Annotated in this window: 100 protein-coding genes; 50 read left to right on the top strand and 50 right to left on the bottom strand. The window is 62.0% G+C overall.

From position 1 onward, the window contains the following. Positions 1-105: 105 nt before the first annotated feature. Positions 106-1,032, top strand: a complete 927-nt coding sequence (locus ACM6IM_RS03755; protein WP_414864216.1) for a LysR family transcriptional regulator — start codon at positions 106-108, stop codon at positions 1,030-1,032. Between the two features lie 113 nt (positions 1,033-1,145). Then, entirely contained in the window at positions 1,146-2,711 is a 1,566-nt protein-coding gene (locus tag ACM6IM_RS03750) for a GMC family oxidoreductase (RefSeq protein WP_414864215.1), read from the top strand. Between the two features lie 16 nt (positions 2,712-2,727). On the opposite strand, the gene ACM6IM_RS03745 is transcribed toward ACM6IM_RS03750, so the two are convergent. The 5 genes from ACM6IM_RS03745 to ACM6IM_RS03725 form a co-directional block, all read right to left on the bottom strand. Next, positions 2,728-3,744 (bottom strand): XdhC family protein, encoded by a 1,017-nt coding sequence (locus ACM6IM_RS03745; protein WP_414864214.1) that lies wholly within the window; start codon positions 3,742-3,744, stop codon positions 2,728-2,730. Positions 3,745-3,754: 10 nt separating this feature from the next. Then, complete coding sequence (locus ACM6IM_RS03740) at positions 3,755-5,107, bottom strand: c-type cytochrome (RefSeq protein ID WP_414864213.1); 1,353 nt, start codon at positions 5,105-5,107, stop codon at positions 3,755-3,757. 17 nt (positions 5,108-5,124) lie between these two features. Next, positions 5,125-7,374 carry a molybdopterin cofactor-binding domain-containing protein gene (locus ACM6IM_RS03735; RefSeq protein WP_414864212.1) on the bottom strand — a complete coding sequence of 750 codons (2,250 nt, stop codon included), beginning with the start codon at positions 7,372-7,374 and terminating at the stop codon, positions 5,125-5,127. Then, positions 7,374-7,841, bottom strand: coding sequence for a (2Fe-2S)-binding protein (locus ACM6IM_RS03730; protein WP_414864211.1), 468 nt, complete (start codon positions 7,839-7,841; stop codon positions 7,374-7,376). Before ACM6IM_RS03730 ends, ACM6IM_RS03735 begins: the two co-directional genes overlap by 1 nt. Positions 7,842-7,918: 77 nt before the next feature. Further along, positions 7,919-8,830 carry an AraC family transcriptional regulator gene (locus tag ACM6IM_RS03725; protein WP_371048257.1) on the bottom strand — a complete coding sequence of 304 codons (912 nt, stop codon included), beginning with the start codon at positions 8,828-8,830 and terminating at the stop codon, positions 7,919-7,921. A 203-nt stretch (positions 8,831-9,033) separates the two neighbouring features. Between ACM6IM_RS03725 and ACM6IM_RS03720 the strand changes: the two genes are divergently transcribed. From ACM6IM_RS03720 to ACM6IM_RS03710, 3 genes are all read left to right on the top strand, one after another. Continuing rightward, positions 9,034-9,558: a sigma-70 family RNA polymerase sigma factor gene (locus ACM6IM_RS03720; protein WP_414864210.1), complete on the top strand. Its 525-nt coding sequence runs from the start codon at positions 9,034-9,036 to the stop codon at positions 9,556-9,558. Beyond that, positions 9,555-10,496 (top strand): FecR domain-containing protein, encoded by a 942-nt coding sequence (locus tag ACM6IM_RS03715; protein ID WP_414864209.1) that lies wholly within the window; start codon positions 9,555-9,557, stop codon positions 10,494-10,496. The genes ACM6IM_RS03720 and ACM6IM_RS03715 overlap by 4 nt, the downstream gene beginning before the upstream one ends. A 97-nt stretch (positions 10,497-10,593) precedes the next feature. Continuing rightward, a complete protein-coding gene (locus ACM6IM_RS03710) occupies positions 10,594-13,077 on the top strand; it encodes a TonB-dependent siderophore receptor (protein ID WP_414864208.1) in 2,484 nt (827 codons plus the stop codon). 31 nt (positions 13,078-13,108) lie between these two features. Here ACM6IM_RS03710 and ACM6IM_RS03705 read toward each other — a convergent pair whose 3' ends face one another. Further along, entirely contained in the window at positions 13,109-14,584 is a 1,476-nt protein-coding gene (locus ACM6IM_RS03705; protein ID WP_414864207.1) for an MFS transporter, read from the bottom strand. A 265-nt stretch (positions 14,585-14,849) separates the two neighbouring features. Between ACM6IM_RS03705 and ACM6IM_RS03700 the strand changes: the two genes are divergently transcribed. The 3 genes from ACM6IM_RS03700 (at position 14,850) to ACM6IM_RS03690 (ending at position 25,414) form a co-directional block, all read left to right on the top strand. Then, on the top strand, positions 14,850-15,704 hold the full coding sequence (locus ACM6IM_RS03700; protein ID WP_414864206.1) for a LysR family transcriptional regulator: 855 nt from the start codon (positions 14,850-14,852) through the stop codon (positions 15,702-15,704). 255 nt (positions 15,705-15,959) lie between these two features. Beyond that, positions 15,960-24,614 carry a GH36-type glycosyl hydrolase domain-containing protein gene (locus tag ACM6IM_RS03695; RefSeq protein ID WP_414864205.1) on the top strand — a complete coding sequence of 2,885 codons (8,655 nt, stop codon included), beginning with the start codon at positions 15,960-15,962 and terminating at the stop codon, positions 24,612-24,614. Between the two features lie 74 nt (positions 24,615-24,688). Then, positions 24,689-25,414 (top strand): Crp/Fnr family transcriptional regulator, encoded by a 726-nt coding sequence (locus tag ACM6IM_RS03690; RefSeq protein WP_201190202.1) that lies wholly within the window; start codon positions 24,689-24,691, stop codon positions 25,412-25,414. 25 nt (positions 25,415-25,439) lie between these two features. Here the strand turns inward: ACM6IM_RS03690 and ACM6IM_RS03685 are convergent, their stop codons facing one another. The 5 genes from ACM6IM_RS03685 to ACM6IM_RS03665 form a co-directional block, all read right to left on the bottom strand. Next, positions 25,440-26,180: an SDR family oxidoreductase gene (locus ACM6IM_RS03685; RefSeq protein WP_414864204.1), complete on the bottom strand. Its 741-nt coding sequence runs from the start codon at positions 26,178-26,180 to the stop codon at positions 25,440-25,442. Further along, a complete protein-coding gene (locus ACM6IM_RS03680; RefSeq protein WP_414864203.1) occupies positions 26,177-27,322 on the bottom strand; it encodes an alkene reductase in 1,146 nt (381 codons plus the stop codon). The genes ACM6IM_RS03685 and ACM6IM_RS03680 overlap by 4 nt, the downstream gene beginning before the upstream one ends. A gap of 97 nt (positions 27,323-27,419) precedes the next feature. Next, a complete protein-coding gene (locus tag ACM6IM_RS03675) occupies positions 27,420-28,103 on the bottom strand; it encodes a type 1 glutamine amidotransferase domain-containing protein (protein ID WP_414864202.1) in 684 nt (227 codons plus the stop codon). Positions 28,104-28,463: 360 nt separating this feature from the next. Next, positions 28,464-29,066, bottom strand: coding sequence for a TetR/AcrR family transcriptional regulator (locus ACM6IM_RS03670; protein ID WP_414864201.1), 603 nt, complete (start codon positions 29,064-29,066; stop codon positions 28,464-28,466). A gap of 92 nt (positions 29,067-29,158) precedes the next feature. After that, positions 29,159-30,055 (bottom strand): LysR family transcriptional regulator, encoded by an 897-nt coding sequence (locus tag ACM6IM_RS03665; RefSeq protein ID WP_414864200.1) that lies wholly within the window; start codon positions 30,053-30,055, stop codon positions 29,159-29,161. A gap of 108 nt (positions 30,056-30,163) precedes the next feature. On the opposite strand from ACM6IM_RS03665, the gene ACM6IM_RS03660 reads away from it, so the two are divergent. Both ACM6IM_RS03660 and ACM6IM_RS03655 read left to right on the top strand, forming a co-directional pair. Then, positions 30,164-31,582 carry an aldehyde dehydrogenase family protein gene (locus ACM6IM_RS03660; RefSeq protein ID WP_414864199.1) on the top strand — a complete coding sequence of 473 codons (1,419 nt, stop codon included), beginning with the start codon at positions 30,164-30,166 and terminating at the stop codon, positions 31,580-31,582. Between the two features lie 87 nt (positions 31,583-31,669). Then, complete coding sequence (locus ACM6IM_RS03655) at positions 31,670-32,857, top strand: ATP-binding protein (protein WP_414864198.1); 1,188 nt, start codon at positions 31,670-31,672, stop codon at positions 32,855-32,857. A gap of 50 nt (positions 32,858-32,907) precedes the next feature. On the opposite strand, the gene ACM6IM_RS03650 is transcribed toward ACM6IM_RS03655, so the two are convergent. Next, on the bottom strand, positions 32,908-33,825 hold the full coding sequence (locus ACM6IM_RS03650; RefSeq protein ID WP_414864197.1) for a LysR family transcriptional regulator: 918 nt from the start codon (positions 33,823-33,825) through the stop codon (positions 32,908-32,910). Positions 33,826-33,930: 105 nt separating this feature from the next. Between ACM6IM_RS03650 and ACM6IM_RS03645 the strand changes: the two genes are divergently transcribed. Next, entirely contained in the window at positions 33,931-34,683 is a 753-nt protein-coding gene (locus ACM6IM_RS03645; protein WP_414864196.1) for an SDR family NAD(P)-dependent oxidoreductase, read from the top strand. Positions 34,684-34,731: 48 nt separating this feature from the next. On the opposite strand, the gene ACM6IM_RS03640 is transcribed toward ACM6IM_RS03645, so the two are convergent. After that, on the bottom strand, positions 34,732-35,622 hold the full coding sequence (locus ACM6IM_RS03640; RefSeq protein ID WP_414864195.1) for a serine hydrolase domain-containing protein: 891 nt from the start codon (positions 35,620-35,622) through the stop codon (positions 34,732-34,734). Positions 35,623-35,793: 171 nt separating this feature from the next. Here ACM6IM_RS03640 and ACM6IM_RS03635 point away from each other — a divergent pair, with 171 nt between their 5' ends. Beyond that, positions 35,794-37,968: a TonB-dependent siderophore receptor gene (locus tag ACM6IM_RS03635; RefSeq protein ID WP_414864194.1), complete on the top strand. Its 2,175-nt coding sequence runs from the start codon at positions 35,794-35,796 to the stop codon at positions 37,966-37,968. 63 nt (positions 37,969-38,031) lie between these two features. Here ACM6IM_RS03635 and ACM6IM_RS03630 read toward each other — a convergent pair whose 3' ends face one another. Together ACM6IM_RS03630 and ACM6IM_RS03625 are read right to left on the bottom strand one after the other, a co-directional pair. Then, the gene (locus tag ACM6IM_RS03630; protein ID WP_414864193.1) at positions 38,032-38,433 is read right to left on the bottom strand and encodes a hypothetical protein; all 402 of its coding nucleotides are present in this window, start codon (positions 38,431-38,433) and stop codon (positions 38,032-38,034) included. 176 nt (positions 38,434-38,609) lie between these two features. After that, positions 38,610-39,647, bottom strand: a complete 1,038-nt coding sequence (locus ACM6IM_RS03625; RefSeq protein WP_192303466.1) for a GlxA family transcriptional regulator — start codon at positions 39,645-39,647, stop codon at positions 38,610-38,612. Between the two features lie 108 nt (positions 39,648-39,755). Here ACM6IM_RS03625 and ACM6IM_RS03620 point away from each other — a divergent pair, with 108 nt between their 5' ends. The 5 genes from ACM6IM_RS03620 to ACM6IM_RS03600 are packed head-to-tail and all read left to right on the top strand — an operon-like array spanning position 39,756 to position 44,582. Then, a complete protein-coding gene (locus ACM6IM_RS03620; protein ID WP_192303468.1) occupies positions 39,756-40,805 on the top strand; it encodes an ABC transporter substrate-binding protein in 1,050 nt (349 codons plus the stop codon). 15 nt (positions 40,806-40,820) lie between these two features. Continuing rightward, entirely contained in the window at positions 40,821-41,888 is a 1,068-nt protein-coding gene (locus ACM6IM_RS03615) for an ABC transporter ATP-binding protein (RefSeq protein ID WP_201190236.1), read from the top strand. Further along, a complete protein-coding gene (locus ACM6IM_RS03610) occupies positions 41,885-42,724 on the top strand; it encodes an ABC transporter permease (RefSeq protein ID WP_414864192.1) in 840 nt (279 codons plus the stop codon). The genes ACM6IM_RS03615 and ACM6IM_RS03610 overlap by 4 nt, the downstream gene beginning before the upstream one ends. Next, entirely contained in the window at positions 42,724-43,512 is a 789-nt protein-coding gene (locus ACM6IM_RS03605; RefSeq protein ID WP_414864191.1) for an ABC transporter permease, read from the top strand. The genes ACM6IM_RS03610 and ACM6IM_RS03605 overlap by 1 nt, the downstream gene beginning before the upstream one ends. Before the next feature lie 56 nt (positions 43,513-43,568). Further along, complete coding sequence (locus ACM6IM_RS03600) at positions 43,569-44,582, top strand: proline racemase family protein (protein WP_414864190.1); 1,014 nt, start codon at positions 43,569-43,571, stop codon at positions 44,580-44,582. Between the two features lie 175 nt (positions 44,583-44,757). On the opposite strand, the gene ACM6IM_RS03595 is transcribed toward ACM6IM_RS03600, so the two are convergent. Continuing rightward, on the bottom strand, positions 44,758-45,972 hold the full coding sequence (locus ACM6IM_RS03595) for an MFS transporter (RefSeq protein WP_414864189.1): 1,215 nt from the start codon (positions 45,970-45,972) through the stop codon (positions 44,758-44,760). Positions 45,973-46,100: 128 nt separating this feature from the next. Between ACM6IM_RS03595 and ACM6IM_RS03590 the strand changes: the two genes are divergently transcribed. From ACM6IM_RS03590 to ACM6IM_RS03570, 5 genes are all read left to right on the top strand, one after another. Further along, complete coding sequence (locus tag ACM6IM_RS03590) at positions 46,101-47,009, top strand: LysR substrate-binding domain-containing protein (RefSeq protein ID WP_414864188.1); 909 nt, start codon at positions 46,101-46,103, stop codon at positions 47,007-47,009. Between the two features lie 108 nt (positions 47,010-47,117). Beyond that, a complete protein-coding gene (locus ACM6IM_RS03585) occupies positions 47,118-47,678 on the top strand; it encodes a carboxymuconolactone decarboxylase family protein (RefSeq protein WP_201190246.1) in 561 nt (186 codons plus the stop codon). Further along, a complete protein-coding gene (locus ACM6IM_RS03580; protein WP_414864187.1) occupies positions 47,675-48,457 on the top strand; it encodes an ABC transporter ATP-binding protein in 783 nt (260 codons plus the stop codon). The genes ACM6IM_RS03585 and ACM6IM_RS03580 overlap by 4 nt, the downstream gene beginning before the upstream one ends. Next, complete coding sequence (locus tag ACM6IM_RS03575) at positions 48,454-49,290, top strand: ABC transporter permease (RefSeq protein WP_414864186.1); 837 nt, start codon at positions 48,454-48,456, stop codon at positions 49,288-49,290. Before ACM6IM_RS03580 ends, ACM6IM_RS03575 begins: the two co-directional genes overlap by 4 nt. Before the next feature lie 8 nt (positions 49,291-49,298). After that, positions 49,299-50,267, top strand: coding sequence for an ABC transporter substrate-binding protein (locus ACM6IM_RS03570; RefSeq protein WP_414864185.1), 969 nt, complete (start codon positions 49,299-49,301; stop codon positions 50,265-50,267). A gap of 173 nt (positions 50,268-50,440) precedes the next feature. On the opposite strand, the gene ACM6IM_RS03565 is transcribed toward ACM6IM_RS03570, so the two are convergent. After that, entirely contained in the window at positions 50,441-51,373 is a 933-nt protein-coding gene (locus tag ACM6IM_RS03565; RefSeq protein ID WP_192303490.1) for a LysR family transcriptional regulator, read from the bottom strand. A gap of 219 nt (positions 51,374-51,592) precedes the next feature. On the opposite strand from ACM6IM_RS03565, the gene ACM6IM_RS03560 reads away from it, so the two are divergent. The 4 genes from ACM6IM_RS03560 (at position 51,593) to ACM6IM_RS03545 (ending at position 54,374) form a co-directional block, all read left to right on the top strand. Further along, positions 51,593-52,276: a biotin/lipoyl-binding protein gene (locus ACM6IM_RS03560; RefSeq protein WP_414864184.1), complete on the top strand. Its 684-nt coding sequence runs from the start codon at positions 51,593-51,595 to the stop codon at positions 52,274-52,276. A 1-nt stretch (position 52,277) separates the two neighbouring features. Next, positions 52,278-52,886 carry a glutathione transferase GstA gene (gene gstA, locus ACM6IM_RS03555; protein ID WP_414864183.1) on the top strand — a complete coding sequence of 203 codons (609 nt, stop codon included), beginning with the start codon at positions 52,278-52,280 and terminating at the stop codon, positions 52,884-52,886. A 207-nt stretch (positions 52,887-53,093) separates the two neighbouring features. Further along, positions 53,094-53,717 carry a DJ-1/PfpI family protein gene (locus ACM6IM_RS03550; protein WP_414864182.1) on the top strand — a complete coding sequence of 208 codons (624 nt, stop codon included), beginning with the start codon at positions 53,094-53,096 and terminating at the stop codon, positions 53,715-53,717. A 102-nt stretch (positions 53,718-53,819) separates the two neighbouring features. Further along, on the top strand, positions 53,820-54,374 hold the full coding sequence (locus tag ACM6IM_RS03545; RefSeq protein ID WP_414864181.1) for an OsmC family protein: 555 nt from the start codon (positions 53,820-53,822) through the stop codon (positions 54,372-54,374). A gap of 22 nt (positions 54,375-54,396) precedes the next feature. On the opposite strand, the gene ACM6IM_RS03540 is transcribed toward ACM6IM_RS03545, so the two are convergent. Both ACM6IM_RS03540 and ACM6IM_RS03535 read right to left on the bottom strand, forming a co-directional pair. Next, a complete protein-coding gene (locus ACM6IM_RS03540; protein ID WP_414864180.1) occupies positions 54,397-54,636 on the bottom strand; it encodes a cytoplasmic protein in 240 nt (79 codons plus the stop codon). A 41-nt stretch (positions 54,637-54,677) separates the two neighbouring features. Further along, positions 54,678-55,481, bottom strand: coding sequence for a YggS family pyridoxal phosphate-dependent enzyme (locus ACM6IM_RS03535; protein ID WP_414864179.1), 804 nt, complete (start codon positions 55,479-55,481; stop codon positions 54,678-54,680). A 99-nt stretch (positions 55,482-55,580) separates the two neighbouring features. Between ACM6IM_RS03535 and ptsJ the strand changes: the two genes are divergently transcribed. The 5 genes from ptsJ to ACM6IM_RS03510 all read left to right on the top strand — a co-directional run bounded on the left by ptsJ (position 55,581) and on the right by ACM6IM_RS03510 (position 61,805). Further along, on the top strand, positions 55,581-56,876 hold the full coding sequence (gene ptsJ / locus ACM6IM_RS03530) for a transcriptional regulator PtsJ (RefSeq protein WP_414864178.1): 1,296 nt from the start codon (positions 55,581-55,583) through the stop codon (positions 56,874-56,876). Positions 56,877-56,906: 30 nt separating this feature from the next. Continuing rightward, positions 56,907-57,623, top strand: a complete 717-nt coding sequence (locus ACM6IM_RS03525; RefSeq protein WP_414864177.1) for a type 1 glutamine amidotransferase — start codon at positions 56,907-56,909, stop codon at positions 57,621-57,623. 227 nt (positions 57,624-57,850) lie between these two features. Continuing rightward, the gene (locus tag ACM6IM_RS03520) at positions 57,851-58,348 is read left to right on the top strand and encodes an RNA polymerase sigma factor (RefSeq protein WP_201190262.1); all 498 of its coding nucleotides are present in this window, start codon (positions 57,851-57,853) and stop codon (positions 58,346-58,348) included. Continuing rightward, positions 58,345-59,277 (top strand): FecR family protein, encoded by a 933-nt coding sequence (locus ACM6IM_RS03515; protein ID WP_414864176.1) that lies wholly within the window; start codon positions 58,345-58,347, stop codon positions 59,275-59,277. The genes ACM6IM_RS03520 and ACM6IM_RS03515 overlap by 4 nt, the downstream gene beginning before the upstream one ends. Before the next feature lie 128 nt (positions 59,278-59,405). Next, positions 59,406-61,805, top strand: coding sequence for a TonB-dependent siderophore receptor (locus ACM6IM_RS03510; RefSeq protein ID WP_414864175.1), 2,400 nt, complete (start codon positions 59,406-59,408; stop codon positions 61,803-61,805). A gap of 56 nt (positions 61,806-61,861) precedes the next feature. On the opposite strand, the gene ACM6IM_RS03505 is transcribed toward ACM6IM_RS03510, so the two are convergent. From ACM6IM_RS03505 to ACM6IM_RS03485, 5 genes are read right to left on the bottom strand one after another with little or no spacing between them, the layout of a single operon-like run. Then, complete coding sequence (locus tag ACM6IM_RS03505; protein WP_414864174.1) at positions 61,862-62,788, bottom strand: amino acid ABC transporter permease; 927 nt, start codon at positions 62,786-62,788, stop codon at positions 61,862-61,864. Beyond that, positions 62,785-63,417, bottom strand: coding sequence for an amino acid ABC transporter permease (locus ACM6IM_RS03500; protein WP_192303512.1), 633 nt, complete (start codon positions 63,415-63,417; stop codon positions 62,785-62,787). The genes ACM6IM_RS03505 and ACM6IM_RS03500 overlap by 4 nt, the downstream gene beginning before the upstream one ends. Positions 63,418-63,439: 22 nt before the next feature. Further along, positions 63,440-64,282, bottom strand: a complete 843-nt coding sequence (locus ACM6IM_RS03495; protein WP_414864173.1) for a glutamate ABC transporter substrate-binding protein — start codon at positions 64,280-64,282, stop codon at positions 63,440-63,442. 38 nt (positions 64,283-64,320) lie between these two features. Further along, on the bottom strand, positions 64,321-65,085 hold the full coding sequence (locus ACM6IM_RS03490; protein ID WP_192303516.1) for an amino acid ABC transporter ATP-binding protein: 765 nt from the start codon (positions 65,083-65,085) through the stop codon (positions 64,321-64,323). A 50-nt stretch (positions 65,086-65,135) separates the two neighbouring features. Beyond that, positions 65,136-66,158, bottom strand: a complete 1,023-nt coding sequence (locus ACM6IM_RS03485; protein ID WP_414864172.1) for an asparaginase — start codon at positions 66,156-66,158, stop codon at positions 65,136-65,138. A 68-nt stretch (positions 66,159-66,226) separates the two neighbouring features. On the opposite strand from ACM6IM_RS03485, the gene ACM6IM_RS03480 reads away from it, so the two are divergent. After that, positions 66,227-67,297: a LysR family transcriptional regulator gene (locus ACM6IM_RS03480; protein ID WP_242525430.1), complete on the top strand. Its 1,071-nt coding sequence runs from the start codon at positions 66,227-66,229 to the stop codon at positions 67,295-67,297. Positions 67,298-67,302: 5 nt separating this feature from the next. Here ACM6IM_RS03480 and ACM6IM_RS03475 read toward each other — a convergent pair whose 3' ends face one another. From ACM6IM_RS03475 to ACM6IM_RS03465, 3 genes are all read right to left on the bottom strand, one after another. Continuing rightward, on the bottom strand, positions 67,303-67,497 hold the full coding sequence (locus ACM6IM_RS03475) for a DUF1289 domain-containing protein (RefSeq protein WP_192303520.1): 195 nt from the start codon (positions 67,495-67,497) through the stop codon (positions 67,303-67,305). Next, positions 67,481-67,828, bottom strand: a complete 348-nt coding sequence (locus ACM6IM_RS03470; protein WP_414864171.1) for a hypothetical protein — start codon at positions 67,826-67,828, stop codon at positions 67,481-67,483. Before ACM6IM_RS03470 ends, ACM6IM_RS03475 begins: the two co-directional genes overlap by 17 nt. A gap of 176 nt (positions 67,829-68,004) precedes the next feature. After that, entirely contained in the window at positions 68,005-68,778 is a 774-nt protein-coding gene (locus ACM6IM_RS03465; RefSeq protein WP_414864170.1) for a ParA family protein, read from the bottom strand. Positions 68,779-68,948: 170 nt separating this feature from the next. On the opposite strand from ACM6IM_RS03465, the gene ACM6IM_RS03460 reads away from it, so the two are divergent. Beyond that, the gene (locus ACM6IM_RS03460) at positions 68,949-69,842 is read left to right on the top strand and encodes a LysR family transcriptional regulator (RefSeq protein ID WP_414864169.1); all 894 of its coding nucleotides are present in this window, start codon (positions 68,949-68,951) and stop codon (positions 69,840-69,842) included. Here the strand turns inward: ACM6IM_RS03460 and ACM6IM_RS03455 are convergent. Next, positions 69,830-70,996 (bottom strand): cupin domain-containing carboxymuconolactone decarboxylase family protein, encoded by a 1,167-nt coding sequence (locus ACM6IM_RS03455; RefSeq protein WP_414864168.1) that lies wholly within the window; start codon positions 70,994-70,996, stop codon positions 69,830-69,832. The genes ACM6IM_RS03460 and ACM6IM_RS03455 overlap by 13 nt on opposite strands. Positions 70,997-71,352: 356 nt before the next feature. Here ACM6IM_RS03455 and ACM6IM_RS03450 point away from each other — a divergent pair, with 356 nt between their 5' ends. Together ACM6IM_RS03450 and ACM6IM_RS03445 are read left to right on the top strand one after the other, a co-directional pair. Further along, the gene (locus ACM6IM_RS03450) at positions 71,353-71,967 is read left to right on the top strand and encodes a biliverdin-producing heme oxygenase (RefSeq protein WP_414864167.1); all 615 of its coding nucleotides are present in this window, start codon (positions 71,353-71,355) and stop codon (positions 71,965-71,967) included. Then, the gene (locus tag ACM6IM_RS03445) at positions 71,964-74,213 is read left to right on the top strand and encodes an ATP-binding protein (protein WP_414864166.1); all 2,250 of its coding nucleotides are present in this window, start codon (positions 71,964-71,966) and stop codon (positions 74,211-74,213) included. Before ACM6IM_RS03450 ends, ACM6IM_RS03445 begins: the two co-directional genes overlap by 4 nt. 27 nt (positions 74,214-74,240) lie before the next feature. Here the strand turns inward: ACM6IM_RS03445 and ACM6IM_RS03440 are convergent, their stop codons facing one another. Both ACM6IM_RS03440 and ACM6IM_RS03435 read right to left on the bottom strand, forming a co-directional pair. Next, positions 74,241-74,669 carry an MAPEG family protein gene (locus ACM6IM_RS03440; RefSeq protein WP_414864165.1) on the bottom strand — a complete coding sequence of 143 codons (429 nt, stop codon included), beginning with the start codon at positions 74,667-74,669 and terminating at the stop codon, positions 74,241-74,243. Next, complete coding sequence (locus ACM6IM_RS03435) at positions 74,666-74,980, bottom strand: DUF2834 domain-containing protein (RefSeq protein ID WP_414864164.1); 315 nt, start codon at positions 74,978-74,980, stop codon at positions 74,666-74,668. Before ACM6IM_RS03435 ends, ACM6IM_RS03440 begins: the two co-directional genes overlap by 4 nt. Before the next feature lie 108 nt (positions 74,981-75,088). Here ACM6IM_RS03435 and ACM6IM_RS03430 point away from each other — a divergent pair, with 108 nt between their 5' ends. Further along, on the top strand, positions 75,089-75,907 hold the full coding sequence (locus tag ACM6IM_RS03430; RefSeq protein WP_414864163.1) for a helix-turn-helix domain-containing protein: 819 nt from the start codon (positions 75,089-75,091) through the stop codon (positions 75,905-75,907). 135 nt (positions 75,908-76,042) lie between these two features. Continuing rightward, positions 76,043-77,896 (top strand): ABC transporter ATP-binding protein, encoded by a 1,854-nt coding sequence (locus tag ACM6IM_RS03425; RefSeq protein WP_414864162.1) that lies wholly within the window; start codon positions 76,043-76,045, stop codon positions 77,894-77,896. 100 nt (positions 77,897-77,996) lie between these two features. Here the strand turns inward: ACM6IM_RS03425 and ACM6IM_RS03420 are convergent, their stop codons facing one another. The 14 genes from ACM6IM_RS03420 to ACM6IM_RS03355 all read right to left on the bottom strand — a co-directional run bounded on the left by ACM6IM_RS03420 (position 77,997) and on the right by ACM6IM_RS03355 (position 93,867). After that, positions 77,997-79,424 (bottom strand): aldehyde dehydrogenase family protein, encoded by a 1,428-nt coding sequence (locus ACM6IM_RS03420; protein ID WP_414864161.1) that lies wholly within the window; start codon positions 79,422-79,424, stop codon positions 77,997-77,999. 75 nt (positions 79,425-79,499) lie between these two features. Beyond that, positions 79,500-80,999 (bottom strand): CoA-acylating methylmalonate-semialdehyde dehydrogenase, encoded by a 1,500-nt coding sequence (locus tag ACM6IM_RS03415; RefSeq protein WP_192303540.1) that lies wholly within the window; start codon positions 80,997-80,999, stop codon positions 79,500-79,502. A 57-nt stretch (positions 81,000-81,056) separates the two neighbouring features. Next, on the bottom strand, positions 81,057-81,416 hold the full coding sequence (locus ACM6IM_RS03410; protein WP_027620518.1) for a RidA family protein: 360 nt from the start codon (positions 81,414-81,416) through the stop codon (positions 81,057-81,059). 32 nt (positions 81,417-81,448) lie between these two features. Further along, entirely contained in the window at positions 81,449-82,483 is a 1,035-nt protein-coding gene (locus ACM6IM_RS03405; RefSeq protein WP_414864160.1) for a zinc-dependent alcohol dehydrogenase, read from the bottom strand. 103 nt (positions 82,484-82,586) lie between these two features. Then, complete coding sequence (locus tag ACM6IM_RS03400; RefSeq protein ID WP_414864159.1) at positions 82,587-83,378, bottom strand: IclR family transcriptional regulator; 792 nt, start codon at positions 83,376-83,378, stop codon at positions 82,587-82,589. 61 nt (positions 83,379-83,439) lie between these two features. After that, positions 83,440-84,609 carry an NAD(P)/FAD-dependent oxidoreductase gene (locus ACM6IM_RS03395; protein ID WP_242525431.1) on the bottom strand — a complete coding sequence of 390 codons (1,170 nt, stop codon included), beginning with the start codon at positions 84,607-84,609 and terminating at the stop codon, positions 83,440-83,442. Continuing rightward, positions 84,606-86,087: a 2Fe-2S iron-sulfur cluster-binding protein gene (locus ACM6IM_RS03390; protein WP_414864158.1), complete on the bottom strand. Its 1,482-nt coding sequence runs from the start codon at positions 86,085-86,087 to the stop codon at positions 84,606-84,608. Before ACM6IM_RS03390 ends, ACM6IM_RS03395 begins: the two co-directional genes overlap by 4 nt. Further along, positions 86,084-86,899, bottom strand: a complete 816-nt coding sequence (locus tag ACM6IM_RS03385) for an ABC transporter permease (RefSeq protein ID WP_192303546.1) — start codon at positions 86,897-86,899, stop codon at positions 86,084-86,086. The genes ACM6IM_RS03390 and ACM6IM_RS03385 overlap by 4 nt, the downstream gene beginning before the upstream one ends. 4 nt (positions 86,900-86,903) lie before the next feature. After that, positions 86,904-87,785, bottom strand: a complete 882-nt coding sequence (locus ACM6IM_RS03380) for an ABC transporter permease (protein WP_192303548.1) — start codon at positions 87,783-87,785, stop codon at positions 86,904-86,906. Next, positions 87,782-88,864 carry an ABC transporter ATP-binding protein gene (locus ACM6IM_RS03375; RefSeq protein WP_192303551.1) on the bottom strand — a complete coding sequence of 361 codons (1,083 nt, stop codon included), beginning with the start codon at positions 88,862-88,864 and terminating at the stop codon, positions 87,782-87,784. The genes ACM6IM_RS03380 and ACM6IM_RS03375 overlap by 4 nt, the downstream gene beginning before the upstream one ends. A 97-nt stretch (positions 88,865-88,961) precedes the next feature. Continuing rightward, positions 88,962-89,996 (bottom strand): ABC transporter substrate-binding protein, encoded by a 1,035-nt coding sequence (locus ACM6IM_RS03370; protein ID WP_414864157.1) that lies wholly within the window; start codon positions 89,994-89,996, stop codon positions 88,962-88,964. A 13-nt stretch (positions 89,997-90,009) separates the two neighbouring features. Continuing rightward, positions 90,010-91,041: an ABC transporter substrate-binding protein gene (locus ACM6IM_RS03365; RefSeq protein ID WP_414864156.1), complete on the bottom strand. Its 1,032-nt coding sequence runs from the start codon at positions 91,039-91,041 to the stop codon at positions 90,010-90,012. Between the two features lie 184 nt (positions 91,042-91,225). Then, positions 91,226-92,563: an NAD(P)/FAD-dependent oxidoreductase gene (locus ACM6IM_RS03360; RefSeq protein ID WP_192303557.1), complete on the bottom strand. Its 1,338-nt coding sequence runs from the start codon at positions 92,561-92,563 to the stop codon at positions 91,226-91,228. 293 nt (positions 92,564-92,856) lie between these two features. Beyond that, entirely contained in the window at positions 92,857-93,867 is a 1,011-nt protein-coding gene (locus tag ACM6IM_RS03355) for a zinc-dependent alcohol dehydrogenase family protein (RefSeq protein WP_414864155.1), read from the bottom strand. Between the two features lie 161 nt (positions 93,868-94,028). Between ACM6IM_RS03355 and ACM6IM_RS03350 the strand changes: the two genes are divergently transcribed. Continuing rightward, on the top strand, positions 94,029-94,955 hold the full coding sequence (locus ACM6IM_RS03350; RefSeq protein WP_414864154.1) for a LysR family transcriptional regulator: 927 nt from the start codon (positions 94,029-94,031) through the stop codon (positions 94,953-94,955). Positions 94,956-95,033: 78 nt separating this feature from the next. On the opposite strand, the gene ACM6IM_RS03345 is transcribed toward ACM6IM_RS03350, so the two are convergent. Beyond that, a complete protein-coding gene (locus ACM6IM_RS03345; protein WP_414864153.1) occupies positions 95,034-95,963 on the bottom strand; it encodes a LysR substrate-binding domain-containing protein in 930 nt (309 codons plus the stop codon). 100 nt (positions 95,964-96,063) lie between these two features. Here ACM6IM_RS03345 and ACM6IM_RS03340 point away from each other — a divergent pair, with 100 nt between their 5' ends. The 3 genes from ACM6IM_RS03340 to ACM6IM_RS03330 all read left to right on the top strand — a co-directional run bounded on the left by ACM6IM_RS03340 (position 96,064) and on the right by ACM6IM_RS03330 (position 99,236). Continuing rightward, positions 96,064-97,005, top strand: coding sequence for a DMT family transporter (locus ACM6IM_RS03340; RefSeq protein ID WP_414864152.1), 942 nt, complete (start codon positions 96,064-96,066; stop codon positions 97,003-97,005). A 128-nt stretch (positions 97,006-97,133) separates the two neighbouring features. Then, on the top strand, positions 97,134-97,694 hold the full coding sequence (locus tag ACM6IM_RS03335; protein ID WP_414864151.1) for a hypothetical protein: 561 nt from the start codon (positions 97,134-97,136) through the stop codon (positions 97,692-97,694). 144 nt (positions 97,695-97,838) lie between these two features. Beyond that, on the top strand, positions 97,839-99,236 hold the full coding sequence (locus ACM6IM_RS03330; protein ID WP_414864150.1) for a hypothetical protein: 1,398 nt from the start codon (positions 97,839-97,841) through the stop codon (positions 99,234-99,236). Between the two features lie 13 nt (positions 99,237-99,249). Here ACM6IM_RS03330 and ACM6IM_RS03325 read toward each other — a convergent pair whose 3' ends face one another. The 3 genes from ACM6IM_RS03325 to ACM6IM_RS03315 form a co-directional block, all read right to left on the bottom strand. Beyond that, on the bottom strand, positions 99,250-100,878 hold the full coding sequence (locus tag ACM6IM_RS03325) for a methyl-accepting chemotaxis protein (RefSeq protein ID WP_414864149.1): 1,629 nt from the start codon (positions 100,876-100,878) through the stop codon (positions 99,250-99,252). Positions 100,879-101,073: 195 nt separating this feature from the next. Further along, complete coding sequence (locus ACM6IM_RS03320; protein ID WP_414864826.1) at positions 101,074-102,192, bottom strand: MFS transporter; 1,119 nt, start codon at positions 102,190-102,192, stop codon at positions 101,074-101,076. A gap of 102 nt (positions 102,193-102,294) precedes the next feature. Next, a complete protein-coding gene (locus ACM6IM_RS03315; RefSeq protein WP_414864148.1) occupies positions 102,295-103,218 on the bottom strand; it encodes a LysR substrate-binding domain-containing protein in 924 nt (307 codons plus the stop codon). Between the two features lie 503 nt (positions 103,219-103,721). Between ACM6IM_RS03315 and ACM6IM_RS03310 the strand changes: the two genes are divergently transcribed. Next, a complete protein-coding gene (locus tag ACM6IM_RS03310) occupies positions 103,722-105,098 on the top strand; it encodes an MFS family transporter (RefSeq protein ID WP_414864825.1) in 1,377 nt (458 codons plus the stop codon). A gap of 100 nt (positions 105,099-105,198) precedes the next feature. Here the strand turns inward: ACM6IM_RS03310 and ACM6IM_RS03305 are convergent, their stop codons facing one another. Then, positions 105,199-106,029 (bottom strand): alpha/beta fold hydrolase, encoded by an 831-nt coding sequence (locus tag ACM6IM_RS03305; protein ID WP_414864147.1) that lies wholly within the window; start codon positions 106,027-106,029, stop codon positions 105,199-105,201. A gap of 158 nt (positions 106,030-106,187) precedes the next feature. Then, a complete protein-coding gene (locus ACM6IM_RS03300) occupies positions 106,188-107,081 on the bottom strand; it encodes a LysR family transcriptional regulator (RefSeq protein ID WP_414864146.1) in 894 nt (297 codons plus the stop codon). 105 nt (positions 107,082-107,186) lie between these two features. On the opposite strand from ACM6IM_RS03300, the gene ACM6IM_RS03295 reads away from it, so the two are divergent. The 8 genes from ACM6IM_RS03295 to ACM6IM_RS03260 all read left to right on the top strand — a co-directional run bounded on the left by ACM6IM_RS03295 (position 107,187) and on the right by ACM6IM_RS03260 (position 114,166). After that, positions 107,187-107,852: an RraA family protein gene (locus ACM6IM_RS03295; protein WP_414864145.1), complete on the top strand. Its 666-nt coding sequence runs from the start codon at positions 107,187-107,189 to the stop codon at positions 107,850-107,852. After that, positions 107,852-108,514 carry an RraA family protein gene (locus ACM6IM_RS03290; RefSeq protein WP_414864144.1) on the top strand — a complete coding sequence of 221 codons (663 nt, stop codon included), beginning with the start codon at positions 107,852-107,854 and terminating at the stop codon, positions 108,512-108,514. The genes ACM6IM_RS03295 and ACM6IM_RS03290 overlap by 1 nt, the downstream gene beginning before the upstream one ends. Continuing rightward, complete coding sequence (locus ACM6IM_RS03285) at positions 108,514-109,152, top strand: RraA family protein (RefSeq protein ID WP_414864143.1); 639 nt, start codon at positions 108,514-108,516, stop codon at positions 109,150-109,152. Before ACM6IM_RS03290 ends, ACM6IM_RS03285 begins: the two co-directional genes overlap by 1 nt. After that, positions 109,149-110,363 carry a pyridoxal phosphate-dependent aminotransferase gene (locus ACM6IM_RS03280; protein WP_414864142.1) on the top strand — a complete coding sequence of 405 codons (1,215 nt, stop codon included), beginning with the start codon at positions 109,149-109,151 and terminating at the stop codon, positions 110,361-110,363. The genes ACM6IM_RS03285 and ACM6IM_RS03280 overlap by 4 nt, the downstream gene beginning before the upstream one ends. Positions 110,364-110,535: 172 nt before the next feature. Further along, positions 110,536-111,075, top strand: a complete 540-nt coding sequence (locus ACM6IM_RS03275) for a thiamine pyrophosphate-binding protein (RefSeq protein WP_414864141.1) — start codon at positions 110,536-110,538, stop codon at positions 111,073-111,075. After that, positions 111,063-111,659, top strand: coding sequence for a thiamine pyrophosphate-dependent enzyme (locus tag ACM6IM_RS03270; RefSeq protein ID WP_414864140.1), 597 nt, complete (start codon positions 111,063-111,065; stop codon positions 111,657-111,659). The genes ACM6IM_RS03275 and ACM6IM_RS03270 overlap by 13 nt, the downstream gene beginning before the upstream one ends. Before the next feature lie 66 nt (positions 111,660-111,725). After that, a complete protein-coding gene (locus ACM6IM_RS03265; RefSeq protein WP_414864139.1) occupies positions 111,726-112,889 on the top strand; it encodes an acyl-CoA dehydrogenase family protein in 1,164 nt (387 codons plus the stop codon). Positions 112,890-112,963: 74 nt separating this feature from the next. Continuing rightward, the gene (locus ACM6IM_RS03260) at positions 112,964-114,166 is read left to right on the top strand and encodes a CaiB/BaiF CoA transferase family protein (RefSeq protein WP_414864138.1); all 1,203 of its coding nucleotides are present in this window, start codon (positions 112,964-112,966) and stop codon (positions 114,164-114,166) included. The last annotated feature ends 74 nt before the right edge of the window (positions 114,167-114,240 follow it).

The following is a 114,240-nucleotide window of genomic DNA, read 5'->3' as shown; positions in this document are numbered from 1 at the left end:
CTGTCTCGCGTCCGGTAGTTGGACACAAGGATCTTGCCGCCATCCTGATAGTTTGCTCAACTGGGACAAACATTAATGACCTATCCCGCGAAACAGGATAATCCAATGCCCGAGCCTCGCGTTAGCCTCAATGAGCTGGATGCCGTCATGGCCGTGGCGCGCCGGGCTTCGTTTCGCCAGGCGTCAATCGAGCTCGGCATGTCCACCACCGCGTTGAGCAACACCATTGCCCGACTGGAGGCGAACCTTGCCACGCGACTGTTCAATCGCACCACGCGCAGCGTGTCCCTGACCGAAGCCGGCAAGATGTTCCTGGAGCAGGTCGGCCCGGCCCTGCAGGATGTCCGTGCGGCACTCGACGCCGTGCAATCCCACAGCGCCGGGCCGTCGGGGGTGCTGCGCATCAACGCGTTCGCCAGTGCCGCCCGCTCGGCGCTGTTACCGCTGGTGCTGGAATACCTGCGGCGCTATCCGCAGGTGCACATTGATCTGGTGACCGAAGGCCGTCTGGTCGACATCGTCGCTGACGGTTTCGATCTTGGCGTACGCTCCGCGAACCTCGTGCCCAATGACATGATCGTGATCCCCCTGGGGCAGCCGCAACGCTACGCGGTGGTCGGCACGCCGGGGTATTTCGCCAGGCATGGCCGGCCCGGCACGCCGGCGGATCTGCTCCATCATTCGTGCATTCGCATTCGTCTGCCGAACGGCGCGATTTACCCCTGGCAGTTCGAGCGGGAGGGACAAGTGCTGCGCCTCGATGTGCAGGGCCCGCTCACCCTCGACGAGTCCGGTGTGGCCAAGGCTGCCGTCAAGGCCGGCGTGGGCCTTGGTTTTTTCATGGAGCAGGACGTGCTCGGTGAAGTCGCCGCCGGCGAGTTCGAGCGGGTGCTTGAAGACTGGACGCCGCCCCGGGACAACCTGTGCCTGTATTACCCCAACCGCCGCAATCCCAGCGCTGCGCTCAAGGCGTTCACCGCGCTGGCTCGCGCCAACCTGAAGGGCCTGGAGGACCCCGGGTCGGACAATTGACCGATACCTGGCGGACAGCGCGGCCCGCAGAATCGGGCTTCCATCCAGGGAGCTGATCCAATGAAAACAATCACATCAAACACCATCACCCGCGCCTTCGCCGGGTGTGACGCATGAATCGCCCCACCCCTGACAGCCATTACGATTTCATCGTGTGCGGCGCCGGCACGGCCGGCTGCGTGGTCGCGGCACGCCTGGCCAAGCACAAAGACGTTCGGGTGCTGCTACTCGAAGCCGGTCATGGCAGCACCGGCCCCGCGGTCACAGAGCCTTCGCAATGGCCACTGAACCTGGGCTCGGAGCGCGACTGGGCATTCGAAGGGCAGCCCGACCCCCATCTGAACGGTCGTCGCCTGTCCTTGAGCATGGGCAAGGGGCTTGGAGGTGGATCGAGTATCAACGTGATGGTGTGGGCACGCGGGCACCGATCGGACTGGGATTACTTTGCCGCCGAGTCCGGCGATTCGGCATGGGGCTACGACTCCGCATTGCGCTACTACGCGCGGATCGAGAACTGGCAAGGCCTGCCGGACGCCCAGCGCCGGGGTATCGGCGGCCCTGTGCATGTCGCGCAGCCAACCGCGCCGCAACCGCTCGCCTGGGCCACCCTGGAAGCCGCCAGCCGCCTGGGCATTCCCCGGTTCGACAGCCCCAATGGCGAAATGATGGAAGGTCCCGGCGGCGTCGCCATCACCGACCTGCGCATCAACCGCGGACAGCGAGAATCGATGTACGACTCCTACCTCAAGCCCCACCTGCACGCTCCCAACCTGACCGTCCTCACCGGGGCACGGGTGTCCCGCCTCCTGCTGCAGGGAACACGGGCAACGGGTGTCGAAGTGCTGATCGACCATCGGCGCCGCTGTTTCTACGCGGAAAATGAAGTGGTGCTGTCGATGGGCGCGGTGAACACGCCAAAGGTCCTCATGCAATCGGGGATCGGACCGGAAGAGGAGCTTCGCCCCCACGGGATCGACCTGATCAATCCCCTGCCCGGCGTCGGCCAGAACTACCAGGACCACTTGGCCTTCGGCTGTACCTGGGAGTATCGGCAGCCCCAGGCCGTCGGCGGCGGTGGTTGCGAAGCCACCCTGTACTGGAAAAGCGATGCTCGCCTGGACGCCCCCGACCTGCTGCAGTGCCAGCTCGAATTTCCGGTCCCTTCCCCGCCCGAGGTCGGCGTTCAGCCGCCGCAACACGGCTGGACGATGTTCGCCGGTCTCGCCCGCCCCGGCAGTCGGGGCCGATTGCGCCTGTCGGGCCCCGGCCCGCTGGACAACCCGCTCATCGAGCCGAATTCGCTGAGCACTTCGCAGGACATGGCTGCCGCGTTCGCGTCCATCGAATTGTGCCGGGAACTGGGCAACAGCGACGCCTTCGAAGCACTGATCAAGCGGGAGGTCGTTCCTGGCCAGCGTGACCGACGGGCCATGGAACGATTCATCCGTGATTCGGCGGTGACCTACTGGCACCAGTGCTGCACGGCGAAAATGGGCAGGGATGCGCTGTCGGTGGTTGACCACCAGCTCAAGGTGTATGGCATCGAGAAGCTGCGGATCGCCGATGCTTCGATCATGCCGCGAATCACGGTCGGCAACACCATGGCGCCGTGCGTGGTGATCGGCGAGCGCGCGGCCGATCTGATCCTCGCGGCCCATGGACTGCCACCGACTGGCTGACTGTCGCCGTGTGCACTCAGGTCGCCGCCAGACACTCGCGGGTCTTGGCGGCCGCCACGCTCAGTCCCCCCGACAGACCCACGCCATTCTTGGCCGCCAGAATCTGCGCCATCACACTCACGGCGATTTCCGCCGGGGTCTTGCTGCCGATGTAAATGCCGATGGGACCTTGCAGTCGTTCGAGCGAGGCCTCGGTCTCGCCGAAATGCTCGATCAAGCGTTCGCGACGCAGTTGGCTGTTGCGTCGCGAGCCGATGGCGCCGATATAGAACGCCGGCCCGTGCAAGGCTTCGAGCAAGGCCAGGTCGTCGAGTTTGGGGTCATGACTGAGGGCCACTATGCAGGTGCGCAGATCGACTGCAAAGTCCCGCACGACGTCATCCGGCATGCCGACAATGCGCTCCACCCCGCCCACCGCCCACGTCTGCATGTGCTCGGGGCGCGGATCGCAGACTGTCACCTTGAAGCCGTTGAACAACGCCATGGTCGCCAGGTACTCGGCCAGCGCGCCGGCACCGATCATCAGCAGACGATAACCGGGGCCGAGGGTGTTGATCATTTGCCGGCCATCGAAGCTGAACTGTTCCGGGGTTGCGGTGGGTTCGAGCGTGACCGTGTTGGCAGCCAATACCAGCCGGCGACGCACCAGCCGGCCCGCGTCGAGTTGCGCCAACAGTTCGTCCAGCAATGACCCTGACGGGCTGAACTCGAGGACCAGTTCAAGGGTGCCGCCACAGGGCAAGCCAAAGCGATGGGCTTCATCGGCGCTGACGCCGTAACGCACCACCTCGGGCGCCCCGTCCGTCAGCCCATCGCCGCCGTACGCCGTGGTGTAGCGGTGGATCAGGTCGTCTTCGATACAGCCGCCGGACACGCTGCCCACCACACGGCCATCGCTGCGCAAGGCCATCATCGAGCCCACCGGACGGGGCGACGAACCCCAGGTGCGCGCCACGGTGGCGAGCAGCACGCGATCCCCGGCGGCGAGCCAATCGCGCGCGGTACGCAGGACCAGCACGTCGATGCTTTCCATCAACCCCTCCTCAACGCATTTGCAGAATGATCGGGCTGCTGCTGGCCGGATCGGTGTGTTCGCGCAGCTTGCCGACAGCCTGGGCAGTCACTGCATCAGCCCGGTTGCCCCAGCTGCTGCGCATGAACGTCAGGACTTCGGCAATCTGCTGATCCGACAGCTGCTCACGGAAGGCAGGCATGCGGTAGGCATCCGGCACACCGGCAGCGACGACGCGTTGCGAGCCGTTGAGGGTGATGTTGATCGCCGAAGCGTTCTCCCCGGCCAATGCCGAGGTGGCGCCGGCCAGCGGCGGCATCCACTCGGGCTGCCCCTTGCCATCCAGGCCATGACAGGAGGCACAGCGGGTCACATAGGTATGCGCACCCGGGCCTTCCTGCAGGGTGGCGGCGGCCACCGGCTGATACTGCCAGGGAGCGCCGTCACGCTGGAGGTCGCCGGGCAATGACTTGAGATAGCGCGCAATCGCAGCCAGATCGTCATCGCTCATGAACTGCGTGGAGTTGTTGAACGCCTCGGTCATCGAGCCGAAGACCACGGCATGCCGGTTGCGACCGGTCTTGAGGAACCGGACGATGTCCGGCTCGCTCCAGCGCCCCAGGCCGGTGTTGTGATCGTTGCGCAAACTCGGTGCGTACCAGCCATCGAGCAAGGCGCCGGCGAGGAACGGCGTGGCGGACTCGTCCAGCCCTTTCTCGTTGAACGCCAACCCCCTCGGGGTGTGACAACTGCCGCAGTGGCCCGCGCCCTGGACGATGTAGGCACCACGGTTCCACAGCGCATCCTGCGCCTGTTTTTCCACGTAGGGCCCGGTGTCGGTGAACACCCCGTTCCACAACGCGATCGGCCAACGCAGGTTCAGCGGCCAGGGGATATCGCTGGGGATATTGACCTGTTTGACCGGTGCCACGCCTTTCATGAAAAAGGCATACAAGGCCCGGACATCGTCGTCGCTGAGTTTGGCGTAAGACGGATACGGCATGGCCGGGTATAGCCGCCGCCCACCTGGCGCCACCCCGTGGCGCACCGCGCGGTCGAAGTCCGCCAGGCTGTAACGGCCTATGCCGGTCTCGGGGTCCGGGGTGACGTTGGTGGCGTGGATCGCTCCCAGGGGCGTGGCCATTTCCAGACCGCCGGCGAAGGGCGCACCGTCGGGCACACTGTGGCAGGCCACGCAGTCGCTGAGCCGGGCGACGTACTCGCCGCGGCTGACCAGTGCCGCGTCGATATCGGCCGCGGCCAGCGGCTGGCTGTCCAGGCGCGAGACGGGCTCAGAGGTGACATACCAGGCCAGCAGGCCGGCCGCGACCAGGCACGGCATGGCCAGCCAGCCAGCGGTTCTTGCGAATCGGCGGTTACTCATGGACGCTCCGGCGCTGTTCAAGTGAAGGTGTAGCGGCTCAAGGGCATGCTGCGGATGCGCTGCCCCGTGAGGGTCGCCACCGCATTGGCCACGGCCGGTGCAACGGCCGGCAACGGCGGTTCGCCGATGCCGCCCATTTTTTCCCCGCTCTCGACCACCCGCACATGGACCCGAGCCATCCGCGAAGGCGGCAGGATCGGGTACAAATCGTAGTTGCGCGCACGGGGCTTGCCGTCGATGTACACCGCCTCCTCCACCAGCACCTGAGACAGGCCCAGTGCGACAGCACCACTGACCTGGGCCTGGACGATGGCCGGGTTGACGATGCTGCCCGGGTCGATGGCCTGCCAGATGTCATGCACCTTGACCTGGCCCTTCTCGATCGACACCTCGGCGATCACCGCCGTCTGGGTGCCAAACGGCGAAGCCATGGCCACGCCACGCGCACGCCGGGTGCCGTCCTCGGCCGTGAACGGGCCGCGCTTCCAGCCGCCCGACAGTTCGCCCACCGCTTGCAGCAACGTGGTCAGGCGCTGGTTATCGCGCAGCAAGTGCAGGCGCAATTCGAACGGGTCCTTGCCGCCCTTGTCGGCGATTTCATCGAGGAACGCTTCGTAGAAGAAATCGTTGAGCGAATTGCCGACCGAGCGCCAGTAACCGAGCATGGCCGGGCCCTTGACGTAGATCTGCGCGATCCGCTTGTTGGGAATGGCGTAGGACTTGCCGGCCAGGCCTTCGAGGGCCGTCGGGTCGAGCTTTTCACCCTGCTTGCCGGCCAGTGATTCGGTGGGGCCTTCGGTGGCACTGATCGCTTCGATGGCCAACGGCAGGCCGTCGGCATCCAGTGCGGCGCGGAAGTTGACGGCGGCGATAGGCCGAAGTGCATCGCGCAGGAACTCTTCTTCGCGGGTCCAGATCAGCTTGACCGGGCGTCCCACCGCTTTGGCCAGGGCAATCGCCTGCGGGTAGGGGTTGGCCGAGTCGTAGAGAAAATGCCGGCCGAAAAATCCGCCCAGCAACGGTGAATGCAAGCTGATCCGCGAAGCGTCGAGACCGGTCCGCTTGGCGATGTCGGCAAGGAACATGTCCGGCGCCTGGTTGGGCAGCCAGACGTCAAGAGAGCCGTCCGGGTTGAACCGGGCCAGCGCCGACGGCGGCTCCAGCTGAGCATGGTTGAGGTACTGATTATGGTAGGTGGCCTCGATTGTGGTCTTGGCCTTGGCCAGGACGCCGGCGACATCACCTTCGTTTTCATCGTCGCGGGCAGGTCCCCGTTCGGCGGCCAGGCGCTTGACGAACGCATCGCTGGAAAAGTCCGCCGGCATCGCCCGCACCTGGGAGTCGGCGCCCGGCTCCTGCCAGTCGACCTGAATCGCCTCCACCGCGCGCTTGGCGTGCCACCAGCGCTCGGCCACCACCGCCACTGCGCCGGGCAGGCGATGCACCGAGTGCACGCCTTTCATGGCCTTGACCTGTTCTTCGTTGCGCAGGTTGCCGACGGTCATGCCCAGGCGCGGCGCGTGTTGCACGGCGGCATGCAGCATGTCGTCGACTTTCAGATCGATGCCGTAAAGCGCCTTGCCGGTCGACTTGTCGTAGGCATCGAGGCGCTTGACCGGCTTGCCGATCCAGCGGAACTGACTCGGATCACGCAACTGGACACTGGCCGGATCAGGCACCGGCAGGTCCATCGCGCGCTCGGCCAATTCACCGTAGGCGAGCGTGCGCCCCGAGGCGGCGTGCACGACCCTGCCCGGCTCGGTCGTCAGTTCACCCACCGGTACGCCGAGCTTTTCGGCGCCCGCCTGCAGCAACATGGCCCGGGCCAGCGCCCCCAGGCGACGCATGGTCGGGTAGCTCATGCGCACCGACATGCTGCCGCCGGTAATGCGCATGCCGTTTTCCAGCACCACATAGGCTTCGCCGGGTGGCGCGGCCTCGACCCGGAAGCTCGCGGGATCGGCGTCCAATTCTTCACCGACGATCTGCGCCATGGCGGTGTAGGTGCCCTGCCCGCCCTCCATGAACGGGCACAGCAGGCGCACGGTGTTGTCCGGGCGGATTTCCAGAAACGCCGGCACTTGGGTCCCGCGTTCCGCTGCCGCGGTGGCAGCCGCCTGTACCCTGGCCGAGCCGAGCGGCAGGCCGAAGCCCAGCACCAGCGCGCCCACGGCGGTGCCGGCGAGAAAACGCCGACGGGACACATTCACCGGGTCAGTCAGTGTGAAATCGAGGGTTTCTTCCACGGAATCGATACGCGGGCTCATCAGGCTTCCCCTTTCTTCGCAGGCTGGCCGGCAAGGTCGTAGACCGCGGCCTGAATGGCGTTGTAGGTGCCGCAACGGCAGAGATTGACCATGGCCGCCTCAATCTGCGCGTCGTTCGGCGTGGGGTTGTTTTTCAGCAGCGCCGTGGCGGCCATGACCTGCCCGGACTGGCAGTAGCCACACTGGGCCACCTGATGCTCAACCCAGGTCGCCACCACCCGCTTGCCCACTTCATCCGCCTCGATGGCCTCGATGGTCGTCACCTCGCGACCGACCACACCGGCCACCGGCGTGACGCAGGAACGCACCACGTTGCCGTCGACCAGCACTGAACACGCACCGCACTGCGCCAGCCCGCAGCCGTATTTGGTGCCGGTCATGCCCAGGTCATCGCGGATCACCCACAGCAGGGGCGTATCGGCGTCGGCATCGACTTGATAGGTCTTCTGGTTGATTCGTAATTCCATGGCTCACCCGCTGATCATCGGTTGATGTACTTTATTTATGTTTTTTTCCGCCGCTTCCACGGCATTCGATGGGGTCTTCAAACGGCATCCAGCACCTGCCCACGCAGCTGCGCAATGTCATTTCTGGGCGCGGTGCCAAACATCCGGCCGTACTCTCGACTGAACTGCGAAGGGCTCTCGTAACCCACGGCGAACGCCGCCCGCGACACGTCCAGGCGTTCGCTGAGCATCAACCGCCGCGCTTCGTTCAGGCGCAGCCATTTCTGGTACTGCAGGGGACTCATCGCGGTCAGTTGGCGAAAATGGTGGTGAAAGGTCGGCGCGCTCATCTGCACGCGCGCCGCCAGTTCATCAATGCGCAGCGGGACGCTGTAGTTGAGCTTGAGCCAGTCGATGGCCTTGGCAATGCGATAGCCCTGGCCATCGACGGCCGTGATCTGACGCAACCGCGTCGCCTGGTCGCTCCTGAGCAGGCGGTAGTGAACCTCGCGCAGGATCAGCGGCGCGAGCACCGGGATCGCCTCCGGCTCATCGAGCAATGCCAGCAAGCGATTGAGCGCGTCTTCCAGCGCCGGGGTCATGGTGCCGATCCCGACCCCCCTGTCGATTGCACGGCCACGGGTGACTGGCATACCGCCCTTGGCAAGCGCCTCGGCGAGCATGGGGATGTCCAGCTTCAAGACCAGCCCGACACAGGGTTGCCCGGCGCTGGCGGTCAGCACTTCGGAATTGGCCGGAAGGTCCAGGGAGGTGATCAGAAAGCCCGAGCGGTCGTAGCGATAACCCTCGCCACCGACCCACAGGCGTTTCTCGCCACGCGCCACCAGGATCAGGCTCGGCTCGACCATGCAGACCGCCGGCGCCGCCGGCTGATCGCGGCGAAACAGCGACAGGCCGGGAATCGACGTGGCGAAATCACCCGATTGACAGGTTCGCGGGTCGATGTTCGCGGCCAGAGGCGACTCCTTGCAGGGACTGACATGGATCATGGCGGCTCGCTCCTATTGGCCAGACTCTAGCCTGCGCCCAGCGGCTTTCCTATCCATCACCCTGCATGTTCAGAGGATCAGGCAAGTATTCGATTGGATTGCGCAAGTGCGCGGGTTCATCGATGACCTATTCACAAACCGCGTCAGCCTTCATACAATTGCGATTAATTCTTATCCTCAAATAAACCGACAGGGAGTCCGTCATGTCCGCCATTCTGCCGCCTTCGCCGCTGCATCAACAGGTGGACAGTCTTTACCGTGACCACGGCGGTTGGCTCACTGGCTGGCTGCGCAAGCGTCTGGCTGATCGAGACAAGGCTGCCGACATTTCCCATGACACCTTCGTTCGTCTTCTGACCGGCACCATCGCCCATCCCTTGCGCGAGCCGCGGCATTTCCTCGCCACCGTCGCCAAGCGCGTGATGATTGACCACTTGCGGCGGCGCAGTGTGGAGCAGGCTTACCTCGATGCACTGGCGCAAGAGCCGGAACTGCTCGCCTGTTCCCCCGAGCAGCACATGCTGATGCTGGAAACCTTGTTGCAGCTGGACGCCATGCTCGACGGGCTCGGCTACAAGGTGCGGCAGGCGTTTTTGCTCGCCCAGCTGGAGGGTCTGGGCTATATCGAGATCGCCGAATACCTCGGGGTATCGGTCAGTTCGGTCACCAAGTACATGGCCAAGGCCACCGAGCAGTGCCTGCTCTTTGCCCTGGATGCGCAGGCATGAACGCCGCGAAGCAGCGCCTGGCCCTTCGCGATGCCGCGCAGTGGCACGCTCGTCTCGGCGCGGTACCGGGCTGCGAGGACACTCGGCGGCAGTGGCTCACCTGGCATCAGCAAGATCCGCTGCACCAGTGGGCCTGGCAGCGCCTGGAAATGTTTCAGGCCGAACTTCAGGGCGTCTCCGGCCCACTGGCCCGCCGCGCTCTGCTGGCGGGCGAATCGCGCCTCGACCGGCGGGCCGTGCTCAAGAGTCTGCTGCTCGGCGCAGGCGCGTGCGGGCTGTCCTGGTCCGGCTACCGGGAGATGCCGGTGTGGATGGCCGACCTGCGCACCCGTACCGGTGAGCGTCGCAACCTGAACCTCGACGATGGCACGCTGATTACCCTGAACACGGCAAGCGCCGTGGATATCCGCTACGACGCGACACAACGCCTGATCATCCTGCGAGCGGGGGAAATCTGGGTGCAAACCGGTACGGACCCGCGCCCCCTCAAGGTGCGCAGCGCCCAAGGCGAGATGCGTGCACTGGGAACCCGCTTCAGTGTTCGCCAATACGACGCCCACACCGAACTCAACGTTTTCGAACATGCCGTCGCGGTACGCAACAACCCTGTCGACAATGAGCTGATCGTCCGGGCCGGGAACCGTCTCGACTTTAGCGAGGGCCCTCTGTCGACACCGCAATCGCTGAGCCCGGAACGGGACGCCTGGCGCAACGGCCGACTGGTGATCGACGACTGGCGCCTGGACCACGCACTGAGCGAATTGCAACGCTATCGGCCGGGCATCATCCAATGCGCGCCACAAGTCGCCGGGTTGCGACTGTCCGGCGCTTTCCCGCTGGACGACACCGACCGTGCAATGGCAGCGATCAGCCAGGCGCTACCGGTACGGATCGAAACGCGCACACGCTTCTGGGTCAGGGTCGAACCGCGCGCCTGAGTCTTTTCGAAAAATATTCTCATTAACGATTGTCGATTTTCAGGTTTTCGTACGACTCCTTGTGCAAAACAGCCTCATTGCATTCGAAGGAGTCTTCATGCATCGCCCCAACCGCACCCTGCCCCATCCGCGCAAACCACTGGCCATTGCCGTCCTGGGCACCACGCTGGCCTTGCAGGTCGGTCTTCTCCAGCCGTTGATGGGTTCGAACAGCCAAGCCATGGCGCAATCCGTCACGCGAGATTACGCCATTCAGCCCGGCCCGTTGGGCGCGGTCATCGGCCGTTTTGCCAACGAGTCAGGTGTGGTCCTGTCCTTCGACGCCGGCCTCACCAGCGGCAAGCACAGTCAGGGCCTGCAGGGCAGCTATACCCTGGAACAGGGCTTCGCCAACATACTGGCCGGCAGCGGATTGACGGTGACACAGGGTCCGTCGGGCGATTACCTGCTGGCACCACGCGGCAGCGGTGATGTGCTTGAACTGGGCGCGACCAACGTGACCGGCGCCGCACTCGGCTCGACCACCGAAGGCACCGGCTCGTACACCACCGGCAGCTCCGCAACTGCCACCAAAATGAACCTGTCACTGCGCGAAACGCCGCAGTCGGTCAGTGTCATGACTCGCCAGCGGATGGACGACCAGAACCTCGCAAGCCTGCCCGAAGTACTGGAACAGACGCCCGGCATCACCGTGCAGAACCTGGGCAGCGAGCGCTTCAACATCTACTCGCGCGGCTACACGGTCGACAACTTCCAGTTCGACGGCATTCCGACCACGCTGGACATCGTCAGCCAGGTTTCGGCCCAGAGCCTGGCCGACATGGCGATCTACGACCGCGTCGAAGTCTTGCGCGGCGCGACGGGGTTGATGACCGGCGCAGGCGACCCGTCCGCCACCATCAACATGGTACGCAAACGCCCCACCGAGCAATTTCGAGGACATATCAGCGGGGGGCTGGGCTCATGGAACAAGTACCGTGGCGAAGTTGACCTGTCCGGCCCATTGACGCCCACCGGCAACGTGCGCGGGCGTACGGTGGTTGCTTACCAGCAAAACGACAGTTTCATGGATCACTACCATCAGGAACGCGATGTCTACTACGGCATCCTCGAAACCGACCTGAGCGACAGCACCCTGATGACCTTCGGCGCTGATTATCAAAAGAACAAGCCGCAGGGTTCCTCTTCGGTGGCCTTTCCCCTGTTCTACAGCAATGGCGAACAGACCGACTTCTCTCGCTCCACCAACAGCGCCGCACGCTGGAGTTCCAACGAACAGAACACCCTCAACAGCTTCTTCAGCCTGGAACAGAAACTCGCCCGCGACTGGACGCTCAAAGCATCGCTGAACCAGATGTACATTGACCGCAGCGACTATGAACTGGCCACCGCCAGCTGGGGCTTCCCCAACAAGACCACCGGCGCAGGCGTTCGTCTGTATGGCGGCGCCGGCAGCACCTGGCAGAAGCAGACCGGCGTCGACCTGCAGGCGCAGGGCCCGTTCGAACTGTTCGGCCGACGCCATGAGGCCATCGTTGGCTACAACTACGCCAAATACGAGAACCGCCACAGCCCGCTGCGCGGCACCGCTGTCGAAGGTCGCGTCGTCAACTTCTACACCTGGGACAACAACACCGCCAGGGCCAACACTTCGCTCGGCAAGCTCTACGACGGCGACACCACGATCTACCAGCGCGGCACCTACTTTGCGACCCGGCTGCGTCCGAGCGACGACCTTTCGGTGATCCTCGGCGCACGGGTCAGCGACTACGATTACACCTACGATCTGAGCTACGCACTGACACCGGCCCTGGACCGCGTCACCACCTACAAGGAAACCGGCGTCGTCACACCTTATGCAGGGGTGGTCTACGACCTCAACGACATCCACTCGGTGTATGCCAGCTACACCAACATCTTCAAACCGCAGAGCGTGCGCGACCGCGACGGCGCCACCCTCAAGCCCCGTGAAGGTGACAACTACGAAGTCGGTTTCAAGAGCGAGTACTTCGGTGGTCGCTTGAACACCAGTATTGCCGCCTTCGTCATCAAGCAGGACAACCTCGCCGAAGTCGACCCGGGTCAAGTCATTCCCGGCACCACCACGGCGGCCTATCGAGCGGTGAGCGGCGCCACGACCAGAGGTTTCGAGATGGAGCTCAACGGAGACCTGATGCCCGACTGGAACCTCAGCGCCAGCTATAACCACAGCATAACCAAGGACGCCGACGGCAAGCGCATCAACACCGTGAGCCCGGCCAACACGGTCAAGCTGTGGAACACCTATCGCCTGCCAGGCGAACTCGATCGACTGACCGTGGGCGGTGGCATGAATTGGCAGAGTGGCATTCATTTCAGCGCCACACCGGCGGGATTGCCCGGTGCGGTCAAGGCCAGGCAGGACGATTACGCCGTCTTCGACCTGATGGCACGCTACCAGGTCACCGACCAGCTATCGGCCACACTCAACGTCAACAACGTATTCGACAAGAAGTACCTTAGCGCCCTCGATACCACGTTCTACAGTGGTTATTACGGCGATCCGCGTAACGTGATGCTCAGCACGCGTTACGATTTCTGATCGGCACCGCCTCGGCATAGCCGGGGCGGATTCAAGTACTCGTGCCTGCTCGGGCCCCGTCGCTGACGCGGCGAGCGGGTGCACTGGCGGCGGGCTGCCAGGCAAGCGTCAAACTCAATCCAGCGCCGGTGGCCAGGCAGACGGCAATGCACACGCTGGCGACGGTGAACGCCTGGGTGATGGCGGCCGGATCAGTGCGTGAGCCGAGCACTGTGTAGAACACCCCGCCAATCACGGCGACGCTGAGTGAGGTGCTGACCTGCAGGGTCGAACTGGCGATGCCGGCGATCATCCCCGAGTAGGCGGGGGCGACGCGGCCGGTGACCATACGCATCAAGGTCGGCAGCGCCAGCCCTTGTCCCAGTCCAATCACGAACAGAAGGACGCCCAGCAGCACGGAGTCAGGCTGCACACCGGTCGGCGTCGCGCTGATGAGCCAGACCAGACCGAGAACGGCGATGGACTCCAGGACCATGCCGAGCGGATTGACGTAGTCACCGATCATGCGTCGACCCCAGGGTGTCGACAGCGGCCCCAGCAGGAACCCTGCACCAAACGGCAGGAACACCAGGCCAGCACTCAGCGGGGAGGCGTTCAGCGCCTGCTGCTGGTAGACCGAGAACAACAGGAAGAAAACCCCGATCGAGTACAACGTCAGCGCGGTCAGCAGCGAGCGGCCAAGGCCCGGCGCCTGCAATGCCGCCGGATCGAGCAGCGGCTTGCCGCCCATGCGCCCAAGGCGAGTTTCATAACGCCAGAACAGCCACATCAGCAACGGCATAGCACCGAGCGACAGCCACGACCACCACGGCCAACCGGCTTCCCGCCCTACGATCAGCGGCACGATAAGCGCCGCGAGGCTGACCATCGACAGGGCCATGCCGCCCAGGTCCAGTTTGCTGGCGTGTAACGCGCGCGTCTCTTTCAGCAAGGGAAGGCCGAACAGCACGACCAGAACCCCCACTGGCAAGTTGAGGAGAAAGATCGCCCGCCAGCCCAGGCCCATGACATCGAGCGAAATCAGGACGCCGCCCAAGGCCTGCCCGATCACCGCGGCCAGACCGAAGACAGCGCCATACAGGCTGAGCGCGAGCGGCTTTTCCGACTCGGGGAAGATCGCCTGCACCGAAGCGAGTGCCTGCGGCGCCATGACTGCCGCCGTCAGACCCTGCAAGGCGCGCCCGGCGACCAGCACCCAGGGCGATCCTGCAAAGCCGCAAACCAACGAGGCGCAGGCAAAGCCCATCAACCCGAGAAAAAAGACCCGGCCCCTGCCGTATATATCCCCGAGGCGCCCGCCGGTGATCAACGTCACGGCATACAACGCAGCATACGAAGAAATGACCAGTTGCTCGACAGAGGCCGAAGCGCCCAACTCTTCGCGGATCGAAGGCAGCGCAACGTTGACGATGAAGAAATCGAGCGGTGGCAGGAACGCACCCACCAGTAGAACCACAAACATCGCCCAGCGCCGTGGGTCGGCGTGGGTTGCATCGTTGCCGTACATGAACAGCCTCCATACGCAGTCAATAGAGAATGGGCACAGGCGTCATGCGCCCGGCGGCTACGCCCCGCAAACCCGGGCAAACTGATGGTTCGAGCGCCCGCGAAGGCTTGCGAACCGGCAGTTGGCAACCAGCCCACCCGCGGCGTCAGGGAGTCCAGCTCGAAGCGCCGCGAGGTGAATCAAGAGGTTCATTGTGCGAGTCGAAGGCTTGCGGCGGGACTGTCATTGCTGCATCTTCGCCGTTCACTTTTGTACGAGGTAAGCCATGGAATGGAATGACTTGCGGGTCTTTCTGGCCATCGCCAGGGGTGGGTCGCTGGGCGCAGCGGCGAAGCTGTTGGGCGTCAGCCATCCCACCGTGGGCCGGCGTCTGCATGTGCTCGAACAGACCAGTGGCCAGGTGTTCTTTCGCCGCACGGCAACGGGGTTGGTGCTGACCGACAGCGGGGAGCGCATTTTCGGGCTGGCTGAGGAAATGGAACGCAGTGCGCTGACGATCGAGCGACGCATCGCGGGGGAAAATGACCAACCTGAGGGCCTGTTGCGGATTTCCTCGGCGGACTGGTTTGCCAGCTACGTGCTGGGCCCGGTTTTCGCTGAGCTTTTGCGGCGTCATCCACTGATTGTGCCCGAGGTGATCGCCGGGCATCGGCTGTTCGACCTGACACGCCGGGAAGCGGATATCGCCTTCCGGATTGTCCCTTTCACCGAACCCGACATCGTCCAGCGACGCCTCACCACCCTGAGTTACGGGTTGTACGCGGGCGCAGAGGTGCCATTTCGTCCGGGAGCCGAGGGTGAAGGCATCGGGCTGATCACCATGAACACCGCCCAGGCGCATTACCCCGACGTGCTCTGGCTACAGGAGCTGTTTCCCGGGGCCAGAACCGTGTTCACCAGCAGCAGTCGCACCGTCCAGGCGCGAATGTGTGCGCTGGGGCTGGGCGTTGCCGTACTGCCGCGCGTCCTGGGCGACCAGTTGCCCGCGCTCAGGTTGCTGGACACCGGCCAGGCGCCCCCCGGACGTGATATCTGGATGGGCTTTCACCACGATATGCGGCAGATGGATCGACTTCGCGCACTCGCCGACCTGGCGGGAGAGATGATCGGGACGTCCTGATCGGCTCAGGCCCCTTTTGCAGCACGCCTGCATGCTCAGACACCACGCCCCCGATCAGCAAGCCCGACGCGGCGAATGACTCGCCAAGGCTGTGCTCGCTGTATGTTCGCCAGCGAACAGACGAACGCCCCTCATAGTCCTCACACTCAAGGCTGAAAAGCTACGTCCAGAAGGCGCTGCTCGGCGCTGGCGCGATGCGTTGGCGCACCTCTCAAAGCGCGCAATTGCAGTCGTGCGTTTCAGGCTCAGGACTTTATGAACAGTATATGGACACGCATGCTGAGGGTGTTTTCCCGCTCGTCCGGCGTTTGGCGAACCGGTCAGTTCTCCAAACCCCGCTTCGAATATGAGCCGATATTGCGCTCGGAGCTGTTCAGCGCCGATCAGATGGCCACTCACGGCATCGCTCTTGCCGGACAACATCGCCTGACGGCGTTGTCCGCCCGGGACCCGATGTTGCGCAGGCTCGATGACAACGAGCGACTGCTCAAGCGCAGTTGTGCGGCGCTGGCCGATGCGCAAATGTCCAGCCGTCGAGTGACGCCGGCAGCGGAGTGGTTGCTGGACAACTACTTTCTGGTCGAGGAAAACATTCGCACCGCCCGCTCACACCTGCCCAAAGGCTACAGCCGCGAATTGCCACGCCTGGTCAACGGCCCTTCCGCCGGCCTGCCCCGCGTCTACGACATCGCACTGGAAACCATCTCCCATGGCGACGGCCGGGTCGACGAACAAAGCCTGAGCCGCTTCATCTTTTCCTATCAGACCGTGATGCCCCTGGCACTGGGGGAACTGTGGGCGATACCGATCATGTTGCGTCTGGCGTTGATCGAGAACCTGCGGCGAGTGGCCTCGCGGGTCATGGCCAACGCCGATGACCGCAATCTGGCCGATGACTGGGCCGAGCGCCTGATCGAGACCTCGGAGCGCGACATCAAGAATGTGGTGTTGACCGTCGCCGACATGGCCCGCTCCGCACCGCCGATCACTGCCGCCTTTGTCGCCGAATTCACCCGTCGCCTGCAGGGTCAGAGCGCGGCCCTGGCCCTGCCGTTGAACTGGATCGAGCAGATGCTCAGTGAAAGCGGCTCGAGCATCGAGCGCCAGGTGCAGCTCGATGCGCAACAACAGGCAGCGGACCAGGTGTCCATCAGCAACAGCATCGGCAGCCTGCGGCTCCTGTCCGCGACCGACTGGCGCGAGTTCGTCGAGTCGATGAGTCATGTCGACCGGATCCTCAGGGAAGACCCGGCCGGCGTTTATCAGGCGATGGATTTCAGTACACGCGACAGCTATCGGCATGTGGTCGAGCGCCTCGCCCGACGAAGCCCCCGGCACTCGGAAATCCAGGTCGCCCAAGCCACGATCGATCTCGCCATCGCCGCAACGGCCACCGTGTCCTGCCCGGTGCTGGCCCGTCACGTCGGGTATTACCTGATCAGCGCAGGCCTGCCGGCGCTGGAGCGCCGACTCGAGGCCCGAGTGCCGTTCCATGAGCGCTGGAATCGCCTGTTGCAGCGCTCGCCGCTGGTTTTCTACCTGTCACCGGTGGCCTTGCTGACGTTCGTTCTCGCCTGGCCCCTGCTGGCCTCTGCGCAGCGCGATGGCATGTCGGCGGCAGCCCTGCTGATGCTGGCGATTCCCTGCCTGATCATGACCAGTCGACTGGCGATCGGTCTGATCAACTGGTTGGTGACGTTCAGCCTGGTGCCGGCCGTGTTGCCGAAAATGGATTACGCCAGCGGCATTCCCGATGACGCGACGAGCCTGGTGGTGATCCCGACGCTGATCGCCAGCCCGGCCGACGTGGACGAACTGGTGGAGGGTCTGGAAGTACGCTTCCTCGCCAACCGCGACCGCAACCTGTATTTCGCCTTGCTCAGCGACTTCCTGGACGCCGCGCAAGCGAACGAGCCCGAGGACGCCGGGCTGCTCGACCAGGCCAGTCGTGCTGTCAGCCAGCTCAACCAGAAGTATGCGGACGGGTTGGACGACCGCTTCTATCTGCTGCACCGGCCACGGCGCTGGAACGCCAGTGAGCGGGTGTGGATGGGCCACGAGCGCAAACGCGGCAAGCTGATCGAGCTCAACGACCTGTTACGCGGCCGGGGGCAGGACCGTTTCGATGCCATTGTCGGAGACATCACCCCGTTGCGCGCCGTGCGCTATGTCATCACCCTGGACACCGACACCCTGCTGCCCCGCGATGTCGCCCGCCAGTGCGTGGCGGCGATGATGCACCCCCTGAATCGCCCGTTGTTCGATGCCACCGGCGAGCAGATCGTCTCCGGCTACGCAGTGTTGCAACCGCGCGTGGGCATCAGCCTGACCAGCGCCACGCGCTCGATCTACGCCCGACTGTTCGGCAGCGATGCCGGGGTCGATCCCTACACGCGGGCGGTGTCGGACGTATACCAGGACCTGTTCCAGCAAGGCTCGTTCATCGGCAAGGGCATCTACGACGTGGATGCGTTCACCTGCGCGCTGGACGGTTGCCTGCCGGATAACCAGATCCTCAGCCACGACCTGATCGAAGGCTGCTATGCCCGGTCCGGGTTGCTCAGCGACGTGCAACTGTACGAGCAATACCCGTCGCGCTTCGGTGCCGATGTCAAACGACGGCATCGCTGGATTCGCGGCGACTGGCAGTTGCTGCCGTGGACATTGCCCTGGGTGCGCAACGCCGAGGGCCACTGGATCCATAACCGGCTGAGCGTCATGGCGCGCTGGAAGATCCTCGACAACTTGCGCCGCAGCTTGGAGCCGCTGGCGCTGTTGCTGATGCTGTCATGGGGGTGGTTTGCCAGCACAGCGCCGCTCCACTGGACGCTCACCGTCATCGGCCTGCTGTTCATCCAACCTTTGCTGCGGCTGGTGACCGACCTGATACAGCCTCCCGACGATGTGCCCTATGGGCAATACGTGCGAGCGCAACTGGGCGATCTGGGCCAGGACCTGGCCAGGGCTTGCCTGGCACTGGCCTGGCTGCCGTTCGAAATGTTCTACAGCGTCGATGCGCTCTTGCGTTCGCTCTGGCGAATCGGCTTCAGCCGGCGCCGGCTGTTGCAATGGCAGCCTTCGCGCGAGGTCGAGCGCAGCACGGAAAACCGGCTGTCCGGGCTCTACCGGCAGATGTGGGTTCAGCCGTTCTCGGCGCTGGTGTCCCTGGCCCTGCTGGCGCACGACCCACAGACCCTGGCCATCGCCAGCCCCCTGCTGCTGGCATGGTTGGCCGGCCCCTGGATCGCCTGGCGACTCAGTTCGCCGCCCCGACAATCGGTGTTCGCCCCGTCAACGGAGGACTTGCGCTTCCTGCGCCTGTTGGCGCGCAGAACCTGGGCGTTTTTCGATCACTACGTGGGGCCGCAGGATCATTGGTTGCCACCGGACAACGTGCAGGAAGAACCCAGGCCCGCCATTGCCCATCGCACCTCGCCCACCAACATGGGCATGTCCCTGCTTGCCCACCTGGCCGCTCACGATTTCGCTTACCTGAGCACCGAACGGCTGCTGACGCGACTGGGCGCCTCGCTGGACAGCATGGACGGCCTGGAACGGTATCGGCAGCACTTTTACAACTGGTATGACACGCAGACCCTCGAACCGTTGAAACCGCATTACGTCTCCACGGTCGACAGCGGCAACCTGGCGGGTCTGCTGCTGACCCTGAGCGCCGGCCTTGCGCAGCTTGCCGACGCGCCCATGTTCGGCCCTGCGGTGATCAGGGGCCTGCGCGACACCCTGGAGATCCTTGGCGAAACCCAGCGTGCCGCGGGCGTGGATGAAACCGCCTGCAATGACGTGCGAAAACGGCTGGATGAGGCCCCGCCATCGTTAACCCGCGAGGCGCTGGCAGACCTGCTGCACGCGGCACGCATCAGCATCGCGGACACTCCTGGCGGCCTCGATGAAGAGAGCGTTTACTGGCGCGAGGTGTTCGACCGCCAATGCATCGACTGGAGCGAAGAGTTGCAGCGCTATCGACTCCCTGCGCCCTTGCCCGGCACCCCGTCGGCACCTGGCAGCTTGCGTCAACTGGCAGGCCTGAACCCCGCCGGCTGGGCAGCGGAGCATCACCCTCGACTCGAGCAGGTGCGCGCCGTCGCCGCCGCGCGCCTGCTGACCCTGGAGCGCCTGGCCCTGTTGTCGACGTCACTGGCACAGATGGATTTCTCGCTGCTGTACGACAATCAGCGGGACCTGTTCGTCATCGGCTACAACGCCGAAGACCGCAGGCTCGACAGCGGTTACTACGACCTGCTGGCCTCCGAAGTGCGGCTGACCAATTACGTGGTCATCGCCCAGGGACAAATCCCCCAGCGTGCCTGGTTCACCCTGGGCAGGCTGTTGGGGGAAAACGCCGGGGTGCCGACGTTGCTGTCCTGGTCGGGCTCGATGTTCGAATACCTGATGCCGATGCTGGTGATGCCCAACTACGACGGCAGCCTGCTGGACCAGACGTGCCGCGCCGCCGTGGCGGTACAGATCGAACACGGCAACCTGCTGGGCATTCCCTGGGGCGTTTCGGAGTCGGGTTATTACACCCTCGACGCCCACTTCAATTATCAATACCGCGCTTTCGGAGTTCAGGCCCTGGGACTCCAGCGCGGTCTGAGCAATGACGTGGTCATCGCACCTTACGCCAGCGTCCTGGCGTTGATGGTCGACGCCGATGCCGCCTGCAAGAACCTGCAACGGCTCGCCCTGCAAGGTTGCGCGGGACGTTTCGGTCTGTATGAGGCGGTGGACTACACCGAGGCCCGACTGCCCCGCGGCCAGCCCCACGTCGTGGTCCGCTCCTTCATGGCGCACCATCAGGGCATGAGCCTGCTGGCCTTGACCAGCCGCTTGCTCGATCAGCCCATGCAACGCCGCTTCGCCGCCGATCCGGCGCTGCAATCGGCCCTGCTGCTGTTGCAGGAACGGGTGCCGAAATCCGCCGCTCCGTACCTGCAGACCGCCCAGTCGCCCGCGCTTGGTGATGGCGGGCTGGGCCAGGACGCCGGGCTCCGGGTGTTCGCTGACCCGGGCCGCAAACGCCCTGCCGTGCAGTTGCTTTCCAATGGTCGCTACCACGTCATGCTGACCAGCGGTGGCGGTGGTTACAGCCGCCGCCACGACATGGCCGTCACCCGTTGGCAGGAAGACATTTCCCAGGATAACTGGGGGATGTTCTGCTATCTGCGCGATGTGCAGTCCAATGCCGTCTGGTCGGCCGCGCATCAGCCAACGTTGCGCCAGCCCGAAAGCCACGAGGCGATCTTCAGCGACTCCCGGGCAGAGTTTCGCGCACGCAACCTGGATTTCGACACGCACATGGAGATTGTCGTCTCGCCTGAAGACGACATCGAACTGCGCCGCCTGCACGTCACCAACCGGGCGTCATCGGCCAAGACCCTGGAAATCACCACCTATGCCGAAGTGGTGCTGACGTCCCCGGCCAGCGATGCCATGCACCCGGCGTTCAGCAAACTGTTCGTGCAAACCGAACTGCTGCCGGCACTCCAGGCCATCGTGTGCAGCCGCCGTCCCAGGGCGAGCGACGAATCGACGCCGTGGATGTGCCATTTACTGGCAGCACACGGCGTGGACATCGACGCGATCTCGTACGAAACCGATCGCGCCCGGTTCGTTGGTCGTGGACGCAACCTGGTATCACCCGCCGCCCTGGATGCCGACTGCCCGCACTTGTCTGGCAGTGCCGGCCCGGTACTGGACCCGGTGGTCGCGATTCGCTGCAGGATTACCCTGCAACCCGGCCAGCAGGCGACCATCGACCTGGTCACCGGCGTCGCCGATAACCGTGACGACTGCGTCTACCTGATCAACAAATACCGCGACCGCCACCTCGCCGACCGGGTGTTCGACCTGTCCTGGACCCACAGCCAGGTGCTGCTGCGCCAGCTCAACATCTCGCTGGCCGACGCCCGCCTGTTCGAACAGATGGCGTCGTCGCTGCTGTATGCGAACGCCTCGATGCGCGCCGATAACACCGTACTGACCGCCAATCGGCGCAATCAGTCGGGCCTCTGGGGCCAGGCGATCTCCGGTGACCTGCCCATTGTCCTGCTGAAAATCCAGAGCCTGGACAACATCGCGATGGTGCGACAGCTGATTCAGGCTCATGCCTACTGGCGGCAAAAAGGCCTGGTGGTCGACCTGTTGATCTGGAACGAAGACCAGGCCGGTTACCGTCAACAACTGCAGGACGCGATCATGGGGCTGATCACCTCCGGCAGTGAGGCCACGTTGCTGGATCGTCCGGGCGGCATCTTCGTGCGTGCGGTGCAACAGCTGTCGAACGAAGATCGCGTGCTGGTGCTCTCGGTGGCCAGGCTGGTCTTGAACGAAGGTTCCGGCAGCCTGGCCGAACAGATTCATCGTCGCAAAGTGTCGCCGGTACATGCCCCATTCGTGGCAACACGGCACTACCAGGCAAGGCCGACCCTGTCCGTGCCCAAGCCTTCGGCGCTGCTGCTGGGCAACGCGTATGGCGGCTTCAGTGCCGATGGCAGCGAATACATTATCAGCGGGCTGGCGGCCAATCCGACACCGGCGCCCTGGGTCAATGTGATTGCCAACGCCCAATTCGGCACGGTCATCTCGGAAACCGGCAGCGCCTACACCTGGGCCGAAAACGCCCATGAGTTTCGCCTGACGCCCTGGCACAACGACCCGGTCACCGATCGCGGCGGCGAAGCCATTTACCTGCGGGATGAAGAGACCGGGCACTTCTGGTCTGCCGCCCCACAACCCTGCCCCGGAACAGGCCCCTACCAGACCCGTCACGGTTTCGGTTACAGCGTGTTCGAACATGAAGAAGACGGAATTGTCAGCGAGCTGTGGATCTATGTCGCACTGGATGCACCGATCAAATTCATGCGCCTGTTGCTGAGCAACCGCTCGGGGCGCAGCCGAACGCTGTCGGTCACCGGTTATGTGGAATGGGTGCTGGGCGATCTGCGCAGCAAGTCGGCGATGCATGTGGTCACGCAATCGGATCCGGCCACCGGCGCCCTCTTCGCCCGCAACGCCTACTCGGTGGAATTTTCCGAGCGGGTGGCGTTCTTCGATACCGACACGGTCGATCACGGGGTCAGCGGTGACCGTACGGAATTCGTGGGTCGCGGCGGCACCCTGGCCGCGCCGGAAGCGATGCGGCACGCCGGGTTGTCCGGGCGCCTGGGGGGCGGCCTGGACCCTTGTGCCGCCCTGCAAGTGGCGGTCGATCTCGCCGATGGCGAGAGCAAGGAAGTCATCCTGCGCCTGGGCGCGGCCGCCTCGAGCGACGCCGCCAGCCAGCAGGTGCAGCGCCATCGGGGCAGCCTGGTTGCCGCCGAGCAGTTGCACAAGGTGCGGGAGCACTGGCGCTCGTTGCTCGGGGCGATCCATATCGAAACCGCCGCGCCCGAAGTGGATGTCATGGTCAACGGCTGGCTGATGTATCAGGTCATTGCCTGCCGGTTCCAGGCCCGCAGCGGCTACTACCAGTCCGGTGGTGCCATCGGCTTTCGCGATCAGCTGCAGGACAGCATGGCCATGATCCACGCCGATCCGGCGACCGTGCGCGCGCATCTGCTGCTGTGCGCCGCTCATCAGTATCTGGAGGGAGACGTGCAGCACTGGTGGCACCCGCCGATGAATCGAGGGGTTCGCACCGCCTGTTCCGATGACTTCCTGTGGCTGGTGGCCGCCACCAACCGCTATGTCGAAATGACCGCAGACGCGGCGGTGCTCGACGTGCCTGTCGGGTATCTGGAAGGCCGCCCATTGACGGGTGGCGAAGAATCCTACTATGACCTGCCGGTGGTTTCGCCCCAGCAGGAGTCGCTGTACCGGCACTGCGTACGTGCCATCGAGCACAGCCTGCAGCGCGGTCGCCACGGGTTGCCGCTGATGGGCTCCGGCGATTGGAACGACGGCATGAATCGTGTCGGCCATCTGGGTGAAGGTGAAAGCGTGTGGCTGGGTTTCTTCGGCTATCAGGTGTTGACACAATTTGCGCTGACCGCTCGCCTGCACGGCGATCACGCCTTCGCCAGGCGCTGCAGCGACAGCGCAGAGGCACTGCAACGCAACCTTGAACAGAGTGCCTGGGACGGCGCCTGGTATCGTCGTGCCTGGTTCGACGACGGTCAGTCGCTCGGTTCGGCGAGCAACGCGGAGTGTCGTATCGACTCGATTGCCCAGAGCTGGTCGGTGCTTTCCGGAGCCGGCTCCGCTGTCCGCCAGGCCAAGGCCATGCAGGCACTGGATGAGCATCTGATCAAGCGAGACATCCGCGCCGTGCTGCTGCTTGACCCGCCGTTCGACAAGGGCGCTCTGGACCCGGGCTACATCAAGGGCTATGTGCCAGGCGTGCGCGAGAATGGCGGCCAGTACACCCATGCTGCCGTTTGGGCGGGCATGGCGTTCGCGCAATTGGGCGATGCCGCCAAGGCGTGGGAGGTGCTGAACCTGATCAACCCGGCCGCCCTTGCCAACGTTGCGCGAATAGACACCTACAAGGTCGAACCCTATGTCATGGCCGCCGATGTCTACGGCGCGCCTCCCCATGCCGGGCGCGGTGGCTGGACCTGGTACACCGGTTCGGCGGGGTGGATGTACCGGCTGATAGTGGAGTCACTGCTGGGAGTCCAACGCAGCGGTCGCACGCTGAGCCTCGAACCGTTGATACCCGTCGACTGGCCGGGTTTCAAACTGCATTACCGCTTCGGCAGCACGCTTTACCACTTCGATGTGCATCAGGGCAGTTCGCCCCTCACCTCGATGACCCTCGACGGCCAGCCGTTGAGCGGCACGGCGCTGACGCTCGAAGACGACGGACTGGAGCGCTGGGTTCGGGTGGACTGCCGCGCCCGGTCGCCCAGGCCCCAAGCGCTGGAGTATGCGCAGGCCGTCGATGAGTAGGCATTGATCACCGCCCGTGGCGTGCATGGGTGTACCCTGACCCGGTACCCCCCCTCCGCCACGGTGCCCCACCCATGTCCGCTTCACACCAGCCAAGCCACAATCACTTGCTCGCGGCGCTGCCCGCCGACGACCTCCAGCGCCTGGTCCCGCACCTGGAGCAGGTCAGCCTGGGACTGGGCGATGTGCTGTATGAACCGGGGGATACCCTGCGGCATGTTTACTTCCCCACCGACGCCATCGTTTCGCTGCTGCACGTCACGGAAAACGGCTCGTCGGCGGAAATCGCCGTGGTCGGGAACGAAGGTTTGATCGGCATCGCCCTGTTCATGGGGGGCGAAAGCACCTCCAGTCGGGCGGTGGTACAGAGCGCCGGCGTCGCATTCCGCCTGCCGGGGCAAAAACTCAAGAAAGAGTTCAACCGCCACGGCGATCTGCTCCTGCTGATGCTGCGCTACACCCAGGCCCTGATCACCCAGATGTCGCAGACCGCCCTGTGCAACCGCCATCACTCGATCGATCAGCAATTGTGCCGCTGGCTGCTGCTGTCGCTGGATCGCTTGCCTGGCAATCGCCTGAACATGACCCAGGAACTGATCGCCAATATGCTCGGCGTACGCCGCGAAGGCGTCACCGAAGCGGCCGGCAAACTGCAGCGCCAGGGCGTCATCGAATACAGCCGTGGGCAGATCACGGTGCTGGACCGGACCCGCCTGGAACGGCTGAGTTGCGAGTGCTACCTGGTGGTCAAGACCGAGACCGACCGGCTGCTGCAGCACAGCCGCCGTCACGACGATTGAAACCGCACGGCCACTCGACGCCAGGTCAAAACGCCTGGTGAGTCGGCCGCAGCACGATTTCGTTCACGTCCACGTCGTCGGGCTGCTCGATTGCGAAGGCGATGGCGCGCGCCACCGAGGCGGCCGGGATCGCCTTTTTGTAGAAGTCGAGCACGGTGTCCCTGGCCGTTCCGGAGGTAATGTGCTTGAGGTCGCTGTCCACCGCACCGGGCGCGATGGAGGTCACGCGGACCTTGTCGCCCACTTCCTGGCGCAGGCCTTCGGAAATGGCGCTGACGGCGAACTTGGTCCCCGAGTACACCGTGCCGCCGGGGGCAAAGACTTTCACCCCGGCCACCGAACTCAGGTTGATGATGTGCCCGCTGTCCTGCGCGAGGAACCGGGGCAGCGCCGCCGCAATGCCGTACAGCGTGCCCTTGAGGTTGACGTCGATCATCGCGTCCCACTCATCGGTGTTGACCTCCGACATGGGGCGAATCGGCATCAACCCGGCGTTGTTGATCAGCACGTCGAGCCTGCCGAAATCCGTCACCACGGCAGCGACCACGGCCTCGACCTGGCGTTTGTCGGTGACGTCGAGGGTGTAGGCCTTGGCGTCACCCCCCTGGGCAGCGATCTCGGCCACCACCGCCTCCAGTTTGTCGGCCCGACGCGCGGCCACCGCGACTCTGGCGCCGCGTGCCGCCAGCAGCCGGGCCACTTCGGCACCGATACCGGAACTGCCGCCGGTGATCAAAACGACTTTGCCTTCGATACCTTTACTCATGACAACACCTCACATCTGGAAGGGGAATATGTCGGGTAATCCGTGAACCCTTGCTCATCGCCGCCATACAGGCCGGTGGCGTTCAGGGCATTCAGCGGCCAGCCATTGGCGATGCGCCGGGGCAAATCGGGGTTGGCGATAAAGGGCCGCCCGAATGCAACCAGATCAGCCAGGCCCGCCTCGACCAGGCGCGCCGCGCGGTCTGCGGTGTACAAGCCGGCGTAGATGATCCGGCCGCTGAAGGTGCTTCTCACCTCGCGCCGAAATGTCTCGGGCAGGTCCGGCGCATTCGCCCAGTCGGCTTCGGCAATCGACAGGTAACCGATGCCTGCCTGCTCGAGCACCTTGATGGCTTCGATGTAGGTCCGGTGCGGGTCCTCCTCGACGAAGCCGATGTACACGCGGTCTTCATCGGTGCTGGTGAACAGCGGCGCGAAGCGCACCCCGACGCGTTCAGGCCCGACCACCGCGCCGACGGCCTGCACCACTTCGCGCAGGAAACGCAGGCGGTTGTGCAGCGAGCCACCGTACTCATCGGTGCGCTGGTTGGCGTGGGCCGAGATGAACTGGTTGACCAGGTAACCATTGGCCGAGTGGATCTCGACGCCATCGAAACCGGCACTCAAGGCATTGCGCGCGGCCTGGGCGTAGAGTTCCACCAGCGCCTTGATCTCGGCGACGCTCAGCGCCCGCGGCAGGGAAGGCTCGACCAGGGTGCCCGTGCCCGGGCCGGTTTCGATAAAGGCCTTGGCCTTTTGCGCCTGGATCGCCGACGGCGCGATGGGCGCGGCGTTGTCCGGTTGCAGCGCATTGTGAGACACCCGGCCGACGTGCCAGAGCTGGGCAAAGATCACCCCGCCTTCAGCGTGCACGGCATCGGTCACGGTGCGCCAGCCCTCGATCTGCGCCTGGCTGTAGATGCCTGGCGTCCAGGCGTAACCCTTGCCACGGGGTTCGATCTGGGTGCCCTCGCTGATGATCAGGCCGGCACTGGCGCGTTGCTGGTAATACCGGGCCATGAGGGGCGTTGGGATGTCACCGGGCTGAGCGCTGCGTTGGCGCGTGAGCGGCGGCATGACGATACGATTCTTCAGCCTGATGGCGCCCAACGAGGTGGGCTCGAACAGCGAGCGATGTTGCATGATTGATTCCTTGTTGCGTCAGTCTGTCGGGTCGGCTTGCAAACTGCCGGGGTTGAGGCAGCGGCAGACGCCGGAGCGTTTGCCGCCAATGGCAGGCTCAGGCGTCGTTCAGCACGTCGATCAGGACCTTCGCCGCTTCGCTGGACGAACCCGGGTTCTGGCCGGTGATCAGCAGGCCGTCGCGAACCACGTAGGACGCCCAGTCCGGACCTTTGGAATACAGGCCGCCGTTGGCCTTGAGCATGTCCTCGACCAGGAACGGCACCACGTCGGTCAGGCCGACCGCTTCTTCTTCGGAGTTGGTGAAACCGGCCACTTTCTTGCCCTGGACCAGGGGGGAGCCGTCAGGCTGTTTCACGTGGCGCAACACGCCCGGCGCATGGCACACCAGGGCGGCGGGCTTGCCGGCGGCCAGGAACGATTCGATCAAGCGGATCGAGACCGGGTCTTCTGCCAGATCCCACAGCGGACCGTGGCCACCTGGGTAGAAGACGGCATCGAAATCGGCAGGCGAGACGCTGTCCAGGCGCACGGTGCTGGCAAGCAACGCGGTGGCGACGGCGTCGGTTTCGAATCGGCGGGTCAGGTCAGTCTGGAAGGACGGCTCGTTGCTCTTGGGATCGAGCGGTGGCTGACCACCGGCGGGCGAAGCCAGGACGATCTCGGCCTTGGCGTCCAGGAAGGCGTAGTAAGGCGCCGCCAGTTCTTCAAGCCAGAAACCGGTTTTGCGGCCAGTGCTGCCCAGGGTGTCGTGGGAGGTCAGTATCATGAGAATTTTCATATTGATGTTCCTGATTCGGAGTGGGTGTGGAATGACAAAATTAGACCAGTCGTCTAGTTAGTAGGCAAATAAAAAGAGGCGTTCGCTGCCTCGATGATCAGGTCCGCCCTGTGCGATGTGTTCATCGTTTAACCCCGCTGCGATGCCTTCAATGTGTGAGTACCTTAATACTCGATTAGACCAGTCGTCTAGTAAATTTTTGAGATTTCTTCCACGTTCGTTGTTTCGACGGTTCAGGAAGAGGGCGCAGATCGTCATCAGCCGGCGCAAGGCAGGCGTTCAGGCGGTATTTGATTGGCCGCTGACGGGCCCGGGAGGGTAACCGCGAGGGGGCGGCTCTACACCGCCCTGCCCCGTGGCTCAGGCAAGATCGAGAATCTGACGAGTCGTCGACATCGCCGTCTCGAAGGGCTGGACACTCTTGGTGATCTTGACCATGACACTGGCGCCGACCCACAACTGGTAGAGGCTCTGCGCCAACGCATGGGGCGCAGCCTCGCACGTCAGCGAGCCTTCGGCGACCCCGGTTTCGATCGCCTGCGCCAGGCGATCGGTGACACCCGACGTCCCTCGCTTGAGCACCGCGCGCATCGTCTCCGACAGGTCAGCCACCTCCACGCCGAGCTTCACCGCCAGGCATTTGCCCTGGCAGTCGTGGAACGACTGGGTTTGCTGCCAGATGTCCCAGTACTTCATCAGACGCTGGGCCATCGTCAGCCCGGGCAGCGCCAGGACCTCGTCGAGCTCGGCCAGGTAAGTCTCGAAATAGCTTTCCAGCATGGCCTCGCCAAAAGCGTCCTTTGAACCGAAGTAATGGTAAAAGGACCCCTTGGGCACACCGGCGGTGGCCAGGATTTCATTCAGGCCCACGGCGGAATACCCTTTGGCGGCCATGATTCGTTGGCCTACATCAAGGATTTCCTGGCGGACGTCGGTGGTTGCGCGTGTCTTTGGGCTGCTCATGCTCGGCATGTTATTCGTTACTAGACGATCAGTCTAGCCGGCGATATCCCGCCATCACGCGGTCGATGGATCCGATCGCAGACAGACCTGCCCTACCCTCCACGAACCTCATGCACCAGATCCACAAAGGCGCGCAGCGCTGCGGGCACATGACGGTGGCCGGAGTAATAGAGGCAGAGGCCTGGCAAGTGGACGGCACAATCTTCGAGTACGGGAATAAGCGTGCCGCTGTCGATGTCGCTGGCCACATACCAGCGGGCCATGTGTGCCAGGCCCCAGGAGGATCGGGCGGCTTCGCGCATCATCAATGGCGCATCCAGCACCAGCGAACCCGGCACATCGACTGAGATCGACCTGCCCCTGGATTTCAATTGCCAGGGCGACGGCCTGCCATTGGGCAGTCGCGCGCGGATGCAGGCATGGTGGGTCAGTTCGCTGATCCGGGTGGGTTTGGGGTGCTGATCGAAATAGGCCGGCGACCCCACAATGACCATTGGCACATCGCTGGTCAGAGGCACGCGAATCATGTCTTTGGGCACCAGATGACTGGGCCGCAGGCCGGCATCGAACCCCTCGGCAACGATGTCCACCAGCTCGCCTTCGGTCACGATGTCCAGTGTCACCTGCGGATAGCGCCTGGAAAACTCGGACATGAACGGCTGCCAACTCATCAGAGCGGCCCCCAGGGAGCTGTTGATCCGCAGGTTTCCGGAGGGCACCAGGCGCCGGTCATTCACCGTCGTCATGGCCTCTTCAATCTGTTTGACCGCCGGGGAAATCTGCTCGACGAACTGGCGCCCGGCATCGGTCAGCGCCACGCTGCGGGTGGTGCGATGAAAAAGTCGCGAGCCGAGGCGCGCCTCCAATCCCGCGATGGCGCTGCTCACCGCCGAGCTGGACATTCCCAGTTCCACGGCGGCTGCGCGGAAACTCTGGCGGCGAGCCACAGCCAGCACCACATGCAAATCAACGAGTCCGCTCTTGTGCATTGTCCTGATTTTCCAAATGGAACATGCGGATTTACCCGCGTAGTCGAGACAATAGCCCAGCCCTAAACTGACGCTCAACCCCTTCGGGCTCAATCAGAGGAGCGTGTGATGCGTCAGTTCAACCAGGCCTACATCGATGGTCGTTTCGTGCCGGTCCACGGTGAAACCGTGGTGCACAGCGTCAACCCGGCGACCGAACAGGTCATCGCCACCGCCACCTTGGCCAATCGCGACGACGCCAAGGCTGCTATCAGCGCCGCCAATCGAGCGCAACGATCTTTGGGGCAAACCGGTAAATCCGAACGCATCGAGATGCTCAGGCAACTGCAAGCCGCCGTGCTCGCCCACGCCGATGAAATCCGCGACGTCACCATCGAGGAGTACGGAGCCCCGGCCTCGCGTGCGCAGTGGGTCAGCCAATACGCCTCGCAGTGCTTTGCCCGAACCGCCGACATCCTGCAAACCTATGACTTCACCCGACGCCTGGGCGACGCCGTGGTGCAGCAGGTGCCGGTCGGCGTCTCAGCCCTGATCGCGCCGTGGAACAGCGTTGCCGGCACTGTCTGCAACAAACTGGCATCGGCCCTCGGAGCCGGCTGCGCCTCGGTGATCAAACCCAGTGAACTCAGCCCGCTGCAAACCCAGGTGACGGCCCGGGCGCTGCATGCGGCAGGTTTGCCTGATGGCTGCTTCAACCTGCTGCTCGGGCGTGGAGAGGATGTCGGTGATGAGCTGAGTACCAGCGCGGACGTGGCCAAAATTTCCTTCACCGGTTCAACCCGGACCGGCAAGCTGATTGCGCGTGCAGCGGTAGAAACGATGAAGCGGGTCAGCCTAGGCCTGACCGGCAAATCGGCGACGATCGTGCTCGACGATGCGGATTTTTCGGTGGTCGTCCCCCAGGCGTTGGCCGTGGCGTTCATGAACAATGGCCAGGCGTGCATTGCCGGCACTCGGTTGCTCGTCCCACGGCGGCGCCTGGAGGAAGTGATGCGGTTGGTACGTGCACAGTTGGCAACGCTGCCCGTCGGTGACCCGCGTGACGCGGCAACCGTGCTGGGCCCTCTCGCCAGCCGTGACCAGTACGAACGTATCCAGCGTTACATTCGCCGTGGCCTCGAACAGGGTGCGACACTGATCGCCGGTGGCGAGGGACGCCCCGAAGGATTGCACCGTGGCTATTTCGTCAAACCGACGGTCTTCGCTCATGTACGCAACGACATGGACATTGCCCGGGAAGAAATTTTCGGGCCCGTGCTGTCGATCCTGACGTTCGAAACGGACGCCGAGGCGGTGTCGATGGCCAACGATTCGATCTACGGGTTGCAGGCCTATGTGTTCTCGGCGGACGTCCATCGCGCTCAGCAGATTGCCCAGCAGCTCGAAGCCGGCGGAGTCCTGATCAACCGGACCACGATCGACCCCTGCGCGCCGTTCGGCGGCTTCAAGCAATCGGGCATCGGCCGGGAAAACGGTGTGTCTGGCCTTGAAGCGTTTCTGGAAGCCAAGGCGGTGGTCACCGGTTGAAGGGTTACGACCGCCTGCCATCAAATGCCATTAGTCAGGACGCGAGATAAGGGATAGCCTCGTCAAAACCATGCGAAGCGCCCCCTCATGTCCAACACAAGCTTTACCCCCGATATTGAAGCCATCCGCAGCATCGATGCAGTGCCCGTGATCCTGAGCATGGTCAAGCACCTCACGGGCATGCGCTTCGCGGCGGTCGCCAGGGTCACCGAGCAAAACTGGGTCGCCTGCGCCGTCGACGACGCCATCGATTTTGGCTTGAAACCGGGTGGTGAGCTGGTGCTCGAGTCGACGATCTGTCACGAGATCCGGCAGCACAAAAAGCCTGTCATTTTCGGCCACGCCAGCTCGCATCCGCTGTTTTCGCTTCATCACACGCCCAGGATCTACGGACTGGAAAGCTACATCTCCATCCCGATCATCAAGGCCAATGGCGATTTTTTCGGGACACTGTGTGCCATCGACTCTGTTCCGGCCAACCTGGATGAGCCCGCCATCGCGCAAACGCTCACCCTCTTCGCCCAGTTGATCGCGATGAGCCTGGACGCTCACAGTCATTTGCAGGCAACGAAAGCCGAGTTGAGCAGCGCCACCGAACTGGGCAGGCTGCGCGAGCAATTCATTGCGGTCCTGGGGCATGACTTGCGAACACCGCTGAGCGCCATCCGCATGAGTGCTGACCTGCTGGAAACCAAAACCGAAGACAAACGCTCACTGAACCTGATCTCAGCGATCCGCAACAGCTCCACGCGCATGGGCGTATTGATCGAGAACGTCCTGGACTTCGCCAGGGGACGCCTGGGTCGCGGCATTCCAGTGCGGCGCAAGCAGGTGGATGACTTGGAGTCCACGATCCGATTGACCGTCGAAGAAGTGCTGAACGCCCATCCGCACTCAGAAATCATTCAGACACTGGACGTGCCGCCAGGTGTCTATTGCGACCCGCTGCGCGTCAGCCAGCTGCTGTCGAACCTGCTGATCAATGCGGTCACTCATGGTTCAAAGTCGACGCCCATCCTCCTGGAGGCCTATTCGGAGAATGATGAGATTGTCCTGTCGCTGACCAACCAGGGGCCCGTCATTCCCCCTCAACTCATGCCGCTTCTGTTCGAACCCTTCTCCCGTTCGCAGGCGGGCCAGCGCGGTGAAGGATTGGGGCTTGGGCTCTACATCGCCGCACAGATCGCGACCGCCCACAATGGCACGTTGAGTGTTTCTTCGACCGTCGAGTCGGGAACGAACTTTGTCGCGAGATTCCCCACTCACTTCAGATGAGCATGAAAATGCCCTTGCCCGGGTCGGCAGCCGTAGTCGAAAACCGTCGGTTATCGCGGCCAGCGCCATACCGGATCGGCAAGATGCTCGGCAAAAAAATCCGAAAGGACCCTGATTTTCACCGGGCGGGTGCGCGCCGACGGGGTCACGAAATACAGGCCTCCGCGGGTCATGCTCCACTCGGGCAGGATGCGCTCCAAACGACCGTCCGCCAGGTACTCACTGGCCATGAACTCGGGCAGTTCGGCGATTGCCAGCCCCTCCAGCAGCACCGAAATCATCGCATCGGAGTTGGTCACCCGCAGTGGCCCGTTGGGTACCACGTCTTCTTCGACGCCACTCTGGTGGGTGAACCGCCACACCTGAGTGCGAGCGCGGTAGGCATAACTCAGGCACGACCGATTTGCCAGGTCCCGCGGATGTTCCGGTCGGCCGTGTTGTTCCAGGTAACCCGCAGACGCCACCAGAAACTGCGTAACGGAACAGATTCGCCGGGCCACCAACGATGAGTCCGGCAGTGCGGCGATCCTCAGGGCCGCATCGAACCCGTCGGCAATCAGATCCACCGAGGCGTCGGACAAATGCAGGTCGACCGACAACTCGGGGTACAACCGCAGCAGCTTGGGCATCAGCGGCGCTACCCAGCGCAGGCCAAAAGACATCGGAATGGCCAGGCGCACCTGGCCGCGCGGTTGTACGGAGAGGTCCTGGGCTTCGCTTTCGACCTCTTCGGCCTGGCGATAAAGGTCGCTGGCCTTGGCCGCCATGCTCAGGCCGAACTCGGTCAGCGAGAGCTGGCGTGAGGTGCGGTTGAACAATCGGCCGCCCAATCGCTCTTCCAACCGTGCCACCGCCCGCGACACTGTGGGCACCGACACGCCCATGATCCTCGCGGCGGCCGCGAACGAACCCTCCTCCGCGACCTTGGCGAACATCGCCAAGCCTTCAAAATCCGGCAACTTGCTCATTTCATTTCTGCAACGATGAGTTGCGGACAATTCTATTTTGAAATCATCTGATCGTCGATACGCTTCTCCCACACCTCACCTACACACCTCTCTGGAGAACGATCAATGAACGGCAAACTCAATGGCAAAATTGCGCTGGTCACCGGCGGCACCACCGGCATCGGCCTGGCCACGGCCAAGCGCTTCGCCGAAGAAGGTGCGCACGTCTACATCACCGGCCGGCGCCAGGCCGAACTCGACGCCGCAGTCGCCCGGGTGGGCAATGCCACCGGCGTGCAAGTGGACTCGACCCGGCTCGACCAACTCGATGCGCTCTATGAAAAGATCCGCGCCGAGCGCGGCCACATCGACGTGCTGTTCGCCAACGCCGGCGGTGGCTCGATGGTGCCAATGGGCGAGATCACCGAGCAGCATTACGACGACACCTTCGACCGCAACGTCAAAGGCGTGTTGTTCACCGTGCAGAAGGCGCTGCCACTGCTGGCGAAGAACGCCTCGGTGATTCTCACCGGCTCCACAGCAGGCAGCTCGGGCACTGCGGCATTCAGCGTGTACTCGGCCTCCAAGGCTGCGGTTCGGTCGTTCGTGCGCAGCTGGATTCTGGATCTGAAGGATCGCAATGTGCGCATCAACACCCTCAGCCCAGGCGCCACCCGCACGCCTGGACTCGTCGACCTGGCAGGTCCGGACTCGGCCCAGCAGCAAGGCCTGCTGGATTACCTCGCCGCGCAAATCCCGATGGGGCGTGTCGGCGAACCGGAAGAAATTGCCAGCGCCGCACTGTTCCTGGCGTCCAGCGACGCCAGCTTCGTCAACGGCATCGAGCTGTTCGTCGACGGTGGCCAGGCGCAGATCTGAGCCGTTCCGGTCGCGGCAGCCCGCTGAGCTGTCGCGACCACCTTCAGCTCAAACGGCGCGATTACCGACAATGGCCAGCAGTCGCGCCAAGGCCTCGGACTCCACCGCTCCCTCCTCACGGTCCTCGCCAAACACAGAACAGGTCGCGACGCACTGGTCAGTGCGAAGCTGATACACCGCAATGACGCCGCCAGGCCCGCCACCGGTATGACCGACCAGCCTGTGCCCATCCTTCGTTGTACCAATCATCAAACCCAAACCATAACCCGGCGTAGCCCAGGGCCGGTCGGGAATGGGACCGCCAAGCACGATGGCGTGCTGCATTTCACCCAGCAACGCTGGAGGAAGCAGTTGCCCGGCCAGCAATTGATCCAGCAATCGCGCGGCCTCGCAAAGCGGGCCGGTGAGCAGTCCGTGATACACCCAGCCAGGGTGATAGGCGGCCATGGACGGCGGGTGTACGTCGGCCAGATCCTGCCGTGTTCGTGCAAGCCGGACCCGGGTCAAACCCAAGGGCAGGAACACTCGTTGAGCCAGCGCCTGTTCCAGACGTTGCCCTGTACACCGCTCAACCAGAGCGGCCACCTGCATGTATCCCACGTTGGAATACCGCCACGCGGTCCCCGGTGGATAGCGCAGCCGGGTGCCGTCAAGCCGTTGGACCATTTCGGCGGCGGGCCAGGGTTGCCGATGTTCGGCAACGGCGGCGTGGTAGTCCTGGAGTTCCGAGTAATCAGCAAGCCCCGCCTGATGCTTGAGGAGTTGGCGCAGGGTGAATGGGCCCTCCTCGACTGGGTCGTCAAGTCGGACAACACCATCGCGCACAAGCGTCAGCGCTGCTGCTGCCAGCACCGTTTTGGTGAAACTCCACCATGGGACCCTGACGTGAGCTTGCGCGGTCGGCGTGGGCTGACCATTGAGCGATACGGACCAAAGCATTCACGGATTTCCTGATGGCTCAAGGGGTTACGGACCGCTCTGCGGCAAACCTCGAACGGACCTGTCCGATCATTTTTTCGCTTTCCCCACTTCTGCGCAACGAAAAACCCTGACACAATAACTGGTAACGATTCTCATATACATTATCATTAATAAAACCAGGAGCCGTCCATGTTGCGCCCGACCCCGCTGCGCTGTTTCCGTCCGTCCAGAGATCTGCTGGCCATGGCCATCTGCATGGCGACCCTGACTCCGGCGATGGCCGACGACGCCAGCACAGCGCAGGAGCCATCCAACCCCGCCACACTGGAACTGGGCGCAACCGAAATCACCAGCACCCAACTGGGCAGCACCACCGAGGGCACCACGTCCTACACCACCGGTGCCATGTCCACCGCGACCAAATTGCCGTTGACCATGCGCGAAACGCCCCAGGCAGTGACCGTAATCACCCGTCAACGCATGGACGATCAGGCGATGACCAGCGTCAACGACGTGGTCAAGAACACCCCCGGCCTGTTCCTTTCCACCTCTGACGGCCCAGGGCGGCAGAAATATTCGGCGCGCGGTTTTGATATCGACAACCTGATGTATGACGGCATTCCCAGCGGTTACAACGGCTGGGCGGTAGGCGTGCAGCCAAACCTGGCGATGTTCGACCGGGTGGAAATCGTACGGGGGGCGACCGGCCTGGTGACGGGCGCGGGCAACCCATCGGCGGCGATCAATCTGGTGCGCAAGCGTCCGCTGGCCGAGCAGAAAGTCACCCTGACCGGCGCTGCCGGCAGCTGGGACGATTACCGTGGCGAAGTCGACGCCTCCAGCCCGCTCAACGACAGCGGCACCCTGCGCGGCCGGGTGGTGACCTCTTACCGGGATTCCAACAGCTTCATCGATGATGTCGAGGAAAACCACGGCCTGTTCTACGCGATCACCGAAGCCGACCTGAGCGAGGACACCACCCTGACCTTGGGTTTCTCGCACCAGAAGGACAAGACCAACTACTTCTGGGGCTCATCGATGATCGGCCTCGACGGTCATCACCTGAACCTGCCGCGTTCCTACAACCCCGGTACGTCTTGGGAAAACAAGGACCAAGAGGTCAACACGGTCTTCGCCGAGATCCGGCACAACCTGGCCAACGACTGGAAGCTGCAGGTCAACGCCAATTACGCCGAGCAAAATGGCGTGTTCAGCGGCTCGTACCAGTCGCGCTGGAACAGCCCCACATTGGAGCGAACGGTATGGCAGGCGACTTATGACGAGAATCAGACCGGGCTGGACGGTTTCCTCAGCGGTCCTTTCCAGGCGTTTGGCCGCACCCATGAACTGGTCGTCGGCGCGAGCAAGCGCGTCTATGACATGACCACCCAGAACTACGATCCCTATGCCATGGACTGGCCGATCACTGCCGGCAAACCGAACTTCACGCGCAGCGACCGCGTGCGCGAAATCACCACACAGGACGGGGTGTACGCCACCACCCGTCTGAGCCTGGCCGACCCGCTGAAGCTGATTCTCGGCGGGCGCCTTGACTGGTACGACTACGACAACCGCGATGCCGAGGGCGATTACAAGGTGACCCGCAACGTCACCCGCTACGCCGGCCTGATCTATGACCTGGATGAGCATCATTCGGTCTATGCCAGCTACAGCGACATCTTCACTCCGCAAAGCGAGAAGGACGTCTCCGCGACGCCAGTCAAACCGATTGTGGGCAAGAACTATGAAGTCGGCATCAAGGGTGAGTACTGGGGCGGCGCGCTGAACGCGAGCCTGGCCGTATTCCGCGTCGACCAGGAAAACCGCGCGGTACAAGTCTTCGTACCCAACTGCCCGCAAGCCGATTGCTACCAACCTTCGGGCGAAATTCGCAGCCAGGGTGTCGACCTGGAACTGCAGGGCGCGCTCACCGAAAACTGGCAACTCGGCGGTGGCTACACCTACGCCCGTGTGCACACGCTCAAGGACGACGCCAACCCGCAGAACGAGAATCAGCGATTCGACACCGACACCCCGGAACACCTGTTCAAGCTGACGAGCAGCTATCGCTTCCAGGGCCCGCTGGAAAAACTGCGCGTGGGTGGCAGCGTTTACTGGCAGAGCCGCATGTACAACGACATCGCCCTGGCCGATGGCAGCGAATACCGCCTGAAACAAGGCAGCTACGCGACGACGGACTTGATGGCCGGTTATCAGGTCAACCGCAACCTGGACCTGCAACTCAACGCCAACAACATCTTCGACCGCAGCTATTACGCCTCGATCAGCACCTCCACCCAGTACGGTGGCGACAGCTACGGGACGCCGCGCAATCTGATGCTGACGGCCAAGTACAGCTTCTGATCGCTTACAAAAAAGCCCGGCTGATTAGGCCGGGCTTCTTGTTGGACGTTACGGCTCCGATCTTCATACAGCGCGGCGCTCGATCAGACGATCCGAACCACCTTCAGCTACGCGGCGTTCGATCAGACGATCCGAGCCACCTTCTGCCACACGGCGTTCGATCAGACGATCCGAGCCACCTTCAGCTACGCGGCGTTCGATCAGACGATCCGAGCCACCTTCAGCTACGCGGCGTTCGATCAGACGATCCGAGCCACCTTCTGCCACACGGCGTTCGATCAGACGATCCGAGCCACCTTCTGCCACACGGCGTTCAATCAGACGATCCGAGCCACCTTCAGCTACGCGGCGTTCGATCAGACGATCCGAGCCACCTTCGGCGACAACCGGGTGAGCGGAAGCAGCGGCGAATGCGTTAACTGCGAGAACCGAGAAAGCGATGCTGAGGAAGATTTGGCGTTTCATGATTGTGTGCTCCGGGGGTAGTTGTTTTGTATGGAGCCATTGTTACGCCGCCCGGTTATTGAGAGAACTTCATTGGGATGATGGTGACTATCGATGCCGGTAATGAATCATTGATCCACTGTAGGAGCGAGCTTGCTCCTACAGGCTAACGCCGACACGGCTCACTGCACCCGCGATCAAACCCGCGCTTCATTCTGATACTGGCGCGGACACATGTTGAACCGGGCACGAAACTCGCGAGAGAAGTGCGCGCCATCGGAAAAGCCACAATCCATGGCGATCTGGGTGATGCTGCTGTGGCTGTTCACCAGCAGCCAGGCGCCGTACTCCACGCGCAGCGAGCGTTGGAACTCCATGGGTGACAGCCCCAGCGACTGCTGGAAGGCCCGGGTCAGTTGGCGCCGGCCGAGGCCCACGTAACGAGCGATGGCGTCCAGGGTCGGCAGGCTGTCCATGCGCTGTTCGATGTAATGCGCGGCCTGGCGCACGCGCTCATCCTTGATGTCCTCGAGGTTGGCGTAGAAATGCGCCTGTGGCTGCCGGCCCTGGCGAATCCCCTGCAGCATCATGTGCCGCACCGCCTGCTGGGCTTTCTCCCGCCCGCAATGGCGGGCCACCAGGTACAGCGCGAGGTCGATGGCGGCCGTCGAACCGGCGCAGGTGATCAGGTCGCCTTCGTCGATGAACAGATGATCGACTGCGGCCGGGGTCTTGGGGAACCGGGTGCGAAAGGCATCCAGCACGTTCCAGTGCACACACACCGAACGACTGCCCACCACGCCCGCCTGCGCCAGGGCGAAGGTCCCGGTGCAAATGCCCAGCAGCCGCGTCCGGCTCTTTGCAACGCGCTGCAACCAGTCCCGCAATGGGCTCGGCATGTGGGTGTTGAGGTAATCGTTGCCGCCGCAGATGGCCACGTAGTCGAACGCTTCCAGATCCTGCGCCAGGCCGCCGGTCACCTCCAACGCGATGCCCGCACTGGAAGTTCGCGGCAACCCGTCGACACTCATCACCTGCCACGCCGTATGAATCTGCCGGCTGCCGCCTCCCAGATCGGCGGCCAGGCGCAAGACATCGATAAACCCGGAAAACGCCGCCAGGGTGAATTGGTCCAGCAGGACGAAGCCCACGGACAGCTGCGGACGGCTGTTCGCCCCGCAGCCGGGAACGGCGGACAGTTGGCAATGCGGGTTTACCGGAGTCATTTTGGGCATGACCTAACTATTCAACTTTAAGACCCCGAAGTGCAAGCGCTCGAATCGACGATACGAGCAAGATGCACGCAAGGGGAACAGTCCAACAACAGCTATAGAGGACACACGATGAAACTCAAGACGGGTCAGACAATCACCGCCGCGCTGTTAGTCACCGGCTGCATCGCCTCACCGGCCGTCCTGGCCGACTCGCAGAAACTGACCGTGGCGTTGTACGGCGGTAACTGGGGTGACGCGTTCCTCAAATGTGTTGCAGAACCTTTCACGCAGGCCACGGGGATCGCCGTGGCCGCCGAAGTCGGCACCTCGACCGTCACTTTGGCCAAGCTCCAGCAACAGAAATCCAGCCCGACGATCGACGTGGCCTGGATGGACGGCGGCATCAGCGAAATGGCCTATGACGCCGGGGTGGTCGCCGACCTGGACCCGGCGGCGATTCCCAACCTGAAAAACGTGCAGGACAAGGCGATCTACAGCAACGCCGGCCACACCTTCGCGGTGAGCAGCGGTTACTACTCCCTTGGCCTGACCTACAACACCAAGGACATCAAGCAAGCGCCCACCAGCTGGAAAGACCTGTGGAACCCGGAGTACGCCGGCGCCATCGCGCTGCCCTCGCCCGCCAACTCGTCCGGGGTGCCCTTCGTGTTTTTCATGGCCGACGTCTGGGGCATCGACCGCGCCCATCTGGACCAGGTCTACAGCAAGCTCGGTGCGCTGGACACCGCGCTGTTCTTTGACAGTTCGGGCGCCGCCACCAATGCCTTCCAGAGTGGCGAAGCGATCATCGGGGCGCACTTCAACGTCGGCGCCTGGGACCTGATCGACAAAGGCGCGCCCATCGGCTTCACCATTCCCAAGGAAGGTGCCTGGGCCACCGACGCCCGCCTGCACCTGATCAAGGGCGCCAAGAACAGCAAAGCCGGCGAGCAGTTCATCAACACCGCGCTGACCCGCGAAGCGGCGTCCTGCCTGGCCAGCAAGCTGTACCTGGGGCCGGCGGTCAAAGACGTTGAAGTCGCGCAGGACGTGGCGCGCAAATTGCCCTGGGGCGTGAACGGTTCGATCGACAGCCTGCGTCTGTTCGACTGGAGCCAGATCAACGCGCAGCGCGCCGCCGTCACGAACGACTGGAACCGCAAAGTCACCGCCAAGTAGCTCGTGAGGTCTGCAATGTCAGTTTTGTTGAGCATCGACCGCGTCTGTAAACACTTCGGGCCTTTCCAGGCGCTGGACCATATCAATCTGGATATCCAGCAGGGCGAATTCATCGTCCTGCTCGGCCCCAGCGGCTGCGGCAAGACCACCTTGCTGCGCTCGATTGCCGGCTTCATGCAGCCGGACTCGGGCAGCATCGCCATCGACGGCCAGGACGTCAGCCGTCTGCCGCCCTACCGTCGGCCCCTGAACACGGTGTTTCAGAACTACGCGCTGTTTCCGCACATGACCGTGCTGGAGAACATTGCCTACGGCCCAAGGCGTCAGGGACTGGGGCGCAACGAAGCGAAGCTCAAGGCCAGAGAAGCCCTGGCGATGGTCGGCCTGGAGGCCCTGGAAGACCGTTTTCCGCGTGGCATGTCCGGGGGGCAACAGCAACGCGTGGCCCTGGCCCGCGCCATCGTCAACCAACCGAAACTGTTGTTGCTCGACGAACCGCTCTCGGCGCTGGATATGAAGTTGCGCAAGCGCATGCAGCTGGAGCTCAAGCACCTGCAGGCCAAGCTGGGGATCGCTTTCATCTTCGTCACCCACGACCAGGAAGAAGCGATGACCATCGCCGACCGGATCGTGGTGATGAACGCCGGACGCATCGAACAGGTCGGGACCAGCAGCGAGATCTACAGCGCCCCCGCTTCGCGTTTCGTCGCGGACTTCATTGGCGAGGCCAACCTGATCGGTTACGAGGCCCGCGACAGTGGTGAAATCCACCTGGCGGTCACCCATACCCCGTTGCTCTACATGGCGAAAAACCTGTTGCCACGCGGCACGGCCGTGCTGCGCCCCGAGCATGTGCAGGTACTGGATGCCTCGAGCCTGGAAAGCCCCGGGCGCTGCGAACTCCACGGCACGGTGACCGATGTCATCAGCGTGGGCAGCCACACCCTGGTCCACTCCATGATCGACGGCCAACCCGTCGTGGCCCGAACCATGGGCTTGCCCCGGGCCGACCTGATCTCTGGCAGCGCCGTGCGCCTGGGCTTCGATCCGGCGCACCTGCACCTGATCGGGGAAACGGTATGAGACGCACCGCACTCGCGCCGTCGCTGATGCTGTTCGGTGCCCTGGCATTCTTCACCGCGTTCTTTCTGGCGCCCTTCGCGGTGGTGATCTTCGCCAGCCTGACCACCAGTGGCGACCAGGCGTTCACCCTGCAGCACTACATCAAGGTGCTGGGCGATCAGTACCACTGGGACGTGATCCTGGTGACGTTCCGCATCGCCGCCCTGACCACGCTGATCTCGTTGCTGCTGGGTTATCCGCTGGCCTGGTATCTGGTGCGCGTCGTGAAATGGCGAGCCTGGCGTCGCGCCTGCGTGATCCTGCTGGTGGTGCCGATGTTCACCAGCAACATCGTGCGCTCGTTCGGCTGGATGGTGCTGCTGGGGCGCAAGGGCCTGGTCAATCAAAGCCTGATGGACATCGGCCTGATCGACACGCCGGTGCGCTTCCTGGGCACCGAACTCGGCATCCTGATCGGCATGGTCTACATCCTGCTGCCGTTCATCGTGCTGGCGGCCGGCAACGCCCTGGCGCAGGTCGACCCGGCCTACGAACAGGCGTCCGACGATCTCGGTGCCAGCCCTCGCGCGACGTTTTTCCATGTGGTGTTGCCACTGACCATGCCCGGCATCATTTCCGGCTCGATCATGGTGTTCACCCTGGCGGCCAGCGCCTACGTCACGCCAGCGCTGCTGTCCGGCGGACGGATCTCGGTGCTGTCGATGCTGATTTTCCAGCAATACAGTTCGGTGTTCGATTTCAATTATGGCGGCGCACTTAGCGTGGTGCTGCTGATCTTTACCCTGGTCATGGTCGGCATCGCCGGGCGGGTGGGCAACATTCGGGGGAGCAACTGATGATCACGCAAGTACTGGTCAGACTCGTGTCCTGGGCCGTGCTCGGCTACATGCTGCTGCCGCTGGTGGTGATCCTCGGCGTCTCGGTCACCGCAACCTCGTTCCTGGCCTTCCCGCCACAGGGCTGGACGCTGGACTGGTACGGCAAAATGCTCAGCGATCCGAGCTACGTGGCGTCCTTTGCGACCAGCACGATCCTGGCGCTGGCAGCGACCTTCGTCGCCGTGTTGCTCAGTGTGCCGGCCGCGCTGGCGATGGCCCGCTACGAGTTTCGCGGCAAGGGCACGATCGTCGCGGCACTGACGTCGCCCCTGGTGTTTCCGCACATCGTATTGGGTGCAGCGCTGTTGCAGTTCGGCGGCTACTTCGGCCTGACCCGCAGTTTCCTCGCCTTGCTGATCGGTCACACCATCATCATCTCGCCCTTCGTCCTGCGCTCGGTACTGTCGATGCTGACGCCCGATCAGCGGGCCCTCGAAGAAGCCTCGAGCGACCTGGGCGGCACACCCTGGACCACGTTCTTCCTGGTGACCCTGCCGCAGATCCGGCCGGGCCTGGTGACCGGGTCGATTTTCGCGTTCATCTCGTCCTGGATCAACGTGGAGCTGTCGATCTTCAACACCACCCCGGACCTGAACACCATCCCGGTGAAGCTTTTCAACTACGTGCAATACACCGTCGACCCGACCATCGCCGCCGCGTCCGGCGCGACCATCCTCGTCGTCGTGGTCGCCGTGATCATTCTGGATCTGTGCATCGGCCTGGACCTTTTGTCCGAACGCAAATAACCACCCCACCCCACCCACACAACACTCATACGTCCCGTTAGCAGGAGAGTACCGTCATGCGCATGCAAGACACGTTCGATGTCATCTATACCCATACCGAAGGCGAACCCCTGTGCATCGTCCACAGCGGTATTCCCTACCCCGCCGGCTCGAGCATTCTGGCCAAGCGGCGCTTCCTGGAGCAGAACTACGACTGGCTGCGCAAGGCCCTGATGCAGGAGCCACGCGGGCACAAGGACATGTTCGGCGTGTTCCTCACCCCGCCTTCGAGCAGCGAGTACGACGCCGGGCTGATCTACATGGACGGCAGCGTGTATTCGCACATGTGCGGCCACGGCACCATCGCCGTGAGCATGGCGATGGTCGCCCTGGGGCTGGTGCCTCGAGGCCAGGACGGCATCACCAAAATTCGCTTCGAAACCACCGCCGGGCTGGTCGTGGCCGAAGTGGCGTCCGAAGACGACAAGGTGCTGTGGACCCGTTTCGAAAACGTACCGGCCTATGTTGCGGCACAAGACATTCCGATCCAGCTTCCCGGCTATGGCGACCTCAAGGCCGACCTGGTGTGGGGCGGCAACTATTTCGGCATCGTCGACCTGACCGACTGCGACCTGCGCATCAGTCCGGACAACGGCAGCGAACTGTCGCGCCTTGGCCTGCTGGCACGGGATCAGATCAACAGGCAGTTGAAGATTCAGCACCCGACCGAGGCGCACATCAATGACCTCAACTTCATCACGTTCTGGCACCCGGCGACCATCGAAGGCGCGTTCTACAAAAACGTCCACGTCTTCAGCGCCGGCCAGCTCGACCGCTCCCCGGGCGGCACGGGCACCAGTGCGATGATGGCGATGTTCGAAGCGCGGGGGAAACTGGGGTTGAACCAGCCGATCCTGTCCGAAGGCTTGCTGGGCAGCGGCACCTTCGAGGGTTGCCTGCTGGGTGAAGTGGACCTCAATGGCACCCGGGCGGTGCGGCCGACGGTCAAGGGGACGGCGAGCATCCTGGGGACTTCGCGCTGGGTGATCGAACGCAACGACCCGGTGGGCGCAGGGTTTGTCATCAACTGAAGAATAGTGGGAGCGGGCTTGCTCGCGAGGTTCGTCAACGATAACGGGGAAACCCGGTGCCCCGCGGCGTTGTCCAGTCCATCGCGAGCAGACTCGCTCCCACAGCAGTGCGCTCACCGAGAATCACTGTGGGGGCGAGGATCGTCAACGGTAACGCGGTTGATCCGATCAGTCGTTATTGGTCGAAGACACGCGGGTTGACCAGGTTGACGATCGTCACCGGCACAAACGAAACGGCCGCCGTGCCCGCAATGATCAACACCGCTGCCGCGACACCCAGGTGGTCGCCGGCGTAGCCATACAGCACGGGAGCCAGCGCCCCTGCACCGATGGTGCCGGTGTAGAAAACCGAATAGCTCTTCTCCAGCGTTGCCGGGTCCACCACATCGTTGACCGCGCCGTACAGGACCGACGATGTGCCATTGAGCACGACACCCAGCAACGGCAATGCCAGCATGGCCAGGGTCAGGGGCGAAAACAGCACCACGGCGATCAACGCTGCGGTCAGCAACTCCGTCAGCAGAATGGTCCTGGCGCTGCCCAGCACATCCGCGATCCAGCCACAGCAGAACTTGCCGATCGCCCCCCCGATGAACACCAGCGTCAGCCCCAACCCTGTCTGGGCCAACGAACCGCCATGAGCCTTGATGATGAACGGCAGAAAGGTGAGGAAACCCATCCGGACCGCGCTGTCCAACACCGCCGTCGCCAACAGGGCTTGAAAGGCTCGCGGATACCCTGCGGCCGGACTGTCGGCGCGGACGGGTGTTCTGGACACTGGAACCTCGCCACCGGCGACGACGTTTCTGAGCAGTGACCAGATCAGTGCGGCGGCCAGCAGCCCCACGCCGGCGTACATCATCACCACGTTGTGATAGGTGCCGTAGGTCAGTAGAGCGGCGGCCGACGCCGGCAGAATCGATTTGCCGACATCCCCGGCAAAGTTGTAGAGACCCAAGGGTCTTTTCGCCGCACCGCCGTAAGCCCTTGCCACCATGGCCGAGGCAATGGGATGTTGCACGCTTGCGCCGATTCCCGCGATGACCAGCGCGCCGCCCAAGGCCACTGCGCTTCCCGCCAGACCGGCGAGGAACCAGCCCAGCGCGGTCACCACCGTCGAGACAACGAGCAGATGGGCAGGCCTGAATTTTTTCGACAACGTTGCAGCCGGAATCTGCAGGGACGCGAGGGTCAACGCATAGGCACTTCTGAGTACACTCAGCCACACATAGCTCAGGCTGAACATGTCCTGCCAGACCGGAAGAAACACATACACCAGGTCGCTTAAACCATCATGGGCGGCGTGGGCGGTACAGGCGGCGACAAGGGTATTCTTGTTCGGGGTGCGTTTAATATCCGAAACATCAGATGCAGGAACTGAAGAGGCCATGGTTTCATGTCGCGCGAGGGTGGAGGGACATTGTGTCCCTTGGCAACGCATGGCCGTTAATGAAAGGAATTGATGCCCTATGAGATTGTTTGAGAGGCATGGCAATGGCGATTAGGAAGTTTCCATCCATGACGGCGCTGCGCGGCTTCGAGGCCTGTGCCAGGCACCTGAATTTCTCCCAGGCCGCCCTGGAGCTGCACATCACGCAAAGTGCGATCAGTCATCAGATCAAGCAGTTGGAAGAGAGCATGGGCGCGCAGTTCTTTGATCGCAGCTCAGGCGCCATGACGCTGACGAAGGCCGGGGCCGAGTTGCTGCCGACTGTCCGCACGTTCCTCAAAGACATCAACGCCCTCGCCGGCCGGTTCGAGCGTGATGCCCAGGGCCAGTCAATGATTGAGCTGTTCGTGCATGACTCCTTTGCCAACACCTGGCTGATCCCTCGCTTGCCCAGGTTCTACGCGGCCCATCCGAATATCCGGATCCAGCTCAATACCGATGAGTTTTCAAGATTCGACAATCCCAGCGCACAGGCCGCCATCCGCCTGGGAGAAGAGAGCGCGGCCTGGCCGGGTTTGTTCTCGGAGTTCATCCTTCCGGAGCGGATCTTTCCGGTGTGCAGCCCTGCCCTCATCGCCCGCCTGGGGCTGCCCGGCAGCGTGGCGGAGGTCCTCAAGTACCCGATCATCCTGCGCTGGCGAAGCCTGCAAAATGGGGAAATGGTCTCCACCCCCTCATGGGATTACTGGCTGCAGAAGAACGACCTGTCGTCGTTGCCGTTCGAATGCGTTCTCACGGTTCCTCACTCCAACATGGCTGTTTCAGCGGCCATCCGAGGCCTGGGCGTGGCCATGGCCCGGACGTCGCACCTCTCCGATGAACTGGACACCGGAGCCCTTCAAAAACTGGTCACGGAGGAAATGAACTGCGGCACCGGCTATCACTTTCTGTGTTCGCCCGGGAAAGAGAGCACGCCTGAAATCCGCAGGATCCTGGAATGGTTCAGAAGCGAGAGCCTGCAACTGACGAGTCGATGATGGCGCAGTGCCAAGAGCCAACGCATAAGCTCATTCCAACACGATATTTAGAGCGTGCTCGGGACCCTGCCTAGAATCGGCCTCTTTTGTCAGCGGATCCACGCCACGATGTCTCGCCTTACCGTCCTCGATCGCCAGCACCTCGAACCGTCCACCGCCCATACCTTCGACCGACTCTTGCAGGACTATGGCCCCTACGCCAGCCTGTTGGGCGCATTCGCCCACCGGCCACCTGCGCTGGAGCATTTGTTCGGTTATCTGGTGCAGTCCAAGCGCGATGCGCTGATCTCGCCGCGGCACCTGGAAATCGCCCTGCTCACGGCGTCCAAGGCACACGCCTGCCATTACTGCATCACCCTGCACGAGCCGAAGCTGGCGGCGCACGGCATCAGCCAGGAGGCGATCGAGCACCTGCTCGACGACCAGGTGCCGGGGCTTGATGCACAGGATCTGCTGGTTCGTGACTACGCCCGCCTCGTCACCCTGACCCCCGAGCGCATCAGCGACGACGTCCATCGCCGGCTGCGCGAGTACTACAGCGAAGAACAGGTGGTGGAGCTGACCATCCGCATTGCCCTGTGCAGTTTCTTCAAGCGCTTCAATGAAGCCCTCGAAGTGCCGAATGAAGACATTGTCGCTGCCGAACTGCACCCGGAGCCAGCGGTATGACCGCCAAACTGGCGATCAGTCATCTGCGCAAATCCTTCAACACCGATGGCCAGCCGGTACCGGTACTGGACGACATCAACCTGCAAGTCCAGGCCGGCGAGTTCGTCAGTATCATCGGCCCTTCGGGCTGCGGCAAGTCGACGCTGTTCAACATCCTCGCCGGGCTGCTGGAACACGACAGCGGTCGTATCGCACTGGACGGCCACGAGGTGCCGCACCTGCGCGGGCGGGTGGGCTACATGCTGCAGCGTGACCTGCTGATGCCCTGGCGCACCGTGCTGGAAAACGTGATTGTCGGCCTGGAAGTCAAGGGCGTCGCCCGTGCCGAATCCATCGAACGCGCGCGCGAGTATTTGCAGGATTTCGGCTTGCTGCCCTTCCAGAACCGCTACCCCAAGGAGCTGTCCGGTGGCATGCGTCAGCGCGTGGCGCTGGCGAGGACCCTGCTGCCTGACCCGGACATCCTGTTGCTCGATGAACCGTTCTCGGCCCTGGACTACCAGACGCGCCTTTACCTGGAGGCCATGCTGGTCGATACGGCCAGCCAACAAGGCAAGACGGTGGTGCTGGTGACCCACGATATCGATGAAGCCATCGCTCTGTCGCAACGCATTTATGTGCTGAGCGCCCGCCCTGGCCGGGTCAAAAGCGAGCAACGCATCGACCTGCAAACCCGTTCACCGCTGGAGGCGCGTCACGACCCGCGTTTCGCCGGTTACTTCGACCTGCTGTGTCGGGAACTGGACATCCAGACTGCCATCAGGAAACAGGCCTCATGACCCCATCCACTTCAACCCCTGCGCTGGCAGTCAACACCCCCGCGCCAAGAGCCCGACGCCGCCTGCCGGTCGGCCTGGTGCAACTGGCGATCCTGTTGCTGGTGGTCGGCACCTGGGAATACGGCGTGCGCGCCGGGTTCATTTCCGCGTTCCTGTTCGGCTCGCCCAGCGGCACTGCGCTGGCCGGCTGGAAGCTGATCCAGTCAGGTGAACTGTGGGAGCACGCTTACTACACCTTGTGGGCCTCCATCATCGGTTTTGTCGCCGGCACCGTGCTGGGCACCGTACCGGGATTGCTGTTGTGGTACTCGCCGTATGTGGCCCGGGTGATCGAGCCGTTTCTGGTGGCGATCAACAGCGTGCCGAAAATTGCCTTCGCGCCATTGGTGATCCTCTGGTTCGGCACCGGCCTGGTGTCGAAAATTGCCCTGTCGATTTCCCTGACCTCGATCGTTGCCTTGCTCGCGGCGTTCCAGGCCGCCAAGGACACCGACCCGGACCTGCAGAAAATGCTGATTTCCCTGGGCGCCAGCAAGTGGCAGATATTCGCCAAGGTCGTGGTGCCCTCCGCCCTGCCCTACGTGATCAGTACCTTTCGCATCAACATCGGTTTCGCGCTGGTAGGCACCGTGGTCGGTGAATTCATCTCGTCCAGCTACGGCATCGGCCATGTGATCTTCGTCGCCTCTTCACTGTATGACCTGAACACCGTGTGGGTCGGGATCTTCAGCCTGATGGCGCTGGGCTTTGTGCTCTACGCCGGGGTCGAGTTGGCCGAACGAAAATTGCTGCGCTGGAAAGACCAGACCTACGCCACGAACTTCAAACTCTAGGAACTCGCATGAAATTGTCCCCGTCCATTCGACTGGCAGGTTTTGCCCTGGCCTCAACGCTGTCCCTGGGCGCTGTTGCCCAGGACCAGACCGTGGTCTCGGCAGCCTTCAAATCGGTGTTTTACCTGCCGGTGTATTTCGCCGAGGAGCACGGCTACTTCAAGGACGAAGGGTTGAACGTGCGCATCGACGTTGCCTCGTCCTCAACCAATGCGCTGGCGGCGGTGATCGCCCGCAGTGCCGACTTCTCGCTGCACGGACCGGAATGGACGGCGATCTCCTACAGCCGTGGCGCTCCGGTGAAAATCGTCGGCGGCACCCTCAATCGCCTGGGCGTGTGGCTGACCTGCAAGGCCGATGTGACGTTCAACGGTTTCACCAGCCTGGCCGGCAAGACCATTTCCACCGGCACCATGCCCACCACCAGCACTTCCGCGTTCCTGAGGCTGGCGCAGCAAGCCGGCCTGGACCCCAAGAAGGACCTGAACATCCTCCAGGTGCCGATGGGCAACGAGATTGGCCCGCTCAGTTCCGGCCAGGCCGATTGCGCCGTGTTGTATGAACCGGGCGCTTCACAGGCAGAGGCGCAGGGCTACAAGGTGGTCGCGGCGTTCTCGAAACAGATGGGTCCCTACACCTTCTCCGCCATTTCGACCCGCAAGGACATCGATCCGGACACCTCGCACAAATTCGTCAGCGGGATCGACCGCGCACTCAAAGCCATTCACAAGGATCCCGAAGCCGCTGTTGCCAGCGGCTTGAAACTGTTCCCCAACCTCGACCCGGCCGTGGTGCGCGCTTCGGTGTTGCGCCTGATCAATGACGGGGTATTTGCCGAGTCGGTGGCGATCGAACCGAAGGCGCTGGAGGATGCGCTGGCGACGCAGGTGGATCTGGGCAACTTGCAAGAGATTCCGAAGGATCCCAGCTGGATTGATTTGCAGTGGGCGGATCAGCAGGCAAGCAAGCGCAATTAAGCTCAGCGCCGCCCGCCAGAGGGAGCGTGGACCGGTCACCTGGTTTTTCCGCCACGGTTCAACTGCTTGTCCAGCGAAATGTGGCTTCGTTGAGTGCAGCGCCAGTACCGGGCTGCGCGAACGGTATCAATCCAGCGATTCCGATTCGTTGCTTCCCCCTGAACGGGCTGGAGTCAACTCGCCGCTGGCGAGTCAAACCGCCAGCTCGGCTGCGCCTCGCGCACGACCTCGGCCACCCAGTCCACGAACGCCCTGACGGTCGGTGACAGGTGACGGTTCTTCGGGTACATCGCCGACAACGGGACAGCAGGTGAGCTGTAGCGGGTAAGCACGCGCACCAGGCGCCCGTCCGCCAGATGGTCACGCACCATGTAACTGCCAGCGCGGATCATGCCCAGACCTTCGGCGGCGGTGACCACGTAGGCGTCGGTGTCGTTGACGATCAGGCGTTCGCGCATGCGCACGCTGCGGTATTCGCCATCAACCACGAAATCCCACTCCAGCGAGCGCGCTGTTCGACTGGACAGGTAACCGACCGCCCAGTGATCCGCCAGGTCCTCCAGGGTTTGGGGCTCTCCATGTCTGGCGAGGTATTCGGGGGACGCGCAGGTCACCCATTCGAACGCGCCGATGCGCTTGGCCACCAGCGTCGCCGAGTCTTCGGGTGTGCCGGCGCGAATCACGCAGTCGATGCCTTCCTGCACCAGCTCGACCGTGCGATCGTTCATCGTCAGGGTCAGTTCGATTTCCGGAAAGGACGCCTGGAAATCCTTGAGCCTTGGCAGCACCACTAGCCGCGCCAGCGACAGCGTCATGTCGACGCGCAATCGACCTTGGGGGGTCCCGGCGGAACCCGGGAAGCTGGATTCGACCGCTTCGATGTCCGACAGCAAACGTCGGCAGTGGTCGTAGTAAAAGGTCCCTTCCGACGTCAGGCTGATGTGTCGGGTGGTGCGGCGCAACAAGGACACGCCGAGAAACGCCTCCAGGTCCTTGACCGCACGCGTCACCCGCGAAGGCGGAAGCGAAAGGCTGTCGGCGGCGCGGCTGAAGCTGTGCATCTCGACCACACGGGTGAAAATCTGCATCGACTGAAAGCGGTCCACGTCGTCTCCCCTGACCAGGGACTTTATTCCCCATGAAGCAATAAGTTTGAATGTTACGTCGGTAAAACCCGCTCATACCGACGGTTTGCTGTGAAACGCGCCGATGGGTCGCCCGGACATAATTCCAAATGAGGCAATAAAATTAGCCAGATTCGTGTCTAGATGTCCATGACCGCCGTGCCCAGACTGAAGTCCTACCACTTCACCAGGCATGCCCTCATGAATCCTATCAAGAAGTCACACCTGGCAGCCCTCACCGTTGCCATCGCCGCGGTCACCGTTGGCACTGCCCTCCTGGACGACCGCGCGACCGTACACGCTGAAGTGACGCCGGCTTTGCCGGTCGTGAACTACGCGTCGGCACAACAACGCTCGATTTCCGATAGGCAGGATTACACCGGTCGCCTGGAAGCGGTGGATGTCGTCGACGTGCGCCCACGGGTGCCGGGCACGCTGCTGACCGTGCACTTCAAAGCCGGGCAGCATGTACGCCAGGGTGACCTGCTGTTCACCATCGATCCTGCCCCCTACGAAACCCAGGTGCGCCAGGCTCAGGCCAATCTGGCTGGTATCGAAGAGCGCAAACGCTTGGCGATGATCGAGCAAGACCGCAGCAAACGTCTGCTGGAGTCCAATGAGTTTCTGGCCGGGGACGAATACACCATTGCCGACATGGCCGTGTGGCCCTGGTATCCCTCCAGCCTTTACGGCGTTTACGGGACCCACGAGTTCCTCGCGGTAGAGCAATACACCCACCTTCTTCGTTGGCACGAGACCCTGGCCGCACGGCCTGCGGTCGCTCGCGGCCGAGTGGTCAATCGCACGTCCGGGGCACCGGGGGAAAACCTGCGCGAACGCCATGATGCATCCGATTTCGATTCACTGACCCAAGAGAAAAGCTGACATGAAACTGTACTACTCTCCCGGCTCCTGCGGGCTGGCCTCACAAATCGCCCTGCGCGAAGCACAACAACCCTTCGACCTGGTCAAGGTTGATTTCGCCACGAAAACCACGCCTGAGGGTGATTACTACAAGGTCAATCCGAAAGGATTCGTGCCCGCCCTGAAACTCGATGACGGCGACCTGATGACCGAAGGTGCGGTGATTGTGCAATGGATCGCAGATGCCTATCCGCAGTACAAACTGCTGCCGGCGTTTGGTACCAAAGCCCGCTACAAGGCATTGGAGTGGCTGAACTTCGTTGCCTCCGATTTGCACAAAGGCATGGCGGTGATGTTTTCATCGCTGATTGATGCACCGTCCAAAAGCCAGTACGCCAAAGGCAGCTTGTCCAGTAAATTCGAATACATCGATGAGCACCTCTCAGCCAACAACTACGTGCTCGGCGATGAGTTTTCGGTGGCCGACGCCTACCTCTACAACGTCCTGTCGTGGCCACCACGGGTAAACCTGGACATCAGCGGCTACGCCTCGATCCAGCAGTTCATGGCCAGGATGGAGCGGCGGCCGAGCGTTCGCGACTCCCTCATCGCCGAAGGGCTGATCGACTAAGCCTCAGACATGTGCTGCGCACCCACACTGCGCAGCGCATCGTTCACACAACCCGGCAGGCCCGTGGCCTGGGCCGTTATTCCAGCAAATGGAATTGTCCATTGCCTTGGGGAGGCATTGTTTCCAGCGCCCAAACGTTCAACCATCACAGCCATTGTCAGCGTACGCCTGACGCGAATCTATCGTGCAATCAACGGGGATATGAATGTGAAAAAAGTCCTGATGCTCCTCGCCAATGGCATCGAGCCCATGGAGATGGCCGCCTTCACCGACATCCTCGGTTGGGCCGATTTGCTGGGTGAGGAAAACATCCAGCTGGTCATGGCAGGACTGCGGCCGGAAATCACTTCGACCTTCGATGTCATCATTCGCCCGAACAAACTATTGGCCGATCTGGACCTCGACGAATTCGATGCCCTGGCGCTTCCGGGTGGATTCGAGCCCAGCGGTTTTTACGACGAGGCGTTGAGCCAACCCTATCTGGACACCATCAAGCACTTCATCAACGCCGAAAAGCTGGTCGCCAGCGTGTGCGTTTCGTCACTGAGCCTGGGTCGCGCGGGCGTGCTGAACAACCGCAAGGCAACGATCTACCACCAGGTCGGCGGACGCCGCAAACAACAACTGGTGGAGACCGGTGCCGAGTTCATCGACCGGCCGATCGTGCGCGACGGCAACGTCATTACCTCCAGCGGACCGGGCACCGCATCGGAAGTCGCTTTTCTGCTGGTTGAAATGCTCACCAGTAAAAGCAACGCGCTCACCATTCGTAAAGTCATGCGTTTCCCCACGCCGGATGCCCAGTGGTACCACACCGCGCAAGTGGAATAACGCCCTCGAATTTTCTCAACGCTGACCACCCTCCCGACAATCGATGCCTGTTCGATTGACGGGAGCGTGTCGCCCACTGTTCACCACCAAGGAAACAAGCACATGGCCCAACTGATCAATGGCATCGATGTCACGGCCCTCAAAGATTTCGCCCAAGGCATCGTGGAAGATCCATCCAGGCGCTGCGCCCGCTTCAACGTGATAACCCGTTGGGAGCACCAGACCCGCAGCGTCGCAACCGTGTCCCGTTACCACTTGAGTGGCAACGACTACGACCGCCACTTTGAAATCGAGGCTGACGAGCCGGTGGAACTGCTGGGCAAGAACACGGCGCCCAATCCTCAGGAACTGTTGATGGCGGCTTTGAATGCCTGCCTGTCGGTCGGCTATGCGGCGAATGCCTCGCTGATGGGTATCACTATCCACCGCCTGGAAATCGAAACCAGCGGCGAGCTCGACCTGCGCGGTTTCCTGGGTCTGGATGACAGCGTCAACCCTGGCTATGACGAAGTCAGCCTGGTGGTGCGCCTGCACACCGATGCGCCCAAAGAGCAGGTTGAAGAACTGCACCGTGTTGCGACCCGCACCTCGGTGAACCTTGCCAACGTCACCAAGGCGATTCACGTGGTGCCAAAACTGGAAGTGATTGGCGGCTAGACTCCCTCGCAGGAAGACGGGCTCACCCCTCCAGCGCGCGCCTCACAAAAAGCGGTTCGCTGCTCACCAACCGAATACCCTCAGGCCCGCTTTCCAGCAGCCGCCGCTCATGTTCGGCCACCAGAAGCTCCAGTTCGAAGCCTTCGGCTGCCGGGAAACGGGACGCGACCTCGCGAGCCGCGCTCGACGCGTTCGCAGTGTTGGAATCGAAGTGGCCGAGCAGTTTGCCGTATTGCCGGATGATCAGTCTGTGGGTTTGCATTCGAGGCCTGCCTGTATGGGTGGGTGGGTGGTGTTGATTCTTCAGGTTGCCGAGGGCCAATAGAGAGAATCAGGCGTGCTGCGCGCACCGAAAATCGCCTGCCCTACCCTTACCACTGTGGCACCTTCCTCGATGGCAATTTCGTAATCGCCCGACATCCCCATCGACAGCTCATCGAGCCCGATACCTGCGGGCGCATCCTGACGCAGCTGATCGCGCAACTCGCGGAGCAGGCTGAAGCAAGCGCGGACGCGCTCAGGCTCTGCCGAAAGCACGGCCAGGGTCATCAACCCACGCACGCGAAGCGCGGAAAACGCCGGTAGTTCGCCAAGGAACGCCGGAACATCTTCGGGCCGCAGCCCGTACTTGCTGTCTTCGCCAGACGTATTGACCTGAACGAAAACGTCGAGCGACCTGCCTGCGTCCTGCAGGTGCCGATCGAGCGCGCGTGCGAGACGCAAGCTGTCCAGCGCCTGGAATTCACTGGCGAATTGCGCCACGACCTTGGCCTTGTTGGTTTGCAGGTGGCCGATGACTGACCAGCGCAGCGATTGGAGGTCGCTCATGGCCTGCCATTTGCGGCTCGCTTCCTGCACCTTGTTCTCGCCCAGCAATACACAACCCGCTTGGTGCGCCAGGCGAATGCGCGACTCTTCGACCGTTTTGCTGACTGGCAGCAGGCGCACGCTGTTCAGGGGGCGGTCGACACGGGCGCAAGCCGCCTCGATTCGGGCATTGACGGTGGCCAGGTTGCGGCGGAAGTCTTCGACGGTCTCGGCGACAGGCCACAAGCCATGCTGGTCATGGCGGGTCTGGGTGGGTGGATTGGCGCTGTGCTCGCTCATGGCTGCTTCTCCTGTGGGCTTCGGATCACTGGCTCGTTTCCAAGCACGGTGATCTCCGATATGCTTTGTCTGTGTCTAAATTTATATTGGCATAGGACAATGATCAAAATCAAAGGAAAATCGGCGCAAGAGATCGCCGACTGCGTTCGTGCCCTGGTGCACAGCGGCGAACTGGCCCCCGGGGCTTCGTTGCCACCGGTGCGAGAGCTTGCGTTGGAGATCAACGTGAATCGCAACACGGTCGCGTCGGCCTATCAGCGCCTGGTGACGGCCGGAATTGCCATCACTCAGGGACGGCATGGCACGACCATCTGCCAAGCCCCTCGTGCCGGCGAGCAGGAGGGCTTCAGCAGCGGCACCGCGCTGATCGATCTGGCAGACGGCAACCCCAATCCTGCGTGGCTGCCCTCGGTCGCGTCGCTCCTGGCGGGCTCACTGGCTCGTCCTTATCTCTACGGCGACGACACGATTCTTCCCGAACTGCGGCTGCTGGGGGAGAAGTCGCTCGGCCCCGATTGCCCCGCGCCCTGGAGCCTTGAACTGACCCACGGCGCAGTCGACGCCATCGAACGCCTGGCCGCCGCGCTGCTGGTCCCCGGCGATGCCGTCGCCATTGAAGACCCCGGTTTTCTCGGTAGCCTCAATGCACTGCGCCTTGCCGGCATGCGCACATTCGGCGTCGAGATTGACCAACAGGGCATGACGCCGGCTTCTCTGGAGGCATCGCTCGCCAAAGGTGCAAGGGCTGTGCTGATCACCCCTCGGGCGCAAAATCCGACGGGTTGCAGCCTGACGAAGAAGCGCGCGCAACAATTGCAGAAAGTCCTGACCAGGTTTCCGGAGGTGGCGCTGATCGTCGACGATCATTTCGGTTTGCTGGACGAAACGCCCTATCACTCGATCATCCCGCCCGGCACCCAGCGCTGGGCGCTCGTGCGCTCGGTGTCCAAGGGGCTCGGACCGGACCTGCGCGTGGCATTCGTCGGTTGTGACACCGTGACCGCAGAACGCCTGCGCACCCGGCTCACGTCCGGTACGTGCTGGATCAGCCACATCCTCCAGGCCGCGGTCATCACAGGCTTGACGTCGAGCGACGCCCTCGCCCGGATGAATGAGGCGCGGCTGGGATACACGCGCCTGCGCCAGGAACTGTGCGATGAACTTGCGCAGGTGGGCATCGCCGTAACCCCACCGGAGGGCGGCTTCAATGTGTGGATTGCCCTGCCCGGGGACGCGAAGGATGTCGCCTACGAACTGGCGAAAAAAGGCTGGCTGGTTCGCCTGGGGACGGCCTTTGATGTGGACGGCGAATCCAGGGCCATTCGGGTCACCGTGTCGCACCTTCAGACGGATCAGGCAAAGGCCTTTGCCCGCGATCTGAAGGCTTGCCTCTGACGTTTTACCCAAGAGTTCAGCGAGGAAAAAATGAACGTACATTTTGTGGTACACGAGGCTTTCGAATCGCCAGGCGCTTACGAGACCTGGGTCGAGAGCCGCGGCCATCAAGCCAGCTATTCCCGCGTCTATCTTTACGATGAGCTGCCGCAAACCCTGGACGACATCGATCTGCTGGTCGTGATGGGCGGTCCTCAGGGTCCATCGACAACCCGGGAAGAATGCCCGCACTTCGATGCCGCCGCCGAATGTGCACTGATCGCCAAAGCCGTGGCCGCCAACAAGCCAGTCGTGGGCGTGTGCCTGGGCGCTCAACTGCTCGGTGAGGCATTGGGCGCACACTGCGAACACAGCCCGGAGCCGGAAATCGGCAGCTACCCCATCATCCTGACCGCTGCCGGCAAAGCCGACGCAAAGCTTGCGCACTTCGGCGATACGCTCGAGGTCGGCCATTGGCACAACGACATGCCCGGGCTGACCGCCGACGCGCAAGTCCTCGCGGCCAGCGAAGGCTGTCCGCGCCAGATCATCCGCTACGGCCAAGGGGTGTACGGTTTCCAGTGTCATATGGAGTTCACCCGTGAGGTCGTCGAGTTGCTCATCAAGGCCTCCGCAGACGATCTGCTGAAGCTGGCTGATCGACGGTTCGTGCAGCAGGCCGAGGCGTTGCGGGCGAGTGATTACGACGAGATGAACCAAAAGCTGTTCGGGTTTCTGGATGCCCTGGCCCTGGAATACAAAGGATAACAGTCGGAAAACGCCTCGGACCTTGTAGGAGCATGCTCGCCCCTACAGGGAACTGGGTCGTGTTCACATCAGGCCCTTGTTGCGACGCATCCGTAAATAGCAATTCTTCTTATTTACAGGTGAGCGACATTTATTTAAGCTTGCGCCGCGATTTATCCGCTCGTCTGCCAGAGAAGCCCGACCATGTCGTTTGTCTCCTTCATCGCGTTGCTCCCCGGACCCCGTCATTGAACTGGCAGGACATCGACCTGCGCTGGGCCTACAGCGATCTGTTGCTCAGTCTCAGCCGGCAAACCCGCTGCGTGCAGCGCGCCTATGACGTATTGCACGACGCGCTTATCCGTTTTGCCCTTGCCCGCCCTGCGCAGCCGGTGACGCAGCCCAATGCCTACCTCAGGCAGGTGGCCCAGTCGGTGTTGATCGACCATTTCCGCCGCAACGCCCGTTTCCAGCCCCTGCCCGATTACCACGAACAAAACGATGACACGCTCTTTGCCCCGTCCGCCGAACACTTGCTGGACATCCAGCAACGGCTGACCGCCCTGCAACGTATTCTCGACTGCCTGCCTGCGCGCTGCCGCGAGGTCTTCTGGCTGGCGCGCATCGAGGGCTGCTCGCAGAAAGAAATCGCCGAGCAGTTGGACATCAGCGTGAACATGGTCGAACGCCACATGGCCAGGGCCCTGGTCGACATGCGCAACGCCCGCGAATTGCTGCGTCGATGAGCACCGCCCGCGAACAGGCGGCGCTGTGGTTCGCGCGCCTGTACAACGGCGCCGACGACCACCCGGAACGCCCGCAGTTCGAGGCCTGGTTGGCCGAAAACCCGCTGCACCTGACCGAGTATCGTGAACTGGCCGAGCTGTGGGGCGATTTCGCCTCGGTGCGACACATCGAGGCGCTGGCCCAGGCAATGGAACTTGATCGTCGGCGCCAGCGTCGCCGCCTGATACACAGCGGCGGGCTCGCCGTGTTGCTGGTGTTGGGCGGCCTGTTCACCTGGCACGTCCACCGGTACGGTCCGGTGGAGCTCGATCTGCACACCCGCATCGGCGAACGACAGGTGCAGCACCTGCGTGACGGCAGCGAACTTTCGCTCGATGCCGATACCCACCTGCACCTGCGTTTCGACAGCACAGTGCGCCAGGTCGAACTGCTGCGCGGTGAGGCGATCTTCTCCGTGGCGCGCCAGCCCGAGCGCCCCTTCGTGATCGACAGCGGCCTGGCGCGGGTTCGCGTCCTGGGTACGCGTTTCGTGGTCAACCGCCTGCCTGACCGGCTGCGCATCAGTGTCGATCATGGCACGGTGCAGGTGGACAGTCTCTCCCGTGCGGGCGAGCGCCTGGTGCTGGAGGCCGGACATGTGGCGGAGGTCAGCGCCGACGGACGCCTGCAACGCCTGTCCCGTGCCGCCGGCGATGCCTTCAGTTTCCAGGACGGCAGCCTGGTGTTCGATCAAGCCGACCTGACCGAGGTCGCCGCCACCCTGTCGCGGTATCGGCAGGCCCCGGTGCGTGCCGCCAACGGCAAGAGCCCGCGAATCAGTGCCGTGGTGCAGCTCAGCGATATCGACGGTTTCCTCCACTCGCTTCCCAAGGTGTTGCCGGTTCGTCTTCGCGAAGAATCGGGCACCACGGTCATTCAGCCCCTATAGCCTTCACGAATACCGGGCAATAGCGACCGCTCGTCGGCATCGCAAATAATTCGCAATCACAACATCAGGGTAAACCCGGCTTCGAGCGTTAGACAAAGGAGCTATCCAACACAAGAAGGATGATGTGCATGCACATGCAAGTAACGCTGCGGGCCCTGTCGGCCATCGTGGCCATGACATTGGCGACCCATACCCTCGCCGCCCCTGTGAATCTTGACCTGCCCGCCCAACCACTGGCCGTTTCCCTGCGGCAACTGGGCGAGGTCGCGGGCGTGACGATTGCGGTCGACAGCCGCCTGGTTCAGGGCCGCCAGGCTCCGGCCGTCAGCGGCACGATGGACGCGCAAAGCGCACTCCTGCGACTGCTCGCGGGCAGCGGACTGACGTACCAGCAAAGCGGCAATACGCTGATCGTGCTTGAAACCGGCAGTGCTGCAATGGAGCTGGGCGCCACCAACATCAACGGCTTCGCCCTCGGGGCCACCACCGAAAACACCGGCTCCTACACCACCGGGTCGACGGCCACCGCCACCAAACTGCCGCTGTCGATTCGCGAGACACCACAGTCGGTGAGCGTCATGACCCACCAGCGCATGGAAGACCAGAACCTCACCCAGTTGCTGGACGTGGTCAAGCAGGCGCCGGGCCTGAGTGTCAATCAGGGGGGCAACGCCGGCTCGGACTCCAGCCTGATCTACTCGCGCGGTTTCGTGGTGGAGAACTATCAGGTCGATGGCTTGCAGCGTCTGGACAGCGGTTACAACTCCGTCGCGCAGAGCAGCGACATGGCGTTGTACGACCGTGTCGAGATCATCCGTGGTGCCACCGGTCTGACCAATGGCACAGGCACACCGGGCGCCACGGTCAACCTGATCCGCAAGCGCCCCACCGCCGACTTCCAGAGCAGCGTATCGGTGGCCGCGGGCTCCTGGAACTACCGACGCGATGAAGTCGACGTCAGCGGCCCCTTGAACGACAGCGGCACCCTGCGCGGCCGAGTGGTCGGCGCCTATCAGGACAACGAGTCGTACATCGACCGCTTCAACGAGCGCAAGAAGGTGTTCTACGCGATCATCGAAGCCGACCTCACGCCCGACACGCTGCTGAGCTTCGGCATGGACTCGCAGACCCACGACGCCGACGACCACGCCCGTGGCGGTCGCCCGCTGTTCAACAGCGACGGCTCGCGTGCCAAATGGTCCCGATCGGATTCGGCGGCGGCCAGCTGGGCCTACTCCAACCGCCATTTCACCAGCGGCTTCGCCACGCTCGAGCACAATCTCACGGAACGCTGGAAAGCCAAGTTGACACTCAACCGCGACCGCTACGAATACGATGAGGTGCTCGGCTACGCCGCCGGTGGCAACCCCGACCCGGCCACCGGTGCCGGGGTCAACCTGTGGGCCGGACGCTGGGCTGCCAAACCGGTGCAAACCAGTGCCGACTTCAACCTCTCCGGCAGCTTCGACCTGTGGGGCCTGGAACATGACGCCGTGCTGGGCTATACCCGCCAGCACACCCAATATCGCTCCAGCAATTTTCCCCTGTGGCGCTTCGACGGCTGGAGCGGTGCCATCTCCAACATCTATGAGTGGAACGGCGACTTCCCGGGCATACCTCCCATGCCGGCCACCGGGCGCGCGGACCACAAGGAAGATCAGGCAGCGACCTACGGCAGCACGCGCCTGCGCCTGAGCAACGACATGTCGCTGATCCTCGGCGCCCGGGTCAACGACTGGAAAAACACCGTCAAGACCGAATACTACGACGGCTCGCCAGACACCGACGAACGCCGCAGCGAGACCGGAGTGGTCACGCCATTTGCCGGCGTGGTCTATGACCTCGATCAGAACTGGTCGGTGTACGCCAGCTACACGAGCATCTTCAAACCCCAGAGCAACAAGGACATCAACGGCCAATACATCGACCCACTGGAAGGCGAAGGCTACGAGCTGGGCAGCAAGGCGTCGTTCTTCGACGACCGCCTGAACTTCGGTCTGGCGGTGTACGAAGTCAAGCAGGACAACCTGGCCGTGCTGATCGAGTCCAACGTCCCGGTCACCGGCGGCGGCTTCGCCTATCGCGCCGAATCCGGCACCAAGACCCGTGGGTTCGAAGTGGAACTGAGCGGCGAACTGGCCACCGACTGGCAGGCCAGCGCCAGCTTCAGCCGCAACATCGTGCAGGACGCCGAGGGCAAGAAGCTCAACACCAACGTGCCGCAGAACACCTTCAAGCTGTTCACCACCTACACCCTGCGCGATATCGGCAACGGGTTGACCGTCGGCGCCGGCGCCAACTGGCAGAGCAGGATCTACAGCAACAACCAGGGTTTGAATCGCGTGCGCTTCACCCAGGACGACTACGCCGTGGTCGACCTGATGGCACGGTATCCAATCACCCGCCAGTTGAGCGCCACCGTCAATCTGAACAACGTTTTCGACAAATCGTATTACACCAGCACCGCCGGCAGCAGCTACTACGGGACGCCGCGCAACGCATCGCTGGGGCTGAAATACAGCTTCTGAAGCACCGCGCAATGGGAGAACCCCTCACAGGGTTCTTCCATCACGGACACAGCAGGCTATTGGTTCTTGCCCGGCACCCGTTCGGATGTCGGGCGCAACACCGACTGCATCGCCGGTGTCACCTCAACCGCCCCGCCGAGATTGACCTCCGTGACCTGCGCCTGCTTTTTCCGGCTGCGCGAATCATAGGCCTGACGACGTTCGATCCAGCGCCGCAAAGCCAGCAACAGTGCGCTGACAAACCCGTACATCACAGTGACGATGAAAGCCGATTGCAGCAGCGACTGCGGTGCGAAGCTGGATATCTGCTGTGAACGGCGCAGTAATTCCTCGTAGGGAATGATGTACCCCAACGACGTGTCCTGGACGATCGCCAGGACGGCACTGACCAGGGCTGGCAACATCAGCTTCAATGCCTGGGGCAATACCACCCACACCATCGCCTGATGATCGCGCATGCCGATGGACAGCGCGGCCTCCTTCTGCCCCCGTCCCAACGAAAGAATGCCTGCGCGCACAATTTCCGCCGTCATCGCGCTGTGATGCAGCACCATGCCGAAAATCAGGTAGCCCAGGGCCGACCAGTGCAACCCGATCGAAGGCAGCAGGATGACGGTGAACAGGATCAGCAACAGCAGCGGGACCGCACGGAAACAACCGATGTAGCCCGCCGCCAGCGTGCGCACCCAGAGCCGGTTCGACAACCGCGCCAGCGCCAGGGGCACGGCAAGGCTGAAGGCCAGGACCGTGCTGATCACCGCCGCCAGCAAGGTCGCCATCAGGCCGTCAAACAGGAACTTCAAGGTGCCGGGATGCAGGAAGATTTTCCAGCGATGGGCATCGAACTGACCACTCGCTTCCAGGCGATGCCCGACCGCATACGCAAAGCCGAACAGCAGGACCACGCCCACCACCGAGATGATCCTGTTACGCCGCCTGGCCAGCGGACCCGGCGGCTCGTAAAGCAGGTTATCCGCGCTCATCGCAGCACCGCCATTTTTTGCTCAAGGAAGCGGAAAAACAGACCCGCAGGCAGGGTCAGCAGGAAATAGGCCGCCATTGCACCGAGGAATGTCGGCACCGCCAGGGCGGTGTCGAAGTTGATTTTTTGCGCGGTGTAGGTGATATCCGCCACCCCGATCGCGGCGCCGATGGCCGACGCTTTGATCTGGATGATGAACAGGTTGCCCAGGGGCGCGATCACCGACTGCACGGCTTGCGGCAAGACCACTTCGCCCAGTATCTGGTCGAAACGCATGCCGATGCTGCGTGCGGCTTCGATCTGGCCGATGGGCACGGTGTTGATGCCTGCCCGTACCACCTCGCAGATCCAGGCCGCGCTGTACAACCCCAGTACCAGGACCGTGGAGGTGAACAGCGAATACATGAAGCCGAGCTTCGGCAGGCCGAAAGTGAACAGCAGCAACAACGCCAGCAGCGGCATCATCCGCATGAGTTCTACGTAACTGCTGGCAAACCAGCGAAAGGGTGGCCATGGGCTCACCCTCATGATTGCCAGGAGCAGCCCGAGAACGATCGCAATGGCGAAGGACAGCAGGGTCAACTGAACGCTGACCGCAATGCCCCCCAGGAAGCGTTCGATATAAGACATCAGGTTCGCCTCAGCCGATCTTTTACTGTTCGATCACTGGCACCTGTGGCGCGCCCAGCCCCTCTTGCAGGTCCTTGCCGTACATTTCCTTCCACTGGCCATTCTCGATGGAGGCGCTCAACTGGCTGTTGAGCCAGTCACGCCACACCGTATCCTCCTTGATCACCGCAATTCCGTACGGCTCCTCGGTGAACGGTGCCCCGACCACGCGCATTTTTCCGGGTTGACGCATGGACTCACCGACCAGCGTCGCACCGTCGTCGACGTACGCGTCGAAACGCTTGTCGATCAGCCCCTCGACGCAAGCCGAGGCATCGCTGAACGTCACGATCCTGGCCGTCGGCGCCAACGGCTTGAGGTTGCGTTCCACGGTGGTGCCGCTCAGGACGCAGACCGTCTTGCCATCCAGGTCGGCGGTCTTCCTGATCGAATCGTCGTCCGCACGAACCAGCGAATCCTGGCCGGCGAGGTAGTACGGGCCGGCAAAGCCGACGACCTTTTTGCGCTCATCGGTCACGGTCATGGTGGCGATGACCATGTCGACGCGCTTGTTCTCCACCAGCGGAATGCGGTTTTCCGGCGTGGTGCTGACCCATTCGATGTTGTCTTCGGACCCGGTGAGCTTCTTCGCCAGCATTCGCGCCAGGTCAGCCTCGAAACCTTCGACATCCCCGGTCATGGGGTTGCGCGACGAAAACATCAGGGTATTGAGCGAACTGCCGACCACCAGCTTGCCGCGCTTCTGAATCTTGGCCATGGTTGAATCGGCCGGGAACTGCTCAACGGTGGCGGCCGAGGCGAACGAGGCAAAAAGGCAGGAAGCCAGGAGGGAGACGCCGAGGGAAACGATTCGATTTGAGCGCATGATGGTTATCTCTTGTTCTTGTGATGTTATTGAGTGAATCAGTGTGCAAGGACCTTGGACAGAAACTCGCGGGCGCGCTCCGAGCGAGGGGCGCTGAAAAATGTCTCGGGCGGTGCGCTTTCGACGATCCGCCCGGCATCCATGAAAATGATGCGATCGGCAGCAGAGCGCGCGAAGCCCATCTCATGGGTGACGACCACCATGGTCATCCCGGTGCGGGCCAGGTCGACCATGACCTTGAGCACCTCGTTGACCATCTCCGGGTCAAGGGCCGAGGTGGGTTCGTCGAACAGCATCACGCTGGGCTTCATCGCCAATGAGCGGGCCAGCGCCACACGCTGCTGCTGGCCACCGGACAACTCCGCAGGATACGACTTGCCCTTGTGCCCCAAACCGACCTGATCGAGCAGCTGCAACGCCCATGCGTCGGCCTCCGCGCCGCGCATGCCGAGGACTTTGCGCGGGCCCATCGCGACGTTCTGCAACGCGGTGCGGTGGGAAAACAGGTTGAAACTCTGGAAGACCATTCCAACCTTCGCACGCATCTTCGCCAGTGCGCCTCCCTCTTCCGGCAGGCGTTCGCCGTGCAGGAAGATATCGCCATCGGTGATGGTTTCCAGGCGATTGATGCACCGGCACAGGGTGGATTTTCCAGAGCCGGACGGACCGATGATCACCACCACTTCACCCGGCTGGACCTCCAGGTCAACATCAAACAACACTTGCTGACTGCCGAAGAACTTGTTGACGGCGCGCAGTGAAATGGCAGGGGTTTGTTGATTTAACGGTTGAGCCGATTGCATGGTTTCTGTCTGCCCTAAAGATCTGACCCGTGCCCGACAGGCACTCCGAACTAGACGAACTTCAATTGCACCGTGGCTTTCAATTGGCCGGCACGGGAACCGTTGTAACTCTTCAATACCGGGTCGGCCCAGGGTGCCAGCATCGGATAGTCGCCGTCCTGCTCCAGCACCCCCAGTTGCTTGAGCACGGCAATGGTCACCGCGAACACGCTGGGGAAATCGCCGTCGCTGACCTTGACCGCCACACCCAGGCCACGGCTGCGGATGCCGACCGTCTGCACGCCATCGGCACCGGTTTTCGCAACCCAGTCGCCATTCGAAGACAGCGTAATGCCCAGGTCGGCGCGACCGGTCCCCGAGACCATATGCGGATGACTGCGCATGGCATCGAACAGCCGCTTCAAGACCGGATCGAGGCTGGCGTCGCCCCCACCGTCAGCACTGGCCAGGCGCGCCCACAGCAGGGCAAGGCGCGAGAGCGGCATGCCCAGGTTCGGCGCATTGCAGCCGTCGATTCCGGTCCACAGCTGCTTCTCACCGACACCCGAAAGCGCCGCGACCACCCGCTGGATGTCGCGCTGCAAGGCGTGGTCGGGAGACAGGTAAGTGTCGCTGGGCAAACCATGCAGGCGGCAATAGGCGAGGAAACCGCTGTGCTTGCCGGAACAGTTGTGGTGGCGTTGATCGTAGTGAAAACCCTGGGGCGGCAGATTGTCCACGGTGTAGAAATCCGGTAGATGGCACCCACACCCCAGGTCGGTGCATTCGCGCTGGATTTTCGCCAGCATGCCACTCACCGCATTGACGTGCGAGCTCTCGCCCGAGTGACTGGCGCACATCACGGCCACTTGCTCGTCGCAGAAGCCGAAGTGCTCGACACCACCATCGCGGACGAACGGAATGGCCTGGAACGGCTTGAGCGTCGAGCGGGAAAACATCATGGAACCGGGGTCGCCGGCATAGGCCAGCAACACGCCTTCGTTGTCTACGACCGCCACCGATCCCCAGTGGATGCGCTCCACGTGTTCGTTTCGGGTGGCAATGGCCAATGGAACGTGTGCAGGAAAATCCATGATGATCTCGATACTCCAAAGCTCGCCCCGGAATGTTCTTTCCTTCGGGCGATGACGTGGTCGGTTGGATGAACGACGTGCGCACTTCGATCGAAAATGAGTCTATATTCAGGCAAATACTGATGGAATATCGTGAAACAGAATTCGGTTTTGCACTCAGCGCAAAGGCAACCACTTCCAACATGACGTCTGAAACCGCACGTATCGATCACCTGGGGGTCATGAGAGCACTGGTCAAGGTGGTCGAGTTGGGCACCTTTTCCGCGGCTGCCCGGGAGATGCATGTCTCCCCTTCAACCTTGACCCGCATGATCACGACGCTGGAAAAATCCCTCGGCACAACCTTGCTGCATCGCACCACGCACATCGTCGCGCTCACTGAAGCAGGCCAGATCTATCACGCGAGGGCGTTGTCGATGATCGCGGACCTGGACGACACCCTGCGTGTCGTCAGCGATCTCAACCTTGCACCCAGCGGCCCGTTGAAACTCGTGTCGCCGGTGGCCTTCGGCAGGCGTTTTCTCGCTCCGCTGATCGCGCCTTTCCTGCAGATGTACCCGGGCATCCAGATGGACCTGCGGTTGACCGATAACCACAACGACATGATCGTGGGCGGCTTCGACCTCGATATTCATGAAGGCGAAAACCATTTGGAAAACCTCGTCGCCTACCCGATCTGTCGCAACGACTCATTGCTGTGTGCCAGCCCCGGCTACCTGGCGCGCAACGGGCATCCGGCCACCCCTGCCGAACTCAGTGCACACAATTGTCTGATCTACCTGCACCCCGACAGCGACCCCCACTGGTATTTCACAAGGGATGAGGTGAAGCACTCGATCTTCCCCAAGGGCAACTTGCAGTCGGATAATTCGGAGCTGCTGCTCGAAGCGGTCTGCGGCGGCCTGGGCATCGCGGAGTTTGAAATCTGGCTGGTGCGAGACCTGCTGTTGAGTGGGCAATTGCACATCGTGCTGCCTGAATACCGATTCGTTAATTCGCTGACCGGGAATCAGATCTACATGGCGTACCTGCCCAATCGACGGTACTCGACAAAGGTCAGGGTGCTACGCGATTTCCTTGAAGACCGACTCAAAGGCATCGGTGAACTACCGCCCGAGCTCTTCAAGTCTCGCTCATGAAAAATTCAACCCTGCCCCTTGCTCTTCTTTTTACTGAAGGCTTTCAGGCGAGCCGTGGCCTTTTGCACCGCGGCCATCTTTTCCGGACGCTTCATGCCTCGCCATTTGCGGATCTCCTCCCGGGAGCGCCCGCAGCTCACGCACATCTCGCTGTTCAATTGGCACAGCGAGACACAGGGGTTTTCAATGTCCTTGGCCATGCCGTCTCCCCGAACGTTGCCGTGAATCGAGCCGGGCAGCCCAGTCACCACCGTGCAGGGCGTCGCAGCGCTCTTGCGAGTCGAATTCGACATGGCGGCCGATATCCTTCACGGTGATGCCAACGTCCTCAAACGCTGCCAGGGTGAGCGCGTGCATCCTCGCGGCAGCCTGGCGGGCGATCGCCTCATTCATGCTGCGGTCACACTCGAACACCCAGGTGACGACGAGGCTTTCCGGAAAACGCTGGTAATCGACCCGATGGGTCAGCCACTCAAAACCAATGAGTTCACCCTTGGCCAACTCACAGGCGATGGTCAAAGCACGCGCCAACTCACGCTCCACGCCGGCATGTTTTCGTCTCGATGAAGCCATATGAATGTTTTTCGCCCTGTAAAGAGACAACCTGAAGCTCAAGCGGTCCGGTATTCAACAGTAAGGTTCATGCGCGCTGGCTCCACAGGTTGGCAACAGCAAAAGGCCGTGCCTTGATCAACGTCGAGGAATGATCACCCGGCCCGTTCCAACGCCGAAAACAGGCTGATGTACTCCAGTGACAATTTGTGGCGGGGCGCCAGGTGGATCATGGGCACCGACACTTCATGGGACTCACGCATCTTGATCGTGCTGCTCAGATAATCCGGCAACACCGGGACGCCTTCGGCCACCAGTTGGTCAATCAGCTTCTGGTGCACACTGGCCCGAGGCACAAACTGGTTGACCACCACCCCTTCCACGATCAACGACTCGTTATGGTCCGCCCGCAACTCGCCCACTTGCGCGATGACGTTATACAGCGCCTGGCGGGAAAACGTGTCGCAATCGAACGGGATCAACACGCGGTCGGCCGCGATCAGTGCGCTGATCGTGTAGAAGTTCAGCGACGGCGGCGTGTCGATGTAAATGCGCTCGTAGTCCTCGGACAACGCGACCAGCAGGCGGCGCAGCTTGTTGATCTTGAATCGGGACTCGAGCTTGGACTGCAGGTCGCACAGTTCCTGGCTCGCCGTGACCAGGTGCAGATTGTCATAGCGGGTTTCGGTGATCGCCACGAAGTTCTTTTTGCTGGCCGGACCGCTGGACAGGGTTTGCTTGAAGAAATCGGCGATGCCCATGGGAATATCGTCGCCGCTCAGCCCGGTCAGGTAGTGGGTCGAGTTGGCCTGCGGGTCGAGGTCCACCAGCAGCGTCCTGTAGCCTTCGGCAGCACTGACCGCCGCGAGATTACAGGCGATGCTGGATTTGCCCACGCCCCCTTTTTGATTGAACACCACTCGACGCATGAGAGAACTTCCCTGAAAGAAAACACCTACGATCATAGGAATGAAACATTTCAGTAATATTTCTGCGCGACATTTTTATTGCACTTATAAGACAGCCCTCCTCAGGACAAATCGCAGGATTAGCCACACAACTGGCATAATCACGCCCGGCTCATAACAGGCGCGTATGAATGACCCTCGAAAGTTACGACCAACTGGCAATTTTCTCGGCGGTCGCTCAAGAGCGCAGCTTCACCCGCGCTGCGGCCCGGCTCGGCATGTCGCAACCGGCCTTGAGTCGGGCCATGCGCCAGCTGGAGGAACGACTGGGGGTCAGGCTGCTCGCCCGCACCACCCGCAGTGTCGCCCCCACCGAAGCGGGCGAACACCTGCTGAAAGTCATTGCGCCGCGATTTGAAGAGATCGACACGGAGCTGGCATTGCTCAGCGAGTTTCGCGACAAGCCGGCCGGAAAGTTGCGGATCACCGCGGGTGAGCATTCGGCAATCAAGGTCCTGCATCCAGCGCTGGCGAAATTGCTCCCCGACCATCCCGACCTGAACATCGAAATCATCGTCGACTACGGCTTTACCGATATCGTGGCGCAGGGCTTCGACGCCGGCGTCCGCTTGGGTGAGCAAGTGGCCAAGGACATGATCGCCCTGCGCATTGGCCCTGACATGCGCATGGCGGTGGTGGGCTCACCGGCGTATTTCGCCCGATACCCGCAGCCGGTCATCCCCAGTGACCTGATGGCACACAACTGCATCACCCTGCGTTTGCCCACTTACGGCGGACTCTACCTGTGGGAGTTTGAAAAAAACGGCCAGGAGTTGAACGTGCGGGTCGAAGGCCAACTGGTGTTCAACAACATCGCCATGCGCCTGGAAGCGGCGCTCCAGGGATTGGGTCTGGCCTACATGCCCGAGGACCTGGTGCAGGAACTGGTCGCGCAGGGTCGGCTGATTCGTGTGCTTGAGGACTGGTGCGAACCGTTCTCTGGCTACCACCTCTACTACCCGAGTCGGCGCCAGAGTTCACCGGCCTTCACGCTGCTGCGCGAAACCCTGCGTTACTTGGGCTGATTGGCCTGCACCGTATCCAACGCTTCGCCGGCACGCTTGGCCGCCGCCTCATTGCCCTGATCAGCCAGAAGCTGACTCAACTGGCGCAACTGCGCAGCAGTCAAACCCACCCGCAGACTGGCCGCCATGTGCGAACGCAGCTGTGACTCCACCCCCGGAGTGACAGCCAATGCGGCGACTGTGGCCAGCTCACGGCTGTGCCAGTCCAGGTTATCGCGCTCGAAAATGTCACCGAACAGGTGCGCCTGCAGGTACTGGTTGATCACCGGCACAAAATCGAACAACGGCCCCTGGACCGGCGCCCCGGCGATGCGTGTCTGATTGGCCTTGCCCGCCGCCAACAAGGCGTCGCCGGTGGGGATGGCGCGACCGGGTTCACGTCCCGGATCATCCTGCACGCCGCGCTGCCGACGCGCCTCGACCACGTTCATCAGCTCGCCGAGGGCATTGAGGCTGCGTGGAAATCCGCTGTAGGCGTACAACTGCACCAGGACTTCCTTCGCCTCGCTGACACTCAGGCCCGCATCCAGTCCGTGGTTCAATGCACTATTCAGCGCCGGCATGTCACTCGTGGCCATGGCCGCAGCCATCAGCACAATGGCCTGCTGCCGGATGGACAGCACTGGCGACACCGGCGGCGCGGCGGGTGGCGTCCGCGTGCCGCGAGCGTTGTATTGCTCATCGCTGACCTTCTCCAGCCACTCCACATTTTTGCCCTCCACCGAACCCGTCACCGCCAGATGGGTCATGGCGCTCGCCGGGGCAGCGCCATGCCAATGCTTGACGCCCGGTGGACAGACGATCACGTCGCCAACGTGGATTTCCTGCACCGGTTTGCCCCACTCCTGGACCAGGCCTGTCCCGGAAGTCACCACCAGCCGCTGTCCAGCCGGATGGGTATGCCAGGCCGAACGCGCCCCCGGTTCGAAGCTGACATAGGCGGCCGAGGCATCGATTTGCGGCGTGGCGGGAAACAACGGATCGACACGTACCCGTCCGGTGAAATAATCCGCAGGGCCCGCCACCGAAGCCTGCGAACCCGCCCGGGCGATTTGCTGTTCAACCCGGCGCGGTTCATTGGCAGCGCCCGCACTGGCCGCTTCGGCAAAGGGCGCGGCGGCGCACACTGCGAGGCCGATCAAGGTGTTTTTCATGAGGAGGTGTCCTTCAAGTCAGCGTGTTCTGGCGTATTGGATGTCACAGAGACGAAAGTTACCTGCTCGATCATTGATGGATAAACGGCTGCAATCACATAGCACTGATACCAAATACACATTAATCTGCCCCTGCAAATGACCGTGCGCGGTGCCTTCAAGGAGGCATGTACCCAACGTCGGTTGCAGCCAGGCGATCTTCAAAACACGAAACCTCCACGGAAAATCGATGTCAGTTAGCCATGGAGCAGGCTTTGCGAAACAATGGAACATCCGGTCTGTGCTCGTCCCGAGGGCGGTCGGACGAAGACCTGTACCCTCAGCCGTCGCCATCACGAGATCAATTTTTAGAATCCATGCCCATCCAATCAAAGCCCAGCAGCGTTCCACCCGTGCTACAGGATCTGCGCGCCGGCACCGCCGAACTGCACATCGCCCTGGAAAAACGCCTGCCCTATTTCTCCGACACCCTGGATACCCCGGCCTTCAACCGCCTGATGCAAGCCTATTACGGCTTCTACCTGCCGCTGGAAACCGCCTTGCAGGACAGTGATTCGATGCCCGTCGACTTCAATCTGAAAACGCGATTGAAAGTCCCGGCGTTGCGCGGCGACCTGCAAGCGCTGGGGCTGTCGGCACAGGCACTGGAACGCTTGCCAACCTGCCGCCAGCTGCCCGTCACCGACTCCAGCGCCGCCTGTCTGGGCGTGTTGTATGTGCTGGAAGGCGCAACGCTGGGTGGCCAGATCCTGCGTCGGGAAATCGCGGCACGGTTGGGTCTGGGCGCGGAAAACGGCGCAGCATTCCTCGATGTTTATGGTGCCGCCACCGGACGCCGCTGGCGCGAGTTCATTGAGTACCTGGGCAACCGCCCCATGAGCGCAGACGAGCGAGTCGCCGTCGTCACGGCCGCGCACACCACATTCAGCTGTTTCGAGCGTTGGCTCGAAAGCCAGGAGGTTCTGGTATGACCCCTCAAGACCAAGACGCTTTTGAAGAGCTGTTGGCCAATTGTGCCGACGAGCCGATCCGTTTTCCCGGTGCGATTCAACCCCATGGCCTGCTGCTGACCCTGACCGAGCCCGGCCTCGAGATCATCCAGGTCAGCGCCAACGTCGAGACCTTGCTCGCGCGCGCGCCACACACGCTGATCGGCCAACCACTGCGCGGCCTCATTGGCGATGCGCACACTCAGGCCGTGCAGCAAGCGTTGCAGCAACCCACATTGTTCGACGCGCCGCCCCTGCGCGTCGAAGTCAACGGCACCGTGTTCGAAGGTTTGCTGCACCGCCATCAGGGCGTCCTGATCCTGGAGCTGGAGATCCACGTCGAGAACTTCCAGCCGCGCAATGTCGCCGGCAACCAGACCCATCTGGGCCGGATGCTCCAGCGCCTGCAAGCAGCCACCACCCTGCAGGCGCTGTACGACATCAGCGTCAGGGAAATCCAGGCCATGACCGGTTACGACCGGGTGCTGATCTACCGTTTCGAGGAGGAAGGCCACGGCCAGGTCATCGCTGAAGCCTCCGACCCGTCGATGGAAGTGTTCAACGGCCTGTTCTTCCCGGCCTCGGACATTCCCGAACAGGCGCGTGAGCTGTACCGCACCAATTGGCTGCGGATCATCCCCAACGCCGACTATGCGCCGGTGCCTCTGATACCGAAGCTGCGCCCGGACACGCAGACCCCGCTGGACCTGAGCTTTGCGACCCTGCGCAGTGTCTCGCCGATCCACTGCCAGTACATGAAAAACATGGGCGTGCTGTCGTCGATGAGCATTTCGCTGCTCAAGGGCGACCGGCTATGGGGCCTGATCAGTTGCGGCAATCGTCAGCCGCTGCATGTACCGCACGAGTTGCGAACAGCGTGCCAGACGATCGGCCAGGTGCTGTCGCTGCAGATCAGCGCGATGGAAGCGCTGGAAGTCAGCCGCCAGCGTGAGGAAAAGGTCGAGGCACTGGCGTTGCTCAGCCAGGCGATGATCGACTCGCCGCAAAATGTCTTCGACGGCCTGGCCGGTCAGCCGCACGTGCTGATGGCGCTGACCGGTGCCGGCGGCATCGCGATCATCGAGGACAAACAGTTGCACCGCTATGGCAACTGCCCCGAACCGCACGAGGTCCGCGCGTTGCACAAATGGCTGCAGGACAGCGGCGAGCCGGTGTTCGCCAGCCATCACCTGAGCAGCGTCTACCCACCCGCCGCGCACTATCGGCAGGTGGCCAGCGGCGTGCTCGCCATGAGCCTGCCCAAGCCCGTGGACAATGGCGTGCTGTGGTTCCGTCCGGAAGTGAAAGAAAGCATCAACTGGAGCGGAGACCCGAGAAAGCCGCTGGACCTCGAAAACTCCGACGCGGGCCTGCGCCTGCGACCGCGCACTTCGTTCGAAATCTGGAAGGTTGAAATGGCCGGGATCTCCACCAAATGGAGCCACGGCGACCTGTTTGCGGCCAACGATCTGCGCCGCTCGGCACTGGAAAACGACCTGGCCCGCCAGGTGCATCGCGAGCAGGAAGCGGTGCGGGCCCGCGACGAGCTGGTGGCCGTGGTCTCCCACGACCTGCGCAACCCCATGACAGTGATCTCGATGCTCTGCGGCATGATGCAAAAGGCGTTCAGCTCCGATGGCCCGCACACCTCGCGACGCATCGCCACCGCCATCGACACCATGCAGCAAGCCGCCGGGCGCATGAACACGCTGCTTGAAGACTTGCTCGACACCTCGAAAATCGACGCCGGGCGCTACACCATCACGCCGCAGAAACTCGACGTGACGCAGATGTTCGAAGAAGCGCAATCGCTGCTCGCGCCATTGGCGATGGACAAGGACATCAGCATTTCCTTCGAAGCCGATCCCGACCTGAGTATCCATGCCGACCCCGAGCGTTTGTTCCAGGTGCTGTCGAACCTGGTCAGCAACGCGATCAAATTCACCCCGCGCCTGGGCACCGTCGGCGTGCAGGCGACATCCGTCGGGAACGAAATCGTGTTCACCGTGCGCGACAGCGGCGAAGGCATTCCCAAGGAAAACCTGCCCCATGTGTTTGAACGCTACTGGACGGTCAAGGATGGCAATCCGACCGGCACCGGGCTGGGCCTGTACATTACGCAAGGGATCGTCGAAGCCCATGGCGGTCGCATCGTTGCCGAAAGCGAGCCGGGCGGTGGCGCCCTGTTCAGGTTTACGGTGCCGGCGTCCATTGAGGGCGTTGAATGAGGCGCCGGAGTGCGACTACGCGCGCCCTCAATCCATCACGACCTGTACCGTGACCACCGCAGCCAGCCCCATCAGGCACAGGACACCCAGGGTGTAACTCACCGTTCGCCATGGCTGCAGGCTTGCCAGGTACGTCGCCGTGTGCACGTACCTCGCGGCGGTAAACCCACCGCACAGCCAAAGCGTCATGACGCCGGGCGCATCCAGCGCAATCGCCAGCCCACCCAGCGCGATGAACATCGGGATGTTCTCCAGGTCGTTCCTCCAGGCGCGCATGGCCCGGCTGACTTCCGGCCGCTCCGCCGCCTGGGCTGATCGATTGAAAACGGCGGCGTCTTCCGAATTGATGAACGCGGTGAAGCGAAGCCGGAAGTACCCCTGATAACAGGAAATTGCCAGCATCTTCAGGAACAGCGCCACGACACAGAGCGCATAGGTTGACAGCACGATGCTCATGCCCGGCTCCTGCTCGCCAGGCCCTTGACCGCGATGTACAACAACGGTCCGATGGAAACGAACACCGCCGTGACCAGCAGATAAGGCACCACGCCCCGCAACCGGCCGCCTCGCGCGCGGGTATCGTCGATCATCCAGATGCAAGCCAGCGCCGCCATCAGATAGAGATCGATGACGACCTGCGCGGTGTCGGGTCGAGACAACAGTTGAAGGCCGAACGCGACCAGCGACTGATCGGCGATCGCCATCGTCCAACCGGTATAAAGCGCAAAGATCGTCAACACGAACAATGCAAGGTAATGGGTTCTCATCCTCTTCTCCCGGGTGAATGGTCACCCGACAGTAGTGGTAGAGTCGCTCGTACCTCAATGACCTGACAGGTCATGGACGCACTCAACAGGGACAGTCAGAGTCGAAACATGAGCCAAAAACCTTTTCATTCAACCAACCCGGTCGCCGGCCCGTCCGCCGGGGAACACCTGCGTCGGCTGCGTCGCCAGGCGGGGCTCAGCCAACTGGAGCTTGCGTTGCTCGCGGGCGTATCCCAGCGTCACTTGAGTTGCGTGGAAACGGCTCGCGCCAGGGCCAGTCCGAGCACCCTGCACGCCCTGCTGTCCGCCCTGGACGTGCCCCTCGAGCATTGCAACGAAGTGTTCCTCGCCGCAGGCTACGCCCCCCGCTACGTCGCCTCGGCCAGCGATGCGCCGACGATGAAAATGGTGTCTGACGCAGTCGACCACATCCTGCAGGCCAACAACCCGGCCCCCGCCATCGTCATCAACGGCCATTGGGATGTCACCGCCGCCAACGCCAGCACAGGCCTGCTGTTCGCACTGGTCGGCATCGACGCCGACAGCCTGTCGGGCCTGAACCTTCTGGACACCCTGCTGCGCCCTGGCGGCCTGGGTGAGCACCTGGTCAACGCGCACGAGATACGCGCCATCGCCTGGCAGCGCGCAGCTCGCGAAGCAGTGGCCAATCCCGCATTGGCTCGCCTGCTGCGGGACATGCCCGGCTCGCCGCCTCCGCCGTTGAACACGGCGCCCGCGCCAGTGGTGCTGACACGCGTGCGATCCGGGCACGGCGAACTGAGGTTCCTGTCGACCTTTACCACCTTCGGCATGCCCCTCGACATCACCGTCGCGTCGCTGCGCATCGAGCACCTGATCCCCGCTGACAGCCAAACGTGGCAGATCATGTCAACGGCGTTCGAACAGTGGTCAGCAGGTCGACATTGAGCGGGAGGACTGGAGCGTGCAGAAGGCTGTCGCTCCGGACAACACCTCCAATCGACCGAACCCCTGCCCCGCAAAACCCTCAAAGCACTCATTAAGTGGCAGAATTGCCATCACTTGATCCTATCGGAGGCCACAATGCTTCGTGTGTTCGAACGAAGACTCGACCCTTTCCCGCCCGACGAAGCACCGCCGCCGCCGGTTGGCCTGGTACGGTTTCTGTGGGCCTGCACGCGGGGTGCTCGCGGCTACATCCTGGCGTTTGCGCTGCTCAGTGCCAGCGTGTCGATTTACGAAGCCTGGCTGTTTTCCTTTCTGGGGCAGGTCGTGGACCTGCTCTCGACCTGGCAGGCCGGCGGCGAAGCCCAGGCGCAGGAAAGCCGCGTGCTGTGGGGGATCGGCATTGTGCTGGTCATCAGCATCGGGCTGGTGGCGTTGCGGACCATGGTTCAGCACCAGGTACTGGCGATCAATCTGCCACTGCGGCTGCGCTGGGACTTCCATCGCCTGATGCTGCGGCAAAGCCTTTCATTCTTTTCCGATGAGTTCTCCGGCCGGGTCACGACCAAGGTGATGCAGACGGCACTCGCCGTGCGTGAGGTGCTGTTCACCGTCATCGAGATTCTGCCGGGGATCGGCGTGTACTTCATCGCGATCATCGCCCTGGCCGGCGGCTTCGCCCTGAAGCTGATGCTGCCGTTCATTGCCTGGATCGCGCTGTTCGGGCTGGCCATGCTGTACTTTGTGCCACGCCTGGGGCAAGTCGGCCAGGAACAGGCCCATGCGCGGTCATCGATGACCGGGCGCATCTCGGACGCCTACACCAACATCACCACCGTGAAGCTGTTCTCGCACTCCAAGCGCGAGGCGCATTTCGCCCGGGCGGCGATGGAGGATTTCAAGCTCACCGGCTTTCGACAGATGCGCCTGGTCAGCCAGTTCGAAATCGTCAACCAGGCATTGGTGGTGGCCCTGATCATGGGGGCCGGAGGCTACGCCCTGTGGCTGTGGCACCAGGGCGAAGTCGGCACGGGAGCCGTGGCGGCGATCACCGCCATGGCCTTGCGCATCAATGGCATGTCGCACTGGATCATGTGGCAGATGACTTCGCTGTTCGAGAACATCGGCACCGTGCAGGATGGCATGGCGACCTTGACCCGTGGCCCCAAGGTGCAGGATGCGCCGGACGCTGGCGTGCTGGTGCCCGCAGGCGGCGCGGTGACCTTCGACAATGTCGGGTTCAACTACAACGGTGAACGCCAGGTGCTCGATGGCCTGAGCCTGAGCATCCGCCCGGGGGAAAAAATCGGCCTGGTGGGTCGTTCCGGGGCCGGCAAATCCACGCTGATCAACCTGCTGCTGCGTTTCTACGACGTGGACAGCGGCGAGATTCGCATCGACGGTCAGAACATCGCACAGGTGACGCAAGACAGCCTGCGCAGCGCCATCGGCATGGTCACCCAGGACACCTCGTTGCTGCACCGCTCCATTCGCGACAACATCGCCTACGGCCGTCCCGAGGCCACCGACGCGCAGATCCGCAGGGCCGCCGCCAATGCCCAGGCCGATGGTTTCATCAGCCAGTTGAGCGACCGGCAAGGCCATAGCGGCTATGACACCCTGGTGGGTGAGCGTGGCATCAAGCTATCGGGCGGCCAGCGCCAACGCATTGCCATCGCCCGGGTGATGCTCAAGAACGCCCCGATCCTGTTGCTGGACGAGGCCACCAGCGCCCTGGACTCGGAAGTCGAAGTCGCCATCCAGGAAAGCCTCGACGAAATGATGCAGGGCAAGACCGTCATCGCCATCGCCCACCGGCTGTCGACGATCGCGGCCATGGACCGGCTGATTGTCATGGATGACGGACGCATCATCGAACAAGGTACGCATGCCGAACTGTTGGCGAAGAACGGCACCTACGCGCGGTTGTGGCACCACCAGAGCGGTGGGTTCCTGGGTGAGGACCAGGGCGTGGCCGAGGCGATGGAATAGGCAGGATTGCGCACACCGTGGATGCAGCGAAGGCCAGGCCCATGAAGCGATGAATTCATAAGCCTGGCCCCACGTTTTCCAATGCAGCGAACCCCCGGCGTCAGTTGCCCCAGCCGACCACGCCCTTGATTTCGAGGAAATCATGGATACCCCAACCGGCGTACTCGCGGCCATTACCGGACTGCTTGTAACCACCGAACGGGGCAAAGGTATCCCAGCTCGGATAGTTCAGATACACCGAGCCGGCACGCATGCGCCCCGCCACGGCGCGGGCATGTTCGATGTCGGTTGACTGCACATAGGCCGCCAGGCCGTAGACGGTGTCGTTGGCAATCTCGATGGCCTGCTCTTCGCTGTCGTAGGGAATGATCGCCAGCACCGGGCCGAAGATTTCCTCCCGGGCAATCGTCATCTGAGCCGTCACCCCGCCGAAAACGGTGGGCTGCACGTAGTAGCCCTTGTCCAGGCCCTGCGGGCGCCCCAGACCACCCGTTACCAACGTGGCGCCCTCCTCGATGCCGGTGGCAATCAGGCCCTGGATCTTGGCGAACTGCGCCTCGCTGATCACCGGACCGAGGTCGGTACTGGCGTCAAGCGGGCTGCCGGTGAGCATTTTCTCGGCAGTCTGCCGGGCAATCTGCAGCGCACGCTCATGCTGCGAAGCCGGGACCAACATGCGGGTGGGTGCATCGCACGATTGCCCCGAGTTGGAGAAACAGCCCTGCACACCCTTGGCCACCGCGACCTCGAAGTCAGCATCGTCCAGCAGGATGTTCGCTGATTTCCCACCCAACTCCTGGGCCACGCGCTTGACCGTATCGGCCGCCGCCTTCGCCACCATGATCCCGGCGCGGGTCGAACCGGTGAACGACACCATATCGACCTTGGGGTGGCTTGCCATGTGCTGGCCCACGTCGGGGCCCGTACCGTTGAGCAAGTTGAACACCCCGGCCGGCACGCCCGCTTCGTGGAGGATTTCGGCGAAGATGATCCCGGTCAGCGGTGCGATCTCGCTGGGCTTGAGCACCACGGTACAGCCCGCAGCGATGGCCGGGGCGACCTTGCAGACGATCTGGTTCAGCGGCCAGTTCCAGGGGGTGATCAGGGCGCATACGCCAATGGCTTCGCGCACCACCCGGGTGCTGCCGTGCGACTCGCTGAACTGGAATTTTTCCAGGGCGCTGATGGTCGACTCCAGGTGCGCGCGGCCACTCCAGATTTGCGCGTCACGGGCGAAATGCAATGGCGCGCCCATTTCCTGGCTGACAGCCTTGACCAGGTCTTCATAACGCAGGTTGTACACCCGCAGAATCTCCTTGAGCAGCGCCAGGCGTTCGCTGACGCTGGTTGTCGAGAAGGCCGGGAAGGCCTTGGCTGCCGCCGCGACGGCCTTGTCGACATCCTGCGCATTGCCCACTGCGATGCTGATAAAGGCCTGTTCGGTGGAGGGGTCGATGACCTCCAGGGTATTGCCGGACAGGGCATCGGTCCATTGGCCATCGATGTAGAACTTGAGCGCGTTGTTCATGTTTTCACTCGCCTTGACTGGGACACCGGGTGAGGACATTTCGGGTCCTCACCCTGTTAAATGGATTGCGCCGGCTCAGCTGTTGCTGGGGAACGCAAACTGGGCCGCTTCGTGGCTGGCACGGCGCGGCCAGCGTTGGGTGATGGCCTTCTTGCGGGTGTAGAAACGCACCCCGTCCGGACCATAGGCGTGCAGGTCGCCGAACAGCGAACGCTTCCAACCGCCGAAACTGTGGTAGCTCACCGGGACCGGCAACGGCACGTTGACGCCGACCATGCCCACCTCGATCTCATCGCAGAACAGACGCGCCGCTTCACCGTCACGGGTGAAGATGCAGGTGCCGTTGCCGTACTCGTGATCGTTGATCAGTTGCATGGCCTCTTCCAGGCTGCCGACACGGACGATGCACAACACCGGGCCGAAAATTTCGTCGGTGTAGATGCTCATCTGCGCGGTCACCCGGTCAAACAGCGTGCCGCCGACAAAAAAGCCGTTTTCATGGCCGGCCACCACCAGGTCACGGCCGTCCACCACCAGACTGGCGCCCTGGGCGACCCCGGCGTCGATGTAGCCCTTGACCTTGTCACGCGCCGCGCCGGTCACCAGCGGGCCCATGTCCAGACCACAGGCGGTACCGGCGCCGACTTTGAGTGCGCGCACCTGCGGCACCAGTCTGGCCACCAGCGCATCAGCCACCTCATCGCCGACACACACGGCCACCGAGAGCGCCATGCAGCGTTCGCCGCACGAGCCGTAGGCCGCGCCCATCAACGCGCCGACGGCGTTGTCCAGGTCCGCGTCCGGCATCAGCACCGCGTGGTTCTTTGCCCCGCCCAGGGCCTGTACGCGTTTGCCGCGCCTGGTCCCTTCGCTGTAGATGTACTCGGCAATCGGGGTGGAACCGACAAAACTCAGCGCCTTGACATGGGGCGACTCGATCAGGCCATCGACGGCCTCCTTGTCGCCATGCACCACGCTCATCACGCCCTTGGGCAGGCCCGCTTCGATCAGCAACTCGGCAATGTACAGGGTCGAACTGGGGTCGCGCTCAGAGGGTTTGAGGATGAAGCAGTTGCCGCAGACGATGGCCAGCGGGTACATCCACAGCGGCACCATGGCCGGAAAGTTGAACGGCGTGATGCCCGCCACCACGCCGACCGGCTGCAGGTCGGTCCAGGCGTCGATGTGCGGCCCGACGTTACGGCTGTAGTCGCCTTTGAGCAACTCCGGAGCGCCGCACGCGAACTCGACGTTTTCGATGCCGCGCTTGAGTTCGCCCGCAGCATCTTCCAGGGTCTTGCCATGCTCCTCGCTGATCAATCGCGAGATCTCGGCTTCGTTCTGCTCCAGCAGTTGCTTGAAGCGGAACATCACCTGTGCCCGTTTGGCTGGCGGGGTGTTGCGCCAGGCCGGGAACGCGGCGCGGGCGGCGTCGATGGCTTGTTGCAGGGTGGCGCCGTCGGCCAGCGCCACTTGCCGGGTCACCGCGCCGGTGGACGGGTTGTAGACATCCGCGGTGCGCCCCGTGCCTTGCACGCGAACACCGTTGATCAGATGGGGAACGATACTGCTCATAAAACTCTCCAGTGCCGGACAGGTTCACCCCGCCGGCAGGTATGAATGGCTGGTCAGTCAGGCCTTGACGGCCGCCTGCAGGGCAATTTCCACCAGGATATTGTCCGCCGCCATGTTCGCCTCGACGGTCGCCCGCGCCGGCAGCGCGTCCTGTGGCACCCACTCGCGCCAGACCGCGTTCATCGCTGCGAAGTCCTGGACCGCGTGCTTGAGCCAGATCTGCGCAAACAGGATGTGCGACTTGTCGGAACCGGCCTCGGCCAGCAGCGCGTCGATGCGCGCCAGCACCTGGGCGGTCTGCCCGGCGACGTCCTGGGTACGGTCGGCAGGCACTTGCCCGGTGATGTAGACGATGCCGTTGTGCACCAGCGCGTGGCTGAGCAGGCCGGGGTTGGGTTGTAGTCGGGTGATGGTCATGGGAATAACTCCTGCTAAGTAAAGGGGTTGAATCAAGCGATTTGCAGTACCGTGCGGCCGACCAGTTGGCCTTTGCGCATGCGGGCGAAAATGTCGTTGATGTCGTCCAGGCGTTCGAGGTTGATCTGCGCCTTGACCAGGCCACGGGCTGCGAATGACACCGCCTCGTTCAAGTCATGGCGGGTGCCGATGTTGGAACCGGTGATCGACAGCTCCCAACCGCTGATGCTGGAAATGGAAGCACGCACCGTGTCGGCATCGCCGCCGGGCAGGCCGATGAACACCGCCGTTCCACCGGGGCGCAGCATCTTCACCGACTGCTCGAACGCCGCGTTGGCGGTGGCGGTCACCAGCACCGCGTGGACGCCGCCGGGAATCTGTTGCCTGAGGGTTTCGACCGGGTTGTCGAGGGCGTTGATCAGGCACTCGGCGCCATAGCTGCGTGCCAGTTCAAGCTTGTCCGCACCCACATCGATGGCCGCCACGCGCAGCCCCATGGCAATGGCGTACTGCACCGCCACATGACCCAGCCCGCCGATGCCCATGACGGCCACCCACTGCCCCGGTCGGGCACGCGAGCGCATCAGGCCACGGTAGGTGGTCACGCCAGCGCAGAGAATGGGGGCCAGGGCGTACAGATCGACCTCGGGCTCGATCGTGGCGACGAATGCTGCCGGGGCCACCATGTACTCGGCGTAGCCGCCCTGCTTGCTGTAGCCGGTGGATTCGCGGTGTTCGCAGATGGTTTCCATCCCACCGAGACAGAATTCGCAGGTGCCACAGGCGCTGTACATCCAGGGCATGCCGACCGCGGTGCCGATCGCCGGTTCGCTGACACCCTCGCCATGGGCCGCCACGTGGCCAGTAATTTCATGACCCGGAATCAGTGGCAGCGTGGGCAAGGCCGACCAGTCGCCGTCGATGGCATGCAGGTCACTGTGGCAGACGCCGCAGGCGACGATGCGAATCAGTATTTCGCCGGGGCCCGGTTGTGGAATCGGTACCTGTTCAATACGCAACGGTTCGCCGACAGCGTGCAGAACGGCCGCCTTCATGGTTTGACTCATCGCTCTCTCCTGAAACATCCACCCGATTTTCGGGCAAGTGGTCACCTATACCGCAGGCCAGGGCCGGCGGCAGGTGTGCGGGTCGAAAGAATTCCCCGGAGCGTCAGCCCACGGGACGTAAACTGCGTGTCGCGCTGGCAATGTTGCGCGCGGTGTTGATCACCTTGGGCGCCAGGTGTTTGCGCGCGTCCTCCAGGTTCCAGCGGCTGAACGGCACCGAAATGTTGACGGCCCCCAGGGGGTAGCCATCGGCATTCACCACCGCCGCCGCAACGCTGATATCTCCGGCGAAATACTCTTCCTGGGCATAGGCGTAGCCTTCACGACGCGCCTCGGCGACGATCGCGCGCAATTGATCCAGCTCGGTGACGGTGCTGGCGGTGTAGCCCTGGCGTTCGGAGGCGACCAAAATCGCGTCCGTTTCCGCCTCCGGCAGTGCGGCCAGGTACGCCCGACCTGCCGAGGTGCAGTACATCGGCAGGTGCCGGCCCAGCGGCATATGGATGGCAATCTGCTTGTGGCTGGGAAAACGCGCCACGTAGAGCATGTCCAGGCCGCACGGTTCGAGCAGGTTGCAGCTCTCCTCGACGTCGCGGTTGAGCTCGTGCAGGTACGGGTTGGCGCGTTCGATCAACTCGCTGGTCTGCAGGTAGCCGGTGCCAAGGTCGAGGGACTTGGGCGAGAGGCGAAACCGCTTGGTCACGGGTTCCTTGTACAGGTAGCCCAGCGCTTCGAGGGTAAAGGTCGAGCGTTGCACGGTGCTTTTGTTCAGCCCGGTGGCTTGCGCCAATTCAATCAGGCTCATGCTCGGACGCCCGGCACGGAATGCCGTCAGGATCGACAGTCCCTTGGACAAAGCAGTAATGAAGAGTGGCGAGTCTTCTAGGGAACTCATGGGGTTATCCTTGTGGGTGCCGTGACAGGCGCGTGCGTGACGATGCTGTTCAAACGGTGTTTCATTCGAAATGACTCAAGACAATGCCCGGTTCCACGACCGGCCGGTTGCATTCAAATCTATTGACGGCGAAGGGTCGCATACGCTCATCCACTTCGCCGCTGACAATGGCCTTGGCCAGGAACTCACCCGCCGCCGGTGCACCGGCGTGGCCATAACACCAGCCTGCGCTGACGAAGAGTCCCGACAAATCCTCGTGGGCCCCCAGTAACGGCCCGAAATCCTTGGAGATATGCACCAGACCCGCCCATTGGCGCAAGATGCGCGCATGACCCAATTGCGGAAACATCTCCAGATACGCTCGCGCGGTCGCCGCCATCACCGGTACGTCGGCGTTCAGCGTGTGCTGCGGTCGCTCGGCGACTTCGGCACCGCCCACCACTTCGCCACGGGCGGTCTGGTGCATGTAGCAGAGTCGGTCCAGCAGCGCCACGGCAGGGCCGATCAGCGGGCGGGTCGGCTCCAGCGCCATGGCCTCCAGGCGCATCGGGTAACCGTCCAGTGGCACCCCCGCCAGTTGCGCCAGGCGATTGCTCTCGGCGCCGCCGGCCAGCACCACGGTATCGCTTGAAATCCAGTGTTCCCCCACCCGAACCCCGCAGACTCGCCCGGCGCTCTGGTCGATGGCGGTGACTTCGGTGCGGTAGCGAATGTCCACTCCCCGCGCCGCACAGGCTTGCCGATAGGCGTACATGGCCGCATGGTGCGGCGCCACGCCGCTGTCGGGCAGGTGCAGGGCCGCGCTCACCCGTCCATGGGCCAGGGCCGGAAGCACCTCGCGCAGTCGAGCCGGAGTGAGCAGACTGGACGTGATGCCGCAGGCCTTGTGGACTTCAAGCGTGCGATCCAGCAGCGCCGCCGTGGCACTGCGCTCGCCCACCATGGTGTAACCCCGGCGAGAGTACATGACATTTTCGCCCAGGCGTTTGGACAGCCCCTGCCACAGGTGGCAGGAATGAGCGAAGAAGCGCGTCCATTCGGGCGAACTGAACGCACCACGAATCAGCGTGCCGTTTCGGCCCGACGCGCCGCCCTGCCAGTAACCGGCGTCCAGCACGAGCAGGTCGCGCACGCCCAGCTCGGCCAGGTTGAAGGCCAGCGACAAGCCCTGGATACCGGCCCCGACAATGATGATCGACGCCTTCCCAGGCAACGGATTGAGGTTGTTCATTGCAATGGCTCGACAACAGGGGCCAGGCCGGCCGCCTGAGCGACACTCAAGGCACGGCGCGGCGGACGCAGCGTCGGCCGGGCCAACCCGGCCAGGGCGATGCCGCTGCGGGCACTGACCAACGCGCGCAGCGCATCCCAGCAGGGTTGCCCCTGGCAGGGTCCCATGCCACAGGACGTCAGGCGTTTGATCACTTCCAGGTCGGTGATGCCCTGTGCGAGCAAGGCCTCGACCTCGTGGTCAGACACATCGAAGCACGGGCACAACAACGTCTTGTGTCGCGAGCGCGCGGCCACCGGCAGCAACTGATCGGCCTCCATGACCGACCCCACTTCACGCAGGCGGCTCTGGCGTTGCTCGCGCAGTTGCAGCAAACCTTCGGCGCGGCTCTGGAAGGTCAGGCTGGCATCGGCCAGCCAGGGCCCGGCGTGCACCACGGCATCACAGGCAACCGACCTGGCGAACAGTGCAGCCGTCACGCGGCTGCGCCCCACGACCCGGCGCAAATCGCTAACCGGTCGCGCGGCGACCACTGTGACGCCCAATTCGCGCAAGCGACTGGCGACCGCTTCCTGGTCGCCATTGCCGACCACCACGACCCGCGCACCCGGCGCCACCGATTGTTCATGGGCCATGATCAGCGCCGTGCGCACATCCATCACGCCGGGCAACCACATCCCCGGAACGACCGGTGGGCAGGCCCGACGACCGCTGGCCAGGATCACCTCGTCCGCCTCCAGGGCCAATGCGCCTTGCGCCGGGTCATGGGGCGCGGCGAGCAGCAACTCGCCTTCGCGGTAGGCACCGAAGACCTCCACACCGCTGACCAGCTGTACTCGCTCGTCCAGCGTCGGCCGAGCGTGGCCCGCCGCCCGGGCATACCGGGCCAACGAATGACCGCGTGTCACCAACACCACGCTGCGTCCGGCGGCCACCGCATCATTGGCGGCGGCGCAACCGGCAGGCCCACCACCGATCACCAGGACATCGGCGCTCAAGTGGCGTGCCATGGGCACCGGCACTTCGCCTGAACGTTCGGCCGGCTTGGCCACACCTGCGAGGAACGCCAGAATGGCTTCCCAGCGCTGGAACAGTGCCGTGCCGCTGGGCACCAGGTTGGTGTGTTCGAACCCACCCTGAATCCAGCTGGCAGGAATCAGCCGCGACAGGCGCAGCAGATCGAACCCCGGAACCGGCCAGCAGTTCTGCATCTCCACCCGCGCACCGGCCGTCACCGGCACCAGGTCCAGGCGCACATTCGGCACACCGTCCACGCGGGCCAGGACACCGGTGACATAGCTGCCGGAATAGCCCAGCGGTCGATGGGATTTGCGACTCCAGGCCAGTGTGCGGATGCCGTTGGCCAGCAACGCCGTCGCCAGGCTTTCGCCCTGGCGACCCTGCACGGCGCGACCGTTCCAGAAGAACTCGAGCACCTCCGTGCTGGCGCGTTCAAGGCGCAGACTGCCGTTGCTCATACCGCATTCCTCTTGGCCTTGCGCTGCGCCATGATGCTGATGCACAGCATGATGATCGACAGCAGGGTCATCAGCGTCGCGACCACGGCGATCAAGGGGTCGATCTCGGAACGCAGCGAACTGAACATCCGCTTGGTCAGGGTGGAGCTGTCACCGCCGCTGATGAAAAGCGAGATCACCGCTTCGTCCAGGGAAATGGCAAAAGCGAACATCGCGGCGGCGATCACCGAAAAACGGATCTGCGGCAACGTCACGTCAAAGAACGCCCGCAAACGACTGGCGCCGAGGATACAGGCAGCCTGTTCCTGGGTCATGTCGTAGCTGCGCAGCCCCGCGCTGACGTTGATCACCACATAGGGCAAGGCCAGCAACGTATGCGCCAGCACCAGTCCGGGAATGGTGTTGTTCAAGTCAAAGCGCGCGTAGACGAAGAACAGGCCAATGGCGATGAAGATCGTGGGCACGATCATCGGCGCCATCATCAGGCCGCGCAGCACGCCCGAGAAACGTGACTGGGTGACGTGCAGCGAGTACGCGGCGGCCGTGCCCAGGGTGGTGGCCAGCAGCATGGTCAGCGTCGCGGTGATGAGTGACACCTTGGTTGCCGTGCGCCACTCCAGCGACGCGAAGTAGCTGAAGAATGGCTCGATGCTGAACGACTTGGGCGGAAAGCTCAGGTAGCGTGCATCGGACAGCGACATCGGGATCACGATCAGCGTTGGCAGCACCAGGAACAGCATGGTCACCAGCACCAGCAGGTACAACCAGGAGGCGCGCACCACCTCGGTCAGGGTTTGTCTAAATCGGCTCATGGTCTCACTCGCTGCGCCGGCCGAGGCCCGCGCTCTTCTTGACGATAAACAACATAAGCAAGGTGGCGACCAGCAGCACCACACCCAGCGACGACGCGGCGCCCCAGTTGGCGTACATCGACACGTCGCTCTCGATCCGCATCGAAATCATCTGCACCTTGCCACCGCCCAACAAGGCCGGGGTGACGTAGAACCCGAGGGTGATCACGAACACCAGCGTGGCACCGGCGGCCAGGCCCGGCAGCGACAGCGGAAGAAAGACATCGCGAAAGGCACGCGAGGGCGACGCACCGAAAGCCGCCGCCGCCTGGTTGTAGATCGGGTCGATGCTCTTCATCGACGCGAACAGCGGCAAGATCATGAACGGCAGCATGATGTGCACCATGCCGATCACCGTACCCGTCAGGTTATGCACCAGCGACAAGGGAACGTCAGTGAGGCCCAGGCTCATCAGCAGGTCATTGGCCATGCCGCGACGTTGCAGGATGATCAGCCAGGCGTAGGTCCTGACCAGCAGCGAGGTCCACAGCGACACCAGCAGCAGCCCCATCGCCAGGTTGGCCAGCCAGCGCGGCCCCTTGATCATGAAGTACGCATAGGGGTAACCGATCAGCACGCAGGCGACCGTGACGATGATGCTGATCTTGAAGGTCTGCACAAACGTCAGCACGTAGATCGGTTCCAGCAGACGGGTGTAGTTCTCCACCGTCAGTTGGCCATTGGCATCGAAAAGCGACAGCCAGAACAACCACCCGATCGGCAGCACGAACGTCAGCAGAACCAGCAGCAGCGCCGGCAGGCCTGAACCGAACAGGTACCAGCGGTTGCGCCGTTCGGCCTTGAGCAGTTCGCGAGCATTGCGTGCGCCCGGCTCGGTCCGGTTCATTGCTCGTCTCCCACCACCAGTGTGTCTTGCAGGTGCAGCCCCAACACCACGGCTTCGCCACGTGTCGGCAGACGGTCGCTGGCGGAGCTGCGGGTTGGCCGGCGAATGGCCACGGCCATGCCCTCACCCAGGTCGATCTGTACCAGTTGGCTTTCGCCCTGGAAAATGACATCGGTGACATGACCGTGCAACAGGTTGCAATCGCTGGCATCGGCCGTCACGAACTGCAGTTTTTCCGGACGCACCACCAGGCTCGGGTTTTTCAACCCGGCTGTGGCGCTGGAAGCGCGCAACGGGCGCCCCTGAAACTGCACCTGGCCGTCCTGCAGCGTGACAGGCAGGCACGAAGACTCGCCGACGAACTCGGCGACAAACCGGTTCGACGGGCGCTCGTAAAGATTGACCGGCGTGTCGACCTGGCGAATCCGCCCCTTGCTCATCACCGCGATGCGGTCCGACATGGTCAGGGCTTCCCGCTGATCATGGGTCACGTAGACCACGGTCATCCCCAGGCGCTCGTGCAGGCGGCGCAGTTCCAGCTGCATGGTTTCGCGCAAGCGCTTGTCCAGGGCCGACAGCGGCTCATCCATCAGCAGGATCTTGGGTTCGAACACGATGGCGCGGGCCAGGGCGATACGTTGACGCTGGCCACCGGACATTTCGGTGATGCCGCGCTCGATCAGGTGATCCAGCTCCACGGTGGCCAGCGCCTGTTCGACCCGCTGGCGAATGTCGGCACGGCTATAGCCGCGCAGCTTCAGCGGATAGGCCACGTTCTGGAACACGTTCATGTGGGGGAACAGCGCATAACTCTGGAACATCATGCCGACGTCGCGCTTGTGCGGAGGCTCGAAGATCATCTCGCGGCCGCCAAAGCGAATACTGCCGGCATCGGGGCGAACGAACCCGGCCAACGCCATCAACAGCGTGGTCTTGCCAGAGCCGGAGGAGCCGAGCAAGGACAGGAACTCGCCGCTCTTGATCGACAGCGAGACATCATCCAGCGCAGCAAAGTTATCGTAGGTCTTGGTCAGGTTTTCGATGTCGATGGACATCGAAAGTTTAGGGTCTTCGGACATGCTCACACTCGGCACAAATCGGACGCTTCGCGTCCTTTTTATCGTAGATCGGGCGCCATGGGCGCCCCACCCCACTTCTCAAATTGCTCGCAACGGATCAGTTGGCCAGGAACAAGGCGAATCGCTGGCGAACGGCTTCCTGATTCTTGACCCACCATTGCGGCGACACCGCGACCACCTTGTCGATGTTCTGCGGTGACGTCGGCAGGCGCGCAGCCAGTTGCTCGGTAATGATCGGCAGCTCGTAGGCTTTGGCGTTCACTGGCGAGTACGGAATCAGCGTGGCCAGTGCCGCCTGGCTTTCAGGCTTCATGATTTGGGCAATCAACTTCATCGCCAGCGCCTTGTTCGGCGCACCCTTGGGAACGATCAGGCAATCGTGGCTCAACAGCGCTCCGTCGAAGCTGTAGTCGACTGGCTCGCCACTGGCCTTGACCTCACTGACCCGGCCGTTCCAGATCGCCAGGAAGTCCACTTCACGACTGCGCAGCAACTGGGCCGAGTCGGCACCGGCGCTCCACCAGTTGACCACCTGAGGCTTGATGCGCGTCAGCACCTTGATTGCGCGCTCGACATCCAGCGGATACAGGTCCTTGGGCGCCACACCGTCACCCAACAAGGCCGCTTCCATGGTTAACCAGGGCTGGCGGTACAGTGCCCGCGCGCCCTTGACCTGCGGGTCGAAGAACTGCTGCCAGTTCTTCGCCACGGGGGCTCCGCTGTCTTCAGCCCAAGCCACCACGGTGGCGTAGGCGTGACTGGCGATCCAGTGGCTGCTGACCACATTCTTGTCGACATGCGTGGCATCGATCACCGAGTAGTCCAGTGGCTCGACCAGCCCTTCCTGCTGGGCCTGGGCGCACTCGGTACTGCCCAGTTCCACCACATCCCACTTCGGCTTGCCCGACATCACTTGTGCACGAACGGCGGCCAGGCCGTCCATGTTGTCTTCCTTGATGGTGACACCCAGCGCCTTCGCGGCGGGCTCGAGATACGCCTTGCGCTCGGCGTCCTGCAAGGCTCCACCCCAACCGGAGAAGGTCAGGCTGTCCGCCAGCACCGAGGCGCTGGCACCCATGGCCAGTACCGCTGCAACGGCACCCTGCAGCAGGTTTTTCTTGATGAAATTCATAGGGACGTCCTTATCAATTCTGGATGAACAGGTCGAATCGACGCTGGACTTCAGCCTGATGCGCCTGCCACCAGACCGGGTCGAAGAATACAACCTTGTCGATGTTCGCCGGCGCCGTCGGCAACGTGGCCGCCATCGCGGCGGGAATGATACCGGTATCGTAGGCCTTGACGTTGATGGGCGGATTCGGGATCAGAGTCACCAGGGTCGCCTGGCTGTGAGGCTTCATGATCTCGGCCACCAGTTTCATCGCCAACGCCTTGTTCGGTGCACCTTTTGGCACGACCACACAGTCGTAGTCGACCAGAGCATGGTCGTAGGTGTAGTCGACGGCATCACCGGACTGCTTCAGCTCATCGACCCGGGACGCCCAGATCGACAGCGCATCCACTTCACGGCTGCGCAGCAACTGTGCCGAGTCGGTGCCGCTGCGCCACCAGTTGACCACTTGCGGCTTGATGCGCTCCAGCACCTTGAAGGCACGATCGACGTCCAGCGGGTACAGCGCCTTGGGCGACACGCCATCGGCAATCAATGCCAGTTCGAGCGTGGTGTAGGGCTGCCGGTACATGGAGCGCGAGGCTTTGACTTCAGGATCAAAGAAGGCTTTCCAGGTTTTCGGCGTGTTCTCGCCGGCATCCTTCGCCCAGGCCAGCACGGTGGAATAGGCATTGCTGGCAATCCAGTTCTTGCCGTAGAAATTCGCCGCCACGCCCTCGGTACTGATCACCGAGTAATCCAGCGGCTCGGTCAGCCCCTGCTCCTGCGCCATCACGCAATCGTTGGAGGCCAGTTCGACCACGTCCCATTTCGGCTTGCCCGACATCACCTGGGCGCGTACCGCCGCCAGGCCATCCATGTTGTCTTCCTGAATCTTGATCCCCAACGCGGCTTCCGCAGGCTTGAGATAGGCCTTGCGTTCAGCATCCTGCAACGCCCCTCCCCAGCCGGCAAAGGTCACCGTACCCGCTGCCTGCACCTGGGCAACGGAACACAAGGACATGGCAAACGCCAGGCCCGCCATTCGTTTATTGATTGATCGCATTTTCAACTCCTGAGCTTATTGTAATTAGACAGTTGAATCGAACGCCGGGCGTTGCCGCCCACTGGGTTGTTGTTATATCGGGAGACGTTGTTCGTCATCCTCTCTTGTCGCTTTTTACCACCCGGTCCTTGCCCCCACCCGGGTGCTCGACCGCTCTAGCGCTTGCCATCCCTCGTGCAACGGGTCACTGCGCATCCTTGAAGCGATACCAGGCGTAGGCCATCCGCTGCCCTACGCGCAGGAAGGGTTGAAACGGAAAACGCTTGGGACACTGGTGCAGAAAACCGATGGAAGTGGGCTGTGAATCACCGGCCACCATTTGCGCCAGGCGCTTGCCGGCCTGCACGGAAAACGACACGCCGCTACCGGCATACCCGCCGCCGGAAAACACATTGTCCAGGCCCGGGACCTTGCAAATGAACGGCAAGGAATTTTCACTCACCGCGACCCAGCCGCCCCAGTTGTAATCCACCGCAATGCCCTGCAAGGCTGGAAACTTGCGACACAGTGCGTCGTGCAGGTTCTGTCGGTGCCGGGGGTTTTCCGCGTCGCGACCGGTGATGGCGCTGCGCCCGCCAAACAGAATGCGGTCGTCGGGCAAGCGGCGGTAATACGAGAGCAGGTTGCGGGTATCGAACATGCATTCGCTGCCGACCAGGCTCTGTCGTTTCTCTTCGGCACTCAAAGGCCGCGTCACGATGATTTGCGAGTGGACCGGCAGCACCCGTCCGGCCGTGGCCTTGTTCAGCGCCCCGGAGGTATAGCCATTGGTGGCGACCACCACCCGGCGAGCCGTCACCACCCCACCCGGGGTGACCAGGCGATGACGGCCCTTGTCGCTGTGCCAGTCGGTCACAGGCGAACCCACATGCACCTTGACCCCGGCTGCCCGGGCCATGCGGTGGATCCCCCAGGCCAGCTTCAGTGGATGCATCGAAAAACCGTCGGGCATGTAAAGCGCACCGAATGACTCCGCACCGCCATGCACGGCATGGGCTTGCGCGTCACTGACGAACTTCGCGCCGTAGTTCAATACATCGTTATAGAGGCCCACCTCACGCTTGAGCCCGTCGACATGACTGGCGTGGCTGGCGACCTTGTACACACCATCAGGCTGCACGTCGCAATCGATCTGACCTTCGCGAATCAACCCGCGCACGGTGTTCAGCCCCGCCGACATTTCATCGAAATAGGCTTTTGCCTCTGTGGCGCCATAGCGCTGGATCAGCTCCGCCAGCGGAACGCGACCACCGGAGATACGGGCAAAGCTGCCGTTGCGACCACTGCAACCCCAGGCGACCTGGTTCGCTTCCAGAACCACTGCGCGAACGCCGTGCTCACGGGCCAGGTGCAAGGCACAACTGAGGCCCGTATAGCCGGCACCAATGATCGCCACCTCGACATCCATGTCCCTGCTGACCGGACCGTCATCCTGAGGCGCGATACCTGCGGTATCCACCCAATAGGAAGCGGTATGTGGCGTTCCGACGCCTGGATGAGGATTGACCAGAGGATCGTACAATTTAATCTCCGTATCGCTGTGCGATTTGTAAATATCACTTAATTGAAATATTCATACAGTTATTGATTCGTGTCAATCTCTCATCAGATTTAAGGAATCGACTTTTGTACTTGAAGGGAGAGTCTCGTGCAGCGACGCGGGCTGTCTGGCGGCCGGGAAATGGCGGTCAGCGGACAGAGGGAATGGTGTTGGAGACGGTGTTGCGAAATCGGAGGATGCGCCGATGCAGGTTCAACGCGAGCGCAGTGTTGCAGCGACATGCCGACGATTGGCATGTCGCTTGACCAAATGAATCAGGAGACCTTGATGACTACTTTGCCGAAGGCGCCTCGGGCCAGGTGCTCGAACGCCTTGTGGGCATCTTCGAACGGATAGGTCTGGTCGATCACTGGACGGATCGAATGCTTGTTCAGGAATTCGTTCATGCGATCGAACGACGAGCGTGGCGCCACTGCGATGCCGCGGAGCGTAGTCTGGCGGAAAATCAACGGCATCAGGCTCAGCGTGGTGGTCTGACCGGTCAGAAAGCCGATTTGCGCGATCTTGCCGGCGGCCTTGGTGGCGAGGATCGACTGGTTCAGGCCCTCGCCACCGGCCACATCGAGAAGCAGGTCCACGCCCTTGCCGTCGGTGAGTTTCAGCACTTGCTCTTCCCAACGCGGGAAGGTCCGGTAGTTGATGCCGGCCACGGCGCCAAGCCTTTTCACTGCTTCGAGATTGGCGTCGCTGCTGGACGTGACAATCACCCTGGCGCCCAGCGCGGTGGCCAGTTGCACGGCGAAAATAGACACGCCGCCAGTGCCCTGAACCAGGACGGTCTGGCCCGGTTGGACCTGGCCGTAGTCGACCAGCGAATACCAGGCGGTCAGCGCAGCAATCGGCAGTGTCGACGCCTCTTCGTCAGTCAGGGTGTCCGGCGCACGCACAGCGCTTTCTTCGTGAATGATCATGTACTCGGCCAGGCCACCCGGCAGCGGCATGCCGAAGCAGTAGGCAGGTTCGTCCGGCCCTGGCTCCCCGTCGATCCAGCGCGAATACAGGTGCGAGTTGACACGGTCGCCGACCTTGAACCGGCTTGTGCCCTCGCCCACGGCGACGACAGTGCCCGCTGCATCGCTGACCGGGATCAGTGGCTTGGGCACCAGGTGGGGTTCGTAAAAGCCATCGACGATGGCCTTATCGCGAAAGTTGAGGGAAACCGCCCCGATCTTCACCAGCAACTCACCGGCCTTGGGTACGGGCGTGGCTGTTTCGCCGAGTACCAGATTATCGAGACCAAAATCGTGCAAAAGCCAGGCTTTCATGTGTCTATCTCCAATGAGGGGTGACCTGATGGCGATATTCTTCCCAAGCCCGACGGTTGGATAAATGCCTCGGCAGGCAATAAATTGTTATTTTTAAAGACAACAATCAGACTGAATAGCCACATATCATTGGCAACAAAAATACTCCGTGAGAGGTCGTAATGGAGCTACTCCAGTCAATGCAAGTGTTTGCCCGCCTGGCCGAGCTTGGCAGTTTCACCCGCGCGGCGGATGCCATGCAGATCGGCCGCCCGCAAGTCACCCGTGCGATACAGGAGCTGGAAACCTCGCTGGGCGTACGGCTGTTTCAGCGCACCACCCGCACGGTGAGGCTCACCTCGGAAGGTGAGCAATTCCATGAACGCGTGAAACGGATTCTCGGCGAGGTGGCCGGTGCCACGGCGATGTTCTCGTCGCCCGGCTCGACCTTGCGTGGGCGTTTGCGGGTCGACATCCCCACCGCGTTTTCGCAGCCTGGACTGATCGAAGGCCTGCGTGCGTTTACCACCCTCTATCCTCAGATCGAGCTGGCGCTGGGGGTCACCGACAGAACCGTCGATCTGGTCGCAGAAGGCGTGGACTGTGCGCTGCGGATCGGCGAGCTGCCCAGCTCAAGCCTCGTGGCCCGTCGCATCGGTATGGCCACCATGGTCACCTGCGCGGCGCCGCGATACCTGGAGGAGCACGGTGAGCCCAAGACCCTGGAGGATCTGGTCGCGCATAACGGCGTGACCTTTGTTTCAGGACAGAACCAGCGGCCGCTGGCCTGGCAATTCATGGATGGTGGTCGCGAGCACTCCCACATCAGTCGCCGAGGCATCACCGTCAACGAGTCCAACGCCTACGTCGAGTGTGGCGTCGCGGGTTTCGGTCTGCTTCAGGCGCCGGGCATTACGCTGGACCGTTTTCTGGCGGACGGAACACTGGTCGAGGTGCTGCGTCCCTACCGTCCGCATCCACGCCCCGTATCGGTGCTATACCCCAGCCGCTCGCACCTCGCGCCGCAGGTCGAGGTCTTTGTTGATTGGGTGCGTGAACAATTTCCGAAACTTTACGGGCGCTGGCTGGAGCGCTGCAAAGGAGATTGAGCGCGACAGCGCGTTTGGCGGCGGGGGCTTTTCCAGGCGGGGTTGCGTGATTTCCGACCTTGCCCTTGCGCTGGGTCATCAGTCGCCCATCGACCCCAGGAGCCACGCCCGGAAAATCTCGGCCGAGGCAGAACGCTTGCGATGCTTGAGCGATACCAGGAACTCGCCTTTGCCTGTCACGCATTCGAAAGAGGTCACCCGCTGCAATTCGCCCTTGGCCAGCGACTCATCCAGCATGAACGTCCAGGCCAGGCCGATACCCATGCCCTGCTGGACGGCCCGATAAGCCAACGTCAGTTGGTTGAACACCGGGGCTTTGTCCCGCGCCACGTAGTCGATGCCGAAGTGGCCGAACCATTGATGCCAGTCCAGGCACTGCCAGGCGCAGGTGTCGATCTGCACCAGGTTGGCCTGCGCCAATTGCTCCAGGGTCTTGATCCCCGAGACATCCAGTGAGGGATGGGCCACGGCATAGACGATTTCCGGCAGCAGGAAATCGCTGTCCAGCGAAGGCCATTCGCCAGAACCATACAGAACGCCCACGTCAAAATCGTTGAGGCTGGCCTCGTCGAACTCGTTGATCGCGTGAACGTGCACCGCGATGTCCGGATACGCCTTGTTGAATTCGATCAGCTTCGGGAACAGCCAGAACTGGGCCAGGGCATGGGTCGCCAGCACCGACACGGCATTGGACTGGTGGACGTTGCGAATCCGCGTGACGCTCTGGTACATCGTGGCGAGAAGCACATTGACCGTCAGCAGCAGCTCATCGCCCGCGCTGGTCAACGTGACACCCCTGGGTTTGCGCTCGAAAAGCGGGACGCCCACACAGTCCTCGAGCTGGCGCATCTGTTTGCTCACGGCGCTCTGGGTCAGGAACAGTTCGCCTGCGGCGCCGGTGAAACTGGCGTGTCGTCCCACGGCCTCAAAAGTGATGAGGGTCTCCAGTGGCGGCAAGGTACGCAGGTAACGGTTAATGACAGTGCTCCCGAACGGCTGTTTCGCCACCTGACATTCCGCCTGGGAATGGGTGGCCAACTATTTATCGCAGGTGACGCTTATATACCACGGCTAGAATGTCGCCAAACAGCCTGTCAGAGCCGAGTGGATGAACAGCGGGATTGTCTTTGCGATTTTGGCGGGTGCCATTTGGGGAGGGGTGATCATCGCCCCCTCGTTGCTGCCGGAATTCAACGCTGTGCTGATCAGCAGCGTGCGGTTTGCGCTGTACGGCCTGATCTCACTCCTCGTGGCCCTGCCCATCGCATCGCGCCTGCTCAGACAGGTCACGCGCCGCGACGCCCTGATGCTGCTGCGCCTTTCATTCACCGGGAACATCCTGAACTATGCGCTGCTGGGCGCCTCCGTACAGCTGAGCGGGGTGACGGCTGCCGCCCTGATCAACGGCATGATGCCGATTGCGATTACCTTTCTGGGGCGTGGCGATGCCGGCTCCCTGCCCCTGACCAAACTCAAGCTGCCCCTGTTACTGGTATTCCTGGGCATTGTATCGGTCAGTCTCGGGCACTCCGGTGCGCAGGCGGCGAGCACCTCGCTGTCGTCCCAGTTACTGGGCCTGGCCTGCGGGGTCAGCGGTGTGGTCTGCTGGTCGTGGTACGCCACCCACAATGCCCGCTACCTCAAACAAAGCCGCTTCAACAGCAGCGAATGGTCGACGCTGGTGGGCATCGTGACGGGTGTCGTGGCGGTCGTATTCGGCATCGCTGCCTTGATGCTGTTCCCCAACCTGGTTCCCGCTCAGGTTGAACACAGCCGCTGGATGGCGTTGCTGTGGGTCTGCCTGTTCCTCGCGCTCTGTGGTTCGTGGGTGGCCAACGGGCTGTGGAATGCCTGCTCGCGTCGAATGGCCGCCTCGCTCAGTGGCCAGATGATCGTGTTCGAAACGCTGTTTGCCTGCGTCTACGGGTTTCTGTTCAGCCAGCGGGTGCCTGGCTTGATGGAGGTGACGTCAATCGTGCTGTTGGTGAGCGGTGTGGTCTGGGCGGCCAAGCGTCACCAGATCGTCCCGGCGAAACCGGCCGAACCGTAGTTGCGGGTGGCAACCGCTCTTCAAAAGCGGCCATCGGCGGACGTGGCCGCCCGCTTGCTTGCGGTTCAACACTCCTGATGACCCCGTGGGGTCTACGCTTGCCTGATCATTTGTAGACAGGAGGCGTCATGAGCAACTTCCCGATCGTTGCCACGGTACTTTCGATGATACTGGGGCTGTCCGTCACTCGCCTGCTGCTGGGTGCATTGACGGTTTTCCGCATCCGTCGTGCGGCAAGCCCCGATTGGGTTGCGCCTGTCTGGGCCGTCATGCTTTTTACGACGCAGCTGGATTTCTGGTGGGCGGTCAACACACTGCCTGAGGTCAAGACTTCATACTCGTTTGCAGAATTTCTGTTGCTCGTTCTCCTGGCGCTGTCGCTTTTTGTCTCGGCCGCACTCTTGCTGCCAAGCCGAAGTGAGGACGAGCAAAATGGCCTTCGCCTTTACTTCGAGCAGGATGGCCGGTACGCACTGCTGTTTCTGTCGGCGTATCTTTTTCTCGGATTGGTCGTAAACATTCTTCTATTCAAAGCCTCTCCCATAGCGCTGTGGGGGGCCTTCGACCTGTTCATGATTATTCTTCCCCTCTGTGCATTTGCCGCCACGTCACGCAAGGTCTATTCGATTTTGACCCTAATTTACGTGCCGGTTAACGCGATCGACTTGGCCATATCGCTGACGAACTAGTGTGTTTCAACAGCATGCACGCCATTCCCACCCCTGTGACAAGCCTGCACACGGCGAGTCCTCCTGGCCGAGGCCCCGTCTGTTAAAGAATCTGCCGCACCTGCCGAAAATCCGGCATCCCCGAATGGATTCATAGAGGTCACCGTGCGTTTTTTTCCATCACTCCTGTTTGTCTGCGGCGTCATCAGTCTGGCAGGTTGCGCAACCAATGCGCGCAAGCCCGAAGGTGACTTGAAGGCGACCCTGGCCCAGCCCCTTGTGAAGGAAAGCATCCTGCGCGAAGGCGACCTGCTGAGCTTCCAGGTGTGGGTGCCCAAGTCCGACAACACGCTGCCGGTCACTATGCAATTCGAGGCGGGATGTTCATCCGCGCAACTGCGCCTGCTGTACCTGGACGGCGCCGTGCGCGTATATCCGATGGGTTCCCGTCAATACACCTCGGCCCGCGAATTACCGGCCGACCTGCATGCGACGCTGGCGGCCAACCCGACATTCGTCCAGGCGTGTGCACAAACCCCCAAGGCCGACTGGCGCCTGGTGAAAGCCAGCGACAGAGACAACTGGGTGTTGCTCGATCGCAATAGCGTGAGCACAGACAACGGCGAAACCCGCTTCTGGGCGGCCTTAGATAATCCCACGGTCCTCAATGACGTGCCCTACAACGCACCGTATGCACAGAAACGCGAGCGTTTTGCCGTGTCGTGCACCACCGGCACCTTCAAGCAGTTGGCAGGTTATGACCTGGATGCACGCAATCGGATCAGCGACGGGCGCGTGGACCGCTCCCCTGCTCCACAACCCATCGCTGGCAGTAACGCCGATTACGAGGCGCTGTTCGCGCTGGTGTGTGGCGATGCGCAACGGACGGCACAGCTGGCGTTGTTCAAGCCTCGCCTGAAAGCCCCGGTGAAAATTGCGCTGCAATCGGTACAGCCCGACGTGCTGACGGCGATAAGGCAACTCAACCTGGACCCGCCGGACCACGCCTTGAAGTTCGTGCGTAAAACTGGAACGACGACTTATAAAGGGAAAACTAGCCCTGCCATCGAAGAACGGTTCCTCAGCAGCGACGCTCCCAGTGGTCAATTGAACATCCTGTCACGCGGGGAAGGTTATGAAAGCCAACAGCTGAACTGGCGCGGCTTGATTCCCCTGGTGTCCAAGTCAAGCTTTGGTGGAAGCGGTGGCATGGCCGAGAGCAGTGCACTCAGCCGACTGAGCTTTGAGGGTGACTGGAAAACGCTGCCGATCGGGCAAACGGTCAGTTATACCTACACCAGCGCCACCCTCAACAGCGTTGTCGGTGCCTATGGCGACACCCCCAAAACCAGTCGTTGCAAGGTGGAACGCGAGCTGAAGGCCAGTGAACTCCATCCCGGTCTGTCGGGCAGCGCCAAGGCGCTGGCCTGCTCGCAAGCGCCTGACGAATATCATCGCGTGAATCACGTCTACTACTTGACGGAATACGGATACTTCTTTGAATCCAGCACCGATAAAAACAGTTTTTTCTACAGCGATCAGCGCATCGACGCCGTGGAATAGCCGTGCCTGCCCTTTAAATCACGAACCGCGTCACCATCGTGCTGAGTTCCACTGCCAGGCGTGACAACTCGCTACTGGCGGCGCTGGTTTGATTGGCCCCCGCCGCTGACTGCGTGGACAGATCACGGATGTTGACCAGATTACGATCGACTTCTCGCGACACCTGCGCCTGTTCTTCCGAGGCGCTGGCGATCAGCAGGTTTCGCTCGTTGATCTGCAAGACCGACTCGGTGATTTGTGCCAGTGCCTCACCGGCGGCGGTGGCCAGCTCAAGTGTCGATTGAGTGCGATCGGTGTTGCGCGCCATGGACAAGACGGCATCGTTGGTTCCGCTCTGAATCCCGGCCACCATGGTCTCGATTTCTTCCGTGGACTGTGCAGTACGGTGCGCCAGTGCGCGCACTTCGTCGGCGACAACTGCGAACCCCCTTCCGGCTGCCCCCGCGCGCGCGGCCTCGATGGCAGCGTTCAGCGCCAGCAGATTGGTCTGCTCGGCAATCGAGCGGATCACATCCAGAACGCGGCCGATATCACGACCTTTCGCCGCGAGGCCTTCAACGAGTACGGAGGTGTTTTGCACGTCAACGGTCATGGACTCGATGGCGGCGACGGTCTGCACGACCCGTTCACGTCCGTGCATGGCAAAGGCACTCGATTGCCGGGAGGCTTCAGAGGTTGATACCGCATTGCGTGCAACGTCTTCCACTGCCACTGTCATCTCATTGACGGCCGTCGCGGCCTGTTCGATTTCATCATTCTGATTCTGCAGGCTGCGGGACGATTCATCGGTGACCGCGCTCAATTCCTCGGCAGCCGATGCCAACTGCGTGGCGGAACCGGAAATCTGCTCGATTGTCTGGCGCAGGTTCTGCTGCATCACGAACAAGGCCGCGAGCACCTTCCCCGGCTCATCCTTGCCATCGACATCGATCGTTTGACTCAGATCCCCGGTCGCAATCCGCTCGGCTGCCTTCAGTGCGCGGCCCAGTGGCGCTGTAATACTGCGCGTGAGCATCCAGGCCAGCAATACGGTCAACACGACCGCCAGGATTGAAGTACCGATAATAGCGTGGGTGGCACTCTCAAACTGCTCACTGGACTTTCTGGCGGTATCTTTTGCCGCCCGCTGATTAATATCGATCAGCTTTTGCAAACTTGTCGACATTGATTCCAATGCACTTGTCAGGCGTGTGTTAAGCAACTCCCTGAGCTCATTGACTTTGTCCTGCCTGGATAACTCCAGCGCTTCACCCTGAACTTTAAGGTACAGGTCATGGGCGATATTGAACTGCGCAAAAGTTGCTTTTTCCTCTTCACCGGCCGGCGTCGCACCATAAGCATCCTTGGCTGTTTTCAGTTCGCGCATATAGTTCGGTATCGAGTCGTACATCTGTTGCAGCTGAGCAGGATCGCGGTTGTTGACCATGCGCGAAGCAGCGATGCGCAAGTAAAGCGTGTTTTGCTGGACGTCGCCCAGATAAACGATACTGGGCAACATATTCGTTTCCATGTCGATCGTCGCCTGGCGAATCAACGTCATACGATTCATTGAAAACACCCCCAGCGCTATGACTAAAAGGGCAATCAGCGAAAACCCCAAAAAAGCACGTGGCGCAATACTCATGTTTCGCATGGTCGACATTCATTTATACCTGGAACCGTCAGAAACCAGAGGGTACGTAAAGTTTCGACGGGTAACACTCATACGTAGGTATCAAGATGACATCGCAGTTTGAAAGTGCGCTGCCAAGTGACTCCAGTTGCAAACTGGCCTGGCACCGGAATGTGTACTGCGGGATGTTTTGCTGCCTCGTGAAAGCCTGCTCTCGGAAAGCGGTTATTGCGCTCGAACCCGCCTCAGGAGAAACAGCACCAGCACCACATTCAACCCGGCCAGCGAACACAAACCGGCCAGCACACCGCTCGCCCCCCAGGTCTGTAACAGGTAACCACCTACCAGCGGCGTGAGCGCCTGACCGATGAGCGAAGGTCGAGCCATGCGTCCCATCAGCAAGACATACTGGGTCGGGGGCATCAGGCTCAGCGGCAGCAGCCCCCGCACGATGGCTCGCAGACCATTGCCAGCGCCATAAAGCACGAGACCGAGTGCCGTCATGGCTGGCGCAAGCGCCACAACGGCGAGGCCGACAGCTACCAGCACCACAGAGATCAATGTCGTCCAGATGGGATGACGCTTTCGCGAAAAAACCTGCAGAACCCGCGAGCCCACTTGACTCGGCCCCAGTAAAGCACTGAAGCCGATGGCCGCTGCCAACGAATAGCCCTGACCTTCAAGCAAGGAGATCAGTTGAACGGAGATTGCCGTCATGATCACGGCCCCCAACGCAAAGTTCACCGTCAGGAGCCAGTAGATCTGTCGATTGATGGGGAGATTTTTATCTCGCGACGTTTCGCTTATGGTGACTGAAATCGGGCCTCTCGGCAGTATCCAGATGTAAAGCGGTGCCACCGTGAGCACCAACAACGCTGCATAGGCCAGGCACGTTGAGCGCCACCCCATGGACTCTATCATCCACGCAACGATCGGCCAGGTCAGGGTTGTCGCAAACCCTGAAATCAGGGTGATGCCGGTAATGGCGGCGCTTGCCCGTTCTCCGTAAAGTGATCCCAGACCGGCAAACAGCGCTTCATACAACCCGAGCGCCATGCCGATACCGATCACCGACCAAGCCAGAAAAAAGACGGGCAATGAAGTGGCACCGGCCATCAGGGACAACCCGATGGCAACGCCCAGACCACTGCTGGCAAGCACCGGGCGGCCGCCATAGCGGGCGATCAGTCGACTGATCAATGGTGCCAACAGCGCAGAAACCAGAAGGCTCAGAGACAACGCGCCATAGACCCACTTGCTGGCCCAGCCTGTTTCCTCGATGATCGGATCGGCCATGACGGCCATCAGGAAAAATGAACCTCCCCAGACCAACACTTGCAGCATCCCTAACAGGCCGATGCCGAACGTGCCCGGGAGGGCGGCTTGAATGTTCAAAACAATTTCATCGGCGATAAGGAAAGCGGGGAAACCGGTTGGCGAGCTTGCTCAAAGCATGTGCCCTGCCCATATTTCGCGATCGACCAGATCGGCAGCAATCTCAATGAAGGTTTCTCCAACAAATTTTGCGGCGGGGCTGACTCGCCTGTCCGCAGCAAACACCTGAACCAGCTTACGCATCGGCACAGGGTCGACTAACGGAGCAGCACTGAGCACGCCTGACTCAATTTGCGTGTAGATCGAGGCCAGGGGCAAAGCGGTCAATCCGAAGCCGTTGCGAACCAGGTCGATCATCGCCCCGAAAGAGTCGGCTTCCACACTGGTCCGCAGTTTGATACCCACTTCACGCGCGCAATTGTCCAGAATCACTCGAAGACTGTGACGAGCACTGGGCAGCACCAATGGCTGCTCGGCCAGCGAGTCGAATGAGACAGGCACATCAAGGCGCAGGTTGGCGCTGGCGGGGCCAACCAGCAGCAGGTTTTCCATCATCACCGGCACGATACGCAGCGTATGCAAGGGCTGGGGATCATAGGAGATCGCCAGATCCAACTCGCCACGCTGCACCCAATCGAGCAAGTAACCGCTGAACGCGGAAGAGAACCTGATGGCGAGACTCGGATGTTCATCCTTGATCTTGCGCACCAGCGGTACGGTGACAATTTCTGCGACTGTCGGCGTCGTACCGATCACCACCGTGCCCCGAAAAGAAGACTTTCCGCCCACGACCGAACTCCGAATGGACTCCATCTCTTCCATGATCCGGGTGGCATGAGCCAGCACTTCACGGCCGGCATCGGTGATCTCCATGCCGCGACCATGCCGATCAAACAAGTAGGTGCCCAGTTCCTTCTCCAGCAATCGAATTTGTCGGCTGAGCGCCGGTTGTGCGATGTGAAGCCGGTCGGAAGCCTTGCTGAGGCTGCCCAATTCGGCCACATGAATCAGGGTCTTGAGTTGAACGACATCCATTGCCTGGCCAGTCAGAGTCGGGCTCGACGCGAAGTGCATCGAACATAGCGTCAGTGTAAACGCATTGGCGGCCCTCGGAATGCCACGCGAGCCACGTCGCACGGGACGGGGCATCTTGCAAGCGGCTGTATGCCCTGGCCCGCCGGGGCTGCAGCGCGAGCTATAGAATTTCGGTATATCAGTTAGGCCTGCGTGACGGCTTATTTCGCTATTCGGTCTGCGGTAGCGTGCAATCAACGTCGGTGCCAAGAGCAATCGACTGACTACAAGAATAAGATTTGAGGGCTTGTGCCATGATTTCCCCTGTTTCCAGTCACCTGACCGATCCGCCCTTCACCCTCAGCGAACCGCTGAACGCTCACTGGCTTCTTCCCCCTCCTGTGCACTGATCGCCGAAGGATCACTGCAACTGCGCTAAGCACATCAACCCATCGAGCTAGCAACGTCGGACACGCATCAGCGTGGGCCTCGTATCGTCTCGCCTTGACGCAAGGGTGAACAACATGTCCGCATCAAACAGCGACTCAACACTCACGACCAATAAATCCGAGCAGGCAAAAAGTCCGAATCGCGTCAGAGCCATCATGGGCGCCTGCTCGGGCAACCTGGTGGAGTGGTACGACTTTTTCATCTATGCCTATACCGCCATTTACTTTGCGGCTTCGTTCTTTCCCAAAGGCGACACCACCAGCCAGCTACTGGCAACCGCCGGCGTGTTCGCCGTAGGCTTTTTCATGCGGCCGCTCGGTGGCTGGATTTTCGGCTGGATTGCAGATACACGTGGCCGCAAGGTGTCGATGATCATCTCGGTATTCATGATGTGCGCCGGCTCCCTGCTGATCGCGGTGATGCCGACCTACGAAACCATCGGTGTGGCAGCGCCGGTCATGCTGGTCATCGCCAGGTTGATTCAGGGTCTTTCCGTCGGTGCGGAGTACGGCACGGGTGCCACCTACATCAGCGAAATCGCAACACCGGGTCGTCGCTGTTTCTATGGATCGTTCCAGTACTTCACCATCATTGCCGGTCAACTCCTGGCCCTGATGACCGTCGTCATTCTTCAACAGACGCTGACCGGCGAAGAATTGCGCGAATGGGGCTGGCGAATTCCGTTCTTCATCGGTGCCTTGAGTTCAATCGTGGTGGTGTACTTGCGGCGCGCAATGCATGAAACCGCCAACAGGAAAGACATGAACCGCAAGGATGCCGGCTCGCTACGCGGCATGTTCAAGCACAAACGCGCAGTGGCACTGGTGGTCGCATTTACCATTGGCGGTTCGCTTTACTTCTACACCTTCACCACCTACATGCAGAAGTTCCTGGTGATCTCCGCAGGGTTCAGTCCGGAGACAGTGAGCTTCATCATGACGGCCGCCCTGGTCGGCTTCATGTTCTGCCAACCCCTTTTCGGCCTGCTTGCCGACCGCATCGGCATCAAGGCGCACATGCTGATGTTCTCCGGGTTGGCCATGCTGCTGGTGATTCCCCTGCTGTACTCGCTGCAATCGGTGAGCAGCCCATTTGCCGCATTCCTGCTGGTATTGGGTGGCCTGGCGATCGCCTCGCTGTACACCCCGATTGCCGGGATCGTCAAAGCTGAACTGTTCCCGCCCGCAGTTCGCGCATTGGGAGTGGGCTTTCCGTATGCAGTCGGCAACGCGGCGTTCGGGGGTACCGCCGAATACATAGCGTTGTCGCTTCGCTCACATGGGATCGAGGAGTACTTCTTTTTCTACGTCGCGGCGATTGCCAGCATCACCTTTATCGCCTCAATTTTGATGCCGAATCTGTCGCGCTATGGCTACATCAGCGGTACGGGTGAAATCGAGGAGCGTACAGGATTGAAAGGTTGCGCAAAGTCCCACGCTGCGAGCGTTTGAAGCACTGACGAAACGGCGATGTTCGATAGGGCCCATGAAAGCCTTGGGCCCTTTTTACGTCAAGAAACCTGGCGGGAACGCGGACGACTGGCGTCATTGTTCAACGAAATGCGTCGACTGCAAGGCTGCTTGCCTGGAAATCGGCGATCTGTTGCCACATCGCGATCGGATTGGAATACATCGGAAAGTGCCCGCAATCAGCGATAGGCGCCAGCCGCACACCTTCAGCCTGGATATGTGGCAAGTAGGACAACGACGCGTTCTGTTCGCCGTACATGAACATCCTTGGACATTTCAAGCCGAGGAATTTGCCCATCAGATCGGCGTTATCGGAGAGGTCGACCATCGACTGGAAAATCCCTCGCACCGCACCGGCACGCACCTTGTGCCGCAAGCTCGCGGAGTAAAGCGCACTGGCGTAGGCCGGGGCGTGCCGGGCACGTTCGATGAAGGCGGCGAAAAACACCTCGGCATCGTTGTTCGGATAGTCGACGATCTGCCGGCTGAGAAAGCAGTCTTCCGGGGCGATATTGCCCTCGATATCGACGAAGCTGAGCACCCGGTCCGGGAACTGGTGGGCCAGCATCAGCGCGGTCAGCCCACCCATGGAGTGGCCGACCAGATGGAAGCGTTCGATGCCGAAATGTGCCAGCACCTGCAACGCTGTCTGCAGCAGAAAGGGAATGGAAATCCTGGAAAGATCATCGCACTGGCTTTCACCACAACCCGGTGCGTCGTAAGCCACGAAAGGGTGACCGGCGAACGCGGGCTGCTGCACGATGTCGGCATAGTCCTCCTTGGTCGAACCAAAACCATGCAGGAACACGATCGGCGCAAGGACGCCGTCGCGATGGATGGCGGCCACGTTCAGTTGGACACCCTCCACCGTCAGAGGGAGTTGCACATGAGTGAACGTTTCTGGAGAAGACACGTTGTTGACTCCTTGAGCGAAAAGGTTGGGCCTAGCCTGGGTTGCCGGCGGCCAGACACGCAATTTCAAGGGAGTCAAGCCATCTGTAAATTCCTGATTCGGTAAGGCTTTGATACGCCAAACCTATCACTTGGTCTCACGCAAGGGCCTTGCTCGACTCACGACCGGGATCGCAGCCGGGTGACCAGCTCCTCCACCAGCGGGTTGGGCCGATCTGCATTCCAGGCCATCGCTGTGGTCACGACATTGAGTTTCTGGCTCAGCGCCCGAAACACCACATTGTTCGGCGCCAGTTTTTTCAGCGCCGATGGTACCAGTGCGATGCCCTGACCGCAGCTGACGAACGCAATTTGCGAGGCGACTGAGCGCACTTCATGCAGCACGCGCGGGGAAAAACCGCTGGCGCGGCAGGTCGCGATCAGATTGTCAAAGTAGACCGGGCTGACCTTTCGGGAAAACATCACTAAGGGTTCAGTGGCCAGGCTGGACAGGCTGATTCGCGTGCGCGCAGCCAAGGGGTGATCGCTGGGCAGGGCCACAACCAGGCGGTCCTGAGTCAGCGGCAGTGATTTGATCGAGGCCCCCAGATCACCCTCCAGCCGGGCGAAAGCCAGGTCAATATCCCCGGTTTCCAGCGCCGGCACCGCCTCGACGCTGTCGATTTCCCGCACAGACACGGTGAGGTGCGGGTAATCGCTCTTCAGTTGCTCGATCAGACCAGGCAAGACATCAAACATGGCCGTAGAAATCGCGCCGATGGTCAACATCCCGGACTGCCCCGCCACTGCCTCCTCCACGGCGAGTTCCAGCCGCTCCAATTGGTCCGCGAACTTGCGCACGGCTGGCAGAATCGCCGCCCCCACCGGGGTCAGCTTCGCACCTCGTCGCGAGCGATCAAACAGCTTGACCTTGAGGGCCTGCTCCAGCACCTGGATCTGCTCGCTCAGCGGTGGCTGGGACATGCCCAAACGCTTGGCCGCGCGGCCGAAATTCTGTTCTTCGGCCACCGCCAGGAACAACCAGAGATGACGAATGAGTCGAAAATTGATCATGATTAATCCATAGGTTTAACGTATCCAATGTATCTGTGATTAGTAATATACCTATCAAATTGTCTCACTGACACTGGGCGCCTCCGTCACCACTGGGGCTTTCCCATGATCAATAAGAGTTTGCTGGATCGCTTGGCGGCGCTGGATACCAACACGGTCTCCGATGCGCTCGACTTCCTCGACCTGCCCGGTGCCACTGTTGGGCTGCGCCCACTGTGGAACTGCCCAAAGATTGTCGGCCGCGCCAGCACCGTGCTGCTGGCTCCAAAATCCGACAACGTCCCCACTGTGCACCTGATTACCCCCGTGGTGGAACAGATCGACAGCAATGATCGTGTGCTGGTGATCGCAGGTGGAATCGAAGGCATCTCCTGCTGGGGCGATATCCTCGCCAATGCAGCGGTCAGCAAGAACGTTCGTGGCACGGTAATCGACGGTTTCAGCCGCGACATCGACGGCAGTGAGTCAATTGGCTACCCGGTTTATGGCCGCGGCGTGACCATGATCAGTGCCCGCAATCGGGTGGTTCAGGTCGATGCCGCCGTAACCATCAACGTGGCCGGCGTCGACGTCAGCGAGAACGACTATGTCATCGCCGATACCTGCGGCACCGTGTTCGTGCCCTCAGGCTATATCGAGAAAGTGCTCGACCTTGGCGAGCGTATTGCCCTCCGCCAGGACGGCATGGTCGAGGCCGTTCGCAGCGGTCGCTCGGTCGCCGAAGTGATGCATGACACCCAATTCGAAGCGATCCACGTGGAGCACGCCTGATGAACATTGAAGACAAAGAACTGGTCGCCTTGTTTGAAGGCCTGGACACCCCGGGCGTCTCCGATGCGCTGGATAAGCTCGGCCTGCCCGGTCAATGCCTCGGCGTGGCACCCCTGGACAATTACAGCAAGGTCATCGTCGGACCGGCATTCACTGTGCAGTACGTCTCGGCCAGCGTACCTCCCGGCACTGTGGGTGATTTCATCGAAGACGTGGCACCCGGCGATGTAGTGGTCATCGACAACAGCGGCCGCACCGACTGCACAGTCTGGGGCGACATCATGACCCAGTACGCCGGAACTCGGCATATCGCTGCCACGGTCATCGACGGTGTTTGCCGTGACGTGAAAAAAGCACTGAGCGATGGCTACCCGATGTTCAGCAAAGGCCGCTTCATGCGGACCGGCAAAGACCGCGTACAAGTTCAGTCGGTCAACCAGCCGGTGTCCATCGGCACGGCCCGGGTCTGTGCCCGCGACATCGTGGTCGCTGACGCCAACGGCGTGGTGATCGTCCCACGAGCCCGTGCGGCTGAAGTGGCGGCATGTGCCCGTCAAATCGAATCGGTCGAAGCCGCCATTCGCGCCCTGATCAGCCAAGGCAAAACCCTTAAAGAAGCCCGGACCGCACTGGGTTACCACAGCCTGCAGAGGAAAGTCTGATGACCATGCTCCCTCTCCCCCTGGATGCTTTTGCTCGGGCCAAAGTGCTGGGCAGCTCGACGCTGTATGAGGCGTCCCATCTGCCTTGCGCGGTTGACAGTGCAATCCGTCCGATCTGGGACGGTGCTTTCATCTCCGCCCCCGCTTACCCACTGGAATGTTCGCCGGGCGACAACCTTGCCCTGCACCTGGCGATGGAACGTGTGCCCCGTGGTAGCGTGCTGGTCGTGGGTACGGGTGGCTTCATCGCCGGTTATTGGGGCGAAGTGCTGACAGTGGCGGCCGAAGCGGCTGGCGTGGTCGGGCTGGTGATTGATGGTGGTGTGCGCGATATCGCGGCCCTGAAGAAGCGCCAGTTCCCAGTGTTTGCTCGCGGTATTTCGGTGAAAGGCACGGTCAAGACCAGTGCGCCTTCGGTGGGGCAACCGTTCAATTTCAACGGTGCCTTCGTGGCACAGGGCGACTGGGTGGTGGCCGACGATGACGGTGTGATCATCATTCCCAAGGCGGATGCGGCACGCACCCTGGCTGAAGGTGAAGCGCGCGCGAGCAAGGAAGAGCTGATGATGCAGGCGTTGACCGAAGGCCGCTCGACCCTTGAGCTGATGAACCTGACTGAGTGGAGAACCCGCGCATGAGCGCCGATATCCAGCGTCTGAATCAACGTCTGGCCAGCGTACAACCGTCCGCAACTTACCGAATCATGGATCGGGTAGCAGAGCGCCGGGCGCAAGGTGCGAAGATTATTTCGCTGTGCGCCGGCGAGCCCGATTTCGATACGCCCAAGCATGTGCGCGAAGCGGCCATCATTGCCATTGAACACGGGCACACCCGCTACACCCAGGTCGCCGGTGTACGTTCGCTGCGAGAAGCGGTGGCGGCCAAGTTCCGCCGTGAAAACGGCCTGGACGTTGCCTGGCAAGACACCCTCGTCTGCAACGGTGGCAAGCAGGTGATCTACAACGCCTTGGCCGCGACCCTCAATGAAGGTGACGAAGTCATCGTGCCGGCGCCGTACTGGGTCAGTTACCCGGAGATGGTGCAACTGTGTGGTGGTGAAGCCCGAATCGTTATCTGCAATGCCGACACCGGTTTCAAGCTGACGCCCTCGGCGCTGGCCGCCGCGATCACACCGCAGACCCGCTGGTTGATACTCAATTCGCCGTCCAACCCGACCGGCGCGGTGTACAGCCAGCAAGAACTGTACGCCCTGGCTGAGGTGTTACTGGCTCACCCTCACGTGTTGATTTTGGCCGATGACATCTACGAGCACCTGATCTTCGACGATCAAGCGTTCTACACACTGGCCCAGGTTGAACCACGACTGGCACCGCGCACCCTGACTATGAACGGGGTGTCCAAAGCCTATGCCATGACCGGCTGGCGCATCGGTTTCGCCACAGGGCCACGCTGGCTGCTGGACGCCATGGAAAAGCTGCAAGGTCAGCAAACCTCCGGCGCCAGCTCTGTGTCGCAACAGGCCGCACTAGCCGCGCTGGAAGGTCCCAAGGATTTCATCCGTGAAAGCCGGTTGGCATTTCAGAGTCGTCGCGATTTGATGGTGGCGCTGCTGAACGACACCCCAGGTCTTGAATGCGTCAGTCCAGCTGGGGCGTTCTACGCTTTCGCTTCCTGTGCCGGATTGATCGGGCGTACCTCAGCGGGTGGCCGGATACTGGATACTGACGAAGACGTCGCGCATGCACTGCTCGACGAAGCGGATGTGGCCATAGTGCATGGTGGCGCTTTTGGTCTTGGCCCTTACATTCGCATCGCCTACGCCCTGGATGACGCTTCATTGCGCCGGGCGTGCGAGGCGATCCGTACCTTCTGCACCTCCCTACGTTAATCATTTCCCTTCCCATAATACGTGGCTATCGCCATTGCCCGGCAGGCCACGCATTCACCGCCCAGCTATACAAAATGGGCATATCTCAAAGACAAAAACGGTAGTCGTCCTTCTCCACCATCCCTCCCAGAATGGGTGAAAACACAAAAGCAGCACTGCTTGGGAGATTGGCATGTCAACAGAAGCTGAACACATAGCGGGACAGGATTGGCAAGAGGACGTGTTTCGCGTGCTCAAGGCCCACGACGTCAAACACGTGGTCTTCGTACCGGATGCAGGTCACTCGGCGGCGATCCGTATGTCGTATGCAGACCCGGACATCAAGGCCGTTGTCCTCACCACCGAGGAAGAAGGTATCGGCTATCTCGCCGGCGCATGGCTTGGCGGAGAGCGCGGTGCCCTCCTGATGCAGTCCAGCGGCGTCGGTAACTGCATCAACACTCTGGCACTTCAAGTCTGTGCCGGCTTTCCGCTGTTGATGGTGGTCACCATGCGAGGCGACTGGGCCGAATTCAACGCGTGGCAGAACCCTATGGGTCAGGCAACCGAAGCCTCTCTCAACTTGATGAAGGTCATGACCTGGCGCGCGGACGTCCCGGAAGACGTCGCTCCGCTGCTGCACGGTGCCGCGACGATGGCATTCAACGGAGATTCCTCCACCGCCCTGCTGCTCGGTCAACGCCTGATTGGAGAAAAGAAATGGGTCAAGTAAGCGCAAACCACACTCTGTGCCGCCGCGAAGTGGTCAAGGCCTTGCTGGCCGACCGCAAAGACGTGCTGGTCGTGACAGGCCTGGGATCAGCGTCCTATGACGTCATGGCCGCTGGTGACAATGATCTGAATTATTACCTCTGGGCCGCCATGGGCAGTGCCATAACGGTTGGCCTGGGTCTGGCTAATGCACAGCCTGACAAGTCGGTGGTTGTAGTCACGGGTGATGGTGAGTTGCTCATGGGCTTCGGCGCGCTGGCCACCGTCGCACTTCAAAAACCCGCCAACCTGACTATTGCGGTGTTGGATAACGGTCACTTTGGCGAGACCGGTATGCAGGTCAGCCATGCGGGGTTTGGTATTTCCCTGGACCAGGTTGCGAAAACTTGCGGTTTCGGCTGGACCGATGAAGTCCGTGACATGGAAGGCGTACACAACCTGCGCGAACGCTTCGCAACGCGCGATGGCGTCAAGCTCGCAACCATCAAAATCAAAGCGGAAAACCCGCCACGGGTGCTGCCACCGCGCGATGGTCACTACATCAAAAATCGCTTTCGTGCTGCGCTGGGTTTCAACCCGATCTGACCATTCTATGCCCGTACCCGGTCACGCAAGGCCGTTGTCATGCGTGACGCGTTGAGGAGAACAATAATGACTGACCGCAACTCTGGCGAACTCAATGCCATCCGCGAGGGCGTACGCGCTCTTTGCGCTGAATTCGATGCGGCTTACTGGCGGAAAGTCGACGAGGAAAAAGGCTTCCCGGAAACCTTCGTCAAGGCCCTGACCGATGCCGGCTGGCTGGCTGCGATGATTCCTGTCGAGTACGGCGGCTCCGGCCTTGGACTGGCCGAGGCCTCGGTAATCCTTGAAGAAGTGAATCGCTGCGGTGGCAACTCCGGCACCGTCCACGGGCAGATGTACAATATGTTTACCCTGCTGCGTAACGGTAGCGAGGCACAGAAAAGTTACTACCTGCCGAAACTGGCCAGTGGCGAATTGCGCCTGCAATCGATGGGAGTGACAGAGCCAACTACCGGCACTGACACCACCAAGATCAAGACCACCGCCGTGCGCAAAGGCGACAAGTACGTCATCAACGGACAGAAGGTCTGGATCTCGCGAATTCAGCATTCCGACCTGATGATCCTGCTGGCGCGTACGACCCCTCTGGCCGACGTGAAGAAAAAGTCCGAAGGAATGTCGATCTTTCTTGTCGACCTGCGTGAGACCATCGGTAACGGCCTGACCGTGCAACCGATCGCCAACATGGTCAACCACGAAACCAACGAGTTGTTCTTCGACAACCTCGAAATTCCTGCCGACAGCCTCATCGGCGAGGAAGGCAAAGGTTTCCGCTACATCCTGGATGGCCTGAACGCCGAGCGCACACTGATCGCCGCCGAATGCATTGGCGACGGTCGTTGGTTTATCGAAAAAGCCAGCGCCTATGCGCGTGATCGCGTCGTTTTCGGACGCCCTATCGGGCAGAACCAAGGCGTGCAGTTCCCCATCGCTGAAGCACACATTGAAATCGAAGCGGCTGACCTGATGCGCTGGCGTGCTTGCGAGGAATACGACAGCGGTATCAACGCCGGGGCCAGCGCCAACATGGCCAAGTACCTGGCGGCAAAAGCCTCTTGGGAAGCCGCCAATGCTTGCTTGCAGACCCACGGCGGTTTTGGTTTTGCCTGCGAGTACGACATCGAGCGCAAATTCCGTGAAACCCGCCTGTATCAGGTGGCGCCCATCTCCACCAACCTGATCCTGTCGTACGTTGCCGAACACCTGCTCGAACTGCCGCGCTCCTTTTAAAAAATCAGCGTAAAACCCAGCGCGTCGGCTCAAGCAGGCGCGACTGGGGAGCCATGACAAGAGAGATAATAATCATGAGCCAACCCAAAGGCATCCGTCCGCTTGATGGCATTACCGTCGTCAGCCTTGAGCATGCGATTGCAGCGCCCTTCTGCACCCGACAACTGGCCGACCTTGGCGCGCGCGTGATCAAGGTCGAACGCCCAGGCACGGGGGACTTCGCCAGAGGTTACGACCAGCGCGTCAACGGTCTCGCCTCTCACTTCGTCTGGACCAATCGCTCGAAAGAAAGCCTGACCCTCGATCTTAAACAAGATTCGGCCACCGAGGTGCTGGACAGTTTGCTGGCCACTGCCGATGTCCTGGTACAGAACCTGGCGCCGGGTGCGGCAGCACGAATGGGACTTTCATTTGAGGCTTTACATCAGCGATTTCCACGCCTGATTGTCTGTGACATTTCAGGCTACGGTGCAGGAGGCCCCTATGAAAAGAAAAAAGCCTATGACCTGTTGATCCAGAGCGAAGGTGGATTCCTGTCGGTCACCGGCGGACCGGGTGAGGAAGAAATGGCCAAGGCCGGTTGCTCCATTGCTGACATCGCGGCCGGCATGTACGCCTACACCGGAGTTCTGTCTGCCTTGCTGTTGCGTGGACGCACTGGCGAAGGGAGCCACCTCGATGTGTCGATGCTGGAAAGCCTGATCGAGTGGATGAACTATCCGATGTACTACGCCTACGACGGCGCTACACCTCCCCCTCGCGCCGGCGCCGCGCACGCCACAATCTACCCGTATGGTCCCTTCCCCGTCGGTGACGGCACCACAGTCATGCTGGGTTTGCAGAACGAGCGAGAGTGGCAGCAATTTTGCGAGAAGGTACTGCTTATTCCTGAACTGGCGAAAGACGAACGTTTCTCCGCCAACTTCAAGCGCGTCGAAAACCGCCAGGCGCTGCGGGCACTCATCGTTGAAGCGTTCTCCACACTCAATTTCGATGCCGTGCTTGATCGGTTGGAGCATGCGCACATTGCAAATGCCCGGGTCAATGACATGCAAGGTGTTTGGGACCATCCGCAACTTCAGGCGCGTGGTCGCTGGCGGGAAATCGAAACCTCTGCCGGCACCGTGCCCAGCTTGATACCTCCAGGCAGCAACAGCGCATTCGAGCCACGTATGGATGCCATACCTGGCCTAGGCCAGCACACCGAACAGGTGCTCAGGGAACTTGGGCTGGATACGGATCGTATTGAACAAATGCGCGCAGCCGGGGCGATTTAGCCTTGATCTGAAAACAAAAGGCCTGCTTACAACGATCAAAGTTTTTGAGGGAACACCGCCCAATGAAGATCCTG

Source organism: Pseudomonas sp. IT-P12 (assembly GCF_949767465.1).
Classification (GTDB): Bacteria; Pseudomonadota; Gammaproteobacteria; order Pseudomonadales; family Pseudomonadaceae; genus Aquipseudomonas.
The sequence above is the reverse complement of the archived record's forward strand: the minus strand, read 5'-3'. Positions and strand labels throughout refer to the sequence as shown.

What these genes read in the sequence shown, in the direction of transcription:
- ACM6IM_RS03755 (WP_414864216.1), top strand. Translation starts at nt 106, where the DNA reads ATGCCCGAGCCTCGCGTTAGCCTCAATGAGCTGGATGCCGTCATGGCC.
- ACM6IM_RS03750 (WP_414864215.1), top strand. Translation starts at nt 1,146, where the DNA reads ATGAATCGCCCCACCCCTGACAGCCATTACGATTTCATCGTGTGCGGC.
- ACM6IM_RS03745 (WP_414864214.1), bottom strand. Translation starts at nt 3,744, where the DNA reads ATGGAAAGCATCGACGTGCTGGTCCTGCGTACCGCGCGCGATTGGCTC.
- ACM6IM_RS03740 (WP_414864213.1), bottom strand. Translation starts at nt 5,107, where the DNA reads ATGAGTAACCGCCGATTCGCAAGAACCGCTGGCTGGCTGGCCATGCCG.
- ACM6IM_RS03735 (WP_414864212.1), bottom strand. Translation starts at nt 7,374, where the DNA reads ATGAGCCCGCGTATCGATTCCGTGGAAGAAACCCTCGATTTCACACTG.
- ACM6IM_RS03730 (WP_414864211.1), bottom strand. Translation starts at nt 7,841, where the DNA reads ATGGAATTACGAATCAACCAGAAGACCTATCAAGTCGATGCCGACGCC.
- ACM6IM_RS03725 (WP_371048257.1), bottom strand. Translation starts at nt 8,830, where the DNA reads ATGATCCATGTCAGTCCCTGCAAGGAGTCGCCTCTGGCCGCGAACATC.
- ACM6IM_RS03720 (WP_414864210.1), top strand. Translation starts at nt 9,034, where the DNA reads ATGTCCGCCATTCTGCCGCCTTCGCCGCTGCATCAACAGGTGGACAGT.
- ACM6IM_RS03715 (WP_414864209.1), top strand. Translation starts at nt 9,555, where the DNA reads ATGAACGCCGCGAAGCAGCGCCTGGCCCTTCGCGATGCCGCGCAGTGG.
- ACM6IM_RS03710 (WP_414864208.1), top strand. Translation starts at nt 10,594, where the DNA reads ATGCATCGCCCCAACCGCACCCTGCCCCATCCGCGCAAACCACTGGCC.
- ACM6IM_RS03705 (WP_414864207.1), bottom strand. Translation starts at nt 14,584, where the DNA reads ATGTACGGCAACGATGCAACCCACGCCGACCCACGGCGCTGGGCGATG.
- ACM6IM_RS03700 (WP_414864206.1), top strand. Translation starts at nt 14,850, where the DNA reads ATGGAATGGAATGACTTGCGGGTCTTTCTGGCCATCGCCAGGGGTGGG.
- ACM6IM_RS03695 (WP_414864205.1), top strand. Translation starts at nt 15,960, where the DNA reads ATGAACAGTATATGGACACGCATGCTGAGGGTGTTTTCCCGCTCGTCC.
- ACM6IM_RS03690 (WP_201190202.1), top strand. Translation starts at nt 24,689, where the DNA reads ATGTCCGCTTCACACCAGCCAAGCCACAATCACTTGCTCGCGGCGCTG.
- ACM6IM_RS03685 (WP_414864204.1), bottom strand. Translation starts at nt 26,180, where the DNA reads ATGAGTAAAGGTATCGAAGGCAAAGTCGTTTTGATCACCGGCGGCAGT.
- ACM6IM_RS03680 (WP_414864203.1), bottom strand. Translation starts at nt 27,322, where the DNA reads ATGCAACATCGCTCGCTGTTCGAGCCCACCTCGTTGGGCGCCATCAGG.
- ACM6IM_RS03675 (WP_414864202.1), bottom strand. Translation starts at nt 28,103, where the DNA reads ATGAAAATTCTCATGATACTGACCTCCCACGACACCCTGGGCAGCACT.
- ACM6IM_RS03670 (WP_414864201.1), bottom strand. Translation starts at nt 29,066, where the DNA reads ATGAGCAGCCCAAAGACACGCGCAACCACCGACGTCCGCCAGGAAATC.
- ACM6IM_RS03665 (WP_414864200.1), bottom strand. Translation starts at nt 30,055, where the DNA reads ATGCACAAGAGCGGACTCGTTGATTTGCATGTGGTGCTGGCTGTGGCT.
- ACM6IM_RS03660 (WP_414864199.1), top strand. Translation starts at nt 30,164, where the DNA reads ATGCGTCAGTTCAACCAGGCCTACATCGATGGTCGTTTCGTGCCGGTC.
- ACM6IM_RS03655 (WP_414864198.1), top strand. Translation starts at nt 31,670, where the DNA reads ATGTCCAACACAAGCTTTACCCCCGATATTGAAGCCATCCGCAGCATC.
- ACM6IM_RS03650 (WP_414864197.1), bottom strand. Translation starts at nt 33,825, where the DNA reads ATGAGCAAGTTGCCGGATTTTGAAGGCTTGGCGATGTTCGCCAAGGTC.
- ACM6IM_RS03645 (WP_414864196.1), top strand. Translation starts at nt 33,931, where the DNA reads ATGAACGGCAAACTCAATGGCAAAATTGCGCTGGTCACCGGCGGCACC.
- ACM6IM_RS03640 (WP_414864195.1), bottom strand. Translation starts at nt 35,622, where the DNA reads ATGCTTTGGTCCGTATCGCTCAATGGTCAGCCCACGCCGACCGCGCAA.
- ACM6IM_RS03635 (WP_414864194.1), top strand. Translation starts at nt 35,794, where the DNA reads ATGTTGCGCCCGACCCCGCTGCGCTGTTTCCGTCCGTCCAGAGATCTG.
- ACM6IM_RS03630 (WP_414864193.1), bottom strand. Translation starts at nt 38,433, where the DNA reads ATGAAACGCCAAATCTTCCTCAGCATCGCTTTCTCGGTTCTCGCAGTT.
- ACM6IM_RS03625 (WP_192303466.1), bottom strand. Translation starts at nt 39,647, where the DNA reads ATGCCCAAAATGACTCCGGTAAACCCGCATTGCCAACTGTCCGCCGTT.
- ACM6IM_RS03620 (WP_192303468.1), top strand. Translation starts at nt 39,756, where the DNA reads ATGAAACTCAAGACGGGTCAGACAATCACCGCCGCGCTGTTAGTCACC.
- ACM6IM_RS03615 (WP_201190236.1), top strand. Translation starts at nt 40,821, where the DNA reads ATGTCAGTTTTGTTGAGCATCGACCGCGTCTGTAAACACTTCGGGCCT.
- ACM6IM_RS03610 (WP_414864192.1), top strand. Translation starts at nt 41,885, where the DNA reads ATGAGACGCACCGCACTCGCGCCGTCGCTGATGCTGTTCGGTGCCCTG.
- ACM6IM_RS03605 (WP_414864191.1), top strand. Translation starts at nt 42,724, where the DNA reads ATGATCACGCAAGTACTGGTCAGACTCGTGTCCTGGGCCGTGCTCGGC.
- ACM6IM_RS03600 (WP_414864190.1), top strand. Translation starts at nt 43,569, where the DNA reads ATGCGCATGCAAGACACGTTCGATGTCATCTATACCCATACCGAAGGC.
- ACM6IM_RS03595 (WP_414864189.1), bottom strand. Translation starts at nt 45,972, where the DNA reads ATGGCCTCTTCAGTTCCTGCATCTGATGTTTCGGATATTAAACGCACC.
- ACM6IM_RS03590 (WP_414864188.1), top strand. Translation starts at nt 46,101, where the DNA reads ATGACGGCGCTGCGCGGCTTCGAGGCCTGTGCCAGGCACCTGAATTTC.
- ACM6IM_RS03585 (WP_201190246.1), top strand. Translation starts at nt 47,118, where the DNA reads ATGTCTCGCCTTACCGTCCTCGATCGCCAGCACCTCGAACCGTCCACC.
- ACM6IM_RS03580 (WP_414864187.1), top strand. Translation starts at nt 47,675, where the DNA reads ATGACCGCCAAACTGGCGATCAGTCATCTGCGCAAATCCTTCAACACC.
- ACM6IM_RS03575 (WP_414864186.1), top strand. Translation starts at nt 48,454, where the DNA reads ATGACCCCATCCACTTCAACCCCTGCGCTGGCAGTCAACACCCCCGCG.
- ACM6IM_RS03570 (WP_414864185.1), top strand. Translation starts at nt 49,299, where the DNA reads ATGAAATTGTCCCCGTCCATTCGACTGGCAGGTTTTGCCCTGGCCTCA.
- ACM6IM_RS03560 (WP_414864184.1), top strand. Translation starts at nt 51,593, where the DNA reads ATGAATCCTATCAAGAAGTCACACCTGGCAGCCCTCACCGTTGCCATC.
- gstA (WP_414864183.1), top strand. Translation starts at nt 52,278, where the DNA reads ATGAAACTGTACTACTCTCCCGGCTCCTGCGGGCTGGCCTCACAAATC.
- ACM6IM_RS03545 (WP_414864181.1), top strand. Translation starts at nt 53,820, where the DNA reads ATGGCCCAACTGATCAATGGCATCGATGTCACGGCCCTCAAAGATTTC.
- ACM6IM_RS03540 (WP_414864180.1), bottom strand. Translation starts at nt 54,636, where the DNA reads ATGCAAACCCACAGACTGATCATCCGGCAATACGGCAAACTGCTCGGC.
- ACM6IM_RS03535 (WP_414864179.1), bottom strand. Translation starts at nt 55,481, where the DNA reads ATGAGCGAGCACAGCGCCAATCCACCCACCCAGACCCGCCATGACCAG.
- ptsJ (WP_414864178.1), top strand. Translation starts at nt 55,581, where the DNA reads ATGATCAAAATCAAAGGAAAATCGGCGCAAGAGATCGCCGACTGCGTT.
- ACM6IM_RS03525 (WP_414864177.1), top strand. Translation starts at nt 56,907, where the DNA reads ATGAACGTACATTTTGTGGTACACGAGGCTTTCGAATCGCCAGGCGCT.
- ACM6IM_RS03515 (WP_414864176.1), top strand. Translation starts at nt 58,345, where the DNA reads ATGAGCACCGCCCGCGAACAGGCGGCGCTGTGGTTCGCGCGCCTGTAC.
- ACM6IM_RS03510 (WP_414864175.1), top strand. Translation starts at nt 59,406, where the DNA reads ATGCACATGCAAGTAACGCTGCGGGCCCTGTCGGCCATCGTGGCCATG.
- ACM6IM_RS03505 (WP_414864174.1), bottom strand. Translation starts at nt 62,788, where the DNA reads ATGAGCGCGGATAACCTGCTTTACGAGCCGCCGGGTCCGCTGGCCAGG.
- ACM6IM_RS03500 (WP_192303512.1), bottom strand. Translation starts at nt 63,417, where the DNA reads ATGTCTTATATCGAACGCTTCCTGGGGGGCATTGCGGTCAGCGTTCAG.
- ACM6IM_RS03495 (WP_414864173.1), bottom strand. Translation starts at nt 64,282, where the DNA reads ATGCGCTCAAATCGAATCGTTTCCCTCGGCGTCTCCCTCCTGGCTTCC.
- ACM6IM_RS03490 (WP_192303516.1), bottom strand. Translation starts at nt 65,085, where the DNA reads ATGCAATCGGCTCAACCGTTAAATCAACAAACCCCTGCCATTTCACTG.
- ACM6IM_RS03485 (WP_414864172.1), bottom strand. Translation starts at nt 66,158, where the DNA reads ATGGATTTTCCTGCACACGTTCCATTGGCCATTGCCACCCGAAACGAA.
- ACM6IM_RS03480 (WP_242525430.1), top strand. Translation starts at nt 66,227, where the DNA reads ATGAACGACGTGCGCACTTCGATCGAAAATGAGTCTATATTCAGGCAA.
- ACM6IM_RS03475 (WP_192303520.1), bottom strand. Translation starts at nt 67,497, where the DNA reads ATGGCCAAGGACATTGAAAACCCCTGTGTCTCGCTGTGCCAATTGAAC.
- ACM6IM_RS03465 (WP_414864170.1), bottom strand. Translation starts at nt 68,778, where the DNA reads ATGCGTCGAGTGGTGTTCAATCAAAAAGGGGGCGTGGGCAAATCCAGC.
- ACM6IM_RS03460 (WP_414864169.1), top strand. Translation starts at nt 68,949, where the DNA reads ATGACCCTCGAAAGTTACGACCAACTGGCAATTTTCTCGGCGGTCGCT.
- ACM6IM_RS03455 (WP_414864168.1), bottom strand. Translation starts at nt 70,996, where the DNA reads ATGAAAAACACCTTGATCGGCCTCGCAGTGTGCGCCGCCGCGCCCTTT.
- ACM6IM_RS03450 (WP_414864167.1), top strand. Translation starts at nt 71,353, where the DNA reads ATGCCCATCCAATCAAAGCCCAGCAGCGTTCCACCCGTGCTACAGGAT.
- ACM6IM_RS03445 (WP_414864166.1), top strand. Translation starts at nt 71,964, where the DNA reads ATGACCCCTCAAGACCAAGACGCTTTTGAAGAGCTGTTGGCCAATTGT.
- ACM6IM_RS03440 (WP_414864165.1), bottom strand. Translation starts at nt 74,669, where the DNA reads ATGAGCATCGTGCTGTCAACCTATGCGCTCTGTGTCGTGGCGCTGTTC.
- ACM6IM_RS03435 (WP_414864164.1), bottom strand. Translation starts at nt 74,980, where the DNA reads ATGAGAACCCATTACCTTGCATTGTTCGTGTTGACGATCTTTGCGCTT.
- ACM6IM_RS03430 (WP_414864163.1), top strand. Translation starts at nt 75,089, where the DNA reads ATGAGCCAAAAACCTTTTCATTCAACCAACCCGGTCGCCGGCCCGTCC.
- ACM6IM_RS03425 (WP_414864162.1), top strand. Translation starts at nt 76,043, where the DNA reads ATGCTTCGTGTGTTCGAACGAAGACTCGACCCTTTCCCGCCCGACGAA.
- ACM6IM_RS03420 (WP_414864161.1), bottom strand. Translation starts at nt 79,424, where the DNA reads ATGAACAACGCGCTCAAGTTCTACATCGATGGCCAATGGACCGATGCC.
- ACM6IM_RS03415 (WP_192303540.1), bottom strand. Translation starts at nt 80,999, where the DNA reads ATGAGCAGTATCGTTCCCCATCTGATCAACGGTGTTCGCGTGCAAGGC.
- ACM6IM_RS03410 (WP_027620518.1), bottom strand. Translation starts at nt 81,416, where the DNA reads ATGACCATCACCCGACTACAACCCAACCCCGGCCTGCTCAGCCACGCG.
- ACM6IM_RS03405 (WP_414864160.1), bottom strand. Translation starts at nt 82,483, where the DNA reads ATGAGTCAAACCATGAAGGCGGCCGTTCTGCACGCTGTCGGCGAACCG.
- ACM6IM_RS03400 (WP_414864159.1), bottom strand. Translation starts at nt 83,378, where the DNA reads ATGAGTTCCCTAGAAGACTCGCCACTCTTCATTACTGCTTTGTCCAAG.
- ACM6IM_RS03395 (WP_242525431.1), bottom strand. Translation starts at nt 84,609, where the DNA reads ATGAACAACCTCAATCCGTTGCCTGGGAAGGCGTCGATCATCATTGTC.
- ACM6IM_RS03390 (WP_414864158.1), bottom strand. Translation starts at nt 86,087, where the DNA reads ATGAGCAACGGCAGTCTGCGCCTTGAACGCGCCAGCACGGAGGTGCTC.
- ACM6IM_RS03385 (WP_192303546.1), bottom strand. Translation starts at nt 86,899, where the DNA reads ATGAGCCGATTTAGACAAACCCTGACCGAGGTGGTGCGCGCCTCCTGG.
- ACM6IM_RS03380 (WP_192303548.1), bottom strand. Translation starts at nt 87,785, where the DNA reads ATGAACCGGACCGAGCCGGGCGCACGCAATGCTCGCGAACTGCTCAAG.
- ACM6IM_RS03375 (WP_192303551.1), bottom strand. Translation starts at nt 88,864, where the DNA reads ATGTCCGAAGACCCTAAACTTTCGATGTCCATCGACATCGAAAACCTG.
- ACM6IM_RS03370 (WP_414864157.1), bottom strand. Translation starts at nt 89,996, where the DNA reads ATGAATTTCATCAAGAAAAACCTGCTGCAGGGTGCCGTTGCAGCGGTA.
- ACM6IM_RS03365 (WP_414864156.1), bottom strand. Translation starts at nt 91,041, where the DNA reads ATGCGATCAATCAATAAACGAATGGCGGGCCTGGCGTTTGCCATGTCC.
- ACM6IM_RS03355 (WP_414864155.1), bottom strand. Translation starts at nt 93,867, where the DNA reads ATGAAAGCCTGGCTTTTGCACGATTTTGGTCTCGATAATCTGGTACTC.
- ACM6IM_RS03350 (WP_414864154.1), top strand. Translation starts at nt 94,029, where the DNA reads ATGGAGCTACTCCAGTCAATGCAAGTGTTTGCCCGCCTGGCCGAGCTT.
- ACM6IM_RS03340 (WP_414864152.1), top strand. Translation starts at nt 96,064, where the DNA reads ATGAACAGCGGGATTGTCTTTGCGATTTTGGCGGGTGCCATTTGGGGA.
- ACM6IM_RS03335 (WP_414864151.1), top strand. Translation starts at nt 97,134, where the DNA reads ATGAGCAACTTCCCGATCGTTGCCACGGTACTTTCGATGATACTGGGG.
- ACM6IM_RS03325 (WP_414864149.1), bottom strand. Translation starts at nt 100,878, where the DNA reads ATGTCGACCATGCGAAACATGAGTATTGCGCCACGTGCTTTTTTGGGG.
- ACM6IM_RS03320 (WP_414864826.1), bottom strand. Translation starts at nt 102,192, where the DNA reads ATGCTGCAAGTGTTGGTCTGGGGAGGTTCATTTTTCCTGATGGCCGTC.
- ACM6IM_RS03315 (WP_414864148.1), bottom strand. Translation starts at nt 103,218, where the DNA reads ATGGATGTCGTTCAACTCAAGACCCTGATTCATGTGGCCGAATTGGGC.
- ACM6IM_RS03310 (WP_414864825.1), top strand. Translation starts at nt 103,722, where the DNA reads ATGTCCGCATCAAACAGCGACTCAACACTCACGACCAATAAATCCGAG.
- ACM6IM_RS03300 (WP_414864146.1), bottom strand. Translation starts at nt 107,081, where the DNA reads ATGATCAATTTTCGACTCATTCGTCATCTCTGGTTGTTCCTGGCGGTG.
- ACM6IM_RS03295 (WP_414864145.1), top strand. Translation starts at nt 107,187, where the DNA reads ATGATCAATAAGAGTTTGCTGGATCGCTTGGCGGCGCTGGATACCAAC.
- ACM6IM_RS03290 (WP_414864144.1), top strand. Translation starts at nt 107,852, where the DNA reads ATGAACATTGAAGACAAAGAACTGGTCGCCTTGTTTGAAGGCCTGGAC.
- ACM6IM_RS03285 (WP_414864143.1), top strand. Translation starts at nt 108,514, where the DNA reads ATGACCATGCTCCCTCTCCCCCTGGATGCTTTTGCTCGGGCCAAAGTG.
- ACM6IM_RS03280 (WP_414864142.1), top strand. Translation starts at nt 109,149, where the DNA reads ATGAGCGCCGATATCCAGCGTCTGAATCAACGTCTGGCCAGCGTACAA.
- ACM6IM_RS03275 (WP_414864141.1), top strand. Translation starts at nt 110,536, where the DNA reads ATGTCAACAGAAGCTGAACACATAGCGGGACAGGATTGGCAAGAGGAC.
- ACM6IM_RS03270 (WP_414864140.1), top strand. Translation starts at nt 111,063, where the DNA reads ATGGGTCAAGTAAGCGCAAACCACACTCTGTGCCGCCGCGAAGTGGTC.
- ACM6IM_RS03265 (WP_414864139.1), top strand. Translation starts at nt 111,726, where the DNA reads ATGACTGACCGCAACTCTGGCGAACTCAATGCCATCCGCGAGGGCGTA.
- ACM6IM_RS03260 (WP_414864138.1), top strand. Translation starts at nt 112,964, where the DNA reads ATGAGCCAACCCAAAGGCATCCGTCCGCTTGATGGCATTACCGTCGTC.